The sequence below is a fragment of the Crystallibacter permensis genome (assembly GCF_025960875.1).
GTDB classification, from domain to species: domain Bacteria; phylum Actinomycetota; class Actinomycetes; order Actinomycetales; family Micrococcaceae; genus Crystallibacter; species Crystallibacter permensis.
In genome coordinates this window covers 285,241-383,816 of sequence record NZ_JAODLR010000002.1, presented here as the reverse complement: position 1 = coordinate 383,816, position 98,576 = coordinate 285,241, and the positions used below count along the sequence as shown (strand labels likewise).

The window sequence follows — 98,576 nt, the reverse complement described above, 5'->3', positions numbered from 1 at the left end:
GTGATGAATGCGTCGAGAACATCCATCACAGCAGGGCTACGGGCCCTTCACATAACTGGGCCCGTACCCGTTTTCACCACCAACCACGGAGAGCCATTTAATCCGGCGGCCCGTCGTTCGGGGTGGTCGTGACGCGGCGGCATTTTTGCGTGAGCAGTGGATCCGCGATATTCCTTTCACCTGAGCGATGGAAATCCTCCGGTCCCGGTACTGTTTCTTCTGTGATGAGCTCGAATGCCCGCGGCGGACATCCGCGAAATCGTCCTCGGGAGTGCCGAGCCGGACCTGCTCGACCCACCGGCCGCCCGACGGACTGGTCGCAGCCGGGATCCACTCCGGACTGGCCGCAACCGAAACAGCGATCGCCTTCGGGGTCTCGTTGCGGCTGGTCCAGCGCTTCCTGAAAAATCGCCATGACTGAACTGCCGAACGTCAATAACCTGTAACCGAAGAAGTTCGAGATCGATGATTACCGCTCCCGGTCTTTCCGCTATTTCAGAGACACCCGCGCCAATGCCTGGAAGCGTTGATAACCGTGGATGACGACCTTGGTGGGCCTCAGCAGCGGGCAGATGCCGGGCGTCGTCGACGGCCGGAACAACAGGAGCGTGAGTGACCGGCTGTTCGCCCGCCCATTGGAGCGACGTCTCGTCAGCGACGTTTCGCGAGGCTCTTCGTATATGGCTGCCCTGCACTGCGAAGTCCTCATCCTCACCCGCGCCATCCCCATCAGGGTCGAAGCGACCTGCGTTCCGGCATGTCAAATGAACAGGCCCGGCATTCGTCAATAGCGACTATCAGGCGACACATATCGTGCTCAGAATGCCGCCAAAACAGCGGTCTGATGATGCGTCGCCACGGCGGATGCACTACGAAACGCGGAGAACCCGAGAAACTCGATGGAGGTGATCAGGTTCGGTAGCAGTCGGACGTCATCTAACGGGGGAGGGGGAGGTACCTGCGGAGGCGTGCAGAACCATATTCGATGATTTGGTGCGAAATACCTGGCGCCAAGTGATTGGGAAGAAAGTCACGTTCCCGAAGCGAAAGCAGAAGCGGCTCAGGACAGTAAACTCAGTAAATAATTTCCGTAGCCGCTCTTGATGAGGGGTGTGGCTAGGGCGCGTAGCTCCTCATCATTGACGAAGCCGTTTCGCCACGCGATTTCTTCGGGAGCACCGATTTTGAGCCCTTGTCGGGCTTCAATAGTCCGGATGTAGTTAGACGCGTCGTTGAGGGAGTCGAAGGTTCCTGTGTCGAGCCAGGCTGTACCGCGGGGTAGTACAGATACCGAAAGCCTGTCCTGATTTAAGTAGACGCGGTTGATGTCTGTGATTTCGAGTTCGCCTCGAGGCGATGGGCGGAGCCCTTTTGCGATACCAATAACGTCGTTGTCATAGAAATAGAGGCCGGGAATGGCGTAGTTGCTCTTTGGATTTGTGGGTTTCTCTTCTAGAGACAGGGCTTGACCGTTTGGGGAGAATTCGACAACGCCGTACGCTGTGGGGTCTGCGACCCAGTAGCCGAAAACGGCCCCGCCGTCGACATTGGTGAATTTTTGCAGCTGCGTGCCCATCCCTGGGCCGTAGAAGATGTTATCGCCGAGGACAAGGGCAACAGACTCGTGCCCAATGTGGTCTTCGCCGATAATGAAGGCTTGTGCCAAGCCATCCGGTGAGGGCTGGCTCCTGTACGTGAGGCTTACACCGTAGCGTGAGCCGTCGCCGAGCAGACGCTCGAACTGGTCCTGATCCTGAGGAGTGGTAATAATCAGGATGTCCTGGATACCGGCCAGCATAAGGGTAGAGAGGGGGTAGTAGATCATCGGCTTGTCGTAGACCGGGACCAACTGTTTGCTGATGCCGTGCGTGATCGGATGAAGACGTGAGCCGGTTCCACCGGCAAGAATGATTCCCCGCATGGTACTCATGTATATAGGGGGCGCAGCTTAAGCCGCAACCTGAGCCGAAATGAACGGGTATCGTTCTAGATGTGAAGAAACTGTTGGTTACCGGGGGCGCCGGGTTTATTGGATCAAACTTCGTACACTATGTGCTTGAAAACACCGATCTGCATGTGACCGTTCTCGACAAACTGACCTATGCCGGGAATAAGGCGTCGTTAGACGGCGTGCCTGGGAAGCGGCTGAGGTTTGTTCAAGGAGACATCGTTAATGCTGCCGCTGTTGAAGATCTTGTCCAGGAGACGGATGCGATAGTGCATTATGCGGCGGAGTCGCATAATGACAACTCCCTACAGGATCCGCGCCCCTTTCTGGAAACTAATATTATCGGCACCTACACTCTTCTTGAAGCCGCTCGCAGGCATAACAAACGGTTTCACCACATCAGCACGGACGAAGTTTACGGGGACCTTGAACTGGATGATCCAGAGAGGTTTAACGATCTGACACCTTACAATCCATCGAGTCCCTACTCGGCGACGAAGGCAAGCTCCGATCTGTTGGTCCGGGCATGGGTGCGTTCCTTCGGTCTGCAGGCAACCATCAGTAACTGCTCGAACAACTACGGTCCGTACCAGCACGTGGAGAAGTTCATTCCGCGCCAGATTACAAACGTCATCGACGGCATCCGCCCCAAGCTTTATGGCAGCGGCGAGAACGTGCGCGACTGGATACATGCGAACGACCACTCTTCCGCCGTGTTGACGATCCTCGAACAGGGCCGCATTGGAGAGACCTATCTGATCGGCGCCGACGGTGAGAAGAACAACAAAGACGTCGTGGAGTTGATCCTCACTGCCATGGGCGAGTCGGCTGAGAGCTACGACCATGTTGTCGACCGTCCTGGCCACGACCTGCGCTATGCAATCGATTCCACAAAACTCCGAACCGAATTAGGATGGACGCCGAAGTTCCCCGATTTTGAATCCGGGCTCGCGAGCACTGTCGAATGGTATCGGAACAACGAAGCTTGGTGGCGGCCGCAAAAAGCTGTGACCGAAGCCAAATACGCAGCCCAAGGACAGTGATCCGAGTGGGCATCGAATTCTCAAAGCAACTGACAGTAACCGAATCACCTATCCCCGGCGTGCTGCTGTTCGATCTGCCGGTGCACGGCGATAACCGTGGCTGGTTCAAGGAAAACTGGCAGCGCGAGAAAATGGTCGCCGCCGGGTTGCCCGATTTTCAGCCGGTGCAGAATAACATTTCGTTCAATCAAAAAGCGGGCACGACGCGTGGCATCCACGCTGAACCGTGGGACAAGTTTATTTCCGTCGCTTCCGGACGCATTTTCGGTGCATGGGTGGACTTGCGGGAAGGCTCGACCTTCGGCACCCTGTTCACCGCCAGCCTGGATCCCTCGCGCGCCATCTTCATTCCTCGCGGAGTCGGCAACGCCTTTCAGACCCTGGAGGACAACACTGCCTACTCCTACCTGGTCAATGACCACTGGTCTGCCGATGCCCAGGGCCAGTACACGTTCCTGAACCTCGCCGATGAAACCGTCAACATCCCTTGGCCTATACCGCTGGAGCGGGCGGAGCTCTCTGACAAAGACCGCGTCCACCCACATCTGGCCGATGTGTCAGCCGTGCCGCAGCGGAAAATCCTGGTTCTCGGTGCCGACGGGCAGTTAGGCAAAGCCATCCGAAAGGAGTACGGAGACCTGGAACATGTCGAGTTTACTGGCCGAGCGGACTTCGATCTGTCCGATCCGGAGGCGTATCGAACCAGGAACTGGCGCGACTACGACACCATCATTAACGCCGCGGCGTACACCGCTGTCGACCAGGCCGAAACCTGTGACGGCCGACAGACCGCCTGGGCGATCAATGTGACAGCCGTCGCCGAACTGGCCAAAATTGCTACCCGTTACAATCTCACGCTGGTTCACGTCTCAAGCGACTACGTTTTCGACGGTACGACGGGGATACACGCAGAAGACGAACCTCTGACGCCGCTTGGTGTATATGGGCAGACCAAGGCCGCAGGCGATGCAATCGTTTCGGTAGTGCCCAGACACTACATCGTCCGCACTAGCTGGGTCATCGGCGACGGTAACAACTTCGTCCGCACTATGGCGAACCTTGCGGCGAAGGGCGTGAGGCCCACTGTTGTCGATGACCAAATTGGCCGTCTCACCTTCACCCCCGATATCGCGGCTGGGATTCGTCATTTGCTCGAGTCGGGCGCTAGCTACGGCGCATACAACCTGACCAACAGTGGAGAGCCGCAGTCATGGGCCGACATCGCCAAAGATGTGTATCAGTTAGCTGGAAGTGATGCGGGGGCAGTCACAGGTGCGACGACGGCCGAGTATTTCGAAGGCAAACTGGCAGCACCGCGTCCTCTGAACAGCTCCCTTGATCTGGACAAGATCCAATCGATAGGATTCTGTCCTGAGGCCTCTAATGTCCGTCTCAAAGAGTATCTAGGTAGTTATTGGGGACGATGAGGCCTCCCCGCTTGTGGATTTATGTGTCGAGGATGGAGCCGTACTAGGTACATGCGGCAACTCTAGGGCGGGGTTCCACCGCGGTGCTGAGTTCTCGCAGCCGGAAGGCTACAAGAGCAGCGTGAAAACAGGGGCTACGGTGTAGAGGAGCCACAACCTGGTCATCGCACCAGGCGACTTCAACGGTGAAGGACGGGACGCCCTCATCTCCCGCAAGCCCGCCGGACACTTTGGTTCGCCCCGGCAGCGGCAGGGGCAGCTACAGCAGCCTGGTCCGGATCGGTACCGGTTGGCAGACCTGCAAGCAGCAGACTGCTGTTGGGGACTGCAACTCGGACGGAAAGAACGCTCTGCTGGCAGTACGCCCCGATGGCAAGACCTACTTCTACTTGGGGCCCGGCACAGGCCGGAGACACGGTCCCCGGAGGGTGGTCGCCTCCGGTTGGAACGCCTACACCGAGATTGCACCCGTCTGTGACTACGACGGCAACGGAACGGACGACGTCGTATTCCACAAGAAGGACGGAACGCTGTGGCTGCGCACCGGCCTCGCGAAACGCGCCGGCAGCCCGTGGTTCTCTGCTGCGCGGAAGATGGGCAGCGGCGGCTGGAACGGATGCTACCGGATCCTCGGCGCCAGCGACTTCAACCGCGACCGCAAGGCCGACATGCTGGTCACCGAGAGCGACGGTTCGGCCTGGTTCTACGCCAGTATGCAGTTCAAGGATGCCGGTGCTGTTGAAAGCGGGGTCTACACGGACAAGCTCTGACTGTCCGGAGGGAACGGTGCCCGGCCTCGTTGGGGAAAGGCCGGGCACCGAAACTTGACCGTTCTCCTGCGGTTGTCAGCTCCCGCCGATCAAGATGAGGTAAGTCTGCCGGGGAGTGCTGGGAAAAATCCGAGTCACCAAGACGGGGGATAGCCAATCCCCATTGGGTACCTAAAGTTGGGTGTGGCTGGTCTTCTGTACAGCGTTGCTCCACTGTTTTCGTTCCACCGGACATATCCGGAATTGAGACCGGCCAATAGGGTTCAAGGTGGCCCGCGGCCGACCGTGATCGGGGCAGGCAACGTCAGCATGAAAGGCAGCACTATGAGCAGCGCTCTGTACGGAGACTGGAACGAATTGACCGGTCTTGACGTCGAGATCAAGAAGGACGGTCGAAGCGTCCGCATCGGCCACGTTGGTGCGGTCACCCGTGGGGCCGATGCACTGTGGCTGGAAAACCACGGGGCGCAGATGCGGACCCTCTTTGAGAAGGCCGAAGGCTATACCGCCTGGCCGCTGTCCGGCTCGACCGAGATGGCTGCCCGATGAACGCTCCGTGTGACACCACCATCGAGGTTCGGGCAGAGAGCCGGGCAGCCAGGGACGAGAGGCTCAATGCCGCCGTCGAAGAAATGACGGGGCTGGCGAAGATGTGCCGGACCGGTGGCATCCTCGTCACCCGGCACGAGCCCGGACGGTTCACCGTAGCAATTAGCGATTCGGTTCCCTACGGCTACACGGAGCAGCTCGACTTCTGCAACTGATTTCGCTCAGTTTGGCCGGTCCACGGCGTGATGTTGTAGATCCATCGTCTGATGGATCTGCAACGCAAACCACAGCTGGGCCAAGGACGATGTCTCGGCCATGTCCAGCCCGGTCAGCTCGCTGATCTTCCGGATCCGGTATATGACGGTCTGCCGGTGGGTGAATAGTGCTGCGGCGGTCTTCTGCCACGACCGTTGCTGGTCCAGGTAAGTCTTCAAGGTCTTGAGCAGATCCGGCTGCTTGCCCCTTTCATACTCCAGGATTGGTCCGAGCAGGCGCTGCACCATAGCCTGTCCTTCCTCCATGCTGGTCAAGCCCAACCACGAGGGGCCGTCCCCGTAGCGAACCAAGGTTTCACCTGTGCTGCCTGCGGTGCCGAGCGCCCACAGCGATTCCAGCAAGGCGCGCTGCATTCCGGTTGCGATGGTGGGCCGGCTCATGCCGATTCTGGCGTCGTCGGGGAGCGTGTGCCGCAGCTGGTCCTCGGTGCAGTCGGGCGGCAGGACGATGTGCAGCGTTTTGAACTGGCGCAGACTGACGTGCGCCAGTCCGTGGCGCCACAGTTCGGTATGGATGGTGGCGAAACTTTCTTCATCCAGCTCCGAGATAGACACGATGAGAAACTTCTCGGCCGGCAGCTGGAAACTCGTGAGCCGGCTTTCCAAATCCGCAAGGGCATAGCGGCCTTCGAGCGCTTGGGCTAGGAACTCCGCTCCCAGACGTCGCTGGTCTTCCAGCGCGAGCATGGTGCGGGAAAGCTCCAGGCCAAGGACGGAAGCCGCGTGCAGCAGCACCACTGCGTCCGGGTGCGGCTCCGACAGCGGCAGGACCAGCAGCAGCGCGTTGTCATGGGTAGGAACGTCCATCATGAGGACGTGGCTGCCGTCTACGTGATGCCACTGGAATTTCTTGCCCGACGCCGGAGCGGCTGCGATCAGCGGCTGCAGCTGCCCGGCGAGCTCTGCTGACAGGGCGTCTCCGCCGGGGTGCCAGGGGTGGAGGCACCGGCGGTCCACTACATAAAGCTGGGCATCCAGCTGTGCGGCCACCCCTTGGACCAGGGCCTGCCACTGTTCGGCAAGCGGGCCGGCCAGCCGCAGCAGGTCATAGATCCTTGCCGTTTGCCGCAGCCGGCGCGACTCCTCCAGCAAGGAGGACTCGGCCACGGACCGCGCGATGGAAATAAACGGCAGCGGGTACGGCACATTGATGACCGGCAGCGGCAGCCGGTCGCAGGCTTCCAGGAATTCAGGCGTGAGCTCTGGTGCATGCATCTTTTCGCCGATGGCCAGGGCGCTCGCCCCGGCGGCGACCAAGGCCTCGGCCAGCCCAACCTGACCCGTGGGGTCCGCCGGAATGGAGAGCCCGTTGGTCATCATGATCTCCCCGCCGGTCACCCACTCCCACAACCTCGGCAGGTCAGACGTGTGCGCCCAGGTGACCCGGTGCTGCAGACCGTCCTCACCGGCCAGCAGGCTCAAACCTAGCTGCGGCTCGGCCAGCAGTTCGGCGACCGTTATCGACATGCCCGCTCCTGGAAGCTGGCAGGACGCCGTCGTTGTTTGTTGCTTTTATACATATGTCTAAGCGTCCTCTTCTTTTGTAGTCATTCTATGGGTTTTGGTAGTGAGCCGGATCACGAATGATTGAACCATCACGATCCAGCTCAACGATGAGCATTCACGAGAGAGGGCGGCCATGAGCGCAACGAGCAATCTCATTGACGATGCCCCGCTGACCACATTCCATAAGAAACTGACCTTCTTTGCCTCGGGCGGTCCGTTCATTGACGGGTACGCGCTGTCGATCATCGGGATTGCCTTCATCACGATGACGCCGGGGCTGCAGCTGAGCACCGGGGAGATCGGGCTGATCGGCGCGGCGAGCCTGATCGGCATCTTCTTCGGCGGCGCCATCTTCGGCTGGCTGACGGATAAGATCGGCCGGCACAAGATGTATATTGCCGACCTGATCGCGCTGGCGCTGTTCTCGCTGCTGAACGGCTTCGCCACCGAGGTCTGGCACGTTGTCCTGTGCCGGTTCCTCCTGGGTATGGCGATCGGGGCGGACTATCCGATTGCCACCTCGCTGCTCGCGGAGTTTCTGCCGCGCAAGGTGCGCGGGCGCCTGCTCGGCGCGACGTTTGTGGTCTGGGCCGTTGGCGCTGCGGCGGCTTTCGCCGTGGGCTACCTACTGCGTGACATGGGCCCGGACGCCTGGCGGTTCATGGTGGCGAGCCCGGCGATCTTCGCCGTCGTTACTTTGCTCTGCCGGCTGGGAACGCCGGAATCCCCGCGCTGGCTGCTCTCCCGCGGCCGGCAGGACGAAGCCCGTGCGGTGATCAAGAAGGTCTACGGCGAGCAGTACGACATCAGCGACATTTCCTCCGACGTTGAGGCGGGCGCCAAACAGGCCAGGTTTACCGATATTTTCAAGGGCCAGTTGTGGAAGCGCACGCTGTTCGTTTCCATCTTCTGGACGGCCCAGGTAATTCCGCTGTTCGCCGTGTACACCTTCGCCCCGGACCTGCTGGCTTCCTTCGGCCTGACCGGCGATGCCAACCTCTACGGCGGCTCCTTCCTGATCTCCATGCTGTTTGTGATCGGTGGAATACCAGGACTCTGGCTGGTGGAGAAGATCGGGCGGCGCAAGTTGCTGCTGGGGTCCTTCGGCGTCATCGCCGTGGCACTGGCCATCCCCGCCTTCATCCCGGATGTGCAGGCCGGCCCGCTGTTCCTGGCGCTCGCCATCTTCGCGATTGCCTCCGGTGCCTCCAGCTTCCTCGAGGTGGTCTACCCGAACGAGCTCTTCCCCACGGAAATCCGGGCGACGGCGGTCGGCTTCGGCACCGCGATCAGCCGGGTGGGGTCCGCCGCCAGTACGTACCTGATGCCCGTGGCGATCATCAGCTTCGGTGCCGCGGGCTCGCTGCTGATCGGGGCCGTTATCTCCCTGGTGGGGCTGGTGGCCACGTTCCTGCTCGCGCCGGAAACCGCTAACAAGACACTTTCCGAACTCACCTCTGACAAAAAGCCGGCGTTTCCGGCAGAACGTACCAAGGAAGGATCCTCGCTATGACCACCCACGATCCCATCGGACCCGTCGACGCCACTAAAGTTCCGCGCTACGCAGGCCTGGGCACCTTCGCCCGGCTGCCCCAGATCGACCGGGTGCCCGACTACGACATCGCCATTGTCGGCGTACCGTTCGACGGCGGAACCTCCTTCCGTCCCGGCGCCCGATTTGGTCCGGCCGGCGTCCGCGAAGCCTCGCGGCTGCTGCGTCCGGGCTACCACGTGGAACTCGACGTCGAACCGGTGAACGAGACCCAGGTAGTGGATGCCGGCGACATCGCCTGCACGCCGTACGACATCACCCGGGCTGTGCGTGAGATTGAGGAGCAGGCGCTGCCGCTGCTGGGGCTGGACAAGAGGCTCATCTCCATCGGCGGGGACCACACGATTGCCTTGCCCATGCTGCGGGCGCTGAACAAGGTGCACGGGCCTGCGGCGCTGCTGCACTTCGACGCGCACCTGGACACCTGGGATACCTACTTCGACCAGCCGGTCACGCACGGCACGATGTTCCGCCGCGCGTTTGAGGAGGGGCTGCTGGTGGAGGACAGCTCGATGCATGTGGGCATCCGCGGGCCGGTGTATGACCGGAACGATTTCCTGCGGGACCACGAATTCGGCTTCCAGATCCTGCGCTGCTCGGACCTGGATGTCATTGGGGTTCCCGCCGCGATCCAGCGGGTCAAGGACCGGCTGGGGGACACTCCCGTCTACGTCTCCATCGACATCGACGTGCTTGACCCGGCCTTCGCCCCGGGGACGGGGACGCCGGAAATGGGAGGACTGCACTCACGCGAACTGCTGGCGCTGCTGCGCGGGCTGAACGGCATCAACATTGTCGGCGCCGACGTGGTTGAAGTGGCACCGGCTTACGACCATGCCGACGTCACCACTCTTGCCGCAGCCACGGTGGTCTTCGACCTGCTGGCGCTGATGGTCAACCGGGACAAGGGCGCTTCGTTTGTAGGGGAGGAGGACTTGCAGGCAGCTGCTGTCTGATCTGCCTTGTGTTCTGATTGCTGGCTGCGGGCCGGTGGGGTTTTCCCACCGGCCCGCAGCCATGTCCGGAGCTGCCATTGCTTCGTGTCTGACGCTGCCGTGTCCGAAAGCAGGTCTTCCGTTTCCGGTTGAACACCATAAACCCTGTACTGGGCGGGCATCCGGCAGGAGGGGAGACGCGCCGTCGTCGTCGTAAATCTTGGAAACAGTAGAATGACCACACACTTTCCGGCGGATAGGCGGCACGAATGAGCGACACCGAAGGCGATGCACGCCGGCGGGAACTTGGCGATAATTCAGGCCCGGTTGAGGAGGAGGTGGAGGAATCCTTCGACCGCACGGTTGAGGAAGGCGCGCAGCGGCTGAACCGCTCCTTTCGGGACGTGCTCATCACCGGCTTGTTCGGCGGGTTTGAGATAGGCATTGGCATTATGGCCTACCTCGGCGTGCTCCACGAGACCGGGAACCATCTTCTCGCGGGACTGGCGTTCAGCGCAGGCCTCATCGCCCTCCTGCTAGCCAAGAGCGAGCTGTTCACGGAGGGCTTCCTGGTGCCCATAGCGGCCGTTGTCGCACGGGAGGCAAGCTACGCGCAGCTCGGGAAGCTCTGGGGCGGCACCCTCATTGCCAACCTGGTGGGCGGTTGGCTGTTCATGGCGTTGATCATGACGGCGTTCCCGCAGTGGAGCGAGACCATCACGAAGGAAGCCAACCACTTTCTCGACGCCGGGTTTAACTGGCAGACCGTATGTCTTGCCGTGTTGGCGGGGAGCACCATTACGTTGATGACCCGCATGCAGCACGGGACGGACAGCGTCACCGGCAAGATCGCGGCCGCCGTCGTCGGTGCTTTCCTGCTCTACGGGCTGCAACTCTTCCACTCGATCCTGGACTCGCTGCTGATCTTCGGCGCCATCCACGCGGGTGCTGACATCAGCTACCTTGAGTGGCTCGGCTGGTTTTCCTATGTGGTGGTTTTCAACGTGCTCGGCGGGATTGTGCTGGTGACCGCGCTGCGGCTGGTGAGCGCCAGCAAGCTAGTGAAGGAACGGCGCGAGGACTCACCTGAGAACCCGGAGGACGCGCACCATTCCGGCTAGGTTCCGGTGAACAGGCTTATGTGCGCAATGCCCCGCGTGGGATTATGCGACCGACTCGGCCCCTCGACGGCGGGAACAATACGTCGGAGAATGAAGCCATGAAAAAGATAAGGTTGCTTTCTTTGTTTTCGGTTGCCGCTGGTGTGGTCTTGGTTGCGACAGGGTGCGATGGGGCGGAAGATGGGCCCGCGACCACAGGCGAAGGCACGCAAACCCAGGTGGCTCCGGAGGCGACGAGTCCGTCTCCTGCGGCTACTTCGCCGGGCGCGGAGAGTGCGTCTCCCGGGCAAGCGAGTCCGGGAGCCGGGGCAGCGACCGGCACTCCGCCAACCGGAGATTCCAACGGTCGCGCCGCCGTCGAAACTGCGGTAACGGCCGTGCCGGGCAGCGCCGCAGTGGATGTCGACTACAGCGACGATCGGCAGGGCTGGGAAGTCGAGCTCATCAGCGGTGGCACCGAGCATGAGGTGTTGGTGCTGGCGGACGGCAGCGAGGTACTGGATCAACGGGATAAAGGCCCCGCAGACGAGGAAGACCGGCTCGCTGTCGAATCTGCGACGGTTTCCCTGACCGAGGCGATCGAGACCGCGCAACGGGCCGCCGCCGGCGACCTTGAGGAAGCGTCGCTGGAGGACGAGGGCGACAAACCGGTGTGGGAAGTGGAAATCCGTGCTGAGGGCGGTGGACTTACGGAAGTGGTCATCGATGCCGTCAGCGGGGAGCAGATCCGCTGACCCACCCGGTGGACGCCTATGGAACGAGTAGGAAATAGCTCATGTACACCTTGCAGATAGAGCATCAGGTGCGGGACTTTTCGATGTGGCGGCGGGCCTTCGATACTGACCCGCTCGACCGGGCAGGGTCCGGCGTTCGTGCCTTCAGGATTTACCGTCCCGTGGGCGACAACTCCGTCATGATTGAGCTGGACTTCGAGACTCAGGAAGGCGCCGTCGTGTTTCTGGCCAGGCTTGAGGAAGAGGTATGGAAGTCTGTTCCGGCTGCCCCGGCGCTGGTGGGAACGCCTGAAACTCGAATTGTCGAGATCGTTGAGAATACGACCGTGGCGTGGTGAACAGCTAACGAAAGACGCTGTGCCTAGTTGTTGGATTGGCTTGCTGGGTGGATAAGCCGAGCTGACATTCGGAGGCTCAGAGCACGAGTGCTGGACTAGCGGGTACGCGGAGAAGCCGATGGCGCCGGGCAGCAGATTGGTATCCGGGATGCGCACCTCATCAAGAACAATGTCCGCGTTCTGCATGACCCGCGGCCCGACTTTGTTGGAGGTCTTCGCAGGTCCAGGAGGGCCCGAAGCTGGAGATAGTCCCGGCCCCGATGGCCAAGTCAACCTTCACCTGGCTGGCATGCTCCTCGGTGCCGACGGGCACACCGCTCCTGGGCAGCTACGACATCAACTCGCTCATCGTGGCGCGGGCGATGACGGGCTGCTCCGCGTTTGTGTAGTTGGCTACAGCGGTACAACGTCGGCGTGGACGAGCCGACGGGTCGCAACCAAGCTGGCGGCCGGTCCGGCGCTGAGGTCGTCAGCGGGGTGCAGTTCATACTCGCGAACGGCCAGACGTAGTTTCCTTCCCGCCGAGGCGGGTACCTGTATGGGGCCGGACCAAGTGGTGGTTCCGTCCTGGTTCGCTATGGCGGCGAGTTCAGTGTCAGCGCTAACGGCCTCCCAGCCGACGTACGGGTCTTCGATGCGCAGGTCCTGCTCCTCCACAACGGCGATCACGAGATTTGTCCCTGCGATAGTGTCTCCTTGGGCGTCGCGGTACGACGACGGGGCCGGACCGGTCAATGACACGGTGATGGTGCCGTCTGAGGCTGGAAAGATGGTGAGGCTCCGGTGGGGCACGGTCTGGACGAATGCGGTGGGAACAAGTGGGGACAATTCGCAGCCGGCAACTGACATTGGCTGGTATCTGGCCAGCCCTAGCCGGACGAACGGGAAGTAGGCGCTCCCGGTGTCGAACTGGATGTCGCAATACCAGGCATCGCTGTCTTCATCCCACTGTGGGGTGAAGAGCGCCGTGTCGCTGGTATGGCCGGACACGATGACCTGTCCCCATAGTGGTGCGTCTGCGGTGGGGAAAGACCGTGCAGTCAGTGGCTGCGGCATCGGCGAGCCATGGGCAGGATCTTGGGCTATGAACGTTATTTCGCGTGCTTGGGTGCTTTCATGCGTCAGCGGTCCTCCACCGTTGCAGACTACGGCAAGCTTTTCGCCGGCGCCGGAGGAGAACCACGGACGTGCCAGCCACACGCGCAAGCCGAGCGCGTTGCGTGTGCTGGTAGTTCCACCGCCGTTCTCCTGCGTTTGGGCGTAGCCCATGAGCGGCAAGACCTGCTGCACCACGGGCTTTGCCGGCGGCGCACTGCTGAGGATATCGATGGTCACAGGTACGCCGGCCGCCTGGCCGTCTGCGGCAGGCATGGCCGGATCAAAGTATTCCCGGAACCGGGTAGCTGCGGTGGGCAGGTAGGAGACCCGCCGGTACTTGGTGTCGCCGAACTCGTGGGACCGCAGCTTCTCGAGCTGGGATGCGCCGGCTTCGAGCCTGCGGCGCTCAGCGGCCGGCAGACCCGGCTGTCCGCTGTCGGCGAGAAGCTGCAGGCGCCGTGACTCGGGGGATTCGTTCTCCCACCCGTGGGTCCGGAAGGCAACAGTACGTTCGTCGCGTGGTTCGATCAGCGGGGCCAATTCAGGGATCCATGGCGTGCCGAACGGCTCGGGTATCGGGAGGGAGAAGACATCCCCGTGCACCGAATGGACCATGTGCTGTGCGCTTGAGTAGCTTTTCTGCGGGTCGTCCACAACGTCGTCCCATGAGGCGGAGAGGTCCAGCTGGGCCGTGGACGGCAGGTCAAAGTACAGTTCACCTTCCAAATCCGCAGCAGCGCTACCTCTGTTTCGTGCTACGGACCTGAAGCCGTGGAAATCGGCTGCGTTCAGTACCAGGGACGGGGGGTCCAGAGGGCGCTGGACGGCGTGGACCAGGACCAGGTCCCGCCATGGGGTTGTCATCCAGTGGGTGCTGTTCCTTATCGCCTCGTACACGACGTCGGACTCGGCTTGTCCGAGTTCACTGCGGCACCAGCCCATGATCCCGAACAAGTCCGGGTCTCCGCCAAGCAGCGAGGATAGCCGGAGCCGGCAGGTGCGGCCAGCTGGAAGCCGGACCGTAACCAGATTCCCGTCATAGCCGGCATAGTAATCGCCTTCCTCCAGCCGAAGGCGCAGCGGCGACGGCTGATGCACGCCGGTTCCGGCGGCGAAGCTGAAGGGAACGTCAAGCACAGTTTCAGCTTCGCCGGGGTGCAGCCATACCCGAATCTTGGCGCCCGCGCAGAGCGGGTCAGGCAGGTAGGGAAGGTCCACCGCGTCAGCGTCGATCGTGACGTACCCCTGGGGTTCCCCATTGTGGCTTCCGATGGTGTTGAACTCTGCCCCCGGGCTGTCGTGAAATGTGCCGCTCTCCCGGACCGCAATGTCATAAAAACGCTGCACCCGTGATTCGGCCTCGGACGCGGACAGGCCGCGGGCGGCGTCGATGGCCTCGTCAAGCATGCCGTGGGTCTCGAACATTTGTAGGGAGGATTTCGCTGCAGCCAGGTGCCGGTCGCTGAATTCGTGGAAGCGGTAGGCCGTGCCTGCGGCTACTTCGCCGGAGCGCGCGTAGTCGCTTGCAGATTGTCCGGGCGTGCTGCGGATGACAAGCCGTTCCAGACCTTCGCCGGGATTAAACGGATGCCTGGGTACAAGTTCCGGCGGTGGAACCGGCTCGAAGCGGAGGTACGGCAACGCATCGGCCGGGGCCGTCGTGACGTATTCCGGGCGCCCGGTTCCGTCCAGGAGGTCGCTGGAACTGGTGGCGCCCGGCAGGCTGTACGAGTTGCCGGCCAGATCCACGACCCGGAGCCGGGTCCGGTATCCGTCCTGGAACCGAAGCCGGGGCAGCGTTCCAGGGGCTGGAGACGTGGAGATGGACAGCTGCATGCTGCCAATATCCGTCCCAGCCTCCGGTGCCGCCGGTTCCTGCAGGACGGCGTCTCCGGGCCGCGGAACGGACAGGCTCCAGCCGTCCCATGTGACCAGGGCTTCATGAACGTAGAGCGCGCCATCAGGGTCGGCGGGTTGGCCCGGGGAACCCATATCGGTGGTCAGCGAGAGCTCGACGTTTCCTTCGTCGTCGGTATCGAAGGACAGGCCCGGATCCCGTGCCGGGGTGTAAGTCATATGCCGCTGGTGCAAGGACCGCCAATGCCCGGCGGCCCAGATGTCCATCCGGTAGCCTCGGATCAGGTCCTCTGCGGCAAGGACCGGCGGATGGTCCGGTTCTTGCTCCAAGATGTCGTTGTTTGCGCGGGCCTGATAGAAGTCGTTATGCAGGTCCTCTGCATGGCCGGCGTGCACCAGGGCGACACCGCCGGTCCGCGCGGCGGGGACACCGTCACGCTCCGGTTCCTCAAGGGGACGCTGCTCCCGGTTCTCCTGGTTCTGCAAGGTGGCTGCCATGTTCAGGGCTTTGAGCGCCAGGCCGTCGACATCCACCGCCGCCGCTTCGTACCGCTGCGGGTCCAGATGCAGGAACCCATGGGCGAAATCCTTGCGCTGGGTCCGATCGGCTGCATTGAAGAAGGCGGAGCCGTCGATTTCCGCTAACCGGCAGCTGGTCCACGGGGTGACGTCGCAGTTCCATGTTTCCGCATTTGAATCTTCCCTTGCCGGGAAGGAAGACGGCCGCTCCACCCTTAGCCGGAGCATAGTCGGCGGACCGTCATCGCTGTTCACTGGCACAAAATTGGGGTCGACCACCAGATCCAGGACTAGGCCGAGGCTACGGAGCACCGCAGGGTGGCCGCCTAGCGACGAGAGATGATCGTGGAAATCCAGCTTCTCTTCGAGTATGGCTCTTGCCTGTTCCCGGTCCGCTGGAAAATCTGCGGGTTCTCTCAGCGGCCGTGCATGGAACCCGGCCAGTGCATAGAACGCTTCGGCAGGACTTCCCCCACTACCGAACGGACGGATCAGTTCCTGCGGCTCGTAGCTGTGCTGTCCGCGCAGTTCACGGGCCCGAGCCGCCGAGTCGCGGAGCCTCTCATCCAGTCTGGCCGAAAGCTGCTCGCCGTTCCTGACCCCTTCGAAAATATCCATGCGGCCGGCGTCGAGCAGCTCTTCAAAGTGTCCCGCGAGGTTAGGCACGTCCCGGTGCTCCCGCCCAGAACCCATCGGCGAGGCATTCGAACTGGTCAGCGGAAGGTCGTCCACATTGCGTGCCGCCAGGGTTGCCCATCGGTTGCGTAAATGGTTCAGCACTTCCTTCACCGGGTAGCTGACCAGCGGCCGGTCCGCGAAGTCAGCGAAGGCGAAGGCACGGACCTTGGTAGCTGGGACAAAAAGCGCCTGCCACAGCTGGCTGCTTCTATGAACCATGACCTGCCGCGGTGCCGTAGTGGCGCCGTCACCCCGCTCCAAATTTAGAGTCAATCCTCGGAGCGTGTCCGGCCAGTCTTCAAAGTCCGGAAAATCAGCCAGCGTGGCCGCCTGCCCGGGACGTAGCCTTGGTGCAATAAACACGGATGCCGCCAGGAGCCCGTCAGAGGTAAGCCCGTTAGGCAGCAGAATCCACTGCACGAGCTGATGTCGAATCATGCGCTGACTCCGATATTCGTCTGGACCGGTTTCAGGCGAACGCCTGAAGATAGCCGACCCAATCGGAAGGCCGGACAGACTGTGCGAACGTCGGATCCCCGCCGGATCCAGCGAACCGGCGTTCCACCGATAAGCTGATCGACTTGCTGATGAATGCGATCTTCACGCTCACAGTCAGGCTCGCCTGGCCCCAAACCTCGCTGCCAGGGTCTTTCTTGCGGAAGGTGAATGCCAGATAGAACTCCAGCGAGATGGAAATCAGCCCCAGCACATCCAGATACCCGCCGCACCGCAGGTAACCGGTGAGAGTGACGCTGGTACCGGTCAGCCCGAAGTAAATTCCAGCCATCACGGAGACGCCGCCTGAAGCGACTCCCAGATTCAGACTAATGTTGCCGCCGAACTCCAGAGAAGCCTCGACCTGTTCCAGACCGTTGGCGCTAACACCGGCAGCGAAGAACCCGCCTCCGCCGAAGAGGCTGACGGTGAGCAGGAAAGGCTTGTGCCGTTCGCAGACCGCAAACCGCACTCCCGCCGGACGGTCCGTGAAGGGGATTGATAGTGCGGCGGTGAGGGCGATGTTCTGGATGCTGAAGATGCCCACGCCGATACTCGGCACACCGAGGGTGTATCCGGCGACAACCCCTTGCGAGTCGACGGTCAGGAACGGAGGGTCGTCGAACCCGTCGGAGGGCAGGATGCTTTGCAGGGCGTTGACGAATTCCAGTGGACCAGCGAAAGCGATCTTGACATCCTTGGCGCCGACCTCCATCTTCCTGCCGGCTTCGGCACGGAAAGAGAGCGTGCCGAATACCGCGCTCAGTGCCTCCGCAAAGGTCAGCTCTATATTCCGCAGCCGTCCGATAACGACGGCACCGCCCTCGCCTTCCTGGGTCAGCAGGGTGGTGGCATCCAGCAGCAGATCCGCCTGTTGCATGCCGATCTTGAGGAAGCCGAAATCATATTCCGGCAGCAGTGTAGGTTTCCAGATAAACCGGGACTCAACGGTCGGGGCGGCACCCGTCGCGGCGGGAATACGGCGGGATGTGAGCCGGGGCGGATTGACCTTGAACTGAGGATTATCCAGCTCGGCCTGACTTGGAGGGGCAGCCGCGGCTGCTGCGGAGCCATCGAATGGAAGGTCGGCCGGTAGTAGATCGAGCAGCCGGATAGTGCCCAGGAACTTCGTATCCTTGAACGCGGACAGATCCAGTTTTCCCTGCTGCAGTTGTTCCGGGGACGAGACAGGTCCCAGCGTCCGGGATAAGGCCTTCGCATTCTGTGCGGGGCTGGCCAAGCCGCCGCCGCGTTGCGATGGAAGTGCGATCGGCAGTTCGTCACGCATCCGCACAAAAGTCTGTGCAGGGTTGCCGGCATTATCGAACCCCTGCTTCAGATAGTCGGGGTCGGGGACAAGCTCGGAGACCGTGCCTGTTCCGAGGAGATCATCCACAGCAGGGATGGAGGCAGTTATGGAGGCGACGCGGGGCAGGAAACGCGGAATGTAGGACCGCGGAGCGCCGGCGGCGTTCATGGGAAAATCGGGTGCCGGGTCGGCGGTGTGGGGTGGCTGCTCAATGTCATAGCGGATAGTGTCCACCTTCAAGACCGTAGAACCAGGCCTGTCGCCAGGCGGAGCAACGGCCAGATGCCGACCGGAAAACCCGATGGTGGCCACCATGCCGGGATCCTGGTTATGGAATACGGCGGCGATGGTCCGGTGATGGTCGATCCAATCGTAGGGGACGAACATCAAGGGAAGGGTGAAATCCAGGGCACTGCCGACAAGATCGGTGCCCGTGGCGTTGAAGCGCAGCAGATTCCGCTCCAGATCCAGCAGCCAGAACGGCCCGTCACCTTCCGCCCACGGATAAATTACTGCAGATGTTGTAGTGAGGCGAATGCTGCTCAGCGGAAATTCGCGGCCTTCATAGGCATATGCCTTGGCCAGTGGGCCGTAGTTGATGACGGGTTCCTGGACCACCACTTCCAATTTCCGCAGCAGGTAGCCCTTGGAGCTGAAAAGCGCGCCGCCGCCTGGCGCCTGTCCTACTACTTCGATACCGTCAGGGAGTCGCTCGACGGTTTTCACCAGTACGGCCCGGTGCCCGGTTCCGCACAGAAAGCCGAGCCGCACCGTCCGGACGAAATGGTCGCGGCCCAATGTAGCAACATGCTGATATTGGCGAAGCCCCAAAGGCTCGATGCCGCTGCCTTGCAACTCTTCGGGAGGTAGCAGGGGAAACTCCCACTCGCTCTCGAGGTCTGCGTTTGCGCCCAGCGCGGTCAGCTCCAGTCTGTTCGCCTTGATCGGAACCGGTCTGTACCGGGAGACGCCCGCAGCTGGGGGGAGTTCTATGCGGAAGTTGGAGCTGAGCTGAACAATCTCGTGCCGCTCGTCCTCGGTCAGTGAAGAGATGAACGGGGTGGGTCCAGTGCGGTCCGCAAGCGCGCGGACGTCGGCACCCGGGCTGGTACTGCCGTCACTATTCTGTGTACAAAGCACCGCGCTCCACAGTTGGTGCACGTCCTCGACATCGGTAGTGCCGTGCAGCGTCCGCCACTGCCCCAGAGCATCCGGTGAGAGCTGCAGACGATGGGGGAACTCGATGGCCGTTTCCAGATCATCCGGTGGCACCAACTCCGGGCTTGTTTCTCCCGGTTCTGTTCCGCGCGGTAGCGCCGCCGCGGAGAGCGCTGGCTCCCACGTTTTCCAATCGAGCAGTCCCTCGACGGTCAACGGGATCGGCGCACCGGTTGTGGGTAGACGAAACACCAAACGTGTAGGACCCGAAAGGGCGGTGCGGATAGGCGGCCTGGCTACAGGTCCATCCCATACCTCTTCGGCTATCGCCTGAGGTGGAAAACGTACGACGGCGAATGCACCGCCCGGGTCCACATGGGGTACGACCGCGCGGCCATCGTCAGCCAGATCCACGTTATGGAACTCGAATTCAAGCACCAGGAGGTCGTCGGGACGAAAGACACCGAAACGGAAGCTGCCGCTCATGATGCGCTCCTCGGATAGTGGCAGGAGGGTTGAAGGACCGGTGACCAGCTCAGCCCGGGATTAGACCTGCGGCAACCAAAGCCGCGCCCATAGCGGCGCGGGTTATCGGACCCATCAATCCATCGGCAACGAGGCCATTGGCCGTTTGGAATTGCATGATGGCCGCTGTCGTTCGGGGCCCGCTGATGCCGTCCCGTGCGCCGGGATCATACCCGAGCGCGATCAGGGCACCTTGAATCTCATACACAGTGGATAGCGTGCCGAACTCCCCGAACTCGCCGGTTCCGCCGTTGGTTCCGCCTGCGTAGGAAGGCGGCGTTGTGCCGTTCTGGTGGAAGGTGACGGTGAAAGTGTCCGTCGTGTTCGCCGTTGACTGGAACAACTGGTACAAATCGACACCCACATACTGGCCGTTGACGATCTCAACCAAGGCCATATGTACGTGAGGAGTAGATGTGGCGATGACTCGTCCCAGCGGCTGGCCCAGGGTGATTTGCGAACCTTGTGACAGACTCGAGGGCAGATCGTTCAGATGCGTGAAGAACGCTCCCATTCGGTCATTGTGGGAGCGCATAAAGACTTCCGCCCCATAGACCTTGCCGGTTGAGAGATTGATATTCTGTGTATTCAGCTTGGTGATATGTCCGTCGAAGGCTGCGTGAACCCCTGTGCCACCGGGAGCGCCGAGATCCATGCCGTACTGAATGTACCAGTGCTCCGAAACATGTCCTCCCTGCCCCGGGCCTCCATAGGAACGGTCGTATCCGGCAGGGAAGGGATTGCTCATTTCCAAGTCGAAGGCGTTCATCCTTCAGCCTCCATTTACCGATTGAATGCCGAGCTGACCAAGCGCTGCGGCCAAAGCAGTGCGCGTATTAGGGCCGGCGATACCGTCTGAGGCCAGACCCTGATCTGTCTGGAATTGCCGTATAGCTGCGGTGGTCCGGCTACCGCTTATGCCATCGATTGAGCCCGGATCGTATCCGAGCGCTATAAGGGCCGACTGGACTCCGGCTATCGTCGCCAAGTCAATCAGAGTGTCGGGGCCCACAGGCCCCTGCGAACCGCCTCTGATCAGCAGCACTTCTGGGTCGAGACCTTCTGCATCTACACGGGCTGCATTCCGGAAACATTGCTGATTGAGATTGTTGCGTGTGACGATCGTTCCGACTTCCGGATTGAATCGGCACTCTGCCTCAGCACCTGTCCAGTTCCTCTGCGATACAAACGCTTGAAACCTGGGAAATCTGAACATAGGACCCATGCCCCAGGACATGCTGAGCAAGGCCAATTGCGCGTCTGCAGGCCAGGCATCGAAAGAGGAAAAATCCGACCGGCCCTTGAGCACGGTCTCCATCTGATGCAGCTTTTCATCCACGATCCGATCAATTTCCTCGTTCGTGATGTGCAGGGAAGTTACTGGGGGAGCGAAATGCCCGCCGCCTCTCGGCGCCAGATCCATGCGGGACTTTACTCTGTCCCACTCAGCGTCGATCTCAGCAGGGTCAGCAGGGCCGCCGCCGTTTCGTTGCCATGCGATAGCCCGGGTAATCCGCAATGATGCATCGCGTTCGGCGGGAGTCGGCGGCGAGAGTTCCCGTGCAGTAGCATCTATCAGGTTTCCGACGCCGGTACTGACGAAGCCTTTGACGTCGAGATACATGAACGGAACGCGGCCCTCAAGCGGAGCATTAAAAGCGGACCAATAATCTTGAACGCTGGCGCGCATAATTTTTTCCCTGGACTCAGCGAAATAAAGTGCAGCAAGGCCGCTGCCGGATACAGGGACTTTCACAATCACCAGATGGCGTGTTCGGGTCACCTAACAGAGTGGAAAATGACCATAAAAGACATGGATTACGTTCGTTCCCATATTGTCCAGCCGCCCATCTGACGCTGTCAATAATCAGTTTTGGTGTCCTTTGTGGCAGCCCCGGTAGCTGCTGTTGGAGGGCTGTGACTGAACGGAAGGCTGGCCTGCCCTCGTTGAAGGTAAGTCCTTCGAGGGGGTGCGGCTTTACGAATGCCGGCCGGCGTGCGAGCGCAGCGAGGATCCGCAGGTTGGCGCGTGTCCGGGACTGCGCGCCGCGTTGCTGCCAGCCGGGCCGCCCGCCGTCATATACTCAAAGCATGCTGATCATGCGCGTCAACTGTGACCTCCACGACCATCAGTCCGCCGTCGTGCATTGCGGAGACGATCTGTGAGCGGCGGCCTTGTTGCCCTGCTGGACGACGTCGCAGCCCTGGCCCGCATAGCGGCCGCCTCGGTGGACGACGTCGCTGCCGGTGCCGCCAGGGCCGGGACCAAGGCCGCCGGTGTGGTGATCGACGACGCCGCTGTGACTCCGCAGTACGTATCCGGGGCGGACCCGTCCCGCGAACTGCCGATGATCAAAAAGATCTTCTGGGGCTCGCTCCGGAACAAGCTGTTGATCATCCTTCCGGCGCTGCTGCTTATCAGCGCCTTCATCCCGGTGATCATCCCGTTCATCCTCATGCTGGGCGGCACCTACCTTTGCTACGAGGGTGCGGAGAAGGTCTGGCACAAGGTCCGTGGTGACCATGAGGCCGAGCACACACCGGCGGTCGAACGGGGCCCTGAGGCGGAGGCTAAGGTCACCAAGGGCGCGATCACCACCGACTTCATCCTGTCCTGCGAGATCATGGTCATCTCGATGAACGAGGTAGCCACCGAGTCGCTGTGGGTCCGGGCGTTCATCCTGGTTGTCGTGGCGATTGCGATTACGGCGATCGTTTACGGCGCCGTCGGGCTCATCGTCAAGATGGACGACATCGGCCTGCACCTGACCACCAAAAACTCCGCGGGCGCGAAACGCTTTGGCGCGCTGCTCGTCAAGGGCATGCCCGCCGTGCTCGCTGCGATCACCTTCGTCGGGACGATTGCTATGCTCTGGGTTGGTGGGCACATCATGCTCCAGGGGGTATATTCCCTCGGCTGGCACGCGCCGTACGACCTGGTCCACGTCCTCGAGGGCCCGTTCGCCGGGATCCCGGTGGCCGGTGGCTTCCTAGCCTGGCTCGTGAACACCCTGTGCTCGGCTGTCCTCGGACTCGCGTGGGGCCTCGTTATCATGGCCATCCTGCACCCGCTGCTGAAGGTGCTGCCGTTCGGCAAGAAGAAGGGCGGGCACGAAGAGGGCGATATCCGCGCCGCTGTCGCCGGCTACCGGCCGCCGGAGCGCGACTCCGCAGGAGATGGCGGTAAAAGACATACGGAATAGGGCCGGGCAGGAGTTCCTGCCGGTGTGCCAGGAACTCGGTGCGATGCTCATAATGTTGGGCATTTAGGTCCACACCAGCGAATGTCCATTATCTTGGACATTCGCGCTTCTTTGTCGTAATGTTCAAAATAGGCGACAAAGTGAGAGGGCAGTATGTGGGTACCGGGCTACGGTGCGGCCGATTTTGGCCGCTACGTGCGCCAGCAGCGCAAGGCGCAGGGTATGACCCAGGGCGAACTGGCCGAATGGGTAGGCGTTTCGCGCGGAACCATCATCGCTTTCGAGAACGGATCCGGCAGTGTCTCCCTTGATACTGCGCTGAAGGCCTTGGAGATCCTGGGCAGCTACTTTGCCCTCGCTCCAAAAGGCACGCCGGCCTCCGGCAACGGAGCGGAGGGCAGCTGATGCCTGCCGTCCGCCGGCTCGACGTCCTCCTGCACGGCCAGCTGACCGGACGCATCGAGATCCACCGCAACCGCAGCGCCACCTTCAGCTACACTCCCGAAACCGTGACCCGCCATGCCGGCCAGCCTCTGCTCTCCTGCTCCCTGCCGGTGGCCGCCGAGCCAGTCGGGCCCGTGCCAACGCGGAACTGGTTCGCGAACCTGCTGCCTGAAGGCGAACAGCGGGCTTCCGCAGCGGCAGCGGCAGGAGTTCCCGCCTACGATGACTTCGCCCTGTTGGAAGCCATCGGCTGGGAGTGTGCCGGCGCCGTCGCCGTCGGACCGGAAGGCTTCAAGCCGAACAGAGGCGGGCATTACCAGCCCCTTACCGACGATGAGGTGGCCGCACGGCTGGATACCCTGCCGCAGTGGCCCGTGGCCGGTGGCGGCGTGGTCCGCAGCTCGCTCGGCGGGGTCCAGTCCAAGCTGCTGCTTGCCCGGACACTGGAGGGGTGGGCACTGCCGCTTGAAGGGGCGCTGTCCACCCACATCATCAAGCCGGAGAAGATCGAGTATCCGGGCATGGCCGCCGCAGAGGGCTGGGCGATGACCGTCGCGTCCGCCGCAACGCCGGCCGCCGAGGTCTCCCTGCAAGCCAGCGCCCAAGGCAGGCCGGCGTTGATGGTCACCCGCTACGACCGGGAACCCGGGAACGGGGGCACCAGACGGATCCACCAGGAAGACGGCTGCCAGATGCTCGGCTCACCGCCGCTGGCCAAGTACTCGGACTCGCGCGTGAAAAACGAGGACGGGACTCCGGCCGTCCGGCCGTCCCTGGTCAAGATTTCACGGGTCCTGCGCCAGTATGCCCGCAACCCGCGTGAACAGCTGCAGGTGTTGCTGCGCCAGGTCATCGTCAACATAGCACTATGCAATGCCGATGCCCATGCCAAGAACACCTCTGTTCTCTTGACGCCGGGTGGGCTGACGGTCTCACCGCTTTACGATGTCGTGCCCACTCTGGCCTTCCTTCCCGCGACCGTGACCGCGGGCCTCTGGGTTGGCGGAATGGAGAACATCACGCGGATGACCCGCAGCCATCTGGCCGATGAAGGGGCTACCTGGGGTATCCCGCGGCGGATGGCGGAAAAGACGGTCGACGAGACCCTTGACCGGCTGGACGCTGCGCTCGACACGGCGACGGAGCGGTTCCCGTCCGTACCGGCGGACATTCCCACGCTGGTCAAAGGCCAGATCGATCGGCTCCGGCAGGACTAGACAGGCTCACCAGCCGGAACATACTGGGCGGCCGAGGCGTGCGTGAGGGCCCGGCGTTGTCGAGGACGCGCTTGTTCACCGCTACCGTATGTTGGCGCAAGGAGGGGCCGTAACGCCCCAGTAACGCTCCCCTGATGAACTGAACGGTGGTACCCGCTCGCGGTTGCCACCGCTAGAAGTGCTTCTGCGCACGGAACCAGGGGTGAGAACATGTCTCGCGTCTTCTTGAGCCATTCGAGCAGAGACAGCCTCCAGGCCATCGCGTTGAAACGCTGGCTCGTGGAGCAGGTGCCGGGGCTGGAGGACGAGATCTTCCTGGACCTGGATCCTTACACAGGCATCGCACCGGGCGAGCGCTGGAAGGAGGCACTGCGTCGGGCCAACGAGCGCTGCGAGGTGGTGATCTGCCTGATCTCGGCTCATTGGGAATCCTCGCGCGAATGCCTGACCGAGTACCGGACGGCGGAGAACCTCGGCAAACTGATCCTGTGCGCACGGCTCGAACCTGTGGAGAGCATCACCCGCGAGTGGCAGCGCTGCGACCTGTTCGGTGATGGTCCGGCTAGCGAGATCCCGGTCAACACAAACGGAAGGGCCGGCGTCGTCGTCTTTCGTACGGAGGCGTTGCAGCAGTTGCGCCGGGGGTTGCGGAAGGCCGGGATCGGGGCGGAACATTTCGCTTGGCCGCCGTCGAGCGATCCGGACCGGGCCCCTTACCGGGGATGGGAGCCGCTGCAGGAAACGGACGCGGCGGTGTTTTTCGGCAGGGACGGTCAGATTGTCCGGGGCCTCGACGCGCTGCGGGGGATGCGCAGTTCCGGGGTGGAGTCCCTGTTCGTGATCCTCGGCCCCTCCGGGACAGGCAAGTCCTCATTCCTGCGGGCGGGACTGCTGCCGCGGTTGCGGCGGGAGGACCGTCATTTCCTGCCGCTGGAGATTGTGCGTCCGGAGCGCAGCGCACTCACCGGAGAGCAGGGGTTCGCCCGCGCCGTACAGGAGCTGCGCACGGGGCTGGGGCTGAGGCATCCGTCGCTGGGGCAGATCAAGGAAGCCTGCGTGCGAAACAACACCGACCGCATCCGGGAATGGCTGCTGGAAGCCCGGAACGTCGCTGCGGAACGGCTGCAGGAGGCTCCGGAGGAAACTGAGGACCCTGAATCATTGGAGGAATCACCGGCGCCCACCCTTGTTCTGCCGCTCGACCAGGCCGAGGAACTTTTCAACGCGGACGCGGGTCCAGAGGCCGCTGGCTTCCTGGACTTGGTGGCGCGGCTGCTTGAGTACGACGACGGTACGGGGCCGGCGCTCATCGTGGCCAGCACCATCCGTGCGGATTTCTACGAGGCGCTGCAGACCGCCCCGCAACTGGTCGGCATTAAAAGCGTTGTGTTCGACGAGCTAAAACCGATGCCTGTGGTCCAATTCAAAGAAGTCATCCTCGGCCCCGCTGCCCGGGCCACGGCGGCCGGACATCCGCTGACGCTGGAGCCGGCCCTGGTGGACCGCCTGTTGGCCGACTGCACTGCAGGGGCAGACACTTTGCCGCTGCTTGCCCTGACCCTTGCGCGCCTCTATCAGGACTATGGCGCCAGCGGCCAACTTACCCTTGCCGAGTACCAGGCGATGGGCGGTCTGCAGCGGGTGGTGCAGACGGAGGTCGACGCGCTGCTATCCCATCACCCTGAGCAGCGGCAGCGGCAGCTGGCGCTGCTGCGGTCTGCCTTCATTCCGTGGCTGGCGACGATCAATCCGGACAACGATCAGCCCATCCGCAGGGTGGCAAGTCTGGCCGATCTGCCGGGCGATGCCCGCCCGCTGGTCGATGCGATGGTGGACAAGCGCCTGCTGGTTCAGGACAACCGCGGCGGGGAAACCGTTATCGAGGTGGCGCTGGAGAGCCTCTTGCGCCAGTGGGACGAGTTGGCCGGGTGGCTCGCCGCCGAGCGGGAGGACCTCAAAGAGGCGGACAACCTTGAGCGTGCAGCAGCCGCTTGGGAACGCAGCTCCCGCAATGAAGCGTGGCTCTTCGAAGGGGGAAGACTCATCGGTGCCGAACGGCTGTCCGCTCGACCCGGATTCCGGAACCGGCTGGATCCGAACCGCGCTTTCCTCCTGGCATCACGTGCCCGGGAAGAGAAACGGAGTGCGGCGGAGAAGCGGCGGAAGGAAGCCGAGCTGCGGTCCGCCCGGGAGAAACAGGAAGCAGCCGAGGCGCACGCGGCGGTGCTGCGGAAACGGTCGAAGGTGCTCAGAATGGTGCTGGCGGTAACGGCTGTCATCGCACTCGTTGCTGTGCTCGGCTTCGTCCTCGCCTCCATTGCCCAAAAGGAAGCCCGCGCGAACGCAAACGAAGCCATAGCACACAACAAGGAGGCCACCGCCTTGCAGCTGGCTGCCGAAGGCCAGTCCATGTTGGCCGGGGCCCGCCCCGGAGGCGAGCTACGTGGCATGCAGCAAATGCTGGCCGCGCAGTCGCTGGTGCAAACATCGGAAGGCGAGAGGGTCATTGTGGGCGCTGTCGTTGCCCAGCGCGATGTCCACAAGATGGTGCAGGTGACTCCCGCCTCCGAGGAGAGGCCGGCATCTCCTGTCAACAGTGCAGCGTTCAGCCCGGACGGAAAGCTGGCGGTTTCCGGCAGCGCCAATGGCTCTATTCGGCTGTGGGACGCGGAGACCGGTGAGCAGGTGTGGGAGCAGGCGAAGGCGCACGAGGGCGCAGTGAAGAGCGTGGCTTTCAGTCCCGACGACGACGGCGGCGCACGCATTGTTTCCGGCGGCGAGGATGGGACGATCCGGCTGTGGGACACGGAGACGGGCAAGTCTCGAGGGGAGCCCCTGACCGGGCACGACGGGTTTATCAACAGTGTTGCTTTCAGCCCCAACGACGGCGGGGCGCGCATTGTTTCGGGCGGCGAAGACGGCACGGTACGGCTGTGGGACGCGGAGAGTGGCGAGCAGCTCATGGGGCCGATGGGAGTCCCCGGCAGCCCGGTGAAGAGTGTCGCGATCGATCCAGCGGGGACAAGGATTGCGTCCGGCGGCGCCGACAACATTGTCCGTGTCTGGGGCGCGATCAGCGGCCAGCAGTTGTTCGTACTGGAGGCGCACGGCGGACAGGTCAACGGCGTCGCGTTCAGCCCCGATGGAAACCGGCTCGCCTCGGCCAGTAACGACCGCAGGGTAGTGTTGTGGGATTTGGCTACAGGCCAGCCTTCCGCAACGATGACCGGGCACACCAACTGGGTGCTAAGTGTTGCTTTCAGCCCGGACGGAGAACGGCTGGTTTCCGGAAGTACGGACTACACCCTGCAAATGTGGAATGTGGAAACGGGCGAGCCGATCGGCGCGGCGATGACCGGTCACGGGCTGGAAGTGTGGAGCGTGGACTTCAGCTCGAACGGCCGGCGGATCCTTTCAGGCATGGGTGACGGCACCATCCGTCTCTGGAACGCGGCCAGCGTCCCGATGGAGCAGGCCAGCTGGGTCCTGAGCCTGGGGATCAGCCCCGAAGCAGACCGCGCCGTTTCCGGCGGTGGTGACGGCACCATGACGATCTGGAACCTGGGCACCAGAACGGCCGAAGGGGAGATGAGCGGGCATCAGGGCCCGGTGCTCGGGATTGCCTTCAGCCCGGATGGAAATCAAGTGGTCTCTGCCGGCGCGGATGGGACCGTGCGCCTGTGGAACTCGGAGACAGGAGATCCGGTAGGGGAGCCCATGACTGGCCATGAAGGACACGTAAACAGTGTCGCCTTCAGTCCCGACGGGAAGCTGATCGTCTCCGGCGGCGCGGACAAGACCGTGCGCCTGTGGAACGCGGAGACCAACGAGCCGGTGGGGGAGCCGATGATCGGCCATGAAGGCGACGTAAACGGCGTCGCCTTCAGTCCCAAGGGGCAACTGATAGTCTCCGGCGGCGATGACAAGACGGTGCGGCTCTGGGACGCGAAGACCGGAAAACAACGGGGCGATGCGCTTGCCGGGCATGAAGCAGCGGTGAACGGGGTGGCATTCAGCCACGACGGAAAGCGGGTTGCCTCGGCCAGCAGTGACAAGACGGTACGCCTGTGGGACGCGAACACCGGCGAGCCGGCGGCGGAACCTATGCGCGGACATGAGAGCGCGGTGAACCACGTAGCTTTCAGCCCGGACGGCCGGTACATAGCGTCCGGGGGAGCCGACCGGATGGTGCGTCTGTGGGATGCGACCGGCAAGTCGATCGGTGATCCGATGGCAGGACACTGGGACGCAGTGAAAACTGTTGCCTTCAGCAGCGACAGCCGGCAGGTCATTTCGGGCAGTCAGGACAACAGTGTGCGCGTGTGGCCGGTCCCTAAAGACTGGACGAACGCCTTGTGCGCCAAGCTGACCAGGAATATCAGCGAGCAGGAGTGGCGCCAATGGATATCGTCGGATTTCGATTATGACCCGCCCTGCCCGGAGCTTCCGGTCCCAGGCGGCAAAGCCGGCTGACGCAACACCAACGCGATAGGAGGGAGCTCCAGGACCATGGCATACCAGACTTTGACCCTTGACGAACATTTCCATCCGGACGGCCTACCCAAGCGCATTCTCGCCCTCGACGGCGGGGGCCTGCGCGGGATTCTGAGCCTCGGCATCCTGGAAAAGGTCGAGGACCTGCTCCGGGACCGCCATGGCGGCGGGAAGGATTTCCGGCTGTGCCATTACTTCGACCTGATCGCCGGGACCTCCACCGGGGCGATCATCGCAGCGGCTCTGGCCCAGGGACTGAGCGTCGCAGAGTTGCGGGAAAAGTACTTCAACCTCGGGCACCGCGTGTTTGAGCGGAGCCTGTTCCGCCAGGGTCTGCTGCGCGCCAAGTACAGCGAGGCAGGGCTGACCGACGAGCTGAAACAGTTGTTCGGCGCGGACACCACCTTGTGCGGCTCTGAATTGCTGACCGGACTGCTGGTGGTACTCAAACGTCTGGATACCGGGAGTCCTTGGCCGGTGAGTAACAACCCCGGCGGCAGGTATTTCGCGGCAGGGGAGAACGGCAGGATGGGAAACGGTGATTATCACCTGTGGCAGGTGGTCCGCGCGTCTACTGCGGCGCCGTCGTACTTTGAACCGGAGACCATCACCATAACGGGCGCTTCTGGTCGGGAGTCCATTACCGGCAACTTTGTGGACGGCGGCGTCAGCCCGTACAACAATCCCGCGCTGCAGGCATTCATGTATGCCTCGCTCAAAGGCTACGGGGTGGGCTGGGAGACCGGCGCAGACAAGCTCCTGATCGTCTCAGTCGGCACCGGGGCGTCGGATCCCTCGGTCCGCAAGGCAAGACTGGCCGCAAGCCACGCCATCAGCGCGCTGATGTCCGTGATGCAGGACTGCGCGGTGCTGCAGGAGACGATGCTCCAGTGGATGTCTACCAGTCCCACCGCCAGGGTGCTGGACCGGGAAGTGGGCGAGCTCGACGGCGATCTGCTCGCCGGCACGCCGTTGATGAGCTACCTGCGGTACAACGTGGACCTGCGCCCTGAGAGCATCCGGACCCTGGATGAAGCACTGGCTGCACCGGAGAACGTCCGCTCGCTGAGTGCCATGGACGCTCCGGAAAACATGGAAACGCTGCACCGGCTCGGCAGGCTGGCCGGGGAGCGGGATGTGCGCGACACTGATTTCGGCACCGTCTTTGACTTGCCGCACGCCTGACCGAAAGGGACCGATGTGAGTGAACTCCGCAGCTACCGACGCAGGCCGGACCAGTACGTCGTTGCCGTTCCGCTGCGTCTGGAGACCCAGGGCCTTACCTACCGCAAGTGGGGTGCAGAGCAGCACGGCAAACCCGGGGACTGGCTAGTAGATAACGACGGCGACATCTATACGGTCGATGCCGACGTCTTCACCGCCACCTATCGCCAGATCCGACGGGGGGCCTATGTGAAATCGGCCCCGGTCTGGGCCGAGGTCGCGCGGGAATCGGGCAGCGTGGCCACCAAGGAAGGCCGCACCCATTACAACAGCGGCGACTATCTGGTCTACAACAACGAGGACGGCACTGACGGCTACGCGATGAGCGCGGAGAAGTTCGAATCGCATTACGAGCCGGACGACTGATAGTCCCGGACTGCGTCGCGGTTGGCCGTGCGGTTGGAACTCGTCTACGCGCCTAGATAATATTTGTCTAGCTTTCTAGACAAGAAGAACGTTCGAGCTTAGATTGGATTGTGTGGTCAAACTTCGAGTGCTGCTGAGGGAGCTGAAGAGGTTTGCCAAGGAGGAGGGCCTGAACTTAACGTCCTCACGGCGGACTCGATCGGTAAGCAGTTAGGGAAGTGATCGCATTGAAAGTCACTGCAAAGGCGTTCCGTTCGGGCAGTTGGTGGGCTATCGAAGTGCCGGAAGTTGCGGGCGTATTTAGCCAAGCAAAACGACTCGACCAGGTGGCCGGAATGGCCGCCGATGCTGTTGCGGTAATGAAGGGCCTCGATCCGAAGTCGATCGAAGTTACCGTCATTCCAGATTTGCCTCAGGCCCAGGCGGATGTCGTTGAGGCGTCACGTCAAATGGCCAAGCAGGCAGAAGAGTCACGCTTTGAGGCATTGCTTCTGTCTCGTCGGGCCATCAAAGAGCTCAAAGCATCAGGCCTGACAGTGCGGGACATCGGGTTCATGCTTGGCCTTAGCCCTCAGCGCATTTCTCAGCTCGTTCCCGAAGGATCGAAGCAGCGTCATTCCACGCGAATTAATGCCGCTGGGTAAAGGAGGGCGCGCCGATGCTTTCCGCGGCGACTCCTGTTCGTTCTTGCAGTCAGGGTAGAGGATAGTGTTGTGTTGAAAGTGAAGCATCAAGTGATGCAGAATGTAGGCATGCCGGCACAAGAGATTGAATCGTATTCTGCGGGACGCCTTTCCGTTCCCTTGTCTGCCCGCGACCGGCGTGACCTCGAGATGATACGGCGCTCGCCTGAGCGGCTGGAGGCGCTGTCAGAGAAAATTGACCGCGATGCGAGCGAGGCCAAACTCGTGCATGCTGTGTTCGAGGCGGGGTTGAAGGCGCTGAATGAAGCTGCTGAAGAAAGGGCTTACCGGGAACTGGCACGGGATTCTGAATACCGCCGGGATTCGGAGTCTCGACGCGGGGGCCGGCGCAACTCCCGCATGCCGCTAAATGCTGCGGACGACTGAGCCGAATGCAAGTGCTGCGAGGTCAGGTTTGCGCCGCGACCATTCCTCCGATGGAAGACGAAAAGTACTACGTCATCGTTTCGAATAATCAACGCAACAGAGCTCTGCCAACAGTGCTGGTGGCTCGCATCACGAGTTCCGACAAACCAGAGCTCCGCTCCATTGTTGCCATACCTGAGAACGAGTGCGTTTACGGTCGGATCCTCTGTGACGACATCGTGGAGATGTGGCCCGAGGACGATGTCCGGCAGATTCTGGGTGGATTATCTGTGACCACCATGGCTGCCGTTGACGACGGATTGAAAGCTGCGTTTGGGCTGGACTGATTGTTTTCGGCAGCACGGCCGTCGTGCTTTGCTTGAGCCGACGCGTGTGGCGGTCGATGCCGAACTTGTTAGCTGATCCCCGACCGGCTTCCGGCTCTGAACGTCAGTCGTTGGCGGTAAACTTTTATCCGTGACCCCGGAGTTCTGCTGAACTTCGGGTATTCGTGTTGCGCCCTGCCGGGGAAGAGAAGGATGAAAGACCATGAGCCTGAACGGACTGCGGACTGCCCTCGCTGAAGATAAGTCCTTCGAGCGGGTACGGCTTTACGCGTCCCGGCCGACGGGGGAGCGCAGCGAGGATCTGCAGATCGGCGCGCCTCCCGGGCTGCGTGCGGCGTTGCTGGCGGAGATGGTCGAGGGGCAGGAATCCGGCGTCGTTCTTGCGGTTACCGCTACCGGGCGCGAGGCCGAGGACCTGGCGACGGCGCTGCGCTGCTACCTGCCGGGCGAGTCCATCGAGGAGTTCCCCAGCTGGGAGACGCTCCCGCACGAGCGGCTTTCCCCGCGCTCGGACACGGTGGGCCGGCGTCTGTCCGTACTGCGCCGGCTCAAGTACGACGACGGCGCCAGGCCGCTCCGCGTAGTCATCGCTCCAGTGCGCGCGGTGCTGCAGCCGCTGGTCAAGGGCCTGGGCGAGCTGAAGCCGGTGTCGCTGAAGGTGGGGGACGAGGTCTCCTTCGAGTCCGTGGTCCGGCGGCTGGCTGATGCCGCCTACGCGCGGGTGGACATGGTCACGCACCGGGGCGAGTTCGCTGTGCGCGGCGGCATCCTGGATGTCTTCCCGCCCACCGAGGACCATCCGGTGCGCATCGATTTCTTCGGCGACGAGGTGGACCAGATGCGCTGGTTCGCGGTGGCCGACCAGCGCAGCCTCTCCGGGGAGAACGTCAAACACCCGAACGCGCTGTACGCCCCGCCGTGCCGCGAGCTGCTGATCACCCCGGACGTGATGAGCCGGGCGGCGAGGCTGAAATCCCAGATGCCAGCCGCGGCGGACATGCTGGAAAAGATAGCCGGCGGCATCGCCGTCGAGGGCATGGAGTCGCTGGCCCCGGTGCTGGTGGACGCCATGGTCCCGTTCCTGGGCGAGCTGCCGGAAGGCTCCCTCGCCGTCGTTATTGAGCCGGAAAAGGTGCGCGCCCGCGCCCACGATCTCGAAGCGACCAACGCGGAGTTCCTCGCCGCGGCGTGGGCCACGGCGTCCGACGGCGGCGACGCCCCGCTGGACCTGGCGCTGCAGGGGGACCTGGACGAGGCGAGCTTCCGCTCCCTGGCCGACACCCGCACCACCGCGCTGGACCGCAAGGTCTCCTGGTGGTCCATCACCTCCTTCAACCCGGACGATGAAACCGTGCTGGACGTGGACACGCTGACCGTCAGCGCGCGCGAACCCCGCGGCTACCAGGGCGACGTGGCCGAAATGATGGAGTTCATCGGCTCCCGCGTCCGCGACCAGTGGCGCGTCGTGGTCGCCACTGAAGGCCCCGGCCCCGCGCAGCGCCTGGCCGAGCTCTTCCACGACAATGACATCCCCGCCACCCGCGTCGACTCCCTCGAGGACCAGCCGCAGCCGGGCATCATCGAAATTACGACGGCGAGTGCGGGCAAGGGGTTCGTCTTCGACGGACTGAAGCTCGGGCTGCTCACCGAAGCGGACCTGCTGGGCCGGACCTCGGCTGCCGGCACCCGCGACATGCGCAAGATGCCCTCGAAGCGCCGCAACGCCGTCGATCCTTTGCAGCTGACCGCGGGCGACTTCGTGGTGCACGAGCAGCACGGCGTGGGCAAGTTCATCGAGTTGCTGCAGCGCTCTTCCGGAGCCGGACCCACCAAGACCATGCGCGAATACCTGGTGCTGGAGTACGCGCCGTCCAAGCGCGGGGCGCCGGGGGACCGGCTGTTTGTGCCCACGGACCAGCTGGACCAGGTCACCCGCTATGTCGGCGGCGAGGCGCCCGCGTTGTCCAAGATGGGCGGCTCGGACTGGGCGAATACCAAGAACAAGGCGCGCAAGGCGGTCAAGGAGATTGCCGGCGAGCTCATCCGGCTTTACTCGGCGCGGATGGCCTCGCGCGGACACGCCTTCGCCCCGGACACCCCTTGGCAGCGCGAGCTGGAGGAGGCATTCCCCTACATCGAGACGCCGGACCAGCTGACCACCATCAACGAGGTCAAGCAGGACATGGAGCGCGAGATCCCCATGGACCGCCTGGTCTCCGGCGACGTGGGCTACGGCAAGACCGAGATCGCCGTCCGCGCCGCGTTCAAGGCGGTGCAGGACGGCAAGCAGGTGGCGCTGCTGGTGCCCACCACCCTGCTCTCGCAGCAGCACTACGAGACATTCTCCGAGCGGTTCAGCGGTTTCCCCATCCGGGTCAAGGCGCTCTCCCGCTTCCAGACCGCCAAGGAATCCAAGGAGACCATCGAGGGCGTGAAGAACGGCACGGTGGACGTGGTCATCGGCACGCATCGGCTGCTGTCCAAGGAAGTGGACTTCAAGGATCTGGGCCTGGTCGTCGTGGATGAGGAGCAGCGCTTCGGCGTAGAGCACAAGGAGGCGCTGAAAAAGATGCGCACCAATGTGGACGTCCTGGCCATGAGTGCGACGCCGATTCCGCGGACCTTGGAGATGTCGCTGACCGGGATCCGCGAGACCTCCACCTTGGCCACGCCCCCTGAAGAGCGGCATCCGGTGCTGACCTACGTCGGCGGGTACACGGACAAGCAGGCCTCGGCGGCCATCCGGCGAGAGCTGATGCGCGAGGGCCAGGTGTTCTTCGTGCACAACCGCGTCTCCTCCATTGACGCCACCGCCGCGCACATCCGCGAACTCGTGCCGGAAGCCCGGGTGGAAGTGGCGCACGGGCGGATGAGCGAATCCAAGCTCGAGCAGATCATCGTGGACTTCTGGGAGAAGCGCTTCGACGTACTGGTCTGCACCACCATCATCGAAACCGGCTTGGACATCTCCAACGCCAACACGCTGATTGTGGACCGTGCGGACAACTACGGACTGTCCCAGCTGCACCAGCTGCGCGGCCGCGTGGGCCGTGGCCGCGAGCGGGCGTACGCGTACTTCCTCTACCCGGCGGAGAAGCCGCTGGGCGAAGTGGCGCTGGAGCGGCTCAAGGCCGTGGCGTCCCACAACGAGCTTGGCGCCGGCATGCAGCTGGCCCTGAAGGACCTCGAGATCCGCGGCGCCGGCAACCTGCTCGGCGGCGAGCAGTCCGGCCACATCCAGGGCGTCGGGTTCGACCTGTACATCCGGCTGGTCGGCGAGGCCGTGGCGGACTACCGCGGCGAGGCCGAAGAGAAGGCCGCCGAGATGAAGATCGAGCTGCCCGTCAACGCGCACCTCCCGCACGACTACGTCCCGGGAGAGCGGCTGCGGCTGGAGGCCTACCGCAAGCTGGCCTCCGCGACGACTCTTGAGGGTATCGACGAGGTTGTGGAGGAGCTGACGGACCGTTATGGCGAACCGCCCCTGCCCGTGCAGAACCTCATTGCCGTGGCACGCTTTCGGGTTGGTGCCCGCGAGGTTGGTCTGACTGATGTGGCGCTGCAAGGCAACTTCATCAAGTTCGCCCCCGCATCCCTGCCCGAGTCCAAGACCATGCGCCTGAACCGCATGTACCCCGGCTCCCAGGTCAAACCCAACCTCGACTTCATCCTCATCCCCAAGCCCAAAACCTCCCGCATCGGCGGCCGCGACCTCTCCGACCAAGCCGTCCTCGAATGGGCCCAAGGCGTCATCGACGCGGTGTTTAAGGGCTGAAAGCCAGTTCTGAAAAAGTAACCATCCGACGTCGTACTCCTGCAGATGAGGGGACGCCGTCACATCCGAGCGGCAGTCGCAGCGCATTGGATAGGATCCAGCAATGAGACTTCTGTATGTGGCTGAAAGCGTGCCCAACCGGGACCCTGTCCGGGGAGACGGCAGTTCAATGATCCCTTACGAGGTCATCCGTAACTTGCCCTCGGACGTGGCGGTCACCCTCCTCACGTACTCCGGCTCTGTAGAGTTGCCGGACGAGGTGCGCTCCCGCTGCGAAGCCGTTCATGTACTAACTCCGCGGGCACAACGGGCCGCCATCCTTCACTCTTTGGCCAGCCGGTTTGATGTGGGTGCATGTGAACGTGCCACCCTGGAAGCGGTCAGTACCGCCACGAGGCTGTCTCGACAGTGCGATGCCACGCTGATGCATGGTCCGCACGTTTTGTTCCTGGCGAATCACTTGTATGGACCGATGGCCCTGCAGACGGTCGATCCTTGGTCGAAGAGGTTGCGGATGGACAGCGGGATGGTGGGCGGTTGGCGGTCCTACTACCGGAGGTTTAAGAGCGTGGCCGTGTTGCAGACCGAACGCCGCTTACCGGAACGGGCACGTCTTCTCACGGTTGGCGCTCAGGACGCCGCTGAATGGACGGAGGCACTGAACCGCCCGGTCCGGAGCATTCCCAACGGCGTCGAACACACCGCACATACCGGCAGGAAGGGGAATAGCCGCACAGTCTGCTTCGTCGGCAGCCTCAACTACGGGCCTAACATCGACAGCGTCCAGGTGCTCATCGGCAAAATTGCACCCAGAGTATGGCAGCGCGTACCAGAGGCCAAGTTCGTGATCGCCGGTCGGCAGCCGACACCGGAAGTGCTGTCACTCGCTACCGAGAGAGTCCAGATCCTTGCGAATGTTCCATCTGTCACTGACATATTCCACTCGGCTGACGTTGCGGTGTTCCCAGATGAGCATGGAGTAGGCATCAGAAATTCCGTCCGGGAGGCGTTGGCCGCAGGCCTTCCTGTTGTGGCGAGCCCGGTAGCCGCGCGTGAACAAGACGCTCACCCTCTGTTGACTGTAGAAGAAGACCAGCAAGCGCTTGTCGACCATATTGTTCATCGCCTGACTAATGACCGAATGCCTACGGCCGATGGCCTTAGCGAAGCCGCGACCAGGACATGGCAAACGGTAGCGCAGGAGTACCTCGAAGAGTTAGACAATGCCCTTCGGGCCTGATCCGTCTGCCGCTACTTGCCGGATTTGCATAGTCTCAGGACATCATGGCTCAACGGCGGAGAAATAACTGCAGGACTTCGTCATGCAGCGGGCGGAACGCGAACCTGATGAGCAAATAGACGCCTGCAACGCCAGCCGTAATGAGAGCGGTTAGCGCTGCTAGTTCACTCTCGATAGGAACGAGTCCGGCCAAGCCCACGACAGCGACCACCACACCGCAGGAGAGCCCCGGGACCACCGCGCGCAGCAGTTGAGACGGTCGAAGGTCCAGGACCTTAGCCGCCACGATCTGCATTCCCAGTGCAAACACCAAAGCGACGCAGAACTGGGCACAGGCAACGCCCACGATGCCCCATTGGGTGGCGTAAAGCAGAACCGGAACCAAAATTAGCAGCCGAATGAGCGAGATCTTTATCGAGATCCCAGGCCGGCCTAGGGCCTTGTACACATCGTTGGCGCCGACTCCCAGCGACCGCGCCGCCGCGTAGAGCGCCAGAAATACGAGCGGCAGCACCGCATCCATCCATCGCCCGCCGAAGAGAACCGGGACAAGGACCGGGGCCACTACTGCAAGCCCCACGCCGGCACTGACGCCAAAAACGGCCTGGATCTGAACGCTCTTGAGATAGCCGCTCCGAAGCCTGTCCGGATCGTTCCGAGCACGAGAATACAGTGGAAATGTCACTGTGGAGAGAACAAAGAACACGTTGAGGATGACGAACTCCGGCAAGCGGAATGCCAAAGTGTAATAGCCTAATGCCTGCGCGCCAAGCATTCCGCCGATGATAAGGTAATCGATGTCGAAAATGAGCTTGGCCAACAGGGTGCTTCCTGCTGCTGGGATGCCAAAATGAAGATTCGCCTTCAGGTCCTGCCTGCGCACCCGCCAGATCTGCATGGGCACTCGGTCCGGTAACAGGATCCAGCATGCGATTGCGTATAAGAGCGAACCCGCCACTGTTCCTATGGCGAGGGACCACGCTCCATAACCGGCAAATGCAAATCCAACCGTGACCGCACCGGTGCCCGTCGCCCGGATAACCGTTGCTACGGTTATCCGCTGAAAATCCAATTCCCGGCGTAGCAAGGCATCCGGGACCGCGGATAGTGACGTTGCCAGTAGGGACACGGCAAGGACTTGTACGAGCGGTCCCACTTCGGGACTCTTAAAGTAGCCGGCGATGGCCGGCGCTGAGGCAAACGCAATGCCTGACAACAGGCCACCGACCACGACGGATATGAACAGCGCCGCCCGCGCTGCTTCCTTTGTTCGCGGCAAATAGACCAGAGCCTGGGCAACGCCGGCGTCCGCAAGGGTTTCCGCGTAGGCGATAAGGACCAGCGCCAGCGCCACCAGCCCATACTCCTCTGGCGACAGCAGCCGTGCGAGAACGATGGTCGTGGCCAAAACAATGGCTTTGGCGACACCTTGCGCCAGCCCCTGCCACATCGCGCCCTTCGCTCCGGCGCGCGCCAGGGCTCCGGGCCTCTCCAGGCTCTCTTCGGCAGCGTCTTTGCCTCTCAAGGCAGCCCGCGTTCCACCGCATGCCGCCACAGCCAGTAGTCCCTATCGTTGACAACGGCGTCCCGCACCTGTGCTTCGGACTGTCCCCGGGACTGCGGGCCATCCAGACGATACGCCAACGTCGCAGCAGAACGGGCCCAGGTGGCGATCACCAGAGCTGGCAAGAGGTCCGGATCCACTTCTCTCCGCCGCAATTCGTTCCGCACCGGCGCAAGAGCCCACCCCGATGGCCCGAATGCTGCGTCAAACGCTTCAACCTGTTGCTCGCGCGCAAAGGCCTTAACGGCGGACTCACCCACGTACTGAAGGTAGAACACCAGGTCATGTCCAGGCAGTCCGTCGATTGACGATCTCTCCCAATCGACTACCTGAAGCGAACCGTCGGATTGAATGAAGATATTTGGATGGCTCAAGTCAGCATGCTCGAAGACCGCTGGCAGTTGGACAGAACGAAGCGGCGAGAGCAATTGGTGGGTACGCTCAACCAATGACGCTACCTCGGGCTCTGAGGGCACGAGGTTGGCGAGCGCTTGCAGGGGCTGGGCGACAGTCCGCCCATACCAGTCCGTGTTAGCTGATGCCGGTCGAGTTGTGGGCAGCAGGGCGACGAACTCATTCCCAGCGCGTTGGGCATCGGCAACGTCTGTCGCTACCCTATCCGGATCAAGTTGCAGCCCATGGACAGCAGTTTCGACAAGGACCGTGTGGTCGCCGACGTCGACGGCGGCGACTACTTCTGGGATGCCGGCAACGTTGCCGCTATGCAGCGATTGGAGCGTCCGCAGCATATCCGCTTCCCGCTGCACCCCTTTATTGTCGCCGGGTTGCCGCGGTACCTTCACCACCAGACGTGCGCGCAGTTCACCAGCCGGATAAATAAGGGCAACGACGTGACGCGAAGTGACGAACTGGGGAGTGAGCAGGACACTCGTCCAGTCTCGCCCTATCCCGTGGCGGTCCAAGCCGAATTCCTGGTAGCGCTCGTGAAGAACATGATCGATGAGGTTCAATTCAGATCCCCACGACAAGGACGTCGTCCTATAACCGTTCCTTCCGGAACTGCTGCGGCGAACAGCCCCAGTGCCAGCGCCGTTCGGCCAATCAGTTCTTTCGCCTTTCCCATGCGGACCTGCTGGTGCCGCGAGAGGGCGTCCCGCACCGCCATGGCTGAGGCGACAGGTACTATCCGCGAGGGGAATTCCAGCCCCGGTGCATGCCAGTGCACGCCAACGTCCTGCAGCCCGGCCCGGACAAAGGTGCGTTCCCACCCCAGCAAAGTGCGGGACCCGGATGTGCGGAGCAACGAACTGCGGACTTCCGCACACATCCAGCCGCCCGGCTTCATGGCCGCCACTGCCGATTCGAAGGTGCGTCGGTCTGGGGAATGCAACAGTATGACGTCGAACTCGTTCTCATATGTCTGGCTTCCGTCAACGGGTACAAAGTCCGCGTCCGGATCGAGCAGACGCAACGCGGCAACTGTTTCGGCGTCGACGGCTCCTGCATATCCGACCCTCCCAGGCTCCAGCACCGGGAGCAGGAAACGGAAATCGAGCCGCCGCCACAGGTGTAGGGTGAGCGCATCGGCGTCTGCTGTATCCAGCCCTGGGTGCGCCGCAGAAGCGGCCTTCGTCTGGTCCCAAATGGTCATAGCAGCAGCTCCGTCACGCCCGCTTGCTGCTCCGCCACATTCGCGCCCCGCTCCGTCAGTGCCTTTTTCGAAGCCGAGGGGGAGTGATCGCCAATGAAGCAGCGCCAGGCAATGTCGGTGGCGAGCCGGCGAACCTGCTCCTGGGGGGCGCTAGCATCGAGCACTTTGGAACCCGGGAGTTGCTCCGCTAATTCCAAATAGGCCTTCCGCCAGGTTTCGAGCACGTCGACCGAATGCTCGCCCTTGCGCGCAAACATGACCTCTCCTGGAGCATCGAGCACCAGGAGGACCTCGGGCACCGGCGCTAAGGCGAATGCAAGATTTCTCGTCAGTCTGCCACCGACGGTGTTGTCGATGGACCCCGGTAACAACGCATCATAGGCGACCCTGTCCAGCAGAACCAGCCGACCGCGAAGGAACTGGTATCTGGCCATAACCCCGCCGCGAAGCAGGCGCAGTACCTTCTGGCCGGTCCGCCCGCCTGGCACGCGATGCAGCCAATTGTCCCAAGGGCCAGCGGCCCACATTCCCATGTAGACGTACTTGGCCGGAACGGGAAAGCCGACGCCGACGCCCTGCAGCAGGCTGGTTTTTCCTGCGCCGTCCGGTCCCATCACGGCCATCATCATGCCCTTGGCGCACCGGTCTTTCAAGACCGGACTAACCAGCCTCAGGACTTTGTTTGTTCCCCGACGCAGACGGGCACGTGCAGGTGCTTTGCGAGTCCAGTGGTCCCGCAGGCGGGCTGCGTATTCGGGGAGATCGGACGGATTCCCGGCCCGGACCCAATCGACCAGCCAGGCAGCAGTGCGCGGCCCCGCCACTTCCTCAAGGAACATCGCAACCGGATTTTTCACCGTCGCCACCGCGGCTGCAAACAAAGCGGCTTCGGCCCTTCCGCAAGGAATCTCATCCTTGTCCAGCAGCAGATGGAGCAACTCCAGCCAAGCCTGATCATTTTCGTCGGGAAGCCACAGGGACCCCTGCCGCGCACGCCTGCGAAGGCAGGAAGCCGCCAGGGGAGTCGGCCATTGCTGGGCGCGGCCGAACGCGACTTGTGAGACGACGTCGATCTTAACCCACGCGTCTTGCCCGGGATCGAAACTGAAATAGAAACGATGGCTTCCATGGCCCGGAGCGACTACCCGGTGCACGCCAGCCTCGCGAAGCAACCCATCCAGTCTCGGCAGCATGTCCTCGGACACGAGGATATCGACGTCGCCCTGAGGCTGAGCCAAGTCATCTTGGCCCCGCAGCAGCAACCACGGAAAACCTGATCGGTCGAGCGCTTCGAAGACCTTGGCCAGCGCCGGGTGAAGCGGGGCCGCCTTTGCAGTGCCCTCCACGTGGTCTCCTTCCTGGCCTGACATCGAATCAAATGTCCCCGTCATCGTTGAGAATCCTTTCCTGCAGATCTTCGATGCGCTTCGCAGGCACCCCCGCATACAAGCCGTCCGGCTGGCAATCTTTGTTGACCACAGCGCCTGCTGCAATGACGCAGCCGGGACCTATGTTGACCCCCGGTAGGATTAGGGCGCGCGCCCCGATCCACGTTCCGGAACCGATCGTCACGGGCTTTTCCACCGATACTCCGGAACCGGCCCGGCACGATGATGGACCTACCTCATGGGTTGAAGTGATAATCATTGCGTCATGTCCGATGGCGACTTTTTCGCCAATCCGGATTGCTGCCGATCCGCCAAGCAGCACCCCATGGTTGAGGTAGGAGCCGCGGCCCACGCTGACATTCTGGTTGCTGATCCTGACACCCGATTCCATGCTCACTCCGGTGACATCCAAGCCCGATGCCACGAGCAGGCGCCACCGAGCGAACTTGGGCACGACCGGCAGCAAACAGAGGCTGTACCACCAATACGCGATGGGCGAGATGGGTGTGCCCTCCGCAGATGACTTAAGACTGATTTCACGGAGCGTAGGCATATTGAACTACCCAATCTATTTCTATGTGCCCGGAAGCACTCGTATTTGCCGCATCCTTCGCCGCATCCCTGGTCTCCGCCTGTAACGTCCACCGAAGATCCGTGTCGGGAACGCCCGAAGGCACACCCGTTTCGCCGATCAGTTGGTCATCCCAAAACCACCTGACTTTGCCCGGAGTCCATTCCGTGGTTGCCACATGCCAGCCCGTGGCAGCATCGGATGCGTAGACCTTTTGCGGCGGGTCAAACCGCATCCCGCTTTTGCCCAGCGAGCCCTTTACAGCGGAACTTGCATAGAGGGGCCGATCGAGTGTTCCTTCGGGGAAATCGATCTCGCCTTCGTTCCATTCGTCACTCACCGGCCACAGCATGAAGGCAATTTTGTAGTCGGGAAGGCTGTCAGCCCGGAACCGGATCGAATACCGGCCATAGGTCTGTCCTGCATACCCGAAGGGAATCACCGATGCCACGTGAGGAGTCCCGTCCTGTACATGAAGGAAGTAGTCCAGTTTGCCGTTGGCGACCGAGAGGACCGAATCCGGCGAGTAGGTGCCAATTCCCGACGTATCCGAGAACCCGGCATAGCCCCTCATCTCAGGCCCGTAAACAGCCCCAACCTTGCCCTTTGCCGCGGGAGTCGAGAAATCCTGGGTGTGGGTCTGCTTCCAGCCCGGAAGGTCCCCGACCGGCATGCGGCCGAAACTCTCATTGGCCCAGGCGAGCCCCAGACTGACAACGAGGATGGCTCCGCCCATCCAGACTAGCTTGGCTTTGGGCCCACTCTTTTTGATGCTTGGCATTTATTGCATGCCCCCGAGCCGGTAGATGCGGACGGCGCCGTTGTCGAACACCTTGTCGGCGTCGGCGCTGAGGAACATCTCCTGCTCAAGCTTCGGTAGCGTCTCCGCTTCGAACAGCTTGTGCGCATCCGCGTGCCTATACTGCCTGTCGGAGAAGACAAGATAGATGTTCTCGGCAGACCGGATGCCCTTGGCATGGTTTTCGACGTCTTGGGCTGTCACGCGGCCAGGGTGGGCGGCAAGGAATTCCGTCAAGGAGGTAATCGTCCCTCCCTCGAGGTAGTGCGGGTAGTTTGGCCCGATCAGAAGGGGGAAGAAGTAGTTCGTCTCGAAGACAAGGTCGTTCTGCCGCACCTGCTGATCCAGCCATTTACCAGCCACCACGTCTTCTCGGGATACCCGGTAGTCCGCCTCGGGCCGGAAATATACCGTAGTAAAAAGCGTAGTCATGATTGCCAAGCAAGCGGTCAGCTTTACTGCAGTCTTACGGGTTCGTACGCTTGCCGACCAGAAAAGCCAGGCAACACCTATCGCCAGCCAGGGCAGTGCAAACAGGTAGACCCGAAAACGCGCTTCCCCGCCGTAGGACTGCCCCAGCAACCCGAAAGCTGGGGCGACCGCGAGCCACGCCACCATCAAAGTCGTTCGGACTTCCCCTCGGAGCAGCCGCCGGACATAGCCTGCCACGCCCAGTAATCCCGTTAGGATCGACAACACGATGGCGCCGTGAGCTGCGAGTCGGCCTGCATTGGTCAAGGGTTCGGCCCGTGGCGTGTTGCTGGCATTAGAGAACACATCGAACCCGGAGAAGAGTCCGTAGTTCTTTTCGACGTATTCGAAATTGGGCACCAGATACGCGATGGCCATAAGGAGCAACACGGGTCCTAGCCAGCGCGGCCGGAAGTAGCCCGCTATAAATAGGGGAAAGAGGCCAAGGATCGCTAGGTAGGGGGTCAATTGGTGTCCGACGACGATAACCGCTTGAAGGACGATCATCGCGGTGATAGCAGCCGTTCCTAGCCTGCGGTTGGAAGCCGTCGCGGCGTCTGCTTTCGGCAGCGCACGGTGCCGCCGGAGCAAACGGCGCTCAACCGCCCCAACCCACCGGATGGGATTTCCGCGAAGGAAGGTGAGCGCAATGAGGCACATCGTCAGGTAAAGGGTGAACGAAAATGCCTGAGGGGAGTAGTAATTCTGGTTGACCCAGTTAGTCACCACGAAAACGAGAGCTGAGGTCCAATAGACCCGCGGGTTTTTTGACAGGGTCCGCGCAATGGCGAGAACGAGCGTGACGTCTACCAGCGCGAAGCCAATTTCGGCCCAGGATGCGTAGCTGACGGCATCGGAATAGCCGCTCATTTCGCCCAGAAAGGCGCTGGTGGCGAAGAAACCGGGCCACCTGTTGTAGATGTCGATCGAGGGATCCACTTGACCAGCCGCACTGATGAAGTCGGTCACTGCAATATGCTTATAAACCCAAGGCAGGCGGGGAACCTCCGCCAGTAGGCTGGCGGTGGCATAAAGCATGACCGTCAGACCGGTAATCGCTGTAGCCAGGAACCAGCGGCCGCTGATACGTGGTTTAGCAATTCCCCAGACGCACAGACCCAAATTGAGCGCGACGGCCAGGTACCAGACCACCGGCAGCTCGGTCAGCAGTCCCAAATCGCCCAGCAGCTGCGCATCGGCCATCGGGAGGGCAATGGCCCACAGCAGTACAGCCGCAGCCAGGAAGAACCAGGGAAGGTAGCTCTTGAAGCCCTTTGTTTGGGACAGTGTGGCAACGGCGGCTTGTTTCCTACGCTTGGGATCTGCCGGCTTGAGCACGAGGAGCGCGCAAGACGCGATTAATACCGACACCGCCACGGAGCGCGGATGCCAGATTTCCGCCCATCCCATGAGGACCGCCAGGAGCGACGACGTCACCGCGCTGGCCACCGCGGTGCAGACCAACCGCCCTGCCGGATCGGGGATCGGAAATCGCCGGACGATCGCCCATCCGGGCAGTACCATCCAAACGATGAATCTGAAGGCTCCCGAGACAGGGTCGCTGGCATCCAGTGCGATCAGGGCGGCGGCCAACAATCCACAAGCTGCCAAAACGAGTTCCCACGACATCCGGCGCGAAGATATGGCCGGCCTGTGGGAACGGAATTGGTCTTGCTCTGACAGGGTCATGTGGTCTTAACTTCCTTGGCTGAGTTTTTGGTCCGTTGCGGGAGGGCTGATGCCCGGATCCGGAAAGCTTTCGAGTGAACTGCGCGCGGACCTGAGTGACCTGATAAACCACGGCAGGCAAGCAAACGCGAAGGCCAGCCGGACCAGGTTCCACTCAGGGGATTGCGGTATGAGCGTGGTGGCGCTGGCGAGCAGTATGACAGCGAGAACGGCAGCGATCAGGTTTGGCGTAGGCCTCCGCCAAACCTGTGTCTTGGGAAGCCCGATCCGTTGCAGGAAGGCCAGAAGCATGTAAGCAGCGACGGCGGCTGTGGCCGCACCGAAGATTCCCCATAGAGGCACCAACAGGAGGTTTAGGCCGATGCTACCCATTGCCGCAACGCCGGTCATCAAGCCGATCACGCTGCCTCGGCGCTGGGTTAGCAGCAGTTGGCAGGATGCAGCGCCGGCAGCAACAGGGAAGGCCGACAGCGCAATCAGGAAAACCACGCCTGTGAGGGTCTCCGGCCGGAAGGACTGCGGCACGACGATCTGCAGGGCAAATGGGGCCGCGAGGGTGACTCCCAAGATCACGGGCATCAATACCCGATATAGTTCGTCGCGGGCACGGGTCGCCAGCTCCCAGCGTTCAGCATTATCGACCAAGGCCGCGAACCGCGGAGTCCATGCCGTGCCGGTGAAAGTAATCAGAAGAACGACGATCGAGCCGATGACGTACGCTGCCTGGTAGCGGCCTACTTCCTCGGCTCCCAAAATCATCTGGACGATGATACGGTCGCCGGCGCTGAGTTGGAAGTAGGCGATGCCGGCCAGGGTCAAGGGCAGACCGAGCTTGAGCGCTCGTCGAGTAACCCGCCAATTGGCCAATCCGCGCAACGACGGACGGGTGAGGACGATGCCTACCAGCATGGCCGCGATCTGGCTTCCCACTGCGCCTAGGGCATAGGTCCCGGCGTCATTACGGAGACCGAAAAGCAGGATGAGGCCAACGACTTGGCCACCTATCGCGGCCAGCCCGCTGACCAGCGCGAAGGGACGGAACTTGTCTTCCGCCAGCAGCAGGGAGAGCATTACCTGGACGGAGGCAGCCGGTACCGTCCAGAGGATGACCGCATAAACTAACTCGGCGTGCTGACCGAACCCGAGGGCGCCCCTCCACAGCGGCGCGGTCAAAGCGAAGACAACGGTGACCAGCAACGCGAACGACATCCCCACGGCAATGAGACCCCGGGCATTGTCGTTATTGTTGTCTTCGGCCCGCTGAAGCACCAGTGCCCGGTCAAAACCAAAAAGGGCGAGCGCGGCAATCGCTTGATGGAGTGCAATTCCTGCTGCCAGTGCCCCGAACTCGGCCGGAGCTAGCGTATGGGCGAGGACCGGCGACACTATGATGCCGGCGACGAGCTGCAGGGACCAAACCACGACGTAGAGCAGGCCACGACCGAAGAGGCTCGGGCCGATGACCTTCTCCCGTTGCCGCCGGGTTGCGGTGCTGTCCGCGTGGAAGTGTCCCTCGGGCCGAACCATCAGACGGTATCCTTGGCGGCACGGCGTTGCAGCAGGTAGTTGAACGGCCCGCGCATGACCCACAGAAGCTCGAGCCTGAGGACCTTGCGGACTTCCGGATCCTTCGTGGGGTCCGGAGCCGTGCTGCCGGCGCCGTTGCCCTTCGTAACTCGGGCGTTCCGGAGTAGATTGCGTACGGCTCGAGGACTCCTGACCAAGGCTAGGCGGGCTGTCCGCGGGTTCATCATGATTTTGGCCAACCACGCTCCCAGCCCGTTGCCATATCCGCGGGCCTGCACCCGCAGCGCCTCCATATCGTCGCGATGGCGGTGCCAGACGATAGCGGACGGCTGGACTACGAGGGAATGCCCTGCAAGGATCACCCGGGTGAACATGTCGATATCTTCGCCACCGCCCGTCCGTGTCCCCACACCCAGGGCCGCATCAAAACCGCCCAGCTCTAAGGCTGCGCGGCGATCGATGGCGAAATTGGCTCCCGTTCCGTAGGCCCCGATGCAGAAGGGGAAAGTCGGCATGTTTGTAGGTGGCTTGGTTAGCGAGTAGACCTGCGGAACCACGCTCTTCGACCAGCTGACCCGCTCGTCGAAGTAGTGCTGGGCGCGCGATCGCACCTCGCCTGCGGGCACCAAGCCTGTGACGCAGACGGCAGCCGGGTCCTTATCGAATCCGGCGGCGATCTCCCGGAGCCATGCCCCGTCGACGATGACATCGTCGTCGGTGAAGGCGACGATGTCTCCCTTGGCAAGGCCAAGTCCGGTGTTGCGGGCGTTGGATAGCCCCGGTACGGGTTCAAGGACAAAACCGACGCGAGGGTCCGCGAATTCCTCGTGGACCAAATCCCTCGTCTCAGTGGTCTTCGACGCGTTGTCCACAACGACTACGTCGAAATTAGGGTAGTCGAGACGCAGTATTGCCTGCAGGGCGCCGCGCAGCAACGGCGCCCTGTCCCGTGTGCACACAACCACCGTGATCGACGGACTCGAGCCCGCCGGATGAATCGACGTAACCTGCGGGAGGGAGGCGATGGCGGCGTCGAGGGCCTGCCGATCAAGCACCCCCCCGACAGCGTCCACATCGACGAAACCGCGAACCGCTGCACCTTCGCGGATGAGCAGCCGAGCGCGGTCATAGCCCTTGGACTTGAGGAGCCGCAGCTGCGAATGCTGCGAGAGGGAGCCCAGTTCGACTTCACCGACCCATCTCACTCCCACCCACTGCTCCGGAGGACTACTGTCCATGGCCGGCGCGAGCTCGAACATCTCGCCTGTGCCGCTACTCACCAGGCGTCCCCACAATGGCCGTCCCGGAGGCCACATTGACGCGCTTTCGCGCGGCATGTGCGAGGACACGGCCACGAATATATCCTGCCGTCGTGGCTGCGAGGACGGCGAGAATGGTCCCCGCCTGACGAGGCCCGTTGAAGTCCCCGCGCTTCACACCCTGGCGAACTCCGGACAGGACCGCACGGGAAAGCACGCTGCGAACATACCGCCGTTCTTGTTTCAGCGCCCTTTTGTGGCCTACCACGTGGCTGACTTGGGCCTTTGAAATCCCCTCCGACCAGGATCTGGCCAACATGTATTGAAGCGTCCCCCGCTGGGCAGGTACATGGTGGCGCACGACGGCCTCAGGCTGGTAGACAATCCGCGATCCGGGGGAGCCCATTGTGGCCCTGATGCACAGTTCGGTCTCTTCACAACCCAGCGGAACGGACCCTAGCCGGCCGAGGGAAAGGTTAAACCCTCCAACCTGCTGCAGCACGTATTGCCGGAAGGACATATTGGCCCCAATGACGTTCCGGACCTCCGTCGCGACCTTGGGTAGGCCTCGGTAGCTGCACCCGACAATCCAGTCGAGTTCCTCGGGAAAATGGGCAGGCCTGCCGTTTGTCCAGTTCGGTTCGACGAGTCCTCCCACGGCCAGGACATCCGGATCGTCATAAAAGGACGTTAAGTTCGCCAGCCAGTCGGGTGCCGCTTCGGCGTCATCATCGATGAAGGCAACAATATCCGAGCTGGCCAGACGGATCGCGGTATTCCTCGCACCGGACAGGCCTCGTTTCTCCGCGTTCTCCACGAGCATGACGTCCTGGACGGTGCCGACCAGGCGCTTGTACAGGTCCGCATCGTGATCGACGACGACGATAACTTGACTTGGTGCCAACGTCTGATTCTGGACGGAGGCAATGACCTTGATCAACAGATCCCAACGTTCCTCCGTGTAGCAGCAGATGACGACCGAGACTGTGGATGCTTGCGCGATGCTTGACATGTTATTTTCCTTCCACGCCGGTCAGAAGGCTCCGGGGATCCGTTGGCGTCCGCGGGACCGTTAGGTTCGGATACGTGTACTTCACACGCCGCAGGGCCTCTGGCCTGGCTCCGGCAGTGGGAGCATCCCAAGAGGCGAACTCCCGCGCCATTGTCCGTAGAACCCGCCAACCGTCCCGAAAAGTCTGTAGATTCGAATCGCCCGAGATCCTGTTGAGCTCGATGCTGGGTACTTCGGCAATGCGTAGGCCTGCCTTGGCTGCGCGCACAATCAGCTCTGTTTCAATTTCAAATCCGTCGGACTCCAGATTGAGGACCGAAAGACACTCACGTCGGAAGGCGATGTATCCGTAGCAAAGATCCGAGTAGTTGCTGCGCAGGACCGTGTTGGCCAGTTCGGTCAGCGCCCTGTTTCCTGCATTTCGCAGCCACGTCAGATCCTCGGACCCACCGCCCGTGACATAGCGCGACCCCTTAACGAAGTCGTAGTCGTGTTGGAGAGGAGCGACAAACCAGCCGATTTCCTGGGGATCCATGCTGCCGTCTGCATCAAGCATGACCACGACGTCAGAGGAGGCCGCAGCGAAACCGGCGCGCAGTGCTACTCCTTTGCCCGGACGCGGCTCCTCAACTATGACCACATCCTCCCTCACGGCCTTGGCAACACCGGCCGTGTTGTCGTGCGATCGCCCATCCACAATGACCACTTCATCCACGTAGGACGGCATGCGGTTAAGGACCCAAGGTATGTTCTTGGCCTCGTTCAGGGTGGGAATAACCACACTGACTGTTGGCGCCTGCCACTCAGTCGAAACCGAAAAAAAATGAGGAATAGACATAGAAAATCACCACATGCTTTGTTTGCTGACATTCGAACTGCTGTTGGCTTTGAAGGGCGAACAGCAGAAATAAGGCCTAAAAGAATGATTTAGCCCTTTAGGACACACTTCTGTGTCCAATTGCAGGGCATCGCCCTGAAGGGTTGTTGCGGTAGCTCCGCCGTATAGCCGGCAATGAAATGGCCGGTATTTAAAGCTGACCCTATGTGTCGACGTATACCGTAGCCCGCGAATAATTAAGGCAGAAAAAGTGTGGTTCAGCCCCCATAAACTGCCGAGAAATCCACCCGCGCATGTCTCTCCATCCCCAATATTAGTACTACCTGCGATTCGCCAGCAGCCAATACTCAATAACACTCCCCAAAGCTGTAGCGATGAGCGATAGCTGAATGATGAGTCACGATAGCAGTGATCCTGGAATGCTTGTGCCACCGCAAATTGGGTATTGACTTCGTGGGATGGGCGTGCTGAGAGACGCACTTCGAACTGTCACTGACCACAGTTCCCTATTGGCAAAAGAACTTAAACGATTCCTTAAAACGCACTCGCCGCAGGAGATGCAATGAGCTCTCCGTACCCGATTTGTTTTTCATCGTTTGGTTTATCAGTTCATCCAGCCCGAGTAGTCCGTAATGGATTCGTAATCTTAGTCAGTAATGGGACTTTTTGGCCGCAGGACCTCCAACACCAGGTTTAAGGAAGGAGGAAGGAAAAATGTAAAGTTATTCGTGACCGTATCGACTTGTATTGATAGCATCAGCATTCAGCTACCTTCGGATGAGTACTGGGACCACCCATGCCGGGTGGCTAAATAATTCCTATTCATGAAAGTACGATGATGAAGATAAATGCCGGAGCACCCCGCTTGCTGGGGCAGTTTCTTGTTATGTGCCTAGTGGCCGCGGGGATGGCTTTTGCGACACCGGCTTACGCTTCGGCAGTTGCTGACTACGGGCATCCGAGTATTAGCTACTCAGGCGTCAAGAATCCGCCTACATCAGACAAGCCGCAAAGTAAGCTCTGGTGGAACGATGGCTCATGGTGGGCGAATATGTGGGAGTCCAACAGAGGATGGGTGATACACAAGCTGGACCGAAGTCAAGACACTTGGGTGAATACCGGCGTCTTGGTCGATAGCCGTAGCAACACGTTGTCGGACACGTTATGGGACGGCAGTCACCTTTACATCGCCTCACACATTGTCACAGTATCGAATGACACGTCGCCCGTGGCGTCCGTTTCGGGCCAGCCCGCCAAGCTTTATCGTTATAGCTACTCGGGCGGTACCTACACACTGGACGCCGGATTTCCCACCACGATAACGAACAACAGCAGCGAGTCGATGACTATCGACGAGGACACGACGGGTGCAATTTGGGCGACGTGGACCCAAGTGTCCGGCAATTCAACTACGGGGTTCACCAACACTGTCTACGTCAACCAGTCCGCGCCCGGGGGCATCAGTTGGGCTGCTCCCTTCATCCTTCCAGTCGCTGATCCGAATCCTTCGCCCGATGATCTTTCGGCGGTCGTGGCGTTCAAGAACAAGATCGGTGTGATGTGGAGCGACCAGAGCGATGGATCCGTCTACTGGGCGACCCGCACGGATGGAACTACCCCTACATCGCCGTCATCATGGAATTTTAAACCGGCGATTCAAGGCAAAGGTCAGGCGGACGACCACCTGAATCTCAAGACGTTGCAGTCCGATAATGCCGGCCGGGTGTATGCAGCAGTTAAGACCGGGCTCAACGATACGTCTACCGATAAGACGCTGCCTCAATTGTTATTGCTGGTGTTCAAGCCTGGTACAGGAGCATTCACGCAGTCCACCATTTCGACGACCGGTGATTGTGTATCGCGCCCCCAAGTAGTCTTAGACAGTCACAATAGTGCGGTGCATGTTTTCCAGACAGCACCGAGTACATCGGTTACCGGTTGTGCCTATTCGGGTGTAGCCGGCAGCATTTACCGCAAGACGGCCTCGATGGATAACCCGGTTTTTGGGCAGGGACGTGGCACTCCCGTCATCCAGAGCTCCGCCTCGCCCAACATGAACAACGTGACGACCTCCAAGCAAAGCGTCAACAGCCAAACCGGCTTGGTCGTCCTGGCGAGCGATAATGTGAATAAGCGGTACTGGTATTCAGACGAGCCGATTGGCACAGCTCAAGCGCCACCCGCCGCGTCTTTTACCGCCACTCCGACATCGGGTACTGCCCCTTTGCCAGTAACGTTTACCAACACATCGACGGGTGCGCCGACGTCATATGAATGGACGTTTGGGGACGGAACGACATCCACATCGCAGAACCCATCACATACTTATACTGACGCCGGCACCTATACCGTGCAGATGACTGCGTCTAACAGTGCAGGCATGACGTCCAGCACTTCGACGGTAACAGTTAGTCCCGGCGCTCCACAGACCGGTGTGACCGTCGGAAATTCAACGACGTCCTACCAGGCTGCGTCGACTAACGTCACCCTGAGTCCGCCGGCCGGAACTAAAGCCGGGGATGTGCTGGTTGCGACAATAACTGCTGATCTCGCGCCTTCTATGGCTTCCATTCCGACGGGGTGGACCCCACTAGTGGAGGGCCTCTCAATCAACAGTTCTTCGACGTCGGGTGCAAGAGTATTCGCTTACTATCGCGTGGTGGGTTCGTCTGAGCCGACAAGCCATATTTGGGCCATGGACAAGGCCGCGAAGTGGGGCGCAGGAGTAACCGCCTATGGCGGCGTCGATAACGCCGAACCATTAGACAGTTCAGCCGTCACAGCCGTCGACGCCTCATATGCGGCTACCAGTATCAGTGTTCCAAGCATCACTACGGCCAGCAGTGGCGCCATGCTTATTGGCGGAATCGGCTTTGATTCAGGTACGCCGGGAGCTACTCCGCCGAACGGGTGGATCGAACGTTGGGAATCAGCTGGCGGCCAGATTGCCGTGTTAGCTGATCGCCCACAAGCAGAAGCCGGAGTAAGTGGTACCACCACCTGGACGTTGAGTTCTGCGCGAGCGGTGGGTGCATGGCAGGCCGCCCTGAGGCCGGCCAGCTGACAACTGCACAGCCAGGACGCAATGGCGGATGGGCGTCTCCAGCTTAACCACCCGCCAACTGCGTTCGTTCAGCAGGGGGCATTTTCTCAGAGGTGTGAGAAGCAAAGAGGCTTAACTGTCGGCCTATTGCAAATTCGTTGTTTAAGGAGGAGTGGGCAGGGGACACCTGGAATCGTGATGGTCTCGAGACCACAACGTTGGTACCCGTTCGCAAGTGATTTCGATCGACGGGAGCCGTCATCGCAAATCCATAGGATATAGTCCGGCAACGCATCACGCTCGGGAGACCGGAGCTCATGGCGGGGTCTAAGGGGGACCAATCACTGGTGCCAAGCGAATATGGGGACCTTCAGACTGCCGCCAATCGAGATAGTGTAGCCGTCACCCATATGGAGGAGACGACGGCTGTCTTCGCGTATGTAGTGGCCGCTGATCTCGAGATTCAGGCGGGCAGTTTAGGGCGTTGGATATTCTGCGTCAGGCAGTTTGCGGCGGAGTTCCGCCCAGTGTTCCGCCACTGCCAAGTGTCTAATCGCCGCGGCCACGACGGCCTCTGGCAGCGGATTGCTCCAAGCCTGCACAAGCTCGGCGAGCGTTTGCGCGGCAGAGCGACGTGCCAAAGCCAGTTCCATGGAATCGGCGATGCCAATACAGATGGCTGGTGTTGCGGTCATGCCCTGTATTCGTAGCAGGGTGGGTACGCGGATTGTTTCCGCCATGCTCAGAGCAGTTCCTGAAGGTGCAGGCTCAGCCACAAAACCAGGGTGTCTTCGGGCTGGTCCAGGTCAATGCCGAAGAGTTCGCTGAGGCGCCGTAGGCGGTAGCGGAGGGTGTTCTGGTGCAGCGAAAGAGCGGCGGCAGTCTTGGCGGAGTCACGGGAGAAATCGAGGTAGGTCCGCAACGTCTTGGCGTACTCGGTGCCGGACTTGGCATCGAACTCCAGCATTCTGGTTGCTGCTGGGGACATGAGGCGCGGGGTGTTCCGGAACTGTGCCGCGAGTTCCAGCAGGGTCAGCCGGCTGCGTACTTCCTCGGCGCTGGCATAGTCACCTGCGCTGCGACCGGAAGCGAGCATCAACAGAACAAGGTCGGCGTCGTGCCGTGAACGGCTGATGCCTGCGACGGTTGCGGCCATAGACCCGGTAGACGCCCGCAGCTGGACCGACAGAGTGGCGGCGGACCGTTCGATAAGGCGGCGGGTAAGGGCTTCGATGGACGCTATGGCCGACGCAGCGGCGTCGGTGAAAAGGGCATAGATGGTGGTGCCGATGAGGACGCAGTGGGCGCCTTGCCGGTGGGACTCGCACTGCGTGGTGACAAGGTCTACGAGGCGGATCAGCGAGATTTCATCGGCTTGCCCGAGCTCCGGCTGGAAAGCGGCGACGACGAAGGGGCCAGACGGCTTGAGCCCAAGCTGTTCCGCGATGAGCTGGACGTCGTCGCCGCCTTCGAGAAGACGGCGGAGGAGCTCTGCCCGTTGCTGCCGCGCCAGATCGTTTGTGCTGCGGGCCCGCAGCATATGGAGGGCAGCGATATCGGCCGCGCGCTCCAGTGCCTGCTCCGCCTCGGAATCCAGATCTCCGTTGGAGTCGACCACCCAAATGGAACCCAACGGTTGGTTCCCCGCGCGGACAGCGATGGCCAACCGGTCCAGCGCCGGGCCGATGCCCTTGATGTGCACGGCGCCGCGGGACTGGAACACAGACGCGTACTGCTCGGCGTTTTCCGGCAAGTAGGGAACCTGCCGCCCCAGAATTCCGTTCCGTCGGTCCTCGTCGATGGGCTGGTCGGGGAGGGCGGAGTAGGCCAGTACCTGTTCCTGGAGATTTTCGATGGTGGTGGCGCCGCCGACCATGGCTGCGATGGCATTGGCCAAGGCAAACAGGTCACCTGCCCCCAACGGCGAGGGCGATCTGCTGGTTTCTGCCGCGGTACTCAGCGCCGATTCCAGGAGGGCGTAGAGCTGCCGCCAGCCGACGGCGTCGTCCACCACTAACAGAGCGATACCGGCTTCGACGGCAGTATTGACGAGTTCGTCGATGTCCTGGGAGAGCTGCTTCAGGACGATCGCGCCGAAACCAGCGCTGGCGGCGCTTCGAACGACGTCGTTGGTCCCTGGATCTGCAGGATGGAGGCCTATCCCCAGCAGGATCTCGCCGCGGAACCCTTCGAGGGGCGCGAGCGGGTCGTAGAGGGCCGGGCTGGTCAGGGACAGCTTGGGGGAGTTGTCATACGAGCGGACCAGCAGTCCGGAACGCTCCAGTACTTGCAGGAGGTCGGACAAGCCGATGCTGTCCGGGGTTTTCGCGAGGGTGACCACTTCGTGCACGTTACCGGCGGTTTGTGCTGGACCACAAGGCAAAGGATGAAGGTTGGTGCCGGGCGCTGAAGTCACGGCTAGCCCGCTCAGACCATAGTTGACGCATGTCACTTACAGTTGAAGCCAACCCGGCAGCACGCCAGGCCGAGGAAGCGGCGGCCGCTGCCGCCGCCAGAGCCGGCGTCCGGGTTGTCGATGAACACGACCGCGAAAGACTCCGGGACGTTGAAGAGTTGCTCATCTCGATCTGGGGAATGTCTCCCCACGGAGCGCCCGTTCCCTTCGATCTCCTCCGGAGCATCTCCCACGCCGGCTGCAATGTTTCCGCCGCCTATAGGGCGGACGGGGTGCTGTGCGGGGCCGCCGTCGGCATCGTCTCCCCGGGAGGGCGGACAACCTATTCGCTGATCGCCGGCGTCCTTCCCGGGACTGCTGACAAAGGCGTGGGCTTCGCCCTCAAACAGCACCAGCGGGCCTGGTCCCTTGCCCGCGGCATCGACACGATGACCTGGACGTTCGACCCGCTGGTCAGCCGGAACGCGCGCTTCAACCTGACGAAACTCGGCGCCCACGCCACGGAGTACGCCCGTGATTTCTATGGCGAAATGCAGGACGACATTAACGCCAACGACGAAAGCGACCGGCTCGTCGCCATCTGGCCGCTGACCTCCACGCGGAGCATCAACTGCAGCGAAGGTTCAGTCGAAGAGCCGCAGCTGCCCGAATCGGACCTGGTCCACATTCTTGAATACGGCCCTGACTCCCTGCCACTGCTCCGCGAAACCCCGAGCACCCTCTGGTGCCGTGCACCGCAGGACATCGTCGCCTTGAGGGCCGCGAAGCCCGCCGAAGCAAGCCAATGGCGGTTGACGATCCGCGGGATCTTCGAATCCGCCTTCACGTCCGGCTACAGCGCCACCGGAGTCACCCGGACCGGCTGGTACCGGCTGACCAAACCCAGCCAGGCATGACCTACACCCAACACCAGGAGTAAACAATGCGCCACAAAAATCGAGCAGTTACCGTGCGCCACGTCCTCGGCGTCGCCAGCCTGAGCCTCCTCGTCGGACTCACCGGGTGTGCGGGAGGAGCCGCCCCGGCTGCAGCGCCGCAGCCAATCTCCACCGCCGAGATCGACCCCGCCGCCGCAGCGGCCCTGCCGGAGGAATACAAATCGGCCGGCGTGATCAAGGTGGCATCGGACATTCCCTATCCGCCGCTGGAGATGTTCGATGAAAACCAGCAACTCACGGGCCTGGACTACGACCTTGCCCAGGCGATGGGCGCCAAGCTGGGCGTGCGGCTGGAACTGCAGACGCAGGCATTCGATAGCATCATTCCGTCACTGCAGTCCGGCAAGAACGACATCATCATGTCCGGTATGAACGACACCGTTGAGCGCCAGGAGACGCTGGACTTCGTGGACTACCTCCACGCCGGGTTCTCCATCCTGGTCCCGGAGGGCAATCCGGAGAACATCACCACCGTGCTGGACCTGTGCGGCAAGAACGTCGCCGTGCAGAAGGCCACGGTGCAGGGCGAGATCCTCCGCAGCTACGACCAGCAGTGCAAGGACAAGGGCTCCGAGCCGGTGAACGTTGCCGAGCTGCCGCTGGAAACCGATGTGCAGACAGCAGTCCGTTCCGGCAAGGCCTCCGCCGATGTCGTCGATTCCGCAGTGGCAGCCTATGCCGCCAAAACCGCCGGGGACGGCAAGATCTTCGACATCGTGAAGGACCCCGCGAATCCGGCCGGCTACAACCCCGTCTACACCGGGATCGGCATCCTCAAGGAGGACAAGGAACTGAGCCAGGCCATCCTCGCAGCCCTCGAGGCGGTCATCGCCGACGGCACCTATGACAAGATCCTGGCGAAGTACGACCTGTCCGATTACACGGTCAAGGAAACCGGGCTCAACCTGGGCGGGACCAAACCATGAAGCAGGTGAGCACCCTCCCCGCCCCGCATGTAGGAGAAACGGGTAGCACCACGGCCAGCACGGCGGACGACGTCGTCGCTGTTCCCTTGCGGCATCCGTGGCGGTGGATCGTCGCGGGGGCACTCGCCCTGGGGTTCGTCGCTCTCTTCTCGTCCCTGTGGACCAACCCCAATATCGACCACGCCACCATCAGCAGCTACGTCTTCCACCCGCGCATCCTCAGCGGAATCGGCCTCACCCTGGTGGTGACCGTCGTTTCCATGCTCGTCTCGACCGTCCTCGGCGTGCTGCTGGCGGTGATGCGGCTGTCGAAAAACCCCGTGATGAACGCCTTCGCCTGGTTCTACGTCTGGGTATTCCGCGGCACCCCGCTGCTGATCCAGATTGTCTTCTGGGGCTACCTGGGGCTGCTGTACTCGCAGATATCCCTGGGCATCCCGTTCACGGACTTCACGGTGTTCTCGGTAGACACCAACACGCTGGTGCCGGCCTTCACCGCCGGGCTGCTGGCCATGACCCTGAACCAGGCCGCGTATTCCGCGGAGATCATCAGGGGCGGGCTGGTCTCGGTGGATGCGGGCCAACAAGAGGCGGCCGCCTCGCTAGGAATGTCTCCGGCCTACACCCTCTTTCGGGTAGTGCTGCCGCAGGCGATGCGCGTGATCACTCCGCCGATGGGCAACGAGACCATCTCGATGCTGAAGAACACGTCCCTGCTGTCCGTCATCGCGGTTCTTGAGCTCTACACCGTGGCCACCCAGATCTCCTCGCAAAACCTCCGCCAGGTGGAGCTGCTCGTCGTCGTTAGTTGCTGGTATCTCTTCCTGACCTCGGTGCTGTCCGTGCCGCAGTACTACCTGGAACGGCACTACGGCCGCGGAAGCGCACGGCAGCCGGGGCCCACGCCGTTGGGCCGGCTCATGTCCTCGTTCCGCAAAGGCAAGCAGCCAGAATCGAAAGGACCGGTCAATGACTGACGCCCTCGCAACCCACCGGACCCGACCCGCCGCCGCAACGGCGTCACCGCTTCTGGTTGCCAGCAACGTCCGCAAGCAGTACGGCAGCGTGGAGGTGCTGAAAGGCATCTCACTGACCGTCAATGCCGGTGAGGTGATGTGCCTCCTGGGCCCATCCGGCTCCGGCAAGTCCACGTTCCTGCGCTGCATCAACCATTTGGAGAGGATCGACGGCGGCCGCATCTCTGTGGCCGGCGAACTGATCGGCTACGCCCAGCGCCAGGACCGGGTCTTCGAAATGAACCCGCGCGAGGTAGCCCGGCAACGCCGCAGCATCGGCATGGTGTTCCAGCGGTTCAACCTGTTCCCCCACATGAGCGCTTTGGAGAACATCTGGGCCGCGCCCGTGGGAGTGAAGAAGGTGCCCAAGCAGCAGGCGCTCAAGCGCGGAATGGAGTTGCTGGACCGGGTGGGCCTCGCCCACCTGGCGAAGGCTTATCCGGCGCAGCTTTCGGGCGGGCAGCAACAGCGCGTCGCGATTGCCCGGGCGCTCGCCATGGACCCCCAGCTCCTGCTGTTCGATGAGCCAACGAGCGCACTGGACCCCGAGCTTGTCGGCGATGTCCTGGACGTGATGCGGACACTCGCCGCCGACGGGATGACCATGATTGTCGTGACCCACGAGATCGGCTTCGCCCGCAGCGCCGCGGACAACGTCGTCTTTATGGATGGAGGCGTGGTGGTGGAATCGGGTGTGCCGGCCGCGGTGTTCGACAATCCGCAGCATCCCCGGACCACAGCCTTCCTCAACAGCGTCATGTAGCCGGGCGTACCGTCAGCGTCCCTGGTCAGTCCCACCCCTATCCCTCTCTTGAATGCGAGTTTCGAATGAAAATCTCCCGCGCCACCATCGCGCTCATCGATGTTCCGCTGCTGGAACCCTTCGTTGTTTCGTATGCCACCTACGATTCGATGCCGAGCATCATCCTGACCCTTGAGACCGACGACGGACTGGTGGGCTACGGCGAGAGCGTTCCGGATGGGCACATCACCGGAGAAACGCCGACCGGAACGGTCGAAGCGCTCAAGACCGAGCTGATTCCGGCCATCCTGGGAATGGATCCGCGGGACATCACGGCCATCCATCAGCGGCTCGACCAGTCGTTGAAGGGATGCGGTGCGGCGAAGGCGGCCGTCGACATTGCCTGTTGGGATCTGGCCGGAAAAGCTGCCGGGCGACCCATCTACGCACTCCTGGGAGGCCGCCGGCCAGAGCAGCCGACGATCGCGCGGGTGATGAGCATTCTGGAGCCCGAAGTGCTCGCCGAACAAGCAGTCCAAGCGCGCGGCGAAGGCTACCGGCACCTCAAGATGAAGCTCGGCAGCGACGACGGGCAGGACGTGGAGCGCGTTCGGGCCGTTAGGACGGCGATCGGGGACGACCTCGCCATCCGGGTGGATGCGAACCAGGGGTGGGGCGATCCGGCCACGGCGCGCGTCATGATCCGGGCCCTTGAGCCGTTCGGCATCGATTGGATAGAGCAGCCAATCCTCGCCGACGACATTGACGGATTCCGCCTGCTCCGACAGGACACGAGCGCGCGGCTCATGGCCGACGAATCCGTGGTGGATGCCGGCGACCTTGCACGGTTCGTCCGCGACCGCTCGGTGGACATGGTCAACCTGAAGCTCATGAAGAGCGGCGGCATCACGCCCTGCCACCGCTTGGCGACGCAGGCTGAACTCGGGGGACTCAAAGTGCAGATCGGCTCCATGCTCGAGTCAAGTATCGCTTCGGCTGCGGGGTTCCATCTGGCCCTTAGCCATCCCAACATCGTTTCCACTGAACTGTCCGGGCCGATGAAGTTCGCGAAGGAACTGGGGGACCTGCAGTACGTTCTGCCCGACGTCCAGATCACCGAACGGCCTGGTCTCGGCGTCGACGTGGACACCGACATCCTTGCCGAGCTTACGGTGACCGAGTGCGAAGTGTTTGCGTGACGGTTGGCGCTGGTTCTCAATAAGCAGACCGAGCGAAACGGCGGGTGGAAGCGCAACGCAACCACTCGCCGTCGTTGGTTGTAGGTCCCTTGGAACCGGACACCCTCAGGGCAGACAATGTTGATACCGTCCTCCAGAGGCGTCAAAGCGAATTCCGGGAGTCACCATGACAACTCCTCAAAAGGTAGTCAGACATCCGATCGTGGTGGGGAGCCCGGAGTTCCTGGCCGACCCCTATGCTCACTACGCATGGCTGCGGGAAAACGCGCCGGTCTACCGCGGGCGGTTGGCCTATCTGGGCGACCAGGATCTGTGGATGGTCTCCCGCTATGCCGACTGCCGGACGTTATTGACCGATGAGCGATTCCAGCGGTCGCCGGGCGGGAAAGGGCCGGGGTTCCTGGAGCAATTCCCGGTGGCGGCACGGGAGCCGATGAAGCTGCTGACTACCTACAGCATGATCATGATGGACGATCCGGCTCACCGGCGGTTGCGTATGCTCGTGGTCAAGCCGTTCACGCCGCGGGCAATCGCCCGGATTGGCGAGCGGGTGGCTGAGCTGGCCAACGGCCTGCTTGATCGGCTCGAACCGGGCGGACCTGTAGATCTGCGCGAACAGTTCGCGCTGCCGATCCCGTCGACGGTGATCAACGAGATGATGGGGGTTCCGGACGCCGACCGGGACCGCTTCCAGAAGGGCACGCAGGCCCTGATTGCGGGTGCGGCCGACTATGGCCAGGACAGCTGGATCCGGGAAATCAACGAGCTGACCGAGCTGGTCCGTGAGCTGATCGAACATAAGCGGTCCGAGCCGGGCGATGACATCCTGACCGGGCTGATCCATGCTGAAGAAGAAGGCGACCGCCTCGATGAGAACGAACTGGTCGCCATGGCGTTCCTGCTGATCACTGCAGGGTACGAGACCACCTACAACCTGATCACCAACGCCGTGGTCACCCTGCTTGACCACCCGGATCAGCTCGACCGGCTACGCGGCGCCTCGGGTGATGAGGAACTCTGGCGTGGGGCTGTCGAAGAAGTTCTGCGCTACAACAGCCCGGTCGGGGGAACTGAACCGGTCACCGCGACCGAAGAAGTGGTCTGGCACGACACCACCATTCCGGCCGGTGCGTCGGTGGTTCCGCTGACGCAGGCGGCCAACCGCGACCCGGACATGTTCGAGGATCCGGACCGCTTCGATATTGACCGCCGCCCCAACAACCACCTCTCGTTCGGCCATGGCGTGCACTACTGCCTCGGGGCGAACCTGGCGCGGCTGGAGACCCGGGTGGCGCTGGGCATCCTGTTTGAACGCAATCCCAACCTGCGGCTGGCCGTGGACCGCTCCGAGCTCGCGCTCGAACCGCTGCCGTTGTGGACGCGCTACCAAACGCTGCCTGTCCGCTTCGGGTAGGCCTCGCGTATTGGAGGCCCGCAACGCAACCACCCGCCGTCGTTGTTTGGATGAGGCTGTGGGGCCGAGGGATTCCGCGTTATGGCGCTCTGCGGGAGTCAGCTTCGGCATTCTCCTGAGCGGTGCGGGACCGTGTCTCGACGGTGACGCAGATCTGGTCGCCGTTGTACGCGTCACGCCACACGAAACCTTGAAGGCAAGTGTTTATTCCGTACGGGCCGCCGGGCGGATTGGGCTTGCGCCGGAGCTGCGTGATTTCCTCGTTATCGACCAGGACCTGCGCCGCGGATTCCGGTGTTACGCAAATCTCGTCGTCGGGAACAACAAGTCGGTAGACGTAGCCGGGCAGACAGTCATCCGCCGGTTCGATTGCCACCTCAAGGGACACCAAGGACTCGCGTTCGACTTTGGTCCCAGCCGTCGGATCCTGCGTGAGGACCGTGTCAGGGGCGCGGTCGCTTTCAACCGTCTGGACCTTTGGCTGGAGGTCTGCTTTCTCCAGTAGCTCAACTGCCTGGCTCAGCGTTCCGTCCGCCACCTGGGGTACCTCGGTACCTCTGGGCCACATGAAGAAAACGACGGCGCCGATCACCACGAGCAGGCCGGCTCCGGCCGCAACCATCCACCAAGGGAACGGTTTCGGCTTGGCAGGTTCTTTGGTCGGCGGGATGGCTATTTCCAAGCCGAGTACTTCACCGCTGTTAGCCTCCGGTGGCTCGTCGGCTGAATAGGCGTTGAGTTTGACCGAATAGGTTCCGCTGGGCGCGCCCTTCGCGTCGAACTCGACTTTGTACTGTTCGGTTGCGCCCGCGGGAATGGTGCGTAGACTTTCATCGATAGTCGCCCAGCTTGCTGGTTGCTGGCGCTCGCCGGTTGCCGGGGGAGCAGTTCCGTTCCCGTCGTAGACGCGCAGCACCACGCGCTGTGATTCAGCCGCCGTGTTTGTCACCGACGCGGCCACCGCCCCCACTCCTTGTTCGAGCTTAATGCTGCCGGCGCTCAAGGTCATCTCGATCCCGCTCATCGGAGCCCCCTCCTCATAGTTTCAGTTATGTCTCGCTATCGGCGCCGCCGGACGTGGGCGCGAGATTAATAAGGTCCTGGCGGCTCTGCCGACGGAACGGTCCGTTGTAGCTGCCCATCCTGGTCTGAGACGGGATCGGGGGGAGATGCTGATGTTCTCGGGAACTGCGCGGAGGGTTAAGCGGGCGGTGCTTTCCTCGCCTCACACATGACCGCTACCAAAGTCCCACACAGCCGCCTCCAGAACACTTCAGAAGCTCCCGCCGCTGGCCCGTCAATTGCGACGGCCCTTGGCGTCAAACAATCGTCATGGTACGCCTCGGAACCGGCCGCCACCAGAGTCTGTTTGCCCCGCTGATAGCGGATCCGGAGGAGTCTTTTTGGGCCCGCTGTCGGGCTGCATCGTGCAGAGGTCGGCTGCCCGGCGGAAGGTAACGTTTTGGAAACGCCCGGCGTCGCTGGAGCGGTGCAAGAGCGGCCTGATCGTGACTGTTTTCCGATCGCCTGCGGGGGACGAAGACCTTAAAATTGCGGCTACGGACGCCGGAATCCCGGCGCCGAAGAAGGGGGATTGAAATGCCGCAATATACCGTTCCGCTGTTCACCGCCCGGGGCAGGATCGCTTGGTTCTGCGCGATCGGGCTCGGACTGGTACTCCTGGTGCTGGGCTTGGTCCTGAACCAGTTGTGGCTGACCGTCGCCGGTATCGCGTTCATGGTGTTCGGCGGGGTGTTCCTGATCCTGTCCTACGTCACGCACGGCCGGACGGATTAGGCCAGGCCGGGTCACTGCGGGCATGGCGGGTGCAGCCGGCGGTCTCCGCCGGCCGTTGTACTTCCTTGCGGTAGTCGCTGCTGTCCTGGTGGTCCTGGTGGAAGTTGGGTTGCCCGTCCTCCTGTTGGACGGGCCGCCTTCACGTGCGTCCAGCGGCGCGGCGTTGGAGCTGGGGGTGCCTGAAGAACTGTTGGCGGGCTCCGGCAGCGAGGTCCCGCAGCCGCCCGGCGCCGGCATAGGTTTCCTGGCCTTCATCGATGGGCTGCTGCTGTTCAGCGTGCTCATGGTGGGGCTGAGCCTGCTGATTCCCCTGCGCATTTATGGCAGGCTTCAAGGCGTTGTCACACTGGTGGTTTCGCTGCTGTGGGTGGTGATGTGCCTGCTGGCCGGGCTCGCGGCGCTGGCCACGCTGATGCTGATGATCGGGCTGTTCGTCGCCGCGCCCTTCGGCACGCTGGCCTACCTGGCGATCTGGGGCAGCTTTTCCACGGGGCAGGCGGCGGCTTTGCTGGGGTTGTTGCTCTTCCTGAAAATCTGTTTCGGTGTTTTCCTGGTGCTGTCCCAGCCGAGGTTCCTGCGCGTCAAAGGTCTGATGGCGCTGGTCGTGGTGTCCGTGGTGCTGCAACTGGTGCTCGGCTTCATCCACGGCTTCCTGCCCGGCCCGGTGGTGGCCATCGGCGATCACTTATGGGCCATCGTGACGGCGGTGGTGGCGCTGGTCTGGGCCCTGGTGATGCTCATCTACTCGCTGCCGGCGATCATCAATGCCATCCGCTCCTCGGGATCCGCGGCAGATTAGCGGCCGAGGTCCGGCAGCTCTATCCGCTCCAACTCGTCCACCTCCAGCCGTTCGCAGAAAATCACCGTGCAAACGTCGGTGGGCCAGGGGAAGGTGAACACGAACGGGCTGATAGTGAGCATCACCGTGGAGCCGACCGGCACGCGTTCGCCACCCTCCGGCAGCTGGCCACGCACGATGCAGCCGCTGTCGTTGATGCTGCAGGTCGATGCCGGATTCAGCGCCACCTGGAGGCCGCTGTCCTGAAGTCCTGACCGGGCAGCACCGGCCGGCTGGCCAATCACGTTGGGCACCTCGACAGTCTGCTCGACTGCGAAGCCAACCGTAACGATGGATTCGGGTTCGACCTCCGTACCGGCCTCCGGATCCTGGCTCAGCACGGTCTCCGGCGGCTCCGTGCTTTCCACCGGGTTGAATTGCCCGCCCAGTCCCGCTGCCACCAGCGCTGCCTGCGCCTGTTCCAGGGTTCCGCCGGTCAGCAGCGGCACTTCCGTCTTGCGGGGCCAAAGGAAGAAAACAACGACGGCGATCACCACCACGAGTCCGGCGGCTGCGGCGACAATCCACCAGGGGAATTTCTTCGGTTCCGGCTTGGCCGGTTGCGCCGGAACCACCAGCTCCAGCGTCAGCACCTGCCCGCTGTTGGCCTCCGGCGGCTCATCGGCGGAGTAGGCGTTGAGCTTGACGGAGTAGGAGCCGCCTGGCGCGGACTTCGCGTCGAAGGAGACCGTGTACTGCTCGGTGGCGCTGGCGGGAATGGTCCGCAGGCTCTCGTCGATGGTGGCCCACTCCGTAGGGTCGGGCGGTGGATCCGGCGGCGGCACGCTGGGACGGTGGGACGGCGGGTGCTCCGATTCCGGGGCGCCGCCGGTAGCTGGTTTGGGCGGTGCAACGAACTCGCCGCCGAAGACCCGCAGCACCACGCGCTGGGGTTTGGCAGCGGCGTTGGTGACCGAAGCCGTCACAGCACCCGTCCCGTCCTCCAACTCGATGCGGGATGAACTCAGCGTCATTTCGATTTGGCTCATCGGTGCGTCCTGGTCCGTCATTCTGACTCCTTCGAGCAGTCTCTGCCTTGTCCCAGCTCAACAGCGCACGGGACAGTGATGAGCTGGCAGGTGAGGGTGAAAGCGCCGCCGGAGCGGCCGAACACGAGATTAATCCGGCAGCCCGCCCCTACATCCTGCCGGGTGCTGGTGCCTTCTACCGCGAGCCTCAGGTTCACCGGCGCGGCCGGCACCAATTCCGCGCGCTTGGTGGCCTGCAGGGAGAAAGGCCCGCCGAACTCACCGACCGTCAGTGTGCAGGACCCGGTGATGGTGATGCCGTCTCCGTCAACACGGCAGTTTCCACCCGCGGGCTGCAGCTCGTTGATGTCCAGGCCGGCGCTGAGTTCCATACCGTCGAAGCGGTCCTGCCAACCCGCGGCGCCGTCCGCGTCGCGGCCCCCGAACCCGGCACCCAGGGCGAAAATAACGACGGCGACGGCAGCACAGACCGCGGCAATAATGAGCGGCTTGCGGTTCCCTGTGCTCATGATCCGGCTTCCTCCGGCTCGGTTTCTTCCGGTTCGGGTTCCTGCGGCTCCGGCCCGGCGGCTTCGATCTCGATCCGGCAGGTCGTGTGGGCCGGCTTGCTGCCCTCCACAATCCGCCTGATCAGCAGCAGCTGGTCCGCCGCGGCCGCCGGCACGGCAACGTTCAGGTGGAACGCGCCGGGAACGTCGTCGATGCTGAAGCCGGGGACGCCGGTGGCCAGGTGGAGGAAACGCCGCAGCCCGCCGGCGGTGCCGCGGCTGGCCGAGAGCTCGGCGGCGTTGGCCACCAGGTCCCGCAGCCGGTCCGGTCGAAGGGTTCCGCCCACGCTGCCGGCCGTGCCCGGAACGCCGGTGGCCAGCCAATCAAGATCCACCCACCGCGCGAGGTAGGGCAGCATGCGCTCCGGCGCCCGGTAGGGATCGAAGTACTCGGGCAAGTCAGCCAGCACCCGGTGCGCCGGCGCATGCATGTCCGCGGCCGCGGCGGCCAGCGCTTGCAGCGGGCGGTTGGTGTGCGCCGCCGTGCGGAAGACCTCCGGCAGGATGTTCAGCAACGGGTCAGCCATCGGAATGCACCACCTCGATCTGGTGGTCGCCCGAGCAGAAGAGCCAGGTGTCGGGCAGCGTGACAACATCGTCGACCACGCGTCTGGAACGGCTATGCCAAAGCTGTGCGGCATCGTCGGAACCAAAGATGCCGCGCGGGCCGGCAGCGAGAACCAGCTGCCCGCCGTCGTCGTCAATGGCCCCCGAGACAGACTCCACCGGTTCGAATCTGGCCCGGTCCCGCAGCGGCAGGCCGCAGTTGACTTCGCGATGGTCCCAGCTGCCGCCGCCGGACAGATCCAGCGCGATCACGCCGCTGCTGTACGTTGCTGCGTAGGCCGTGCTCCCGAGGATGTGCAGGCTGGAACAACTGCCGCCGCTCCAGCCGTCGGTGAGTTCCTCCCAGGAGGCGGCCAGGGCCTCATCGAACCGTGTGCGGTCCAGTTCCACCAATTTGAGCCGGGCACAGCCTGCGCCGGACCCCTCGGGCACAGCGCGGCCCAGCCACAGCCAGGTGGCCGGGCCGTCGTACTGAATGGCCATGCAGCGCACGTCGTCGCCTTTGGTCTTGATGCGGTGGAATGACTCGGGGGCGCCGTCGCGCGGGGAAAGCCAGATGCCGGCGGCGGCTTCCGCGGCGAGCACCACGCCGGTCTGCCCCCGCACATCCATGAAGGCGTCCACCGTGTAGAAGCCGCGGTCTGGGTCCGTCGGGTCCACCACGTTCTGGACAGGTCCGGCGCCCGGCTCATCCGGGAGTTCGTAGAGCCCGCGGGCTCCGGCCATGAGCAGGACCGGCCTGCCGGCGCGGGAGACCCAGGACAGATCCGCAATGGCGAAACCGAGTTCGGCCGCCCGGCGCCAGCTTTCGCCCAGGTCATCGCTGAGGTAGATCCGCGAGCCGCGGTCCGTGGTGGTGGCCACGGCGACTTTGCCGGGGAAGGCAGCGGCTGTCCGGCCGGGGCCCGGCTCGGGGTACGGGACGACGACACGGATGGTCTCGCCGTCGAAATCGGCGCAAGCCTCCCAGCCCCGGCCCCAGTTGAGCGTGCGGAAGAGCGTATCGCCGCCCGCGACGAACCAGCTGCCGGGGCGGCCCGCGGCGCGCACCAGGGAAACGGCGTCCTGGTCCGGGACCTGCTCCACTTCCAGCTGCACGCGGTCCACATACTCGACGCCGGGTTCGGCCTCCTCCATCACGCGGTACAGGTTGGACACGCGCAGCGGATTCCCGAAGCCGGAACCGTACCCGGTGCCGCCCTCGGGAAGCGGGTTGATCGCCGAGTGCAGCCGCTGCAGGATCCGGCGCTGGACGCCGGCGGCGTCCTCATCCGGACGCACGTGCACGCGGGCCCGGACCAGCACCTGCTTGCTGCGCGCAAACCGCACCACCGGCACCGCGCCGATGGTGGCCCGCTCGCGCAGGTGGGCGGCTACTTCCTCGACCACCTGGTCCCGGGCGTAGCTGCGCAGCTGGTCCTCCGTGACGCTGCCGTCCCGGCGGTCCGTCTCCGGAACGTGCGGAACCAGCACCACTTCAACCTCGCCCGGATTGGCGAATTCCCAGATTTCGCGCCGGGTGATCGCGCGTACCCGGCCGACGCCGCCGTGGCGCGCCGCCAGCGATTCGTAGTCGCGGGCGGTGACGGCGCGGTCGCGGGCCTGGAAGTCCTGCGGTGCCCGGCGCAGCGCCTCCGAGAGCGGTTCGGCGTCCCTGCCGCCGGTAGCCGGTTCCGGATTGGTGCAGGTCAGCCCGTCCAACGGGGTACGCAGTACGGTCAGCGAGCCGGCCGGCACGTTGCCCTGGGCGCCACCGCCGGAGCGGAACCAGGCGATGATGCGCGCGCCTGCGGCCGGGGCCGGCGGCGGCTGGGCATCGCCTTCGGGCCACCACGGGAAGACCAACGTTCCGGAGAAGCGGTCCACGCGGACCGCGGACTCGCCGGGACCGGCATCGGCGAAGGCCTGCACATCGCGGCAGGTCCGGTACGCGACGCCGTCAACCAGTACGGCATTGCCGCTGCGGAGCCGGGCTCCTGCGGGTACCTCGACACCGACGGCCAGACCCTCGCCGGCGACGGCGGGCGCGGCGGGTAGTTGCAGGACCTGGCCGGGCCGCCCGGTCCCGGTGCCGACAGGGACGGCCTCGTGCAGCGTGGCGTCGACGGCGGCGACCCGGACGATGGCCTGCCCGGCTTCGAGGACGGCGTCCTCGATGGTGCTGAACACCGGTTGCGGGGCGCCGGGGATGCCCGGCGGGCAGCCGGCCTGGGTCCCCTTGGGGATGGTGAGCGGACCGCCGTCGGGCTCCTGGCGGGTGAACTCGAGCAGCGTCCGGGCCGCGTGCGGCGGCCGCAGCGACGTGCCCAGCAGGTTCAGATAGACCGTGTAGAGCTTCTCCGGTACCCGGTTGAGCCGGTAGAGCAGCATGTCGGTCAGATGCGCGAAGGCCTCCACGAGGACCATGCCCGGGTCATGCACGGTCGGCTCCCAGGACGGGTCCACCTGCCTGATGCGCTCGCGGGCGCTGGCCACCAGCTCCATGAAGGAGCGGTCGTCGAGGTTGGGGACCGGGATGCTCACGAGGGGCCTCCGTTGCCGAGGGGTACCACCACGGTCAGCTGCTCTTCCTGCGAGGTGGCGCGGATGCGGTAGTGCAGCCGGATCTCCAGCAGCGCCGGCTCCTCGGGGGTCCGGCCGGCGTCGAGCGAGACAATGCTGATCCGGTCCTCCCAGCGTTCGATGGCCCGGGCCACGTAGTGCACGGCGAGTCCGGCGGTGGTATCGCCGGCCGGTTCGAAGACCAGCTGGAAGAGCCGGCAGCCGTAGTCCGGACGGTTGACGCGCTCGCCGGGGCGGGTGCTCAGCAGGAGCAGCAGCGACTGGCGGACCGAGGCCGCATCCGTCACGCTGGCCAGCCCGCCGCCCGGAGCCAGCCGCAGCCCGGCGGGACCGGCGTCGGCGTCGAAATCTGGATGCACCATGGCCAGCGAGCGGTAGCGGGGCATGCTCATGACGCCGCCACCGTGAAGGATTGGCCGGGGGAGCGGACCGTGTACTTGACCGCTCCCGGCGGTGTGCCGTCGGTGAATCCGGTGACCGAGTCCAGGCAGACGGCGCGTTCGCCGATACAGATGAAGCCGGAATAGCCTGTGTGGACGGTGAGCGTATTGGTGCACGGCTTGATGTTCAGGCCGATGTTCGGGCAGCCAGCGATCGGCCTGCCTTCCGGATCGTGGGCGACCAGGACGGGCGAGCCGCCGATCCGCACCCAGGTCTGGGAGGCCTTGGGCCCGACCAGGCCGTCATGGCCGCACCGGGTGGTGCCAGCCAGTACCAGGATTTTCACGGTGCCTCCTCGAAGTCCACGGTGCGCGCGCGGATCCGCAGCCCCTTGCCCGGAGCCTCGATGACCAGGTCCGTCGCGGCGCTGATCCGCAGTAAGTCAGGTCCCATTTCGACGGCGGAACCGTGGCCGTCGGTAGCGGTGAAGCTGTGGGCGGCGCCGTCGAGCATCAGCTGCTGGCCGTCCGCGGTTCGCACGGTGTACCGGCCGCCGCGGGGCCCGCGAACCGTGGCATCCGGGGGCTGCCGCATCCCGTAAAGGCCGCCGAGAATAACGGCGTTGGCCGGGTCCGAGGCCAGCAGCAGCATCAGCACGTGGTCGCCGGCTGCCGGCAGGATGACCGCTCCCTTGTCCGGCCCGGCCCCGGCGACCAGGACCGGAGACCACCCGGTGACCAGGTCGGGGTAGGCCGGCAGCGAGACCCGGGCGCGGCCGAGCTGCTGCGGGTCTTCGGTGTCCGTGACAATGCCGAGCGTGGCCACATCGGCGGCCCGGTCCGGCGGCGGCCCCGGCGGCCGGGTGGAAACGGCGGTCTCATAGCCGGTCCGGTCGATCATATGGGCAGCGGCGCACACGGCGTAGGTGCCTTCGAACTCCGCGGCGACTCCCCGCAGGCGGATCCGGCGGCCCGGCCGGAGCGCAGGATCTCCCTCCACGACCAGCTCCGCCGTGGCTTCACCGGCCGCACGCACGTCCAGTTCGGCCTGGGCCAGTGCCTCCGCACCGGCGCGGTCGGAGAACAAGCCGTTGCGCCGGTGTAGCGCTCCGCCGCCACCCACGGTGGCGGGCGCGGCATCCGCTTTGACGTGTGCGCGGGCGGTGTCCTCCGTAGCGCGGGCGCGGACGGCGGTGGCCGGGGCAGGATGCCAGCCGGCCACATCGGCGCTGCGGAAGGCCGGCTCCTGGCTGAGTTCCAATTCGGCCGAATGCAGGTTGCCGCCCAGTTCCAGCTCAAGCGGTTCGCCGTCGTCGTCCCCGGCCAGCGGGACCAGCAGGAGTTCCCGCCCGGCGACCACAGGGTACCGTCCTGCCTGGGCGCAGCATTCGGCGAGCACCGCCAGGTCCGACCGCCCGCACTGGTACACCGGTCCGACTTTCTGCGTGCCGCCCTTGACCTGCAGTCCGGTGCCCTGGCAGAGTGTCATGGCCAAGGCGGCCAGGTCCGTGGCTTCCAGCAGCCGGGTGACCTGGCTCTTGCGCAGCCGGTGCAGCGCGTCATAGGCGCGCAACCGCAGCAGCCGGGTGGCATCCGCGGCGTAGCTGCGCTCCACCACGGTCACGTCCCCGGCGAAGAGCGTCTCCGGCCGGCCGGCGACCTCCACTTTCAGGGCGTCGCCGGTTGCCGGTGCCAGCTCCCGCGCTCCGGCAAAGACCGAATCCGCCTGAAAGGTGAGCTGGCATTGTGTGGGACTGCCGAGGACGGACCGGACCTCCACCGAGATGACGGCGCCCGTTTCGGCTGCCGACAGCCGCCTACGTCCCAGCGAGATGATCAATTCCGGCAGCCCCTGGACCTGTTGCACGGGTCAGCCTTCGGAGAGCGGCGGCACGGCCAGCGGCCCGGTGAAATGGAAAGGATCATCGACCCCGTTGTAGTCCAGCAGTTCCTTCCACAGCAGCGGGGTTCCGAAGGCCGCCTGCGAGAGCAGCCCCAGGTCCGTGGGATGGACAGCGGGTACGCCCTCCTCGTTGGTTTCATCCGTCCCGCTGCCCAGGACTTCCACGGAGCCGACGGCGGGTGCCGTGACGTCCACCGGCGGCAGCCGCTGGGCGAGCTCGTAGCTCTCACCGCCGGGCTCGTCCGCGGCGGAACCCACCCGGACAAAGAGCAGCTTCATCCACGACCGCAGCGGCGAGCCGTCCGGTGCGAAGCGGTCGAAGCGTTCGGCTACCTCGGTCACGATGCCCGGGATAAACCACGCCATTCCCCATGCCAGGCAGGCCAGCGGAGGACGACGGCGGCGCGCGGCTTCAGCGGAGTTTTCGGCGAGTTTCCAGATGGACCGGGTCATCTGCCGAACGTCGGATACCGGAACGCCTTCGGGCGCCAGATCGACGTCGAAGAGCAGCTCCAGCTGCAGCTCGGTCCGGCCGCCGCCGGTGAACAGCAGCGGATCATCGGCCAGCGACGTCCCGGTCAGCCGGCCGCCGGAGGACCGGCGGGTTTCTACGCCTGCGGTTCGCGTCATGACCAGGGATTCGGGGTTGAGCAGGCAGCTCAGGTGCTCGCCGGTTTCCTCGATCAGGAAGGACACATGTTCCATCAGCGGGCTCCTTGTTCGGCCGCCAGCCGGGAGGCCCGGGCGAGGGCATCCAGCCATTGTCCTTGCGCCGCCTGGACGGCCGCTGCCGATCCGGCCAACCGGTTCTGCCCTGGCAGGTCCGGCCAGGGCGGCGCCGCCGGGAGCACCGCGGGAACGTTCGGCCCCACCGGCGATGCGGCGCCGGAGGCGGGAAAAGCGTCCTGCTTCTGGCCGGTGTCCGCGTTGGCCTGCTGCGCCGGTGCAAGGAGCGACGACGACTGGTAGGGGACTGCTGACCCGTTGATATCGAATCCGGCAGGACTTCCTGTGCTACCCGGGCGTTGCCCTGCAACAGCCTCGTTGGCGCCGTCCTTGCCTGCCGTCTCGGCGCCGTTGGCGTTGCCGTTGCCAGGGACTGTGGGACGGCTGGTCCCGTCGCCGGACCGGAAAACGGCGGCCCGGTACCGTGGAACGGCTCCCGGCACGGAGCGGTCTTCCGGTCCGCGGCCGACGTTCAAGACCAGGCGGCCGCTGGCAACCGGCGGGTGCAGCCCTGGACTCCTGCCTTCAGGATCCGTGCTCCGGGGATCGGCCGTACTTCGGGGAACGGCGTCATCCGTCCGCTGGGCCGGATCGGCTGGTCCCGGAGGAGGCGCCGGCGTGCCCGGAGACGGTTCCGCCGCATTCCTCGGGGCAACCGGACTGCGGCCCCACGCTTCCGGAACCGGACTGGTGGCCCCCGTGGGCAGATGCAGCGAACTGCCTCTCGCCCCGGTTTCCGCCGGGGAACCGGGAGGTGCTGCGCCCGCTGCCTGCCTCGGCCGGGGTTGTGCGTCCTGCGGCGGGAACGTCACTGCGCTGGGTTTCCCGGCCCTTTTCGGCTCGGCGTATCCGGCGCGCCGCACCGGTGCTCCGTAGTCTTGGCGTTGCTCCGCTCCGGCCGCGGTTGGTGCCGTCCGTGCCTGCGTTCGTTCGGACGCTGGTACCGGTGCCTCCGCCGTCGTTATTCCTGCTTCCTGCTGTCCGGGCTTGTGGGCGAAGAGGCGGGCAAGATGTCGCAGTCCGGTGGCGAGGATCCCGCCCGATGAACGCACGGAATCCTTTTCGTTCCGGGCAGCCCCTTCCGGCTCCGCTCCCGTTCGATAGGCGGCGGTGGATACGCCGGCCTCTTCCAGCCTGGCCAGCCAATGCTCCGGGGCACCGGGTTTAGCCGCGGCAGCAGGCGCCGCCGCCACGTCTTTCGGTTGCGGGGCCGGGTCGAGGGCGTCGGCTATCCGGCGCAGACTCTCGGCCACGGCTTTACGGGGCCTGGTTTCCGTCATCTGCCAGTTCCAGCCGGTCGAACGTGAGGGTCAGGCACTCTATGGCGAGTTCGTCGCCGAGCGCGTCCAGCGGGGTGCCTTGCCATTCGCAGGGCCAGGCGCCGATGAAGTCCCAGCGGCGGACATGGTCCGTGCCGGCCTCATTGAGCAGGGCCAGGGACACATCGCGGCGTTCCACCCGGCCCTTGACCGCGGTGAAGAGCCAGCGTAGCAGTTCGTCCGAATCCGTGACGCCGTACCAGAGCTTCACCGGCGGGTAACTCACCTGCATGGGGATGGCCCGGACCACGCTGTTTTCGCCGCCGGCACGGAACAGCGCGCGGTTGACCACGATGCCCAGCCCCTCGACCCGGGTGAACGCGGCCTGCATGATGCCGTGGTCGATGAGCTTGAAATTGTACGCGCGGTACGGGTCGACGACGTTGCCCGGCTGCGCGCTGGGGGCTTTGTTGGATCCCGGCATGTCAGGCTCCTGTGCTTTCGATTTCGGTCATGTTGGCGGACTGCATGAGCTTGAAGATGACGAACTCTGCGGGCCGCACCACGGAGAGGCCGACAATGGCCACAATCTGGCCTTCGTTGCGCACCTCCGGAGGGTTGGTCTCCTCATCGCATTTCACGAAGAAGGCCTCTTCCGGCGTCCGGCCGAGCAGGCCGCCATCGCGCCAGACATTGGTCAGGAACGAACCGATGTCCCTGCGGAGCGAGCCCCAGAGTGCGTAGTCGTTGGGTTCGAACACGGCCCATTTGGTGCCTTCGGCGATGGACTCCTTGATCATGTTGGTCAGGCGGCGGACGTTGATATACCGGTACTCGCCGGACTGCGGTGCGCGGGTGCGGGCGCCCCAGACCAGGAAGCCCTCCGGGAAGCGACGGATGCAGTTGACGCCGGCCGGATTGAGGACCTCCTGCTCCCCTCGGGTCACTTGGTGGACCAGGTTCACCGCGCCCTGGACCGGCTCGTTGGCAGGTGCTTTATGGACGCCGCGGGAGGAATCCACCCGCGCCCAGATGCCGGCGATATGGCCCGACGGCGGCTGGGCCACCAAGGCGCCTGTGACAGCGTCCTGCACGACGATCCACGGGAAGTACTGTGCCGCGTAGCCGCCGGGGGACTGGGGTGCCCCGATCGGACCGTTGTCCTCGGAGCTGGGAGGCGGGCTCCCGCCGTCGTCGTCTTCACCGGCATCGCTGCCTGAATCCGTGCCGCCAATGTTGTCCGGCTCCGGAACCGTTGCGCCGCCTGCCGCAGTCAGATCGTCGATGTCAGCCACGTCTTCTGGCGTGTCCATCACGGCAAGGCGGTCCTGCCGTAACGGGTGCTCGCAGTGCTCCAGCAGGGCGGCGTAGTCCTGTGGCCGGTGGAACCCTGGGGCGGCGACCATCGACACATTGTCCAGGGCTTCGAGCAGCCGTACGCCGGTGGGCTTGGCCGAGGTCCCGGTGAGATTGTCGCCGTCGCCGATATTGACGACGTAGCAACGCCCGCCGCCGTTGGCGAAAAAGCCATAGACGGCGTTGGCCAGGTGGGTCCCGGCGCTGGCGTCGCCGATGTAGAGGTCGGCGAACTGTGTCCAGTTGTCGATCGCGACCGCTTCGTCCAGCCGGGCTTGGGACTTCGGGGCCTTGCCGATGAAGGCCGCGATGCTGGTACTGACCCGGCCGATGGTGCGCGGCCCGCTGGGCACTTCCTTAACGTAGACGCCGGGCGCCAGGTAGCTGGTCATCAGGTTCCTCTTTCATCATCTGGTGGTTCCCAGCGGAGGGTAAGCGGAACGTCCCGGCTGCTGGCACTTATCCGGCGGGCGGCGCCGTCGAACTCCACGGTGAAGTGCTGGGTGTCATCATGCGTGGTCAGCAGCTCGAACCCGCCGTCCAATCCGGTGGTGGCGGTTCTTGCCGATGCGTGGGCGCGGACGCGGGCGCCAGCCAGCGGCTTGCCGTCCCGGCCCCGCAGGGTGCCCTGCAACAGACGGCCGGTTCCCATCCGCAGCTGCAGCGGCTCGCGGACCGGAGGCCCCGCCGGAATGTCGAGCCGGACAGCCACCGGGATCCGGACGAGGAAACTGAACACGGTCGGAACCGCAGGCGGCCCCTGCCTATCCAGCGGGGCCACCCGATAGCGCCCGACCGATTCGAGGGCTGTCAGCAGGGTCTCGGTGTTTTCCAGTCCGCGCTGGCCGGAGCTGCTGACGGCGACGGTGAGTTCGAGGTCCAGGACGGGACCGTCCCGCTGGGAGCGGCTCGTCCGGTCGAGGGCGACGGGTCGGATCCTGATGGGACCCTCTGGTTGTGGCGGGGGATGGTCCGGCCCCGCAGTGTCTTCTTCAAGGGTGGCGGCGTCGGGAGACACGGCCGCCGAAACAAACGCCGCAAACTCCGTCAACGCCGCCCGTGCAAGGCTCATCGTGGCTCTCCCCTCACAGCCAGAGATCGTGCTCGTGTGCTAAAGGCTACTCCTGAAAGACAGGGCCGTCACGGGATAATTTCCCGGCCGTTTCCGCCGCCGGTACGTATGGAAAGGTTTGATCTGCGGCACCGCCCGGGGAATCATGTCAAGATGCCCGCTTCGATTGATTCGAGGAATCATTTGATTTTGCCCGGATAGCAGGCTTGGGCTTTGGCCCTTGTTTTGACGTGGTGAGGGTCAGCAGTTCGGCCGTGAGGGCCTGGACCTGGCGTTGAATGGCCGCCGGATTCAGGGGGCTCGTTTTCCTTGGCCAACCGTGTCTTGACTCTCTTGGCGACAGTGCCGGTATCGGCCAGGACGCGCTGGTACGGCGTGGCCGGTTTGTCGTATTTCTTGGTGGTCTTCGCGCCGTTGCGTTCCTTGGAGACGAGTTTTTGCTGCGGCGCGAAATGGTTGGTCAGCAGCCGCTGCAGCGCCCCAGATCCGGTTCAGCAGCTCCAGCTCGCCTGCGGTGTCGTAGCGGTGGTAGCCGACCGTCTGGCGCACGATATGCCAGTTCTTCTGCTCGACGTGGGCGCCGTCGTTCTTGTTCCCCGACCGGGACCTGGTGAACGTCAGGTTCTCCTGCTCGCACCAGCGGAACAGTCCCCAGTTGATGAATTCAGAGCCGTTATCCGAGTCGATTCCCAGGATCGGGAACGGGAACTTCGCCGTGGCCTCCTTGATCGCGGCGAACACCCATTTCTGGGCCTTGTTCTTCACCGAGACGGTTTCCGTCCAGCCCGTGGCGATGTCCGTGATGTCAAGGGTGAAGCAGAACTCGCCCCGCGAATTCCCGCCTTCGTGGCCGACTAGGTCGATCTCCACGAAACCCGGCCGGGCGTCGTCCCATTCGGCCCAGGTCCGCATCGGAATCGAGTCCTTGAGCAGTGAGCCGGGCTTGGTCTGCGACCTGCCGTGGACGGTGAGTTTGGCCCGGTCCCCGGCAAGCCGCCGGTCGATCGTGGCCGGCGCGATGCGCAGCAGCAGCGCGGCTGTCTGGTCGTCGATCCGGAGCTCTTCGAACCGGCGCAGCCGCGGGACCAGGTCCGGCAGCGCCGCGGCCAGCAGCCGCCCGCACGGGGTGCCCTGGACCGCCCAGCACCGCCGCAGGGCTTCGATCACCTGTTCCCCGTACACGGGCGGCCGCGGCGGCCTGGGCTTGACCGGCTTGAGCACCAGTGCCAGGCGCAGTGCCTTCCGGGCGTGGTCGCGGTGCCAGCCGGTCACCGCGCACAGCTCATCCAGGATGGACTTCTTCGAGGCCCGGTCCGCCCTGGCATAGCGGGTGGCGATGGTCTTCGTGACGGCTCTGCGTTGGCTCATCGTAAGCTCCATGGCTCAGAGTGCCGGGCAGGCAACAGCGTGCCCGGCAGACACACCGCTACGCGGGCATTATCAAATGATTCTTCGATAGCAGCTACGCGGGCATCTTTGACGAGTCAACGCGCACCGTTGACGAACGGTGCCGGCAGGGTCAGACTGCAAGGTAGAGAACGGCCTAGGGGCGTCATTGGAGGCAAGCGTGTTCTCTCCGCAGGGGCTGCCGGGGCGGCCCAATAGACATTGGTCTGCGCAGGTGCGGGCTGCTTGGCTGGCGCTTGCCCTCCTGGTTTTCGGACTGGCCGGAGCCGGCAGTGCAACGGCCGTCGGCCCGGCGCCGGACGCACCATCGGCCAGCTCAGCGCAGGATCCCACCCCCGAGTCGGCTCCATCCGATCCGGCCGAGCCTCCCCAAACGGCGTCCGAGGCACCACGTGCAGACTTCGTGGTGCTGTGCGAGGGCTTCACCTGCACGATGGACGCCTCGGCTTCCGTGGATCCGGACGGCGGCATCATCGAGACCTTCCTGTGGGAGGTGGCGGACGGCAGCCAGGGCGAAGGGATGTTCTGGGGCCATACCTTCACCGCGCCGGGCGTCTATACCGTGCGGCTGACGGTGATCGACGACAGCGGCGCCGCGGGAGTGCTGGAACAATCCGTCAAATTCGACGGACCGACGGAGAGCAATCCACCGCCTCCGTCGGAGACCGCCGGGTCGCCGCCGACCACAGGCGGCGCAGTTCCCGGCCCTACCGGGTCGGAAACCGGAGGTCCCTCGGAGACAGGAACTCCGGAACCGACAGCAACTGAACCCTCCGATTCGGAAGCGCCACCGCCGTCGACCCCTGGAGTGGATCCCACGGTCACCGAACCTCCTGGCTCCGACACCCAGGAAATCCTCGATAAGTGTTTCGAGGGGACGCTGGTGTTCAGGCCGCCGTCACCGATGGTCCAGGGGGAAACCAAGGCCTTCCCGATCCGCGTTGCATTCAAGGACTCGCCCGTCGACCCGGCTGAGGAGCTGCCAGGTGAAGGCCCTATAGAAACTGAATCGCCCAAGCTGTGTGAATTCATGCGGGCAGATCTCACCAGCGACGGCCTGGATATTGAGCTCACCAGCGGCAACACCGGGCTTATCGCGTTGCCGTCTGAGGGCGTGGGGATGTGGAGCTGGAACATCACCGCCCGCGAGGCCGGCACGAAGCAGATGGTCCTGACAATCTGGACCAAGGGACCGGACGGCGCCGATGTGTTGGTCAAGACGTTCGAGAAGTCGATCGAAGTCAAGATCGGCATCGGCTACGTCCTGGGCAACGCGGTCAAGGAATGGGGCGAACCGCTCGGTATCACCATTCCGGTGGTGGTCGGCGCGATCGGCGCTCTCTATCTCTGGTGGCGGCGCCGACGGTATCAGCCCAAGCACGCCGGAAGCGGAAACCCACCGGATCCGCGGGAGCCCCGAGCCCCGCCCCGCTTCCGCCGCCGTCGCGCATAGCCTCAGGGCAGCCGCCAGCCGCCGTAGACGGTCGGCGAGGGGGCGGGAACGCGCTCGCCGCATTCCTGCCGGAAGCGGGAACCGTCCACCAGTTCGACGGCGGTGCTGCGCTGTTCCCGGGCCTGGTCCGGTGCCGGACGGACCACCAGGTGCAGGCGCACCGCCAGCGCTTCCGGCGACCCCGTGTTCCCTCCCGCTGCCGCTGTGCGAGACTCGCGGCACAACGCCAGCCATCCGTCGCCGGGGCGGAGGATGCCGGCCACCTGCGCGGACGGCGGAACCGAAAGCAATTCAACCGGTTGGACCGCCGCAAGGCCGCCGCCGGTCCCAGCGCCGGTCCCAGCGCCGGACAGCCGCGCGCCGGAAAGGACGTCGATCGGGGAGCCGTCGGACAGCTCCGCCAGCACACCGACCAGAACCATGGCGGCTCCGGGCCTGGCCGTCAACCCGATCCAGCACGCCTCGCCGTCCGGCAGTGCGCATACGAAGCCGCCGTCTCCGGCGGGGCAGAGCGGCAGCGCGCCGGCGCTCGGCGGACGGCGGGCCAGCAGGCCGTTGTCGGGGGAAGGGAAGCGCTGGAAGGATGCCGTGATGCCGTCGGCCAGCGGCAGTTCAAACACGGCGGCTGCGCAGTGAGGCCGCGGCCGAAGCCGGAATCTGCAACCGGTTCCCTGCGTCCGGGCCCGCGCCGTTCGCGTCATCGGCCTTGGCATCGAACCAGTGCTGCAGTTGGCGCGCATGCAGACGCTTGGCCCGTTCGTCCGCCGCCCAAGTCAGGTACGGGCCGAAGTTCGTGACGGCGTGGACACGCTGCCAGAGTGCTTCGGGCACCAGCTCCGGGTGGGTGTAACTGGCCTCGACGATCAGCTGCCAGCCGTACCGAAAGATTGGCGGCACGGCCATCGGCGCGGTCCTGCGCAGTGCTGGATCCGAGCAGCGCAACGACAGGGCCGCCACATCCGGGTGCCAGTCACCGACCATGGAGGCGAGGCGGACGACGGCGGCGTCGAACTGGGCATGCTGGGCGGTGGTTCCGCCGTTGGCGCCGTCCATCGCGATCAGCAGCAGGTAGCAGCCGATGATGCCGGCCAAAGGATCTGCGTAGTCCTCCAGCAGTAGTTTCTGCAGCCCGCTGCCGTGCGGCTTGCCGAGCAGGTCCCGCCCCTGGGCGAGGGCCAGCCGCGCCGTTTCCAGGACTTTGTCTTCGCTGGCCGGCGGGGCGCCGGCGTCCGGTCCCCGCATGAACACGGCGGCGTCGACGATCGGCATGATGTCGTCGAGCGGGGTGCCGGGAACGAGCAGGGCAGGGGAGCGCTGCAACGCGATCTGGGTCAACCATCCGTCGCAGACCATGACCGTGGCCTCGCCGGTGCGGCCGCTGCGGAAGGTGTGGCGGAGGAAGTAGGCGCCCGGTTCCAGGGCGCGCTCCCAGATCGCCACGTCCTTGGGCCGGCTGACGTGGCCCGCCCCGAGGTCCACCAGCAGCTGGCCGTCGGCGGAGAACAACCGAAGGCCCTCCAAGGGGTTCCCCGGCGGCTGTACGGGGGCGTCGTCGTCCAGCCAGTACCGCGCCAGTATGGAGAGGCCGCTTGAGGGCTGGCCTGTACCGTGCAACAGGCTGTCCCTTGCCGCGGCATCGAGGAACGGCTCCGCGTGCGCTTTGCTGGCGAGGGCGCTGCCGGGAATCGGCGCCGGCGAGGGAACCTCCGGCGCGGAAAGGAAGGCTGTCTCCATGTCCGCATCCAGCAGGATGACCTGTTCGGACACGCTTGAAATGTCCCGGCCCAGCTCGACCCGGATCTTGTAGACCCCGGGCGCATCGAACTCGTGCAGGGCGCCGGTATCGGAGAAGATGCGCTGCAGGTTGTGGTCCAGCACCGAAATGGTCGCCGCCGGATTCGCGGCCCGGACATCGATGCTGAACAGCTGGGTGGGATGCGGCGGCCTGACCGGCTCGCCGAGATCCGACAGGCGGAGGTGCCGCGCCCCCGCACCGGTGACCTGGAAACCGTGCCGCACACCGGCGTCGGCAATTTCCGCCATATACAACCCGCGCACCAGCTCGCCCTGCCAGGAACTCCCCGTCAGCTTTTGGCGGACGACGGCGGCGTGCGGCCTTCCGGTCCACAGTTTCAGTTCCTGATCGACGGCACCTGGCGGGAAGTCGAGGCGCACCGAGTAGGTAGGCCGGCTGCGCAGTCGGCGGAAAAGGATGCCGGAATCGGCCCGAATGTACGGATGCAGGTCCACGGCCGATGCATTGCGGGCCTGATCCGGCAGGAATTCCGGCATGGTGTCGTGCAGAAAGGACTTCAGGCTCTCTGCCGTGATGCGGCCGTGCTCGTCCGTGGCCCCGCCGCGCAGGCCTTGGAGCAGGGTGTAGCTGAAGACCCCGTGCACCCTTCCATCCGGCATCCGGTGTTCCAGCGCGCTCTTGGTCTGGGCGGCGACCGCCACGAAGGCGGGTCCGGGAACGCCGGTGCCGGTGCCGGCGCGGATTACCACGTTGCTGACAGGGATGGTCTGCTGGTGCGTCATGCAGCAGTCCATCCAGAGCACGTACTCGCGGAAGCGCAGCGCCTTGCGGAAGCTGCGCAGCCAGTCGTAGGCGTACACGTAGGTGGGGATGCTCAGGGAGGCCTCGGCGGTGAAGAGCGCCCCTTCCTCCAGCACCGGGGCGAAGCCGTGGCCTGAGAAGTAGAGGTAGAGGCGCCCGCCCATGCGGTCAGCCGTCTGCTCCACGAGCGACGCCAGCGCCTTGCGGATCCGGGCCTCCTCGGGCTGCGGATCCGCCGGGGTAGGGTCGAAGTCCGCCGAGCGGATCATCCGGATGTTCTCCGGGACGAGGCCGCCGCCGTCGTCCGCCGCGAGCCAATTGCGGATGTCCAGCGCATCAGTGTCCGGCCCCACAAGATCCGCGGTGCTACCGGCCGGGGCGAACTTCGGATACCGCGAAATGCCGACGACGACGGCGTAGTCCTCCACGCTGTCTCCTTACGTCGGCGGCCGCCTCACCAAGGATACGCGGACCGGATGAACTCCTTGTCGGTATCGGACAGATCCGAGTTCAGGCCTGCCGAAAAGCCGTCCAGGGTCCAGGACTGCGGGAGGGGATACATCATGATCGAATCCTTGTCCGTGTCCGTCCCCGTGACATCCTGCGCGTTGTACTTCTTGAAAATGTTGTTCTCGATCGTCTGTTCATCCCAATTGTTCGGCGGTCCGGACAAATCCGCAATGACCGCTGCACGGTTCCACTGGATCGGCTTCTCCGGGTTCTGGTGCTCATGGATCAACCCGACCGCGTGGCCGAACTCGTGCAGCACGACCCGCCGGACGTCGTCGTCCGTTGAATCTGGCGTGAGCCACCCATAGTTCATGGTCGGCTCGTCTGCCGGGATCTGCTGGGCATGGGTCCCGAGGAAGGACCATGAGCCGTTGCCCTGCTGGAACGCGATCCGGATATCCGCTTCCGATCCATCCTCCAGGAACTCCAGGTTCGCCATGTCCGGGCCGGTCCATTCGCGGGCCACATCGATCACGCGCTGCCGCAGCTGGGGGTCGCCTTCCAGGAAGCCCACGGTCAGCCGGGAGACGGTCCATTTAGCTTCGTTGAGCAGCGCCGCCTTGGTATTGCCGGACACGTCCTGAACGGTGCGGATCGTGCAGAAATGGTCCTTGTTGACCCCGTGCTGGTCCATGGCTGTCTCCTTGGGCTGGATTGGGAATGGGCTCGGTGTAGCAGGAAGAGCGTTACTGGCGCGTTACTGCGGCGTTATCGGAGTAGCCGCAGAACGACGGCAAGTGGCTGCGTAACGCAACCACTCGCCGTCGTCCGTCTGGAAGCTGAAGGTCAGGCGCCGCTGCCGTCGGCGTTCCAGTCTGCATAGCCGCTTGCCTCGGTCTGATCGACCTTGCGGTGATAATGCATGCCGGCCTTGCCGCCTAGTACAGCGGCCACAAGCGAGAGCAGCCCGATGCCGATCAGCACCACTATTCCGCCGGTTGTCATCGTCCCCTCATTGAGAGGAACCCCGGGGAAGCTGGCAAGGAGGGCCGGGACATCCAGTTGCGCTCCGGACACCGTGCCGGTCACGGTTCCGAGCGCGGCGATAATCCCCGCTACGACGACGGCCCAAAGCCAGACGGCGACACCCTGCCTGGCTCCGTCGTAACGCGCCATGCGGCCGGCGACGTAACCGCCGGAAAAGTAGGCGAGGAAGGTGATGACGGCCAGAATCACCGCACCGATGATGCTAATGCTCTGCAGGCCTTGTCCCGCTTGTTCGGCAAGGAGGCTCGGGTCGGCGCTGCCGGCGATGCCGAAGAGGGCGCCGATCGCGGCGGCGAGTCCGGCCAGCAGGACGAAAATGCCGGTGGCTGTCATCCAACCGAAGAAAGCGGAGCCGATCTTCACCCCGCCAAGCCTGGTTGGCCGTGCCGGATGGTCCCGGTGGCTTTCGTAGTGGCCTGCCCCAGCGGCTTCTGCTTTCATGGCAATCTCTCCTACGGGTCAAGGGCCTCACAGCCCTGCTGCACGTCCCTAAATTCCAGATTAGGCGCGCCCGAATAGGGCCCACAAGCACAGTTATGCAGTCGTGATTCGCGCTGGAATTCTTGATGCGGCCGTGACGCCGAGCAGAACGCAGCGGCGGATGGCTGCGAAACGCAACCACCCGTCGTCGTACTTAGTTTGTGGCGAAGTCCAGGGTCACTTCATTCCCGACGCGAGCTCGTCTAGCGGATGCTCGCCAATTCACCTGTGGCCGGGGCAAGGTTGGTGGTGTTTGGGCGAAACATCTGCTTGCCACAGTGTTCTTCCACGAATGATCCCAATGTTCGGTGACCAAAATTTTTGTAATCTCCGTCAGGCCAACGTTTACGGAGTAGAGTGCCTAACCCAGCGCCTTGTACGCGACCATTAACAGTGAGTGTGGGATCCTTTTTCAGGAATGCGTCGATCGACTGTTTGTATTCGGTAATGGTCGGAATGCGACTGGTCTCGGCCGTTACGCTACTTTCCGCTACCGCTCCGTCATCCAGCTGAATCGTGTGAAAGTGATCGGCCGCTGAGCGTAAGAGCTTACTGACCCTGCCAGAAGCAAAATGGGATGTGGTGACAACCATCGTGTATTTGCCCAAGACGTGAAGCCGCCTTATCAGAGGGATATACCCGCCATCACCGCTGACGATGACAAAAACGTCGACCCACGGGGAATCGGTTGCGACCTCAAGGGCATCAACCACGAGTTCAATGTCTGCAGCGTTTTTGACATCTTGATTGAACGAAAAGACCTGAACGGGCTCGACGCCGTTTTCCAGCATTTCCCGTCGATAGGCCGCCATGTCAGCTCTGCCCCAGTTGGCGTACGCCCTCGTTAAAGCAACGAGTGATCCTACGCCGTGGCTTTGAACCACATTTTGTACTTCTCTAACTATGCTGCCGATGGGAACCGATTTGACGTCCTTTTGATACCCACCCATGAGGTTTTCCATGTCTAGGAAAACCGCAACGTTGCGCTTGGGCGGTGCCCCCGAGTGATCCATATTTATTCTGCCCCCACATTGAAATAAATGTTCTTTGGATCGTACATGGGGCAGGCGGAAGCTGGCTAAGTCCAAGGATGGCGACACGTTGTGTGGGCATGACTGCGGCGTTCCAAGATGTGCGCAGTGGGTTGCGCTGCTCGGGGGTCGGCTGGTGAGCGGCAGGGTTGCGTGGAGCCTGTTGTTCCCCAACACGCCAGGCTCCACACGGATTCCCCCCAACCTTCATCAACAAAGCCGCGGCCTCCCCAACGAAGCCGTGGTTTTGTTGATGCGTCACGTTCAGGATAACGATTCAGCACTGCGGATTACTAGGGACTTTGGTCCTAGGCATGACGCGCCGTCATGTGGGAGCCGAAGTGTGGCGGAAGGCCTATTGTCTGCTCGGCGGCACAGGGCCACCATTGGTTCATTCCAACAGTCGAAGGAGGCACTAATGGAAACGTCGGCCTATGCAATCGTGCATTTCTTTCCCGGCGGCACCAAGGACCAGTACGAGGCGTCAGTGGCCGCGGCGCATCCGGGCGAGGGCCAGCGACCGCCGGGGCAGATCTTCCACGCCGCGGGACCGTCCGACGGCGGCTGGAGGGTCATTGCCGTCCACGAGTCGAAGGAAAGCTGGGAGTCTTTCCGTGACAGCACTCTCATGCCCTTGCTGCAGAAGGGTGTGGAGGGCGGGTTCACAACCATGCCGGACGCCACGGAGATCCCGCTCCACAACCTGCTGATGTAGGTGCGCAGAGACGGAGGCGGTGCCCGGCGGAAAGCCGGGCACCGTCGTCGTTATGGCATGGAGGCCAACTCGGGTTAGCGGCCGGTCCAGGCTCGGTCGTTGATGAATTCGCCGGGCCGGAAGTCGACGAAGGCAGCGCCGTCGAGACCCATTGCCTCGGCGTTCTTCTGCAGTACGGAGGTCTTGGCCACGCTGCCCCAGTTGCCGGTCTCCAGCCGCTGGTCCATGGCTTCGACCGAGGCGACGTTCTCGGCGACGGTGAAGCTGCAGTGTCCCTCGCGGTCCACGAAGGCCTGGCGGAACAAGGAGTGCTCGCCGGCCCGGCGGACTGTTTCGGCGTACTCCTCCTGGTACTCCACCGGCGCCAGCAGGTCCACGAGGGTGTGCGTTGCCAGCAGCGGCACCTGCAGTTCGCCGGTCGGGGTGGAGGTGCGCAGCATCCACTCAAGGCCGCGTTCATCGGGCTTGATGTCGGCGGTGGCCGTGATGGTGGCGACGTCCTCCGACAGGTCGAGATCTGTCAGACCGTACATATGCTTCACCTGCTTGCGCTGGTCCGAGGAGCGCAGAAGCTTGGCGTAGTCGACGCCCGCGGTCCAGCCGCTGTCCCCGCCTGCCGCGTTCACGATGGTGTGCCGGCGCTCGATGACGGTCGGCAGGGTGTCCAGCACCAGATTTGCCTGGGCGGCTGCCAGCGCTTCCGGATCCGTCAGGTCGACGTCGTCGAGCTCGGTGGGAGTGTTCAGCAGCGCCGCCACGAGTGCGATCCGCGCCCTTCCCTCGGTTGAATCCGTGGCTTCCTGCAGCGCTGCCTTTAGGCTGGTGATGGCCGCGTCGGACTGCTCCGGCGCGGTGAAGCCGGTCAGCCGGATGTCCTGCCGGGGGAGGAGGAGCGCTGCCGCCGCGTGCGCCGCATCGAGCTGGTAGTTGTTCAGGGCCACACCGCCGCCGACCAGGCCGCAGGTGCTCACGGCGCCGTCGATGCCGGCTCCCGGAATCTCGGCCATCATGCTGGTCACGAGGCCGCCCATGGACCGGCCCACGGCAATCACGCGGTCCGCTTCGCCAAACTGCTTCTCGAACGCGGCCATAGTGTCGAGCTGGTCCTGCGCGGCCGTCTCCAGCGCCCAGCCGGTTTCAGAGTACGACGACGATGCGACGGCGTACCCGCGCTTGATCAATTCTGTCGCGGTGGGGGCGAAACCTTTGTCCCAGGCTGGGTTGTCGATGCCGCCGCGGAAGCCATGGGCGAAGAGCACCAGCTTGCCGTTCCAGTCCCCGGGCACCTCGGCGCGCCAGGTAGCTCCGTTGTCGAGCGTCCCGGTGGCGACGGTGGACGGTACTTGCTGCGCATCGGTGTCGGTTGCGGTGCCGGCGTCGGATGCCGGCGGAGCAGCAACGGCGGCAGGGGAGAAGGACGCGGCGGCGAGCAGGACTGAAAGTGCGGAAGTTGAAACAATCGTGCGGCAGCGTTGACGCATGGTGCGGGGCATAGGTGACCTCACTGTTTGATCGTTTAATCGGACAACTAATGCTTATCCGAATGGTTGAAGAAGTCAATGGTTGGCCGAGGCTCTCTTGTGCTCTGGCTTGCGGCAGGATGGAGGGCATGTTCTCCGACCTCCGGCGTGGCCGTACGGTCGTTTTGTCCGTGGCACATGATCTACTGGCTGGAAATCATCGGAGGAGGAGAAGTGTCGCGTACGGTCAGCAGGTCAAACTCGACTCTTAAGTTAGACCGCGAACGGATTCTGGCACGGCTGGGACTGTCGCTAAAGGAGTTCAGAATCGCGGTCTATTCACGACCTCTGACCCCAGGGGAGTGGCGAGCCAGAGAAGAACTTGAGGAGATCCAATTTCTCTTAGGGCATGCCGGCTTTGCTGAGTGACTAACACGCGGTCAAGGAAGGGAAAGACTGGGGTTTAACTGGGGTATGAAAGCTTTAAGTGAAACGTTACGCTTCTCCCGGGGGAAGGGTCTCGGCTTGCCGGGCACTCACCTGCGGATCGGAGCCGGCATCGCGGTTCCGCTGTTCTATGAGGGGCGAAACTGTGAAAGAACGTTTTGTTGCGCTGGCGGCTGCCGGAATACTGGCAGCGGGGTTCATCATCCCGGCTGCGACGCCGGCCTACGCGGGTGACCAGGCAACCGGCTCGACCACAACCGACTCGACGTCGGTGGCCACGGACGATGCGGCTGGCAGCTCTGCTCCGGCATCTGTCCTCGCCACACCTGATCCTGCGCCGTCCGGAGCAGCGGACGCTGCTGCCGAACCGGTTGTGAAGCTGGAAATCCTTAAGCGCGACGACGGCGACCCGGAGCTCAAGTTCGAAGGCCAAGCCACCAACGCGGCCGGCAATGCCGTGGAACTCCAGGTGCACTGGGACGGCGAGTGGGCGAAGCTATGGACCTCGGACGCTCTGGAATCTGGCGATGAGGCGTTCCAGCGTACGTTCAAGTTCACCGAAGCCGCCGAACTCCGGTTCCGCGCCGCCGTCGAAGGCAGCAAGACGGTGTCCGAGATTGTGGAAGCGGCCTGGATCGATGAGGCGGCGTCGACAAAGCCGGCTCCCGATGCTACCGGGTCCGCTACGGTCCAGCCGGCCAAGGAAGCTCCGCTGATGGAAGTTCCGGAAGCGGACGAATCAGCTCCGGCCGCCGATGCCGCGACGCCTGCCCCGAGCACTGGCGTTCCGGAATCGGAAACGCCGGCACCAGTTCCGACCACGGAGGCTCCCGCGCCGACGCCCACTGAGGAAGCTCCGTCCACGGAGACCCCGGAGACAACACCGACCACCGAAGCACCTGCGCCTGCCCCTTCACCCACCACTACTACCGAAGCCCCGGTCACCGTCAAGGCCACTCCGCAGCCAGTCGTGAACAGTGTCCTTCCCACTATTTCCGGCAGCGCAGTCCTGGGCCAGACCCTGACCGCCAAGGCCGGCACCTGGACCACCGGCGCCACCTTCACCTATCAGTGGCTGCGCGAGGGCCAGCCGATCACGGGCGCCACGGCCACCACTTATAAGGTGACCACCGCCGACGCAGGCAAGCGGATCAGCGTCCGCGTGACCGGAACCAAGTCCGGCATGACCGCCACCTCCGCCACCTCGGCGCTCACGGCCAAGGTCATCCTGGGCACGGTGGCCAACAGTGTGGCCGCGACCATCAGCGGCAGCGCACTCGTGGGCAGCACCCTCACCGCGAAGGGCACCTGGACCACGGGCACCACCCTGGCCTACCAGTGGCTGCGCGACGGCCGGAACATCACCGGTGCCACCGCCGCAGCCTACAAGGTGACCACCACGGACGCCGGGACGAAGCTTTCGGTGCGGATCACGGGCTCGAAGACCAACTACCGGTCCCGGACGGTTACCACGGCCCAGACCGCGATCGTGGCCTACCCGGCCGCGCCGGGCACCTTGACCTACCGGAACTACACCGCGCCCAACGGCCTGACCAGCCAGTACCACGTCCTCGGCAACAACGTGGATACCTCGCAGCCGGTGGGCATTGTGTTCGTCTTCCACGGCGACTACAGCTACCCGGCGCAGTCCTACGTCCACCAGCCCACCGGCTCGATCATGAAGGGCATGGCGGCTGAGGCGGCCAAGAAGAACATGATCATGGTCCCGGTGATCACCCCGGACAAGGTCGGCGGCATCACCTGGTGGGAAGACATCGACCGCAACGGCGACTATTTCCGTTCGCTCGCGGCCATGCTGACTGCAAAGTACGACGTCGACGCGAGCCGGGTCTGGTTCCACGGCTACTCCGGCGGCGCAGAGTTCACCAGCATGGAGGTGCTTTCCGACCGGCAGAACTGGATCAAGGGCGGCGGCGCCACCATCGTCGGCGGCGGCGGATACCGGAGCATGCCCACTGCCCCGTCCACCGCGGTCAAGAACATGAACGTTAACTGGATCGCCGGCAGCCTGGACGGCCTGGGCGGCACCACGCTGGCCACCTGGTCCGCGCTTGGCACTGCCCAGCGTGCCGAGCAGATCTACTCCGACAAGGGCTTCACCAAGACCACCATGACGGTCCTGCCCGGCGTCAACCATTGGTCCTACGACATGCCGGCACTGCTGGCCCGTGACCTGCGGGTGCTGCCGGACCGCCTCCCGGCGGCCAACAAGACCGCGAAGATGCTGCCCGGCGACATTGCCGCGGTAGCCGGCGACGGTTCCTTGTACTCGTACCCCTCCGCCAAGGGCGGCGACCTCGCCCGGCGGACCTTCGTGTCCGCAGGCTGGCAGAGCGCGCTCAAGGTGGATGTGGCGGACTGGAACAACGACGGCGTCCAGGACCTCGTGGCGAACTGGAAGAACGGCCAGCTGACCGTCGACTACGGCCGGGCAACCGGCGGCTTCCAGCGCGCGGTGATCGGCAGCGGCGGCTGGCAGGGCTACGACGTGCTGGTGGCCGACTGGCGCAGGGGCGATAAGTTCCCCGGCGTTATCGCCAAGAACCTGCGCGACGGCAAGCTCTACGCCTACACCAACCCGGCGGGCGAGAAGCACGGGCCGCGCACGCTGATCGGCTCCTCGGGCTGGCGGAACCTGGACCTGATGGCGATGGACTATGACCAGGACGCCAAGATGGACCTGGTGGTCAAGATGACGAACGGGCAGTTGAAGCTGTACCGCTCCAACGGAGCCGGCCGCTTCATTTCCGAAGAGCGCCGGGTGGTCGGCCGGTCCGGTTGGAACGCCATGGGCCACCTCTCGGCCATTCCGAACCATGCGGCCGACGGCGGGATGGGTATCCTCGCCCGGGACATGAACGGAACGCTGTACCACTACGCGGTGACCAAGAACCGGATCAACAAGCGGATCGTCATCGGCCAGGGCGGCTGGGAGACCCTGCGGCTCGGTTCCTGAGCCCAAGCTCATCTATAAATGACGCGCGGTTGCGGTAGGGCAACCAGCGCAACGCATAGGCGGGCGGTTGGCAATTAGCCGGCCGCCCGCCGTCGTGCGCTGAACTGCCCTGGGCAGGCCGCGAACCTACGCGAAGACCGAAGCATCTTCGATTCCGTCATCCTCGTTGCGGAGGTCTTCAAACTCCTTGGAATCGAATTCCTCAGGCTTGATCATCGGCTTTTTTGGACGATCATCGAAGATCAGGCGAGTGACGTCTGCGCGAGCATAGTGACCCGCGGGGTCAACCGTGTTCTTCGCGAGAGCGATCTGGGCGAGGTCAAGGTCTGCATAGACGAGGCCTTCCTCCGTTGGATCCATCGGCTGGCTGATCAGGCCGGAATGCGGACCAAAGATCCGGGCGAATCCGCCGCCACCGGTGTACACCGGAGTGGGACCGCCCTCGGCATCCGGGAACTTTCGGGCGCCCTCGTCGGACATGATCTGGGTGGCCATAATGACGAAGGCGCTGCCCTCCAGAGCATAGGTCTGGGACGCGGCGATGATCGATTCCGGGCTTAGCGCCGGCACATTGCCCAAGATGCCCAGGCATGGCCAACCTGCGACGTGAATTTGCTCGTTCTGTGCGTACATGGCGTACTTGGTCAGCGGCTGAATGTGCTCAAAGCAGTTCAAAGCACCGACGCGGCCGATGGCAGTTTCGACGACCTTGATTCCGCTGCCGTCGCTTTCACCGAAAAGGGTGCGCTCCGCATGGGTGGGCTTGAGTTTGCGGCGGTGTAGGATGATCTCCCCATCCGGCCCGATGATGGCTTGCGCCATGTAAAGGGAGCCGCCGTCCTTCTCGCTAAAGCCCAAAACCACGCTGATCTGGTTCTCACGAGCGGCTTCGCGGATGCGGAGCAACTGGTCGCCGTCCACCGTGATCGAGTTGGCATGGTAGCGAGCCACAAACTCCATCTGCTGATAGACAGGGTAGGACCAGAGGAAGACCGGGTAGCCCGGGATCCAAGTCTCGGGAAACGCCACCAGTTCGGCACCTTCAGCTGCAGCCTGGCCAATCAGGTCGATGGTCTTTTTAGTGGTGCCTTCCGCGTCGAGCCAGACAGGCTCGGCTTGGACTGCTGCTACACGGATTGTCTTTCCCACGATTACTCCTTGTTCATCCCTGATGGATCGGATATTCCGAGACTATGACGCAGCACACTTGCCTGTCGTTGGCGTTTTCTGCACGACATGGTGCATTTCCTGCAGGCGTTGGTACCCTCGTAGGCATTGAACGTCCGCAGTGACGGCGCTTGGGGAAGCAAGAGGGATGAAGATGGCAGCCATTTATGCCTCAGACATTGCGGGATGGCAGGATATTTCCAGTAGCCATTTCGTACCGCTTCGCTGTGCCTCGCCCGATGAGACTTTTAGGGGCAGCCTGGTTCCGCTGCGGTTGGCTGAGGACGTCTCCCTCTGCAGAGTCAGTACGGGGCCGGTTCTGGTGGAGCGGACGGACCGTTTGGCGCAGCGTTCAGACAACGACGACGTTCTTCTCTCGCTTCAGTTGGCGTCCTCAGGAACGGTAAGGCAGCACGGCAGGGCGGCGCAGATCAGTCCCGGTTGTGCCACTCTCTACGAGACCAACCGGCCATATGTCTTGGACCACCTGCAAGCCGGTCAGGAACTGCTGGTGTTGCGTGTCGGCAGAGACCGACTGGGCGTCCGGGACAGGCTGATCTCCGAGCTATGCGGTCGCACGCTCGACGGCCGGATACCGGGCATGGCCGCTTTCAGCGGTTATCTGCGTGGTTTGGCCGAAGATACGGGGATCGATGACTTCGTACGGCCGGACATGGCTCGGGCTGGTGCCGAACTGCTGACCATGGTCCTGCGCTCATTCGCGGGCTTGGAGAGAAACGGCTGGGACAGCGACGCAGCGTTGCTGGCCGCAATGCGTTCCTATATAAAGGATCACTTGGGTAACCCGGCGCTGACTGTGGAAATGCTCGCCCGGGAACACCACGTATCGGTGCGCAAGGTCCATTCAATCTTTTCCGATATCGGGCAAACTCCCGCTGCTGTTGTCCGGGGCCTTCGCCTGAGCCGAGCGGCCTCGATGCTGACTTCCCGTGCTCCTGGGCAAACCGTTGCTTCCATCGGTGCCGCTTGTGGCATTCCGGATCCTACGACATTCAACCGCGCGTTCCTGCGTGAGTTCGGCTGCCCGCCTTCGAAGTGGAAACCTCACGCGTAAACGTACGCGCGGGATTCGAAGCAGGGCGGCTGGGAGACCCTGCGGCTCGGTTCCTGAGCCTAACCAGGACGACATGTAGGCGGGTGGCTGCGCAACGCAGCCACCCGCCGTCGTTGTTTTACGCCGCAGTGTCCGCCGCGAGCCACGAAGTCTTTCCACCCTCCGCATTCCCTGTCATTCTGTAATTGCGGTGCGGAATCCTGGACGAAGGAGAGCGGCGATGGGGTCGGCAGACGGCAAAATTGTGGTTGGTGTGGATGGTTCCGAGGGCTCGGTGGAGGCGCTGCGCATGGCCGCGCGGCTGGCGCCGGCCCTTGACGCTTCCATCCACGCGGTTTCCTGCTGGCATTTTCCCGCGATCTACGAGGGGTATGTGCCGCCGGATTTCGAGGCGTTCGAGGCCTCGACAAAGAAGGAACTCGAGGCCGCCTTGGATCAGGCCTTCGGTGGGAATAGGCCGGCAGACCTGACCACCGAGCTATTGCGCGGTCCGGCGCCCGAGCTACTGGTCGAGGCAGGCCGGGAGGCCGTCATGCTGGTGGTCGGGCGGCGGGGACACGGCGGCTTCCTCGGCATGCACCTCGGTTCGGTGAGCTCCGCCTGCGTATCCCATGCCGCGTGTCCGGTCCTGGTGCTGCACGAGGACGGGAAGATTCACGGCCGCTCCGACCGCGGCCGACGACATCGGGAGCATGACTGATCGAGCGGTATCTAGGCGGTCGCAGTGATGCCCGCGCCCTACCAGCCGGATGCCTTACTGCGGCGATTCGCCCGCCGGAAACTGAGTATGCCTCCGACGATCGCCGCGAGCCCGCCAAGCATTCCGCCCGCAACGGCGCCCTGCGCCATCCCACCTAGGAATCCTTCGCCCGGGATTACCTCGAGCGACGGTGCGGTCAGTATCGGCTGGCCGGTGAACACGGTGTAGGACATTGCGGCGAAGGTCAGCACCATCGCGGTGCCGAAGACGAGGATCCCGACCATCGTCGACCGGGAGCCGGCGTGCTCGGCCAGTTCCTGCATATTGACGCCCCTCCGCTTCGCGTACCAATGGGCCGCGGCCGACGGAATGATCGTCATGACCAGCAGGGCCACAGGTAGGAGCACCAGCCCGAAGACCGAGGCAACGACGGCACCCACGACACCGAGATAGAGTCCGGTCGTCAGCCCGAATGAACTCGACTCCATGAACACGGCCCGTTCACGCTCGTCCCCGTAGGCCGGGCTGTCGAGATCCATGACCTGCTCCGCGACCCGGTCCAGCACGTTCCGTCTGCGTTTCATCTGTCTTCTCCCGTCTCATTCGTGAAGAGTTCCTCAACGGTCCTGCCCAGAGTGCGGGCGATCCGCAGCGCGAGGTATACCGAAGGGGCGTAGTCGCCCTGCTCGACGGCGATGATCGTTTGCCTGCTCACGCCTACCTGCTCGGCGAGCTCGGCTTGGGTGATGCGTTGCTCCTTGCGGCGCTCCCGTATCGGGCTTGCCTCGGCGGCGTCGGACAGTCGGGGAACCATGATCTGATGTTAAGGACCCTTGACATCTAATGTCAAGAATTATTTACATTTCACTGGGAGCCCTCCATTCGGTCATCGGGGCGCCTCTTCTTCAGATCAGAACCGCGTGATTATTCAAAAGCAGCTTTTGGCGTGACGAAGCCGTCCGCCCAGCCGGGTTGGCGGGGCACGGCTCAGTTTGTGTGCAACTACTTGGTGACCTGGAACGTCAAGGTCTGGATGAACTCGCGGCCGTGTTCGTCGGCGACGGTGACTTCGGCGGTGTGCTCTCCGACGGCGAGGTCACTGGGCAGTTCCAGCCGCCACAGGTGCAACGACCGATCGGCAAGGGCGCCGCCAGGCGAACTGCTCCTGGATGAGGCAGGCAGGGAGGCCGTCATGCTGGTGGTCGGGCGGCGGGGACACGGCGGCTTCCTCGGCATGCACCTCGGCTCGGTCAGCACGCCTGCGTATCCCATGCCGCGTGTCCGGTCCTGGTGCTGCACGAGGACGGGAAGGTTCACGGCCGCTCCGGCCAGGGTCGGAGGCGTTGGGAGCACGACTGATTCAGCAACGGGCGTGGAGTCGCTGCCGCTCCGTTCCGAGGTCAAGGACGGCGAACTCTGAGGGCGGACGTCATGCGCTCAGGAGAGGTTGGATGCGCTTGAGTTCTTGTTCGTGTTTGATGGCTTCCACACTGAGGTCATAGCGCGTCTGCAGATTCATCCAGAACCGCTCAGAAGTGCCTAGGGCTCGAGCCAAGCGCAGGGCAGTGTCAGGGCTGATGCCGCGCTTTCCATGAACAATCTCGTTGATGCGGCGGGGTGGAACGGAAATCGCCGTCGCAAGACGATATTGACTAATTCCCAGAGGCTTCAAAAACTCTTCCAGCAGTATCTCACCCGGGTGGATGGGGTCATGAGTGGTGGCCATGGCGGTGTCTCTTTCAGTGATAATCGGTGATCTCGACGTCTGCTGGTCCGGCTGGTGTCCATACGAAGCAGATACGCCATTGATCGTTGACACGGATGCTGTGCTGGCCTTTGCGGTCGCCCTGTAGCTGTTCGAGCCGGTTGCCGGGAGGGATGCGCAGATCGTTGATGTTTTCGGCGGCGTCAAGAAGAAGCAGCTTTCTGTTGGCCGCTCGCTGCAAATCAGGTCCGAGTCGGCGCACATGCATCCGTTGCCATACGCGTTCTGAGTCTTTGTCCGCGAATGACAGGATCATACAACCATAATAACGCTTCGCGTTATTACCGGCAAGCGTTATTAGGGGCCCTGGCAGAAGTCCAGTCGGCCCGTCGCGGTGCTGTAATCCGGATCAAGGGGCGGCCTTCACTATGTAGGCCATCCCGTTCCCGCCGAGGTCAGGGAAAGCACCAATTCCGTCGCCGGAGACGGCGGCGGGCAGCACCGTCTCATTGCCCTCGTGCCAGGGGCGAGGTTCCGTCCCCAGCGCGGGGTCATAGCTGGCCGCCTGCCCCTCACCGGTGCCAGGTGCCGCGTACTTGCCATAGACGATGCGGTCGGCGCCGACAAAGTAAGGGCGGAAGTCCTCCGACTCGGTGTCGCGAGGGTCAGCGTTTTCCACCCATTGCCGCCCGGTCTCCGGGTCGAACATGGAAACCAGGACAGTGCCCTCCTCAAAGGACGCGAAACCGCGGCCCCGATGCCCCACGAACAGGAGCCCGTTGAAGCCATGGATGTGGTTGGAGCCCGTCCGTAGGCACCCGTTGTTCAACTGCTCCGAGGCGCCGATGCTTTCACCGGTATGCACGTTGACGACACGGCACCTGTCCGTCGCGACGCCACCGTTCCCGATGGCCAAATTGATATACGGGCCAACCGCGTTCGGGATGGCTATGAGCCCCTCATGGCGCCAGTCCCCGGTGAACGCCTCGTATCCCTGCTGGCGGCGGTTACCAAGGTCCATAGTTGGCAGGTCATCGACCCGGTTGAACACGTCTACCCCGTCCACCCGCAGGATCCATTCATCGCCGTCGGGAACCTCAACGGTTTCGAACTCGCCGCTGACCGGATCGAAGACCAGCGGAGCCTCGGTGACAGGCAGATGCAGGGAACCGCTGTGGCCGAGCAGCCCGGTGTCATGGTCGCCGTCGGATGGGAATGTGTGGACCGTCCGGTGCAGCAGCTTGCCGTTTTCGCCGTCGAACACGGTGATCACGGCAGTGAGGGCGGCGGGGGAGGGACTTGTACTTTCTGCCTCCGGTGGAGTTCCTTGGTTGAAGACGGCGAGGAACTTTTTCCCGCCCTCATAGAGTTGTGCCACCTCGGTCCCCCTGGTCTGCTCGGGCGTTAGCTCCCTAGGCTCCTCCGACTGCGAGACTACGCCGCCGCGTCTGTCGTAGACGGTCATGATGCCGTCCTCGGACAGCGCGGCAATGCCGGTGTCCAAGCCGTACGTGCCGATCACCCCGCCCTCGGTCACCCACGAGGCTCCGCCCGTCCATGGATCCGGCAGCTGGGCGTCAAAGGAATTGGTGGAGCGGTAGGACTCGTGGGGCTCTCGCGTGGGCTCGCTTGTAGAAGTAGAGGGGACGGTATCGGGTGGTTCCGGTCCGCCCGGGGTGCAGGAGGACAATGCCGTCACAGCGGCTGTTGCAAGTGCGACGGCCGTGGAGGCGTGAAAAATCCTCATGACGCGTCCTTCCCCAAGGCGGCGCACCTTCGCGTCGCGTGCGTTCAGAGTTACCCACCGCAGCCCGCGCGTCAATCCACCAAACAGGGGGTGGATTACGACGACGGTGTGAAGTACCACGACGGCACGACGAAGCCGTCCGTCAAGCCGGGTTTGGCTGGACGGACGGCTTCGGTGGGTAGGACTACTCGGTTACCTCGAAGGTCAGCGTTTCGGTGAACTCGCGGCCGTGGACGTCGGTCGCGGTGACCTGGGCGGTGTGCTTGCCGGCGGCGAGGTCGGTGGGCAGTTCAAGGCGCCACAGGTGCATCGACCGGTCGGCGAGGCCGCCGCCGTGGACGAACTGCTCCTGGATAGCGACGGGATCGGACCATTCGGCGCCGACGCGGACGGTCTCGCCCCGCAGTTGCTGGGTGCGGGTTGCCGGAACGGTTTCGCCGCCGTAAAGCTTTGCCTCAACGGTGGAGCCGGTGCTGCCCATCCAGAAGTTGGTGGTCAGCCAGGTCTCGCCTGCCAGGTCTTCCTGCGAGACGGTCAGCGGGTTCCCGAACTCCGGCGCCGAGCCGCGGGGCTTGCTGACGTTCTCGGCGTACCAGGTCCGGTAGCGCGGGCTGTTCAGGCCGACTGCCAGCTGCTGCGACTCGTCGCCGCCCCGGACGGTGAAGCGCTCGGTGACGTCTGTATTCATAATGTCCAGCGTCACGACGCCGGGCGGGGTGCCGTCACGCTGGATGGATGTCGGGTAGCCCTCCTCGACCACGCGTCCGCCGTACCAGTGGCCGGACACGGCCGGGACGGTCAGGTGCGTGAACGGCAGGCCCTTTTCGCCCACTTCGTCCATCCAGCCCGCCATCAGGTCGCCTTCGCGCAGGTTCTCCGACATGTGGGTGTGGCCGCCCAACGCGATGACCTCGCGGCCCTCGAGGATTTCGTAAATCTCCTTGAGCTGCTTGGTGGTGTGAGAGTTGCTGTAGAAGAACTCGAGTAGCGGGCTGTGCGAAGCCAGCACGATCACCTTGTTCTTGGGCACCTGTGCGATGTCGTTGCGCAGCCATTCGAGCTGCCGCTCGCCGAGGCCGTACGTGTAGTTGCTCTTCTTTGCCGGCACCTTCGTGGGGTACTCGATGGTACTCAGCGCCACGACGTGGGCCTTGCCGGCGTCGTAGGAGTAGTACTCCGGGCCCAGCTTGGCGCGGAAGGTGTCGAACTCGTGCTCCCCGTCCAGGGCATCGAAGTCGAGGTCGTGGTTGCCGGGCAGAAAGCGGGCGGGGCCATTCAGCATCCCAGTCAGTTCCCGGGTCTGGCTGAACAGGGACAGATCATCGCCCACCACGTCGCCGATGAAGAGGGCACCGCATCCGGCGTAGTCCTCGCGCGCGGCCAGATCGGCGAAGACGCCCGCCTTGGCGAACTCCACCTCTTCCTGGTCGTAGGTCTGGACGTCGGCGCCGATCACGCAGTGCTGCTCAGGCGACTGCGTGAGCTTGCTCTGGGCGAGCGGGAAGTTCACGGCGTCGGGCAGCGCGCCGGTCGGGGCGATGCCGCCGTACTTCAGCTCCGGCGAACCCTCGGGCAGGTGGTTGTACGAGAACTGCGCAACGTTATCGCCATCCACCGGAACCTGGTAGCCGCGGGGCTGGGTGACGAAGACGGTCATGTTGTTGAACGCGGGCAGCTCGTAGCGGCCCTGCTCGTCGGTGGCCACGACGTCGCGGCCGTTGGACACGGTGGCGCCGGCGACGCCCGGCTCGTTGGTGTCCTGTTTGGAGTTGCGGTTCTTGTCGTTGAACACTGTGCCATCGAGGACATTTTGGTCCTCATCAGCGCCAATAATGACGTCGACGGCGCCCTGGTAGGCGGCGGTTCCGCCGGTATCTACGGGTCCGCCTTCGGGTGCTGCGGTGGCCGCGGGGGAGAGCAGGACACCGCCGAAAATCAGCGCCAGCGTGCCGGCGGTGAGGGCGATGGGTCTGGCAGAAGGTGATGTGGACGGGGTGGTAATGGGGTTCACCATGATCCTTCGGTCGAGTGATGTTGGCAGCGGTTCTCGCCGCCAATGGCACTGTTCCAGCGTCCGGTGAACGTTTCACTACCGGCAGACGACGGGGAGGGGAAGCAGGCGTAGCGAAGCGGATCTGGTCTAGGGGTGCGAAACCTGAGATTAAACGTACAATCAATAGCGGAAGCGTGTGCGGCGCTTCCGTTTTGAAGTGCTTTTCTGCACCGTCTCCCCATGGTGCACCATTGACAGGATGCCTATGTCTCAGCTCCGTCCCCGCCCGCTCTCCTCTGGAGTCGCCTCGTTCTGCGCAGCTGCACTGCTGGGCGGCTTGCTGTTCCCCACCGCGGCAGTTGCCGCCGAAGAACCACGTCCCACAGCCGCCGAGCAGCCCCGCCCCGCGGGCACCGAAGCACCTCTTCCGGTAGCGCCGGAAGCCGGACTCGAGCGGGAAGATGTGCCGGCGTCGGGACGGTTCGTCGTCAAGTTCAAGGAGAAGGCCGGCCGCAGTTCCGCCGGCCGCAGCCACGCCTACGGGAAGA

Annotated in this window: 83 protein-coding genes and 1 pseudogene (1 of these 84 running past the window's edge); 38 read left to right on the top strand and 46 right to left on the bottom strand. The window is 63.5% G+C overall.

Features of this window, described 5'->3' with window-relative positions:
• Positions 1-1,060: 1,060 nt before the first annotated feature.
• Positions 1,061-1,921: a glucose-1-phosphate thymidylyltransferase RfbA gene (gene rfbA / locus B0G38_RS04100; RefSeq protein ID WP_264668266.1), complete on the bottom strand. Its 861-nt coding sequence runs from the start codon at positions 1,919-1,921 to the stop codon at positions 1,061-1,063.
• 71 nt (positions 1,922-1,992) lie between these two features.
• On the opposite strand from rfbA, the gene rfbB reads away from it, so the two are divergent.
• From rfbB to B0G38_RS04075, 5 genes are all read left to right on the top strand, one after another.
• A complete protein-coding gene (rfbB, locus tag B0G38_RS04095) occupies positions 1,993-2,991 on the top strand; it encodes a dTDP-glucose 4,6-dehydratase (RefSeq protein WP_264668265.1) in 999 nt (332 codons plus the stop codon).
• A gap of 5 nt (positions 2,992-2,996) precedes the next feature.
• Positions 2,997-4,418 carry a bifunctional dTDP-4-dehydrorhamnose 3,5-epimerase family protein/NAD(P)-dependent oxidoreductase gene (locus B0G38_RS04090; RefSeq protein ID WP_264668264.1) on the top strand — a complete coding sequence of 474 codons (1,422 nt, stop codon included), beginning with the start codon at positions 2,997-2,999 and terminating at the stop codon, positions 4,416-4,418.
• A 185-nt stretch (positions 4,419-4,603) separates the two neighbouring features.
• Complete coding sequence (locus B0G38_RS04085; RefSeq protein WP_264668263.1) at positions 4,604-5,188, top strand: FG-GAP-like repeat-containing protein; 585 nt, start codon at positions 4,604-4,606, stop codon at positions 5,186-5,188.
• 324 nt (positions 5,189-5,512) lie between these two features.
• On the top strand, positions 5,513-5,737 hold the full coding sequence (locus B0G38_RS04080) for a hypothetical protein (protein WP_264668262.1): 225 nt from the start codon (positions 5,513-5,515) through the stop codon (positions 5,735-5,737).
• Positions 5,734-5,952, top strand: coding sequence for a hypothetical protein (locus B0G38_RS04075; protein WP_264668261.1), 219 nt, complete (start codon positions 5,734-5,736; stop codon positions 5,950-5,952). The genes B0G38_RS04080 and B0G38_RS04075 overlap by 4 nt, the downstream gene beginning before the upstream one ends.
• Positions 5,953-5,958: 6 nt before the next feature.
• Here the strand turns inward: B0G38_RS04075 and B0G38_RS04070 are convergent, their stop codons facing one another.
• Positions 5,959-7,479 carry a PucR family transcriptional regulator gene (locus B0G38_RS04070; RefSeq protein WP_264668260.1) on the bottom strand — a complete coding sequence of 507 codons (1,521 nt, stop codon included), beginning with the start codon at positions 7,477-7,479 and terminating at the stop codon, positions 5,959-5,961.
• A 172-nt stretch (positions 7,480-7,651) separates the two neighbouring features.
• Between B0G38_RS04070 and B0G38_RS04065 the strand changes: the two genes are divergently transcribed.
• The 6 genes from B0G38_RS04065 (at position 7,652) to B0G38_RS04035 (ending at position 12,587) form a co-directional block, all read left to right on the top strand.
• Complete coding sequence (locus B0G38_RS04065; protein ID WP_264668259.1) at positions 7,652-9,031, top strand: MFS transporter; 1,380 nt, start codon at positions 7,652-7,654, stop codon at positions 9,029-9,031.
• Positions 9,028-10,026 (top strand): agmatinase, encoded by a 999-nt coding sequence (speB, locus tag B0G38_RS04060; RefSeq protein WP_264668258.1) that lies wholly within the window; start codon positions 9,028-9,030, stop codon positions 10,024-10,026. Before B0G38_RS04065 ends, speB begins: the two co-directional genes overlap by 4 nt.
• A gap of 248 nt (positions 10,027-10,274) precedes the next feature.
• Positions 10,275-11,126, top strand: a complete 852-nt coding sequence (locus B0G38_RS04055; RefSeq protein WP_264668257.1) for a formate/nitrite transporter family protein — start codon at positions 10,275-10,277, stop codon at positions 11,124-11,126.
• A 377-nt stretch (positions 11,127-11,503) separates the two neighbouring features.
• The gene (locus B0G38_RS04050; protein ID WP_264668256.1) at positions 11,504-11,860 is read left to right on the top strand and encodes a PepSY domain-containing protein; all 357 of its coding nucleotides are present in this window, start codon (positions 11,504-11,506) and stop codon (positions 11,858-11,860) included.
• A 41-nt stretch (positions 11,861-11,901) separates the two neighbouring features.
• Positions 11,902-12,198, top strand: coding sequence for a hypothetical protein (locus tag B0G38_RS04045; RefSeq protein WP_264668255.1), 297 nt, complete (start codon positions 11,902-11,904; stop codon positions 12,196-12,198).
• Between the two features lie 260 nt (positions 12,199-12,458).
• Positions 12,459-12,587, top strand: coding sequence for a hypothetical protein (locus B0G38_RS04035; protein WP_264668254.1), 129 nt, complete (start codon positions 12,459-12,461; stop codon positions 12,585-12,587).
• Between the two features lie 4 nt (positions 12,588-12,591).
• On the opposite strand, the gene B0G38_RS04030 is transcribed toward B0G38_RS04035, so the two are convergent.
• The 4 genes from B0G38_RS04030 to B0G38_RS04015 form a co-directional block, all read right to left on the bottom strand.
• Complete coding sequence (locus B0G38_RS04030) at positions 12,592-16,611, bottom strand: hypothetical protein (RefSeq protein ID WP_264668253.1); 4,020 nt, start codon at positions 16,609-16,611, stop codon at positions 12,592-12,594.
• 208 nt (positions 16,612-16,819) lie between these two features.
• Positions 16,820-19,798 carry a hypothetical protein gene (locus B0G38_RS04025; protein WP_264668252.1) on the bottom strand — a complete coding sequence of 993 codons (2,979 nt, stop codon included), beginning with the start codon at positions 19,796-19,798 and terminating at the stop codon, positions 16,820-16,822.
• Positions 19,799-19,847: 49 nt separating this feature from the next.
• Positions 19,848-20,606, bottom strand: coding sequence for a peptidoglycan-binding protein (locus B0G38_RS04020; protein WP_264668251.1), 759 nt, complete (start codon positions 20,604-20,606; stop codon positions 19,848-19,850).
• A gap of 3 nt (positions 20,607-20,609) precedes the next feature.
• Positions 20,610-21,599 (bottom strand): peptidoglycan-binding protein, encoded by a 990-nt coding sequence (locus B0G38_RS04015; RefSeq protein WP_264668250.1) that lies wholly within the window; start codon positions 21,597-21,599, stop codon positions 20,610-20,612.
• Positions 21,600-21,999: 400 nt separating this feature from the next.
• Here B0G38_RS04015 and B0G38_RS04010 point away from each other — a divergent pair, with 400 nt between their 5' ends.
• The 11 genes from B0G38_RS04010 (at position 22,000) to B0G38_RS03960 (ending at position 37,196) form a co-directional block, all read left to right on the top strand.
• Positions 22,000-23,040 (top strand): DUF808 domain-containing protein, encoded by a 1,041-nt coding sequence (locus B0G38_RS04010; protein ID WP_169990830.1) that lies wholly within the window; start codon positions 22,000-22,002, stop codon positions 23,038-23,040.
• Positions 23,041-23,193: 153 nt separating this feature from the next.
• Positions 23,194-23,445, top strand: coding sequence for a helix-turn-helix transcriptional regulator (locus tag B0G38_RS04005; protein ID WP_169990828.1), 252 nt, complete (start codon positions 23,194-23,196; stop codon positions 23,443-23,445).
• Positions 23,445-24,701, top strand: a complete 1,257-nt coding sequence (locus tag B0G38_RS04000) for a type II toxin-antitoxin system HipA family toxin (protein ID WP_264668249.1) — start codon at positions 23,445-23,447, stop codon at positions 24,699-24,701. Before B0G38_RS04005 ends, B0G38_RS04000 begins: the two co-directional genes overlap by 1 nt.
• Positions 24,702-24,911: 210 nt before the next feature.
• Complete coding sequence (locus tag B0G38_RS03995; RefSeq protein ID WP_264668248.1) at positions 24,912-29,174, top strand: nSTAND1 domain-containing NTPase; 4,263 nt, start codon at positions 24,912-24,914, stop codon at positions 29,172-29,174.
• A gap of 36 nt (positions 29,175-29,210) precedes the next feature.
• The gene (locus B0G38_RS03990) at positions 29,211-30,380 is read left to right on the top strand and encodes a patatin-like phospholipase family protein (RefSeq protein WP_264668247.1); all 1,170 of its coding nucleotides are present in this window, start codon (positions 29,211-29,213) and stop codon (positions 30,378-30,380) included.
• Between the two features lie 15 nt (positions 30,381-30,395).
• On the top strand, positions 30,396-30,785 hold the full coding sequence (locus B0G38_RS03985; RefSeq protein WP_264668246.1) for a hypothetical protein: 390 nt from the start codon (positions 30,396-30,398) through the stop codon (positions 30,783-30,785).
• Positions 30,786-31,003: 218 nt separating this feature from the next.
• Positions 31,004-31,429 (top strand): hypothetical protein, encoded by a 426-nt coding sequence (locus B0G38_RS03980; RefSeq protein WP_264668245.1) that lies wholly within the window; start codon positions 31,004-31,006, stop codon positions 31,427-31,429.
• Between the two features lie 69 nt (positions 31,430-31,498).
• Positions 31,499-31,855 carry a hypothetical protein gene (locus B0G38_RS03975; protein WP_264668244.1) on the top strand — a complete coding sequence of 119 codons (357 nt, stop codon included), beginning with the start codon at positions 31,499-31,501 and terminating at the stop codon, positions 31,853-31,855.
• A 5-nt stretch (positions 31,856-31,860) separates the two neighbouring features.
• Complete coding sequence (locus tag B0G38_RS03970) at positions 31,861-32,181, top strand: type II toxin-antitoxin system PemK/MazF family toxin (RefSeq protein ID WP_413542021.1); 321 nt, start codon at positions 31,861-31,863, stop codon at positions 32,179-32,181.
• A 202-nt stretch (positions 32,182-32,383) separates the two neighbouring features.
• On the top strand, positions 32,384-35,956 hold the full coding sequence (gene mfd / locus B0G38_RS03965; protein WP_264668242.1) for a transcription-repair coupling factor: 3,573 nt from the start codon (positions 32,384-32,386) through the stop codon (positions 35,954-35,956).
• Between the two features lie 103 nt (positions 35,957-36,059).
• Entirely contained in the window at positions 36,060-37,196 is a 1,137-nt protein-coding gene (locus tag B0G38_RS03960; protein ID WP_264668241.1) for a glycosyltransferase, read from the top strand.
• Positions 37,197-37,245: 49 nt separating this feature from the next.
• Here the strand turns inward: B0G38_RS03960 and B0G38_RS03955 are convergent, their stop codons facing one another.
• From B0G38_RS03955 to B0G38_RS03905, 11 genes are all read right to left on the bottom strand, one after another.
• Entirely contained in the window at positions 37,246-38,646 is a 1,401-nt protein-coding gene (locus tag B0G38_RS03955) for a lipopolysaccharide biosynthesis protein (protein ID WP_264668240.1), read from the bottom strand.
• 71 nt (positions 38,647-38,717) lie between these two features.
• Positions 38,718-39,731, bottom strand: coding sequence for an aminoglycoside phosphotransferase family protein (locus B0G38_RS03950; RefSeq protein ID WP_264668239.1), 1,014 nt, complete (start codon positions 39,729-39,731; stop codon positions 38,718-38,720).
• Entirely contained in the window at positions 39,728-40,372 is a 645-nt protein-coding gene (locus B0G38_RS03945) for a hypothetical protein (protein ID WP_264668238.1), read from the bottom strand. Before B0G38_RS03945 ends, B0G38_RS03950 begins: the two co-directional genes overlap by 4 nt.
• The gene (locus B0G38_RS03940; RefSeq protein WP_264668237.1) at positions 40,369-41,718 is read right to left on the bottom strand and encodes a hypothetical protein; all 1,350 of its coding nucleotides are present in this window, start codon (positions 41,716-41,718) and stop codon (positions 40,369-40,371) included. The genes B0G38_RS03945 and B0G38_RS03940 overlap by 4 nt, the downstream gene beginning before the upstream one ends.
• Before the next feature lie 28 nt (positions 41,719-41,746).
• Positions 41,747-42,151 (bottom strand): acyltransferase, encoded by a 405-nt coding sequence (locus B0G38_RS23210; protein ID WP_319801222.1) that lies wholly within the window; start codon positions 42,149-42,151, stop codon positions 41,747-41,749.
• Positions 42,152-42,296: 145 nt separating this feature from the next.
• Positions 42,297-43,112: a glycoside hydrolase family 16 protein gene (locus B0G38_RS03930; protein ID WP_264668236.1), complete on the bottom strand. Its 816-nt coding sequence runs from the start codon at positions 43,110-43,112 to the stop codon at positions 42,297-42,299.
• Positions 43,113-45,290: a hypothetical protein gene (locus tag B0G38_RS03925; RefSeq protein WP_264668235.1), complete on the bottom strand. Its 2,178-nt coding sequence runs from the start codon at positions 45,288-45,290 to the stop codon at positions 43,113-43,115.
• Positions 45,291-45,296: 6 nt separating this feature from the next.
• Entirely contained in the window at positions 45,297-46,817 is a 1,521-nt protein-coding gene (locus tag B0G38_RS03920) for a lipopolysaccharide biosynthesis protein (RefSeq protein WP_264668234.1), read from the bottom strand.
• On the bottom strand, positions 46,817-48,097 hold the full coding sequence (locus B0G38_RS03915) for a glycosyltransferase family 2 protein (RefSeq protein WP_264668233.1): 1,281 nt from the start codon (positions 48,095-48,097) through the stop codon (positions 46,817-46,819). The genes B0G38_RS03920 and B0G38_RS03915 overlap by 1 nt, the downstream gene beginning before the upstream one ends.
• Positions 48,090-49,088: a glycosyltransferase family 2 protein gene (locus B0G38_RS03910; protein ID WP_264668232.1), complete on the bottom strand. Its 999-nt coding sequence runs from the start codon at positions 49,086-49,088 to the stop codon at positions 48,090-48,092. Before B0G38_RS03910 ends, B0G38_RS03915 begins: the two co-directional genes overlap by 8 nt.
• A gap of 1 nt (position 49,089) precedes the next feature.
• Positions 49,090-49,869: a glycosyltransferase family 2 protein gene (locus B0G38_RS03905; RefSeq protein ID WP_264668231.1), complete on the bottom strand. Its 780-nt coding sequence runs from the start codon at positions 49,867-49,869 to the stop codon at positions 49,090-49,092.
• A gap of 1,168 nt (positions 49,870-51,037) precedes the next feature.
• Between B0G38_RS03905 and B0G38_RS23205 the strand changes: the two genes are divergently transcribed.
• Entirely contained in the window at positions 51,038-52,990 is a 1,953-nt protein-coding gene (locus B0G38_RS23205; protein ID WP_319801221.1) for a PKD domain-containing protein, read from the top strand.
• A gap of 455 nt (positions 52,991-53,445) precedes the next feature.
• Here B0G38_RS23205 and B0G38_RS03895 read toward each other — a convergent pair whose 3' ends face one another.
• Both B0G38_RS03895 and B0G38_RS03890 read right to left on the bottom strand, forming a co-directional pair.
• Entirely contained in the window at positions 53,446-53,709 is a 264-nt protein-coding gene (locus tag B0G38_RS03895) for a hypothetical protein (protein WP_264668230.1), read from the bottom strand.
• Between the two features lie 2 nt (positions 53,710-53,711).
• A complete protein-coding gene (locus B0G38_RS03890) occupies positions 53,712-55,310 on the bottom strand; it encodes a PucR family transcriptional regulator (RefSeq protein ID WP_264668229.1) in 1,599 nt (532 codons plus the stop codon).
• A 104-nt stretch (positions 55,311-55,414) separates the two neighbouring features.
• Here B0G38_RS03890 and B0G38_RS03885 point away from each other — a divergent pair, with 104 nt between their 5' ends.
• The 6 genes from B0G38_RS03885 (at position 55,415) to B0G38_RS03860 (ending at position 61,620) form a co-directional block, all read left to right on the top strand.
• Positions 55,415-56,281, top strand: coding sequence for a hypothetical protein (locus tag B0G38_RS03885; RefSeq protein WP_264668228.1), 867 nt, complete (start codon positions 55,415-55,417; stop codon positions 56,279-56,281).
• A 26-nt stretch (positions 56,282-56,307) separates the two neighbouring features.
• Entirely contained in the window at positions 56,308-57,249 is a 942-nt protein-coding gene (locus B0G38_RS03880; protein ID WP_264668227.1) for an ABC transporter substrate-binding protein, read from the top strand.
• Positions 57,246-58,226 (top strand): amino acid ABC transporter permease, encoded by a 981-nt coding sequence (locus tag B0G38_RS03875; RefSeq protein WP_264668226.1) that lies wholly within the window; start codon positions 57,246-57,248, stop codon positions 58,224-58,226. The genes B0G38_RS03880 and B0G38_RS03875 overlap by 4 nt, the downstream gene beginning before the upstream one ends.
• Positions 58,219-59,028: an amino acid ABC transporter ATP-binding protein gene (locus tag B0G38_RS03870; protein ID WP_264668225.1), complete on the top strand. Its 810-nt coding sequence runs from the start codon at positions 58,219-58,221 to the stop codon at positions 59,026-59,028. The genes B0G38_RS03875 and B0G38_RS03870 overlap by 8 nt, the downstream gene beginning before the upstream one ends.
• Before the next feature lie 65 nt (positions 59,029-59,093).
• Positions 59,094-60,206: a mandelate racemase/muconate lactonizing enzyme family protein gene (locus B0G38_RS03865; protein WP_264668224.1), complete on the top strand. Its 1,113-nt coding sequence runs from the start codon at positions 59,094-59,096 to the stop codon at positions 60,204-60,206.
• Between the two features lie 166 nt (positions 60,207-60,372).
• On the top strand, positions 60,373-61,620 hold the full coding sequence (locus tag B0G38_RS03860) for a cytochrome P450 family protein (protein WP_264668223.1): 1,248 nt from the start codon (positions 60,373-60,375) through the stop codon (positions 61,618-61,620).
• A gap of 79 nt (positions 61,621-61,699) precedes the next feature.
• On the opposite strand, the gene B0G38_RS03855 is transcribed toward B0G38_RS03860, so the two are convergent.
• Positions 61,700-62,644: a PASTA domain-containing protein gene (locus B0G38_RS03855; RefSeq protein WP_264668222.1), complete on the bottom strand. Its 945-nt coding sequence runs from the start codon at positions 62,642-62,644 to the stop codon at positions 61,700-61,702.
• Positions 62,645-63,219: 575 nt separating this feature from the next.
• Here B0G38_RS03855 and B0G38_RS03850 point away from each other — a divergent pair.
• Both B0G38_RS03850 and B0G38_RS03845 read left to right on the top strand, forming a co-directional pair.
• Positions 63,220-63,417 (top strand): hypothetical protein, encoded by a 198-nt coding sequence (locus B0G38_RS03850; protein ID WP_169994902.1) that lies wholly within the window; start codon positions 63,220-63,222, stop codon positions 63,415-63,417.
• Between the two features lie 22 nt (positions 63,418-63,439).
• Entirely contained in the window at positions 63,440-64,216 is a 777-nt protein-coding gene (locus B0G38_RS03845) for a hypothetical protein (protein ID WP_264668221.1), read from the top strand.
• Here the strand turns inward: B0G38_RS03845 and B0G38_RS03840 are convergent.
• From B0G38_RS03840 to B0G38_RS03780, 13 genes are all read right to left on the bottom strand, one after another.
• On the bottom strand, positions 64,213-65,265 hold the full coding sequence (locus B0G38_RS03840; protein WP_264668220.1) for a PASTA domain-containing protein: 1,053 nt from the start codon (positions 65,263-65,265) through the stop codon (positions 64,213-64,215). The genes B0G38_RS03845 and B0G38_RS03840 overlap by 4 nt on opposite strands.
• Positions 65,262-65,753: a hypothetical protein gene (locus B0G38_RS03835; protein WP_264668219.1), complete on the bottom strand. Its 492-nt coding sequence runs from the start codon at positions 65,751-65,753 to the stop codon at positions 65,262-65,264. The genes B0G38_RS03840 and B0G38_RS03835 overlap by 4 nt, the downstream gene beginning before the upstream one ends.
• Positions 65,750-66,319 (bottom strand): phage tail protein, encoded by a 570-nt coding sequence (locus tag B0G38_RS03830; RefSeq protein ID WP_264668218.1) that lies wholly within the window; start codon positions 66,317-66,319, stop codon positions 65,750-65,752. Before B0G38_RS03830 ends, B0G38_RS03835 begins: the two co-directional genes overlap by 4 nt.
• The gene (locus B0G38_RS03825; protein WP_264668217.1) at positions 66,312-68,882 is read right to left on the bottom strand and encodes a putative baseplate assembly protein; all 2,571 of its coding nucleotides are present in this window, start codon (positions 68,880-68,882) and stop codon (positions 66,312-66,314) included. The genes B0G38_RS03830 and B0G38_RS03825 overlap by 8 nt, the downstream gene beginning before the upstream one ends.
• Complete coding sequence (locus B0G38_RS03820) at positions 68,879-69,313, bottom strand: GPW/gp25 family protein (protein WP_169995241.1); 435 nt, start codon at positions 69,311-69,313, stop codon at positions 68,879-68,881. The genes B0G38_RS03825 and B0G38_RS03820 overlap by 4 nt, the downstream gene beginning before the upstream one ends.
• Positions 69,310-69,648 (bottom strand): hypothetical protein, encoded by a 339-nt coding sequence (locus B0G38_RS03815; protein ID WP_264668216.1) that lies wholly within the window; start codon positions 69,646-69,648, stop codon positions 69,310-69,312. The genes B0G38_RS03820 and B0G38_RS03815 overlap by 4 nt, the downstream gene beginning before the upstream one ends.
• Entirely contained in the window at positions 69,645-71,168 is a 1,524-nt protein-coding gene (locus tag B0G38_RS03810) for a phage baseplate assembly protein V (RefSeq protein ID WP_264668215.1), read from the bottom strand. Before B0G38_RS03810 ends, B0G38_RS03815 begins: the two co-directional genes overlap by 4 nt.
• A 3-nt stretch (positions 71,169-71,171) precedes the next feature.
• Entirely contained in the window at positions 71,172-71,909 is a 738-nt protein-coding gene (locus B0G38_RS03805) for a CIS tube protein (protein WP_169995235.1), read from the bottom strand.
• Positions 71,909-73,210 carry a hypothetical protein gene (locus B0G38_RS03800; protein WP_169995233.1) on the bottom strand — a complete coding sequence of 434 codons (1,302 nt, stop codon included), beginning with the start codon at positions 73,208-73,210 and terminating at the stop codon, positions 71,909-71,911. Before B0G38_RS03800 ends, B0G38_RS03805 begins: the two co-directional genes overlap by 1 nt.
• Positions 73,188-73,673: a phage tail protein gene (locus tag B0G38_RS03795; RefSeq protein ID WP_169995232.1), complete on the bottom strand. Its 486-nt coding sequence runs from the start codon at positions 73,671-73,673 to the stop codon at positions 73,188-73,190. Before B0G38_RS03795 ends, B0G38_RS03800 begins: the two co-directional genes overlap by 23 nt.
• Position 73,674: 1 nt before the next feature.
• Entirely contained in the window at positions 73,675-74,937 is a 1,263-nt protein-coding gene (locus B0G38_RS03790) for a phage tail sheath family protein (RefSeq protein WP_264668214.1), read from the bottom strand.
• Positions 74,937-75,617, bottom strand: coding sequence for a hypothetical protein (locus B0G38_RS03785; protein ID WP_169995228.1), 681 nt, complete (start codon positions 75,615-75,617; stop codon positions 74,937-74,939). Before B0G38_RS03785 ends, B0G38_RS03790 begins: the two co-directional genes overlap by 1 nt.
• Before the next feature lie 291 nt (positions 75,618-75,908).
• On the bottom strand, positions 75,909-76,985 hold the full coding sequence (locus B0G38_RS03780; protein WP_264668213.1) for an integrase catalytic domain-containing protein: 1,077 nt from the start codon (positions 76,983-76,985) through the stop codon (positions 75,909-75,911).
• A 199-nt stretch (positions 76,986-77,184) separates the two neighbouring features.
• Between B0G38_RS03780 and B0G38_RS03775 the strand changes: the two genes are divergently transcribed.
• The gene (locus B0G38_RS03775; protein ID WP_264668212.1) at positions 77,185-78,477 is read left to right on the top strand and encodes a PKD domain-containing protein; all 1,293 of its coding nucleotides are present in this window, start codon (positions 77,185-77,187) and stop codon (positions 78,475-78,477) included.
• A gap of 2 nt (positions 78,478-78,479) precedes the next feature.
• Here the strand turns inward: B0G38_RS03775 and B0G38_RS03770 are convergent, their stop codons facing one another.
• From B0G38_RS03770 to B0G38_RS03750, 5 genes are all read right to left on the bottom strand, one after another.
• A complete protein-coding gene (locus tag B0G38_RS03770; protein WP_169995224.1) occupies positions 78,480-79,097 on the bottom strand; it encodes a hypothetical protein in 618 nt (205 codons plus the stop codon).
• The gene (locus B0G38_RS03765) at positions 79,090-81,462 is read right to left on the bottom strand and encodes a caspase family protein (RefSeq protein ID WP_169995223.1); all 2,373 of its coding nucleotides are present in this window, start codon (positions 81,460-81,462) and stop codon (positions 79,090-79,092) included. Before B0G38_RS03765 ends, B0G38_RS03770 begins: the two co-directional genes overlap by 8 nt.
• 26 nt (positions 81,463-81,488) lie before the next feature.
• Positions 81,489-82,178: a M12 family metallopeptidase gene (locus B0G38_RS03760; protein WP_169995221.1), complete on the bottom strand. Its 690-nt coding sequence runs from the start codon at positions 82,176-82,178 to the stop codon at positions 81,489-81,491.
• Between the two features lie 152 nt (positions 82,179-82,330).
• Positions 82,331-82,972 (bottom strand): hypothetical protein, encoded by a 642-nt coding sequence (locus tag B0G38_RS03755; protein ID WP_169995219.1) that lies wholly within the window; start codon positions 82,970-82,972, stop codon positions 82,331-82,333.
• 242 nt (positions 82,973-83,214) lie between these two features.
• Positions 83,215-84,024 carry an NYN domain-containing protein gene (locus B0G38_RS03750; protein ID WP_264668211.1) on the bottom strand — a complete coding sequence of 270 codons (810 nt, stop codon included), beginning with the start codon at positions 84,022-84,024 and terminating at the stop codon, positions 83,215-83,217.
• Between the two features lie 436 nt (positions 84,025-84,460).
• On the opposite strand from B0G38_RS03750, the gene B0G38_RS03745 reads away from it, so the two are divergent.
• Positions 84,461-84,757 carry a hypothetical protein gene (locus B0G38_RS03745; protein WP_264668210.1) on the top strand — a complete coding sequence of 99 codons (297 nt, stop codon included), beginning with the start codon at positions 84,461-84,463 and terminating at the stop codon, positions 84,755-84,757.
• Positions 84,758-84,831: 74 nt separating this feature from the next.
• Here the strand turns inward: B0G38_RS03745 and B0G38_RS03740 are convergent, their stop codons facing one another.
• Entirely contained in the window at positions 84,832-86,250 is a 1,419-nt protein-coding gene (locus B0G38_RS03740) for an alpha/beta hydrolase family protein (RefSeq protein WP_264668209.1), read from the bottom strand.
• Positions 86,251-86,809: 559 nt separating this feature from the next.
• On the opposite strand from B0G38_RS03740, the gene B0G38_RS03735 reads away from it, so the two are divergent.
• Positions 86,810-89,641: a hypothetical protein gene (locus B0G38_RS03735; protein ID WP_264668208.1), complete on the top strand. Its 2,832-nt coding sequence runs from the start codon at positions 86,810-86,812 to the stop codon at positions 89,639-89,641.
• A gap of 126 nt (positions 89,642-89,767) precedes the next feature.
• On the opposite strand, the gene B0G38_RS03730 is transcribed toward B0G38_RS03735, so the two are convergent.
• Complete coding sequence (locus B0G38_RS03730) at positions 89,768-90,790, bottom strand: carbon-nitrogen hydrolase family protein (protein ID WP_264668207.1); 1,023 nt, start codon at positions 90,788-90,790, stop codon at positions 89,768-89,770.
• Between the two features lie 166 nt (positions 90,791-90,956).
• On the opposite strand from B0G38_RS03730, the gene B0G38_RS03725 reads away from it, so the two are divergent.
• Entirely contained in the window at positions 90,957-91,883 is a 927-nt protein-coding gene (locus B0G38_RS03725) for an AraC-like ligand-binding domain-containing protein (RefSeq protein ID WP_264668206.1), read from the top strand.
• A gap of 220 nt (positions 91,884-92,103) precedes the next feature.
• Complete coding sequence (locus tag B0G38_RS03720; RefSeq protein WP_264668205.1) at positions 92,104-92,583, top strand: universal stress protein; 480 nt, start codon at positions 92,104-92,106, stop codon at positions 92,581-92,583.
• 38 nt (positions 92,584-92,621) lie between these two features.
• On the opposite strand, the gene B0G38_RS03715 is transcribed toward B0G38_RS03720, so the two are convergent.
• A complete protein-coding gene (locus tag B0G38_RS03715) occupies positions 92,622-93,167 on the bottom strand; it encodes a hypothetical protein (protein ID WP_264668204.1) in 546 nt (181 codons plus the stop codon).
• Positions 93,164-93,397, bottom strand: coding sequence for a helix-turn-helix transcriptional regulator (locus B0G38_RS03710; protein ID WP_264668203.1), 234 nt, complete (start codon positions 93,395-93,397; stop codon positions 93,164-93,166). The genes B0G38_RS03715 and B0G38_RS03710 overlap by 4 nt, the downstream gene beginning before the upstream one ends.
• Before the next feature lie 351 nt (positions 93,398-93,748).
• Here B0G38_RS03710 and B0G38_RS03705 point away from each other — a divergent pair.
• A pseudogene (locus B0G38_RS03705) lies at positions 93,749-93,942 on the top strand (universal stress protein); the annotation flags it as partial.
• Between the two features lie 70 nt (positions 93,943-94,012).
• Here B0G38_RS03705 and B0G38_RS03700 read toward each other — a convergent pair.
• From B0G38_RS03700 to B0G38_RS03685, 4 genes are all read right to left on the bottom strand, one after another.
• The gene (locus tag B0G38_RS03700) at positions 94,013-94,309 is read right to left on the bottom strand and encodes a HigA family addiction module antitoxin (RefSeq protein ID WP_264668202.1); all 297 of its coding nucleotides are present in this window, start codon (positions 94,307-94,309) and stop codon (positions 94,013-94,015) included.
• A 13-nt stretch (positions 94,310-94,322) separates the two neighbouring features.
• Entirely contained in the window at positions 94,323-94,604 is a 282-nt protein-coding gene (locus B0G38_RS03695; RefSeq protein ID WP_264668201.1) for a type II toxin-antitoxin system RelE/ParE family toxin, read from the bottom strand.
• Positions 94,605-94,697: 93 nt separating this feature from the next.
• Entirely contained in the window at positions 94,698-96,035 is a 1,338-nt protein-coding gene (locus B0G38_RS03690) for a hypothetical protein (protein ID WP_264668200.1), read from the bottom strand.
• Between the two features lie 184 nt (positions 96,036-96,219).
• Positions 96,220-98,049 (bottom strand): calcineurin-like phosphoesterase C-terminal domain-containing protein, encoded by a 1,830-nt coding sequence (locus tag B0G38_RS03685; protein ID WP_264668199.1) that lies wholly within the window; start codon positions 98,047-98,049, stop codon positions 96,220-96,222.
• Between the two features lie 244 nt (positions 98,050-98,293).
• On the opposite strand from B0G38_RS03685, the gene B0G38_RS03680 reads away from it, so the two are divergent.
• Positions 98,294-98,576: the 5' portion of a S8 family serine peptidase gene (locus B0G38_RS03680; RefSeq protein ID WP_264668198.1), read on the top strand. Its footprint extends 2,570 nt past the window's final position; the window shows 283 of its 2,853 coding nt (coding positions 1-283); its start codon is at positions 98,294-98,296; its stop codon lies beyond the right edge, outside the window.

Bases quoted from the DNA above. Each gene is read 5' to 3' on its own strand.
- rfbA (WP_264668266.1), bottom strand. From the start codon at position 1,921: ATGCGGGGAATCATTCTTGCCGGTGGAACCGGCTCACGTCTTCATCCG.
- B0G38_RS04080 (WP_264668262.1), top strand. From the start codon at position 5,513: ATGAGCAGCGCTCTGTACGGAGACTGGAACGAATTGACCGGTCTTGAC.
- B0G38_RS04075 (WP_264668261.1), top strand. From the start codon at position 5,734: ATGAACGCTCCGTGTGACACCACCATCGAGGTTCGGGCAGAGAGCCGG.
- B0G38_RS04070 (WP_264668260.1), bottom strand. From the start codon at position 7,479: ATGTCGATAACGGTCGCCGAACTGCTGGCCGAGCCGCAGCTAGGTTTG.
- B0G38_RS04065 (WP_264668259.1), top strand. From the start codon at position 7,652: ATGAGCGCAACGAGCAATCTCATTGACGATGCCCCGCTGACCACATTC.
- speB (WP_264668258.1), top strand. From the start codon at position 9,028: ATGACCACCCACGATCCCATCGGACCCGTCGACGCCACTAAAGTTCCG.
- B0G38_RS04055 (WP_264668257.1), top strand. From the start codon at position 10,275: ATGAGCGACACCGAAGGCGATGCACGCCGGCGGGAACTTGGCGATAAT.
- B0G38_RS04045 (WP_264668255.1), top strand. From the start codon at position 11,902: ATGTACACCTTGCAGATAGAGCATCAGGTGCGGGACTTTTCGATGTGG.
- B0G38_RS04035 (WP_264668254.1), top strand. From the start codon at position 12,459: ATGGCCAAGTCAACCTTCACCTGGCTGGCATGCTCCTCGGTGCCGACG.
- B0G38_RS04025 (WP_264668252.1), bottom strand. From the start codon at position 19,798: ATGAGCGGCAGCTTCCGTTTCGGTGTCTTTCGTCCCGACGACCTCCTG.
- B0G38_RS04020 (WP_264668251.1), bottom strand. From the start codon at position 20,606: ATGAACGCCTTCGACTTGGAAATGAGCAATCCCTTCCCTGCCGGATAC.
- B0G38_RS04005 (WP_169990828.1), top strand. From the start codon at position 23,194: ATGTGGGTACCGGGCTACGGTGCGGCCGATTTTGGCCGCTACGTGCGC.
- B0G38_RS04000 (WP_264668249.1), top strand. From the start codon at position 23,445: ATGCCTGCCGTCCGCCGGCTCGACGTCCTCCTGCACGGCCAGCTGACC.
- B0G38_RS03995 (WP_264668248.1), top strand. From the start codon at position 24,912: ATGTCTCGCGTCTTCTTGAGCCATTCGAGCAGAGACAGCCTCCAGGCC.
- B0G38_RS03990 (WP_264668247.1), top strand. From the start codon at position 29,211: ATGGCATACCAGACTTTGACCCTTGACGAACATTTCCATCCGGACGGC.
- B0G38_RS03970 (WP_413542021.1), top strand. From the start codon at position 31,861: ATGCAAGTGCTGCGAGGTCAGGTTTGCGCCGCGACCATTCCTCCGATG.
- mfd (WP_264668242.1), top strand. From the start codon at position 32,384: ATGAGCCTGAACGGACTGCGGACTGCCCTCGCTGAAGATAAGTCCTTC.
- B0G38_RS03960 (WP_264668241.1), top strand. From the start codon at position 36,060: ATGAGACTTCTGTATGTGGCTGAAAGCGTGCCCAACCGGGACCCTGTC.
- B0G38_RS03955 (WP_264668240.1), bottom strand. From the start codon at position 38,646: ATGTGGCAGGGGCTGGCGCAAGGTGTCGCCAAAGCCATTGTTTTGGCC.
- B0G38_RS03945 (WP_264668238.1), bottom strand. From the start codon at position 40,372: ATGACCATTTGGGACCAGACGAAGGCCGCTTCTGCGGCGCACCCAGGG.
- B0G38_RS23210 (WP_319801222.1), bottom strand. From the start codon at position 42,151: ATGGAATCGGGTGTCAGGATCAGCAACCAGAATGTCAGCGTGGGCCGC.
- B0G38_RS03930 (WP_264668236.1), bottom strand. From the start codon at position 43,112: ATGCCAAGCATCAAAAAGAGTGGGCCCAAAGCCAAGCTAGTCTGGATG.
- B0G38_RS03925 (WP_264668235.1), bottom strand. From the start codon at position 45,290: ATGACCCTGTCAGAGCAAGACCAATTCCGTTCCCACAGGCCGGCCATA.
- B0G38_RS03920 (WP_264668234.1), bottom strand. From the start codon at position 46,817: ATGGTTCGGCCCGAGGGACACTTCCACGCGGACAGCACCGCAACCCGG.
- B0G38_RS03910 (WP_264668232.1), bottom strand. From the start codon at position 49,088: ATGTCAAGCATCGCGCAAGCATCCACAGTCTCGGTCGTCATCTGCTGC.
- B0G38_RS03895 (WP_264668230.1), bottom strand. From the start codon at position 53,709: ATGGCGGAAACAATCCGCGTACCCACCCTGCTACGAATACAGGGCATG.
- B0G38_RS03885 (WP_264668228.1), top strand. From the start codon at position 55,415: ATGTCACTTACAGTTGAAGCCAACCCGGCAGCACGCCAGGCCGAGGAA.
- B0G38_RS03880 (WP_264668227.1), top strand. From the start codon at position 56,308: ATGCGCCACAAAAATCGAGCAGTTACCGTGCGCCACGTCCTCGGCGTC.
- B0G38_RS03875 (WP_264668226.1), top strand. From the start codon at position 57,246: ATGAAGCAGGTGAGCACCCTCCCCGCCCCGCATGTAGGAGAAACGGGT.
- B0G38_RS03870 (WP_264668225.1), top strand. From the start codon at position 58,219: ATGACTGACGCCCTCGCAACCCACCGGACCCGACCCGCCGCCGCAACG.
- B0G38_RS03865 (WP_264668224.1), top strand. From the start codon at position 59,094: ATGAAAATCTCCCGCGCCACCATCGCGCTCATCGATGTTCCGCTGCTG.
- B0G38_RS03860 (WP_264668223.1), top strand. From the start codon at position 60,373: ATGACAACTCCTCAAAAGGTAGTCAGACATCCGATCGTGGTGGGGAGC.
- B0G38_RS03855 (WP_264668222.1), bottom strand. From the start codon at position 62,644: ATGAGCGGGATCGAGATGACCTTGAGCGCCGGCAGCATTAAGCTCGAA.
- B0G38_RS03850 (WP_169994902.1), top strand. From the start codon at position 63,220: ATGCCGCAATATACCGTTCCGCTGTTCACCGCCCGGGGCAGGATCGCT.
- B0G38_RS03845 (WP_264668221.1), top strand. From the start codon at position 63,440: ATGGCGGGTGCAGCCGGCGGTCTCCGCCGGCCGTTGTACTTCCTTGCG.
- B0G38_RS03840 (WP_264668220.1), bottom strand. From the start codon at position 65,265: ATGACGGACCAGGACGCACCGATGAGCCAAATCGAAATGACGCTGAGT.
- B0G38_RS03835 (WP_264668219.1), bottom strand. From the start codon at position 65,753: ATGAGCACAGGGAACCGCAAGCCGCTCATTATTGCCGCGGTCTGTGCT.
- B0G38_RS03830 (WP_264668218.1), bottom strand. From the start codon at position 66,319: ATGGCTGACCCGTTGCTGAACATCCTGCCGGAGGTCTTCCGCACGGCG.
- B0G38_RS03820 (WP_169995241.1), bottom strand. From the start codon at position 69,313: ATGAGCATGCCCCGCTACCGCTCGCTGGCCATGGTGCATCCAGATTTC.
- B0G38_RS03805 (WP_169995235.1), bottom strand. From the start codon at position 71,909: ATGGAACATGTGTCCTTCCTGATCGAGGAAACCGGCGAGCACCTGAGC.
- B0G38_RS03800 (WP_169995233.1), bottom strand. From the start codon at position 73,210: ATGACGGAAACCAGGCCCCGTAAAGCCGTGGCCGAGAGTCTGCGCCGG.
- B0G38_RS03795 (WP_169995232.1), bottom strand. From the start codon at position 73,673: ATGCCGGGATCCAACAAAGCCCCCAGCGCGCAGCCGGGCAACGTCGTC.
- B0G38_RS03790 (WP_264668214.1), bottom strand. From the start codon at position 74,937: ATGACCAGCTACCTGGCGCCCGGCGTCTACGTTAAGGAAGTGCCCAGC.
- B0G38_RS03785 (WP_169995228.1), bottom strand. From the start codon at position 75,617: ATGAGCCTTGCACGGGCGGCGTTGACGGAGTTTGCGGCGTTTGTTTCG.
- B0G38_RS03780 (WP_264668213.1), bottom strand. From the start codon at position 76,985: ATGAGCCAACGCAGAGCCGTCACGAAGACCATCGCCACCCGCTATGCC.
- B0G38_RS03760 (WP_169995221.1), bottom strand. From the start codon at position 82,178: ATGGACCAGCACGGGGTCAACAAGGACCATTTCTGCACGATCCGCACC.
- B0G38_RS03755 (WP_169995219.1), bottom strand. From the start codon at position 82,972: ATGAAAGCAGAAGCCGCTGGGGCAGGCCACTACGAAAGCCACCGGGAC.
- B0G38_RS03750 (WP_264668211.1), bottom strand. From the start codon at position 84,024: ATGGATCACTCGGGGGCACCGCCCAAGCGCAACGTTGCGGTTTTCCTA.
- B0G38_RS03745 (WP_264668210.1), top strand. From the start codon at position 84,461: ATGGAAACGTCGGCCTATGCAATCGTGCATTTCTTTCCCGGCGGCACC.
- B0G38_RS03740 (WP_264668209.1), bottom strand. From the start codon at position 86,250: ATGCCCCGCACCATGCGTCAACGCTGCCGCACGATTGTTTCAACTTCC.
- B0G38_RS03725 (WP_264668206.1), top strand. From the start codon at position 90,957: ATGAAGATGGCAGCCATTTATGCCTCAGACATTGCGGGATGGCAGGAT.
- B0G38_RS03720 (WP_264668205.1), top strand. From the start codon at position 92,104: ATGGGGTCGGCAGACGGCAAAATTGTGGTTGGTGTGGATGGTTCCGAG.
- B0G38_RS03715 (WP_264668204.1), bottom strand. From the start codon at position 93,167: ATGAAACGCAGACGGAACGTGCTGGACCGGGTCGCGGAGCAGGTCATG.
- B0G38_RS03710 (WP_264668203.1), bottom strand. From the start codon at position 93,397: ATGGTTCCCCGACTGTCCGACGCCGCCGAGGCAAGCCCGATACGGGAG.
- B0G38_RS03700 (WP_264668202.1), bottom strand. From the start codon at position 94,309: ATGGCCACCACTCATGACCCCATCCACCCGGGTGAGATACTGCTGGAA.
- B0G38_RS03695 (WP_264668201.1), bottom strand. From the start codon at position 94,604: ATGATCCTGTCATTCGCGGACAAAGACTCAGAACGCGTATGGCAACGG.
- B0G38_RS03690 (WP_264668200.1), bottom strand. From the start codon at position 96,035: ATGAGGATTTTTCACGCCTCCACGGCCGTCGCACTTGCAACAGCCGCT.
- B0G38_RS03685 (WP_264668199.1), bottom strand. From the start codon at position 98,049: ATGGTGAACCCCATTACCACCCCGTCCACATCACCTTCTGCCAGACCC.